The sequence below is a fragment of the Paenibacillus soyae genome, assembly GCF_024623455.1.
Taxonomy (GTDB): Bacteria; Bacillota; Bacilli; order Paenibacillales; family Paenibacillaceae; genus Pristimantibacillus; species Pristimantibacillus soyae.
Genome location: NZ_JANIPJ010000012.1, coordinates 115,344 through 224,589 on the forward strand (window position 1 = coordinate 115,344; position 109,246 = coordinate 224,589).

The window sequence follows — 109,246 nt, forward strand, 5'->3', positions numbered from 1 at the left end:
CTCGTTCAAGTATTCCTCCAGGTTCGTATAGCCGTTCCCGTTCGAGTCGCCATTCCGATCCTCCGGGTCGGCTGGGTTGAATCCATTCGCCTTCTCCCATTCGTCGGGCATGCCGTCCCGATCCTGATCGGCCGGCCCCGTCTCCCGCTTGAGCGGCGGGAAGCCGGCTACATCGTCCTCGTCTCCGATAATGACGCCGGTTTGATTCCGGACGCTGTTGATGACTCGTGTGTCCGCCATATCCCGCGTAAGCGATGAGCCCACATGGTCCAAAATATACGTGTACGCGAGCTCCGGCTGCTGCGTATGCACCAGAGGGTATTCGAACCGCTTCGGCATCACGACGCTCGGCCGCTCGGTCTCGATAATGCCCGTACCTGCGTCCACGCCGTCCAGCTCCCCGTTCTTGTTACTGTCGATCCGATTGTTCTCCAGATAGACCTGGTAATTCTCATTCCCTCGAACAACGGCATATTGGGGATCGGCCGAATTTCGTCCCGCAATAAAATAGTTGCCAACGACGTTTCCGTACCCTTTTGTCCCGGATTCGCCTCCTGCCACATAAGGGAAGTCGCCCCAGTTATATACGATGTTGTTTACAAAGTCGATCTGGCCCTTCGTCTTCGGGTTCCTATCGTTGTTGTGGGCGTAGAGATTGTGATGCATCGAGATCGTATTCATCTCGATCAATCCGCCCATGGAGTGCGTCAGCAGCCCTTCAGAAATGACGGACCATTGGACCGTGATGTTTTTGGAGGTAGGATTGTCGTAATCCTTGCTCTTGATGGACAACACCTCGTCCGTGCCCCAAGAGAACGTGGAATGGTCGATGATGATATTCTGGCAATTCTCGAAATACATCGTGTCGTCATTAAACGTCTGCCTGCCGATGCGGAAGCGCAAATAACGAATGACGATGTCGCTGGATTCAATAAATCGAATGTTATTGCCCCTGATTGTGACGCCTTCTCCCGGCGCTGTCTGGCCGGCAATCGTAATATGAGATTTGTTCCTCGCCACGATCTGAGGAATCGTAATGTCGCCGGATATATCGAACACAATGGTTCGCGGAGTATCCCCGGCCGTCATGATGGCGTCATGGAACGTGCCTGGACCCGTTAACTCGTAGCTCGTGACATGGTACACTTCTCCTCCGCGGCCCCCTGCAGTTGCGTAGCCGAAGCCTTCCGCGCCCGGGAAGGCCGGCAGCCGGGAGTTGTCAGCCTGAACCGGAGCCGCTTGCAGCGGATACAAGGAAAAGGCGAGAACCAGAACTAAGATCATTGCCAAATAACGCTTCATTCGTTACCTCCTCAAAAGTCGAAATGGGTCCATCTATGAAGCCGCTCGAACGCGTCTGCTCCTCCTTTCCTCCCTTTGGCTTCTGCTTTCCAGTCCATTATAGGTAGCGCTTTCATAAACAAACAATCAATCGATCCGCCACTAGACGAACAATTCCCTTTGATAACGCTGCGTGTCGGATCTGTTTGTTCAGGAAAGGTTTGGTTGGTGGCTCGATCGAAAAAAAAGCGACATCCTGGACCGGATATTGAAGTCCTGGACTATCGCTTTTATATTTGAAATGGATGAATAATTTACCAGCTGACTTTTCCAGCAGCATGTTTATAAAAAGGAGATTCTTTTTTCTCACAGTAAAAAGCGATTCGATTCCCGCTAGGATCCATTATAAACAGCTCATTCATGACACCATGATCATGGGTCTCGATAATCTCTATCCCTTTGCGCTCTAGGTGATTTCTTAATTCAACGAAATCATCCGTCTCAAAGTGATAATAGTTGTGGGGCTGATTATTTTGAACCGGGAACTCTAAAGGAACAAGCTTTTGAACTTGTATGAGTGCTAATAGCGTTTCACCTGACTTGAAGCTTAAGCTAGCACCCTCCCCCCAATCTTCAATTAATTGAAGGTCAAAACATTCTTTATACCAATCGATGCTTTTCTTTAAGTTTAAGACAGGTATGAATACGGCACCAACACGTAATTTCATTCAATTAATCCTCCATTTTGAAATTTTCTAACTCAATCATATCGTTATAAATCAGACGCTGGTTATTCGCTAATTCAATATCTCGATGGAAATGACCGAAAAACCATTTTTTATAGTCCAGTCGATTTTGAATCGCTTGAAAAAAATGATGCATGGCGTCACCCTCATAATTGTAATGGTGATTAATATTTAACCACCTTAAAGATTACATCCCTCTCTCTTGTTGAATATCGCTAGTTTACTTATTGGAAATCCTTTGTATATAGGACCTTATCCAAATATAATAACCAATATCAACCAACGCGTATATAATGACATCAGTAATGTTTGTATTTTCAGTGTAAAACCATCCACCTAAAATAAAGGAGTCAATTAACAAAAGGAATGTAAAAACAATTACAGATATAATGATTAGTCTTATGCTAATCGGTAGACTTAAACAAATAAACCTGTCAATAAAATCAACGTTATCGCCATTGCTGTTGGCCTTATAACAGAAAATAATCCCTGCAGTGTGTACGAAAACCATTTCTAACGAACTAATAAAATCATAAAGGTTCAAATCTGACCCAATATACTTACTAAATTCGAGGGTTAACACGTTTAATAAAAAAAAGACTATGAAGTATTTCATTTTTTGATATTGGGATAATGTATTTCCTTCTAGTTCACGCGCTAAAGCCTTTACGTCCCAAAGATACATAACTGAACCTCCACTTGTTTTGGCTACACAACAAACTTCGCCCAAATGATTACATTATTTTGTCGTATCGCTACAACTTTTAATCATCGCCGTTCAACGGAAGTGTTATAAGATCAGAAATATCTTGGGACGCCTATACATAGAAGACGGTTGCGCATCTCTTCCTAATACAAAAACGGACCACCGATTCGGCAGCCTCGTATTAGTTATGCGATCCACCCTCCTAATGAGTGGAGTATTGAAATCGTTCGTTCGTTTCGCTGCATCAATATTTTGAAAGTTTTAATATCGGTCTCAAAATCTTGCGTATTCCAAAAGCAAACACTGTCGTTGGGGTCCATGAGCTGCGCTTATTCTCGATGTATTGATCGTTGATGATATAGGTGCGAGTGGAAGTTGGGCTTTGAAGACCAAACTCTTCCCACTTCGCCGGATCATTCGATCCTCCGAGCTTTACAAGCATATTCGCCGACTCGCTATCGATTTTAGCTGCCATTTGATCGTATGCTTGGGTAATTTGGGCATGAAATTCGTCGATCGGATTGCCGCTGGCAAGGCCCTCCAAGTGGATACCTTCGCGGATGTAAGCAGCGTATGCAAGATGGTCAGCCCAGAATTCATCCATATAAAAAAGCCGTACCCGCTGCTCCGAAGGGCTCATCGGCTTCTCGCCTCTCAGAACACCAAGTCTCTCCGCATATAAAATCCGCCTCTGATCCTCCACCATATCCGAATAACTGTTCAGTTCCTTGCGGATATGGAAGTTTTGGCCCATAACAACGCGCTGAAGATGCGCGATCTTGCTGCTGAGCAAGGGCTCATCGAGAGCTTCATCCTGTCTAGGGACGCGAAACGCCTTATGAATGCCAAACCGAAGCATTAACTCATCCTCTAAGCTTACGTAAAATACGGAGTCGCCCGGATCGCCTTGGCGGCCCGAACGCCCGCGGAGCTGGTCGTCGATCCGCACACTTTCGTTTACATGTGTACCAATCACATACAACCCGCCCAGCTTGGCGACAGCTTCTGCTTGCGTGGGGTTGCCGCCGCCTAGCCGAATGTCGACGCCGCGTCCCGCCATATTCGTTGACACCGTCACGGCACCGACTTCTCCCGCTTTGGCGATGATCGCGGCTTCCTCTGCGTCGTTTTTTGCATTCAGAACATGGCAAGATACATCTGCATCAGCCAGCGCCTCCGCCAGTATGTCGGACTCCTCGACGCTCGACGTACCGATGAGTATGGGATGTCCCGTTGCATGGACGGACGAGATTTCATCTACAAGAGCCTTAAGCTTGGCTTCTTTATGGGTATATATCCGGTGCGGATGGTCGATCCGTATGCTTGGCCGGTTCGGGGGCATTTGTACGACCTGCAGCGCATAAACATCTTCGAATTCCATTGCGGAAGCATACGCGGTGGCCGTCATACCGCTAATCTTCGGATACAGACTAATAAAGTGTTGCAGGGTGATCATTCCGAGAATTTTCCCGCCCGCTACGGACTGCAGGCCTTCTTTGGCGGCAAGCGCGGCTTGCAACCCGTCCGGCAAATACCTATTCTCCGCCACGCGACCGGTATATTCTTCAATCAGCTCGATTTTGCCGTCCCGGACGATGTAATTGACGTCTTTTTTTAATAACGATTCCACATGCAACGCGCAATTCAATGAGCTTAACAAATGACTGTTGTGATTCTCGTACAAATTCCCGCAACCTAGCAGTGCCTCCGCTTTCGCTGAGCCTGCTTCATTCAAGTACACGTTCCGCCCAAACTCATCGAAGTCATAATGCTCCGCTTTCTCAAGCTGCCGAGCCACTTCAGCGAAACGCATGCGACCGTCGCTGGAAGAGCTCGACTCGCCGGTGATGACTAGTGGCACCCGCGCTTCGTCGAGAAGCAGTGAATCCGCTTCGTCGACGATGACATAATGGAAAGGACGATGCACGGTGTCGGCTTCGTTCAATGCGATCGTATCGCGCAAATAATCGAAGCCCGCCTCTTTAGCCGTAACATAAGTTATATCCTTGCCATACGCTTCCTGTTTTTGGGGCAGACTCATACCCGCTTGAACCGAGTCAACTGTTAACCCAAGGAAACGATAGATTGGACCCATCCACTCCGCATCCCGCCTTGCCAAATAATCATTGAAAGTCAGCACATGAACGCCTTTGCCGGTCAGCGCATTTAAATAGGCGGGCAGAACGGCAGAGAGCGTTTTTCCTTCTCCGGTATGCTGTTCAATCACAAATCTTTCGTACAGAGCGATGGCAGCCATGATCTGGACGTCATAGGGCTTTAATCCGAGCTTTCTCTTCGCCGCCTCGCAGACTAACGCATAAGCATCGACAAGCAGCTCATCCAAAGGCGTACCCATTTTTGCTTCTTTTTGCAGCCGGAGGGATTCCGCTTGAAGCTTCTCATCATCCCATGCTTCCAAGTTCCGTTTCCTAATGAGCTTCCCTTTGTCCTGATAGACTTTGAGCTTATTCTGGTTATCGCGGTCTTTGATCTTCTTCATCAACTTGGCGGCTAAATTCATCGGAATTTGATCCCTCCTCGGCAGAACTACACGCGACTCTATTATGGCTGAGTTATAATCATTTGGAGTTTTGAGTTTTAGTATAACACTCATACCCAAAATTTTTGTATTGTTGGGATATTTACAATCACGCGGCAGCGCGGCAACAGCTTTTACTCAAACAAACAACGGCAACTGGTTGGTGACCAGCTGCCGTCGCGCTTATCCCGTAAACCGGAATTGAATGGAGCCAATATTTCCCTATTACCAATAAGCTAATGATTTTGTCGTTTGTTAACTTCAATCGTAATAAACTCAGGTAAATAGTTGGGAGTACATCCTTTTGAGACCATTTCATCTTTGTAAAGACCCGTTATCTCACCCAGTTTAATACAACGTGCACGATAATTTTCATCATAAACGCCTATCCAGCCTGCGGTGAAATTCATGGCCCATTGAACCTCCGGTTCTTCCTGCGCAATAGTAGCCTCTAATTTAGATAGCAAGTCTGCGGTGTTATCAGGCGGTGTTTGTCCAGTCCATCTCAATCGCGCGTGATAATACCAGTAAGCTCGCCTTTGAAGAGCAGAACGGCTATTTTCCCATGACTCCATGAAAGCAATTGTCTTCTTGTCTTTGGTGAGCTGATTAGCCATTAACCAATCCATTAAGTTATTTCGTTCATCAAATGTATGAGTCTGCATATCCTTATCAAGCTTATTTAGCAGTTCTTGTGAAAGAAGTTTTTTATCCATAATTAGGATTGCTAATAGTCTGGGCAAAAACTTTTCGGTTGACCAAAGTTCTAATGCTAGTTCGTGATCTTTTTTAATGTCCTTTGCGATTTTTCGTAAGTCGCCTAGTTTAGTGTTACTATCGATCTGGGATAGAATGTTTTCTGCTTTTGAAGTACGTTTGATTTCTGTGCCTTTATTTTCATTCATTATTTACAACTCCTTTAATTAAACATCTTTGATAACTTTATATTACCGCATAATAGGGGTTACTCATCGCACTTTTAACTAACCTGCCCAACTCAACGACAGAAGGAGCAGCTGCTTCGGTGGCAGACTGCTCCTGGATCATTAAACTTTGGTCTAGTTGATTGCAGATCTTGATGTTACACGAATTGGAAAGGAAGATGATCAATGTCTGCGCAAAAGCATTATAGTGTCAAAGTCGTTCCTTACAACGAAAATTGGCCTTTGGAATTTGAAAAAGAGAAGCAACGATTGCTTGAAGCTCTAGGTTCACACATCATCACAATCGAACATACCGGCAGTACCTCTATCCCCAACCAAGAAGCCAAACCGATCATCGATATGTACGCTGGCGTTCGTTCATTGCTTAATGCTGAGGATTATGCAGGCTTGCTTAGTAAGTCGGATTACTTCCATGTTGAAGCAGGTATGACCGGGCGGCATCTATTTGCAAAGGAAATTGAAGGTGTGCGAACGCATCATTTGCATATCCTGCCGATCAAGGGATTTTACGAAAGAAAAGAATTTCTATTTCGTGATTACCTCCGTGAACATCCTGAACTGGTCAAGGAATACGGTGAACTGAAGCGTGTGCTGGCCAAAGAATACCATTCCGACCCGGATGGCTACACTCGAGCAAAAACAGCCTTTATTCAACGAGTGGATGATTTGGCTCGGTTAGAACGTGGACTCCCGCTTCGAAATGTTTGGGATTAGTTATGCCGGTACACGAGCTGTACGACGCCTGAGGAAAACGTTTTGGTATGAACCAGTTTGAGATTCAACCTCTGTTTTATATCCTCGAACAGCGGTTTTCCCTCTCCCAAAACAACTGGGTGAACCGATAATCTAAATTCATCGACAAGATCTAAATGGATAAAGGTTGTAATAAGACTTGCGCCGCCATATAGCCAGATATTTTTACCAGGCTTATTCTTTATTTCATTTACTTTCTCAAGGATTTGATCATTAATATAAATGGCATTTTGATCCGTCCCCTGTTGCGTCCTGGAAAACACATATTTCTTTTTACTATGAAACGCTTCCCAAAGCTCTTTTTCGGAATCATCCGCATGCTCCAGTTCCGGAGTATATTGCCCCCATAAATCATAGCTTTTTCTTCCATAGAAGATCGTATCAATCGAGTTCAAGAAATGATGGAACCCCATCTCGGCGTCCATAATGCACCAATCGATTTCACCGTTTTTCCCTTCAATAAAGCCATCCAAAGTTACAGCCAAATCTAATACGATTTTTCGTTCCATGATCCGTGCTCCTCTCGTTCATCTAACACCCATTATAGACATCAAATACGTCATCTAATGTCATATTCAATATAGAAGGGGTCAAAAAAAACAACAAAAGCCGCGATCATCATCGAAATGATCTCGGCTTTAGCTTTTGGCGTTCTTGTCACTCGTTTGGCAGTTCGATCGTAAACTCCGTTCCCTCGTTAACGACCGACTTGAACGATATTTTGCCCCCATGGGCTTCTAGGATGCGATAACATATGGATAACCCCAGACCGAGACCGGTCTCTTTCGTCGTGACGAACGGCGTGAATGCATCCTTGGCTTGGCTCTCTGACATGCCTTTGCCGTTGTCTGCCACCTTAATGATGACGGCTCCGTTCGAGTGAAGGAGGCGAAGCCGAATGTTCCCGCCGTCTGGCATCGCCTCCATTGCGTTCTGCAACAGGTTGATCAATACTTGCTTGATTTGCGCGCCATCAACGACAAGCTCCACGCTCGCATCCGTCTCTTGTTCATACCGGAGGACGGTGTTTGTCAGTTTTGCTTGCGAGCTCATGAACAGGATGGTATCTTTCATTAGCTGATTCATATTAACCGACTTCTTCTGAGGCGGGCTGGGCTTAGCCATCATAACGAAGTCGGACACTAGCCGATTCAAGTCTTGGAGCTCCGATTGCATGATGGAGACGTAACGAGCGCTGGATTCATGCAAGTCATCCCTCTTCTTCAACATTTGGATGAAGCCCATAATCGTCGTTAACGGATTGCGAATCTCGTGGGCGACTCCCGCCGCCAGCTTGCCGATCGCGCTTAGCTTCTCGTAAGTCAAAATTTGATTTTCAAGCTCCGCTCTCTCCGTAATGTCTCTCACCTGAAGATAAGCGCCGGCAAGAAACCCTAGCTCATCCATAATAGGCACGGAATCGAGCAAGCAAATCCGCTTCGAATGATCAGCCATCGTAAAGACGCACTCCTTGTTCTCGATTAAGAGTTGTTCATCTAACGATTGCCTGATAAAAGGCGCAAATGCCTTCGCTACGGTGTATGGCCTTCCTATGACCTGGGCGCGGTCAACTTCCGCCACTCTTCCCGCTGCCTCGTTCAACTCTATAACGATGCCGTCACGGTCCGTCACGACAATCCCGCTGTTCACGGAATGGATAATCAAATGGTTCAGCAAGTATTGATAGCGATGCCGGCGATTAAGCGCAATCTCCCTCTCAATGGCTTCCGCCATATTAGACAGCAAGGCAAGCGCATACGGGCTATGATGGTCAGTGGTTGTCATCATGGCAAGGGTACCGGAAAGACCGCCTCTCTCCGGAGGGAACAGGAAGGGTACGCAATAACAAGCAACGCCTCGTAATGGAAGATGATAATGATCATCGCCGATCAGCTGAATGGAGTGATGATGCATAAGCGCCAAGCTAATGGCATTCGTCCCCATTTCTTCCTCGCTAATTTGGATCCCCACCGTGATACCAATCTCATCTAATTCGCCGGATAGATTCTCGTCGCCGAAACACTCTAATACCGTTCCTTCATTGTCGGTTAGGAAGATAACGACCGGCGTGCCATTCAGATCGCGGATCGTGCTTTCCCCAAAAGTCTTCATTACCGTAAAATACTCTTCATATTTCTGTTTTCGATTGCGTAATTCCGTCTCTCCCAGCTTCTCGATTAGCGCGGGTATGACATCACGGCGCAATCCTCTCTCGAAACATCGCTGCTTCGATTCATGAATAATGTTGTTGGTCCGGTTCACTCTTTCATCTCCGTCTTTTATCCTTGAAATAATATCTATTATAGTACGAATGTCCCAATCTCGCACTACCCTAGGACGCACCGAAAGAGATGACGAGGAATAACTTAGCGATTTATTTTATAAAAGGTATTTTTTTCGCTTTGGAGTATAACTCCATCTTCTGATGTCACAACACGTGAGATCGGATCCGCCACTTTCAGCGACAGGCGGCCTGAGCCTTCCAGCAGAACGACACCACTCCCGCTGCCCAGCTGACTTATGAGGTAATGATCGACTACTTGGACGCTGGCGACCGGCGATGCCCATACCCGCACATCTTCTCCGTTTGAATTGAGTTTGTATAGCGCGTACTGGGTTGAATTCAGCTTCGTTGTGTAGAATAGGTTGCCGTCCACGCTATCGAACCAGGATACGGCATGCTCGGACAGCTTCATGGCATTCGTACCGTCTAGTTTAGACGAATATAACGCTTGATTATCGTCTTTATTAATGTAGTACAGCTTATTATCAAGAATGCGGAACCAGCTGACAGACGCATCAACGATCTTCTCGGTTTTGTTTGTTTTCAGGTTGATTCGATAGATGGAATACGGGTCACTTGGGAGTGGTTGACATAACACGTATACGTCATCGCCGACTACCGTCGTTGCGGTAAGGCCATTCTGCGTAACATATTGGGCGAATGACAAATCCGGGTCGCCTACACGAACACGATCGCTGCCTTCTTCAAAATAAAGGGTCCCATCATCATAATTGAAGCCAAGATCTACGATCAGCGTTCCGTAAGGCGTATCACGGAAATCGAGATAACCATCGTGTACCATCTTGGCCTCCCCGTTGTCCTCGATTTTCACGAATCTGTCGCTGCCCGAGACTCCCCCTCCGAGATGGTAGGTAAACCACAGCGCTTTGTCGCGAATTTGAAACGTTACTTTTTCCGGCTGCCATTCTTCTCCTGAACCTTCGAAGCTATAAGAATAGATCTCTTCCTTGGCCGAAGGCTGTTTAACGGGCGACCGATAGATACGATTCGTTGTGCCGGACGTCTGAACGAAATAATAATACCCCTCAAATAGAGCGACGCCGTTATCGGCGGCAAATGACGGCAGGCCCACTGATTGGAGCTGCGGATTGTGAGACGTAATGCTTAGGCCGCTGTCAGTATTCCACTTATAATCCCACCCGAATTCATCATGCGCGAATCGCCAGGTTAGAGGAAAGTACGTGATGTTGCGGAAGCTTAACAACGGATAAGGTTCCTTTGAATTGTTAATCTTCTTCCCATTGACCGTGATGGCCGATGTGGAGATCTTCGCGGTGTACGCGGCCGCATTGCGGCTCTCGGTTTTATAAGGCTCATAAGATGACGTCACTTGGCTCTGTTGAATGTTTAAGCCTGCTGCTTGCGACCAACTGGCCTCCAATCCTAACAATCGGGTATCGTTCCAGGTCATTGGAATATAGGTTATTCCTCGATAAACCAGCAGCGGATATTCCCGATTTCGATTTTCGACCAGATGGCCGTTTAGCTTCACTTCGAATGTGGGGAGTGTTACCTTGACGTTTGTACTCGCGGCGTTCGTCTGTCCCGCAGGCAGAAGCAAGCCCGCGAACAATGAAAGCGTGACCGCATAGTTCAACCACTTTATTTTCATTTTTTATCATCCACCTTTCTACAAAGCATAAACGCCTGTTGGGAGTAAGAGGTTGCCAGTTAATCGAAAAAAAGCCGCGATATACGCGGCTCTTGTAAATACTCTATTATCTCGAATAATGAGTAACAGCGAAACAATAAACGAGAGGAGTGCATGTAGATCTCCCTCCTTTTTTCTAAATCACGCCCGATAAACGATCTCGAGCCTCGGTTATTGCGAAGCCAAGTAAGTTTTTACCTTGCCATAACATCGGATTATTTACGTTAGGATGATCTTTTGCTAGACCGATCCCCCAGATCCGATCTACTGGGCTTGCCTCTACAAAGATCCGATTTTTACTATTCATGATAAATTCCAATAGAGCTGGGTTTTGCTCAAATTTTGATAGGTTGCCTTGCAGCACAATATCGTAACAGCGAACATCCCATATCTCTTCATTAAACCCTTTAATTGCGCGTCCATATGCCTTCATTTCTTTAGGGTGCTTCGCCTTCATAATGGCCTCCAGCATCTCTTCATCCCCAAAAAGCCTTGCCTTCTCAGCCATCATGTACTGCTCGGCGCAGCTATATTGCTCATCGTTGACTCGAAATGAGTTTTCCACCATTGGCTTAAACAACTAACGTTAATCGTTCCATCGGCCATTGGAGTATGCCCCCAGAAAAAAAGAAACTTCATCTTCTCCCCGGCTTCATAAGCATGCTGTAGATCTTTAAGTGTATAGTACATGGCAATATCTCGCTTTCTTACGGAGAATATAGTTCTGCTTCCCCCGCTGGATTGGTTACATCTAACAAGATTGTACCAAGCAAGCTCTTATTTGGTTTGGTAAAGTTTCATTTAAAGCCTTTGATAACCAAAGCAAAATGCATGCCAAAAACCCAGCACCCGCAAGGTACCGGGGAAACACCCTCATCGCAAAAATTAAAATGTTGGCTTATTTAACGGTAACGTTCGTAAGATCGGCTTCCATGCCTTTGAGCGCGGCATAAGTCAGTTTATCCATCACGGCGCCGTCGAAGTTGATCGTTTTGATGGCTCGGAAGTATTTTTTGGTCAGCGTAAACCCCGGATGGAAGGACACATTCTTCAGAGTCGCGCCTCTGAACGTCACGTCGTTCAAGCCGCATTTCTCAAACTTGACGCCGATAAAGGTTTGCCCGTCCAGACACAGGCCGGTCAGATCCGAATATTTGAACTCCACGCCGTCAAATATACAGTTCGCGAAGGTTGTTTTTCTCAGATCCGTCGTATGCAGCTTCACGTCTGTTAATTTGGCGTCTTGGAAGGTTGCCCCCTCCAGCCCCGACGAGCTGAAGTTGGTGCGTACCAGGATCGATTTTTTGAAGCTCGCATTCGAGAGGTCCAAGGCGGAAAAGCTGCAGTCGGTAAGGTTGGAGCCGTCAAAGTTCGCTTCGCGTACATCGCTGCCCGCAAACTTGCTGCCGGTCAAATCCGCGTTCGAAAAGTCGGAGCCTCGCAAGGCGCTCCCGGAAAACTCTCCCTTATGCGCTTTAACTCCGGCGAAGTCGCTCATCTGCAGATTGCTTCCGCTAAAATTGGTTACGACTTGGCGCTCGAGCGACCGCGATAAGTTCGCTACCTCAAGCACCGTCTCCTCGATATCGCCGATGCTGTCGATCGTCATCTCGAAAGCCGTGTCATCGTCCTTGCCCTCGCTCTTGAGCTCACGGTAACGTTCCTGCAGATCGGAATGCAGATCCGACTTCAATTCCTCGACGCTTTTCACCCCATCGTAAGGCGCGAACACGCCATTCAGGTAGCTGGTCAATTTCTCGTTCAAATCATCCACTCCTCTTATAATAATTGTTCAAGGACGCGTTTCGCGTATTCCCAGTTGTTTTTGTTGCGTTCGTAGGTTTCTTTGCCCTTCTCGGTAATTCGAAAATATTTGCGCCGGCCGCCTTGCGATTCGTCACCCCAATACCACTCGATATCGCCTTCCGCTTCAAGCCGCCTAACGCTGGAGTACATCGTTGCTTCCTTTAGTTCGTATTCTCCGCCAGAGCGCTCCGCAATCACTTTGACAATTTCGTACCCGTAGCGATCGGATTCGGATAGGAGTCGCAAAATCATCGTATCGGTATGTCCGCGCAGCAGGTCGGATGTAATTTTATTTTCGCTCATTTCATCACCCCGCAAATCTATAATACGTTACACTACTGTGACTGTCAAGGTACTAACCGATATACAAAAAAACGAGGAGGCCCTTCCTTCAAAAGGAATGGCCTCCTCGTTCATATATACATTAATGTAAGGTTTGGAGCGCCTCAGGCGTGAACGGAATAAGCTCCTCCACCCTGCCTTCGCTAATCTTCTTGACCCAAGCCGGATCCGCGAGCAGCGCTCGGCCGATGGCGACAAGATCGAACTCCTGATTCTCCAGCTTGGGAATCAGGCCGTCCAAGCTTGCGTTCCCCGAGCCGCTTCCCGTCGAGAAGAAGGTCGACACGTCCCCCTCCAAGCCGACGGATCCCACCATGATGGTCGGTTTGCCGGTCAGCTGCTTCACCCAGCCCGCGAAATTCAGCTCGGAGCCTTCGAATTCCGGTTCCCAGAACCGTCGCGTCGAGCAATGGAAGATATCCACGCCGGCTTCTACCAGCGGCGCGAGAAACTGCTTTAACTCCTCCGCCGATTGCACGAGCTTCGCCGAATAGTCGATCCCCTTCCATTGCGAGATGCGCAGGATGATCGGGAAATCGGGGCCAACGGCTTCGCGGCAAGCTTTGACGACCTCCGCGGCGAAGGTCGTGCGGTCTACGAAGCTGCCTCCGTACCGATCCGTCCGCTGGTTTGTTTTCTCCCAGAAGAACTGGTCGATCAAATAACCATGAGCGCCATGCAGCTCAATGCCGTCAAAGCCCAGACGCTTGGCCTCCGCAGCTGCTTTTGCGAATTCCTGCACGATTCCGGCAATTTCTTCTTCGGAGTATTCGTTCACGTTGCCGCGTGCGCCCATATGCCAGATTTGAGGAACGATCTTGCCTCCCGCGGCGTGCACCTCGGACACAACATTCGCCCAGCCGTTCAGGGCAGCTTCCCCGTAGAAGAACGGGACATCCTTCTGATTGCTCGAATCGGCATGGTTTATGACCGTGCCCTCCGTTACGATAAGTCCGACTCCGTTCTCCGCCCTCCGACGGTAATAAGCCGCCACATCCGGTCCGGGAACGCCGTTCGGCGATTTTTGACGCGTCATCGGCGCCATTACCGTTCGGTTAGATAAGGATAGAGTTCCGAGTGTAAATGGACGGAACAAGGCTTGCACCGTTTGCGTGTTCGACATGATAAACCCTCCACTTCTCTTTTTAAAAGCATGCGCATGCATATAAATTACCGAAATAAAAGCTTCCTGTCAAGAAGCCTTTACCTTAAAAGTTTTTGAATGAGACCTTCCAGCTCGAATAAGACACCTTCGCGTCCAAGCTCCGCATGCAATACCTCATTCACTGTCGCTAAAGCTTGCTGAACCTTCTGCTCGCCTGACTCGGTTATTCGTGTATAAATGCCGCGTCGATCATTGGAGCAAGAATGCCGTTCCAGCGCTCCGACATTCGGCGCTTCCATGCGGTCCACAAGACGCGACGTAGCGCTTTGACTTAAGCCCACCATCTCTTGGAGCTGCTGCAGCCGCAGCTCTTTGCATGGCGAGTTGGCTACGAATTTAAGGACGTAAAATTCCTTTAAGGAAATATCATATTGCTTCAGCAGCGCTTGCTCCAACTTATCGTTGACGCTGGTATGGATATGGGATATGGACAGCCAAAGATCCAGACGCTCGTTGTTGTAATGCAAGATTGGACCACCCCGTAACTAATTGTTGGTATCGTCGTCTTATTGTAGCAAGCTTGCCCGGAATGGTCAAAAGTCGTTTTTTTACGCCATAACGTAGAGGCAGCCTCGGACGAAAGGTCCTAGACTGCCTCCGAATATTCTATAATCCCTCTTAACTATGCAGCCTGCAGGGAGTTATAGCGACGTGAGCGAGAAGGCCGCTTGCAGCTTCTCAAGCCCAAGCTTGGCAACTTCGACCGCGCCGAGATCTCCGTAGCTTTCCATGAACAGCTCCAGTGACAGATAGCCGGCGTATCCGTTCTGATGAAGCAGCTGGGCAAGCTGTCCCAGCGGCGCGACGCCGTCACCCGGGAACAGGCGATCGGCGTCGGCGATCGTCTCCCTTGGCGGCGTCGCTCCGTAATCATTGGCGTGTACAATGCCGATATTCCGCCCTGCTACCTCATGGAGCGAGTCCAGCTTCGAGCCGCCGGTATACAGATGGAACGGATCCAGAAGCAGCTTCGCCTCCGAAGCTTCGAGCGAGCGCAGCACCTCCAGCGTCTGCTCGAGCGTGTTCAGCCGTGCGGCTCTTCCCCAAAACTCCAGATAAGGCTCGACGCCAGCCTCTGCCCCGAGCTTAGCCAGCTCGGCGAAGCGCTGGGCGAACTCATGGGGCGTCACGCCTTCCACGTCGCCGAATGGCGGAGCCGCGACCGCCAGGCAGCCTAGCTCGGCCAGAAGCTCCATTTCGCGTTTCGCCTGAAGAAGCGCTTCCTCGCGTACGCGCTCGTCCCGATCCGCCCAGCGGAAGAATGCGATGGCGTTCGGAATGGCGATGCCTAACGCTTCGACTTCATTCCGAAGCGTGCTCAGCGAATGTCCCTCGTCCACGTAGGCCTCGACATCTCGTACCCAGATCTCATACCCGTCGTAACCGGCTTCGGCCGCAACGCGGAGCTGCTGATCCAGCCTCAGCCCGAACGGCATCAGCGTCGAAGCATTCAACGCGCTCTTGAACGGGAATTGACGCTCCCCAAGCTTCATGCTCTCTACCATGTCACGTGTACCGTCCTTCCTTCCTTGCTGCTTATAAGGCCGAGTTCGATCAAGCGGATAGCATCCCGCGCCTCCTCCGGCTTCACGTCAAGCTCGGCCAATCCGAGAATATGCTCGGCCACATTGCGATAGTAATGCTGATAGCCGCCCGCCAGGGTCTGAACGCTGCCGACAAAACGAAGACCGCCCACGACCGTATCCAGCTTGCCGTACCGTTCTTCCCGTTCAAGGCCGTACCCGGCGTCAAGCGGAGTCCGCCCCGCCTTCAGCTCCTCCTCCTGCGGATCCTCGCCGTATTTGACGAAGGATCCCTCCGTGCCGTGCAGCGCGTAACGGGGTCCCGGTTGACGAATAAGCAGCGAAGAACGCAGCCTGACGTTCAGCCGATCGGGATATCCCAACGTGACCTCGAAGCCGTCGTCCGCTCCTGCCCCGTCCCGCTGCGTGCGAATGTCGGCCGTAATGGTAGCCGGCTTGCCGAATAAACACAAGGCTTGATCGATCAAATGCACGCCAAGATCGTAAAATACGCCGGAGCCGAGCTGCTCGCCGGCATCGCGCCACCTCTTCGAAGCGACGTGCGGACTGTAGCGATCCCACCGGAATTCGGCCTCGCTCATGCGTCCAAGACTGCCGGACCGCAGCAATTGCCGTACCGTCATGTAATCGCCGTCCCAGCGCCGGTTATGGAATACGCTGATGACTTTTCCCTGGCGGCGGGCAAGCTCAATGAGCTCGTCCGCTTCCGCCGACGTCGCCGAGAACGGCTTCTCAACGACTACATGCTTGCCGGCCAGCAGCGCATCCTTCGCGAACGAATAATGATTCGTGCTTGGCGTCGCGACGACAACCAGGTCGATGTCCGGATCGTCATACAAGGACTGGGCGCTTCTGACCACCTCGACATGCGGGTAACGTTCCTTCGAGGTTTCCGAGCCGCGCTCGACCACCTTCGTCAAAGCAAGCTCCTGCACGGCTGATATAACGGGAGCGTGAAAGACGCGTCCGGCGAAGCCATATCCGATCAGCCCCACTCTTAACGGTTGTTGGATCATCGGCGTCCTCTCCTTCCTTCACGAGGTTATGGGCTAAAGCCCCTGCTTGTCCTGCTTGTCATTCAGCATCGCGGCGTTGAACAAAATCCGATTTTGCGGATACGGCGTATCGCCTTCCCCGATCGGATGCAATTCGCTATACCACGGATTAAAATATTTGCGCCGGTATTCCACAGCCGTAATCCCTTTCACCTGCTTAAATACGCGGTAAAAATAATTTTCGTCCGAATACCCGAGAGAATAAGCAATCTCCTTGACGCTTCGCTCCTCATGCAGCAGCAGCTGGCAAGCCCGCTCGATCTTCCGGTGAACGATCGTCTCTCTGGGAGATCGCCCCGTGAATCGCACGAAGCTTCTGGAGAGATGCTCATGCGTCCAGCCTACGCTCGCGGCTAGCTCGTCGACCGTAAGCGGAGCGCCCAGATGCTTGTCGATATAGTCCAGCGCCTTGGCGATCTGAGGCGGAATAGCCTCTTCCGGCCGGTCCGCAGGGCTGTCTTCGGCAAGACTGTCCAGCTCCTCGAGCAGCGTCAGAAGCAGCAAGCCGGCCCGCCGGCGAAAGTTGCCTGGATGCAAGTACGCCACCAGCATCAACTGCTTCATCAGATTGGCAAGCAGCTCGTCCCCGGAACGTATAATCGGAGGGCCGCCCCGCTGCAGCAGCCGAAGAGGCGGAGCTTCGGTCTCCGCCCCTTCGAAGGTAAAGTGGACGAACAGGTGCCTGGAGGGCTGGCCAGGGTCATAGCGGTATTCATGCCGTTCCCCGGGGCGGGTCACGATGAAGCTGGGCTCGTTCAAGGGGAGCTCTTGCGATTCGAGAATATATAGACTTCGGGTTCCGTAGGGGAAATAAAGCAGCTCGTAATCATGAAGCGTTCGCTCGGCCAGCCCCGTCCCCGCCCGCTTGACGATATCTCCCGCAACGCTGATCTTCGGCAGCCCGATGAATGGATCCTGTTGGCGTACGATCTCCGCCCTCCCTTCCTTTTAACGCTGGAGCAAGCCCATAGCGGCTAAATTGCGATAGCTAATGGCCAAGCTTTCGAACGGATCGCGCCGGCTTTCGTCCTGTTCCACGATCAGCCATTCGACCCCCGCCTCTTCCGCCGCGGCCGCGATGCTCACGAAGTCGAGCACGCCTTCGCCGACCTCGGCGAAGAAACGCTGCTCTCCTGCTTCCATATCTTTAATATGAAGCAGCGGACAACGGCCTATCAAACGCGTACGCAAATAATCCGCCGGCGATACGTCCGCCTTGGCCGCCCAATACGTATCCAGCTCCATGCCGACGCAAGCCGGATCCGTAGCTTCAAGGAACCAGTCCATCGCGTATTTGCCGTCGTAGGAAACGAATTCCCAGTCATGATTGTGATAGAGGAATTGGAAGCCCCGTTCCTGCATGCGAGCGCCGATCCGGTTACACTCGGCGGCCTTGCGAAGCACATCGTCTTTGTCCGCGAACCGCAGCGAAATCGCGATGTGCCGGCCGCCCTCCGCTTCGTCCAAATAATCCATAATCGATTCCGCATCGAAGGAGAGCGTGTCGAATCCGGCATGCGAGCTGACGACATGGAGTCCAAGCGATTTCAGAAGCGCCTTCTGCTCGGCGACGGTAACGCCTTCCGGCGGCCTTCCAAGCTCAATGCCCTTATAGCCGATCTCCGCCAAGCGGCGAAGCGTTCCTTCGTAATCGGATCTTAAAGCATCTCTGACGGTATAGGGCTGTACGCCAATCGGAAATGTTTTCATCTCGTCTTCTCCTCCTGCGCTCAGTCGAGCGTATTGTATTTGAGGCCAAGCGGCAGCGGCTCCGGCCGTTCAATCGTCGATTGCAGCGTCACATGGCGTTCTTGCTCGGAGGACTCGAATATGCCGAACGAGATGTCCAGTATATGCCGCGCCAGCCTGCCGCTCGCCCGGTTGGCGCGCCCGCTCTGGATCGCGTGGGCCATGTCGGCTACGCCGATGCCTCTGCTTTCCGTTGCGAACCCGTGCGAATAGGGAACTTCCTTCAGCTCGCCGGATGCCGACTTCAGCCGAATGGTACCGCCGAAGAAATTGGCGTCCGGCACGTACAGGATTCCTTCCGTTCCGTAAATTTCCATGCGGGGCTCATACCCGAACGCTTCTTTGCACGCTTGCAGGCTGGCGACCGCTCCGCTCTGGAAGTCGAGCGTCGCCGTCACGTTGGTCGGCGCTTCGACAGGCACCGTCTCGCCGTATCGAGGCGATCTCGGATTAGTGACCGTAATGTGCTTATTGATCTGCTGGGCCGAGCCCGATACCCGCCGCACCGGTCCGAGCATGTTCACAAGCGCCGTCAAGTAATAAGGGCCCATATCCATAATCGGATCTCCGCCGAGCTTCAGGAAGTTCTGGAAATTCGGATGGATGCCGCCTCCGGCGTGTCCCATAATGATCGAAGCATGCGCGGCGTACGGCTGCCCGATCCAGCCGTCGTCGATCAGCTTGCGGCAGGTTTGGACGCCCGCGCCGAGGAATGTATCCGGCGCGCAGCCGACGAGCAGGCCCTTGGCTTCGGCCAGCGCCAGCACTTCGTCCGCTTCTTCGCGCGACAAGGCGAAAGGCTTCTCGGTGTAGACGTGTTTGCCTGCTTCGAGCACGCGTTTGTTGATCGGCCCGTGCGCTGCCGGAGCCGTCAGATTAAGCACAATTTCGATCTCCGGATCGGCCAGCAGCTCATCCACGGTATACACCGTGCCGATGCCGAATTCTTCCGCCCGCTTGCTGGCGAGCTCGGGCACCAGATCCGCAACCGCTTTCACTTCTATGATGTAATTAAACGTTTCTGTACAGTTTTTCAAATAAACTCCGCTAATCATGCCACAACCGATGACGCCGATTTTAACTTTGCGCATTATCCATCATCCCTCTCGTAATGGTGCGATTCCACTCCATTATGACGGAACGAGCCCTCGGTTCACAATGGAGCGGAAAGCAGAATGTCTGGATTTTTTTGATATCGATGCTCCGCAGTATTAGGTACAGTCTCCCTTCAATAAGAAAACGACAACCGATCGTTCCGTTCGGCTGTCGTTTCTGTGAAAGATACGTTGCTAGGGCTTCAAAAAGGAGAATTTCATACATACTCGCTAAGCAGCATCAGCGCCAATCCTTGCCCGTACAGGCTCTCATGCTGCGGAATGGACTGATAAGCTTCGATGGATGGCATGACCGGCGTGCCTCCGGAAACGCCTTGGACGCTGCCGTTTTCCGTAACAAGACCCAGCATGGCTTGCAGCGTTCGGTCCGCATGCCACTCAAGACCGGCATCAAGCCATCCTCCCCGAATGCCTCGTTTGATACCGAACGCAATCCCTGCGCTGCCCGAAGTCTCGGGGTAATACGCCGGACGGTCCAGCACAGTCGGCCACAGCCCATCGTCGCGTTGGAGCTTTGCTAATGCGCCCATCAGGCTTTGATAGCGTGTGACGACCTCCTCCGGCAAATTGACGAGTCCGTCCAGCGCTTCTCCGATCAACGGAACCCCGGCGGCGATCCAAGCATTCGCGCGGGTCCATCTGGCCCCCGACATGTGATGCCTCTCCTCGCAATTCCATCCGTGGAACAACAACGAAGTAGCCTCATCCTGGAGCAAACGAAGATGAAGCAGCAGCTGATGGACCGATTCCTCGGCATAGGCACGGTTCCCTGACAGCTTCGCGGCTCGCGCAAGCACGAGATCCGCCATGAAGATCGTATCCGCCCACACCTGCTCGGGGAATTGAACATCCTCCGTCACCGTGTGCTCCCAAGCTCCCTCCCGCGTCCGGGGAGCCTCGTTCGTCAGCCATTGCGCAGCCCGCTCGGCAGCCTCTGCATAAACCGGATTTCCCGTGAAAGCATAGAGCTCGGGAAGAACGGCGTACGGCGCGATCGCGTTAATGACCTTCAGTCGTTCCGACTTGCCCCTATTTCGCTGCGCCCAGCTATCCAGCCATTCCCATATATCGTGCTGCCCGCATCTTCGTCCATATTCCGCTATAGCGATGACGCCAACGCCAGGCACCCAATCCCAGCCGTTAATGTCCATGGACCAGCTGCCCGGTTTTCCATGCAGCATTCGAGAATAGACGCGTTTCGCCGCTTCCGCAGCCGTCGCGGAACGGTTCATTTTCATTTCCATAAACCTCCTTCCTATAGTCGTTCGCGTTTATACCACCTTCGGTTTCCTATGCAGCTTCTGTATGGCCAGCCTTCTCCCGTTGACCTCGCCTGCCGCGCCGAGCTCTCCATCTTCTTCAACGCGGATATCGACCCGGATTTCCGGATCCTCTCCGCCAACGGCCAACGCGAAGATAAAGATCGCTTGGCGGATTTCCGACATCTCGAACACGCGCCGCGGACCGGAATAAATGACATAATCCGCATGCAGCTTCCCCTCAACGTGCTGCAGCTGCCAACTCGGTATATAGGGCTGACCTTGCCCCTCCTCTTCGAATATGCCGTGCAGCAGCCTCAGGGATACGACTTGTTGTCCGATATGGATATCGAAGCCCTCATGGTCCCGAAGCTTTCCCTGGACCAGATCGAGCTGCCCGTCGAACTCAAGCCGAATCCGCAAATCCGACGTTTCCATGACGCCATTGGTCTTATCCAGCACGGGATGGGTGTTGCCGCCGTTGGTGAACAGATTGAGACCGAACAGCAGCTGCCCATCCAATTGGTCGGCGGTAAGCAAGGCCGAAGAAAAGTCGTAATGCTCCAGCAGGAAGCGCAGCTGCATCGAGACGGCTCCAGCGCCGCTGTCGAAATAACCGACTAAGCTTCTGCATTGCGTCCACATGATCTCCTGATTGAAGGAGCCGATCGCGTAGTCGGCGGACAGGTCGGCCGCGGCGACTCTTTGAATGCCTTTGGTTTCATCGAGCTGGTAAACTTCGCGGATCGATCGGCTCTGCAGCGTTCGGAAGCGGTCTAGATACCGATCGGGACATGCGATTCCGCTTTTATACCATTCGGGCGAATAGTCCAGCTCCTCCCATGGCCCGTACGAGGCGGCGCCCCTTGTAGCCAACTGGAGGAATGAACGCACATTCGGTTTGAGAAGCGTGCTGTAGCTGCGCCTATGCGGCCCGCCCCATTCGCCTGTTGGCGCATGGAAGTGTTCGGCAATCATGCTCCAGGCTACATCCAGCAGCTCCTCGCAAATCGCCTTGGCCCGCTCGTTCGACGTTTCCGTCCTCAGCCGGGACAATTCCAGAATCGTGATGGTCGCGTATGCGGGAGAATTGTATTCCTGGAAGGTGTTGAGGCGCCGCGTGAAGGCGAGAAATCGTTCGAGCCTCGCCAGTCCGTATTGCTCGTACGAAGAGATGCCGAGTCTTTCGCCGCCGATCAGCGTGACGAATGCGCCCATAATCGCAATGTTCGTATAGCTCGGGCCGACATCGCGCGCGATGATCGCATCCGCGGCATTCCTAAGCGCCAGCTTTAGCCGCTGAGCAAGGCCGGCCGGCAATCTGTCGCCATGCCGGGATAAGACGAGCACCAAGTTTTTGCCGATGAAATCCGCCCAATTCCAATCCGGCGGGGACATCTCGGCGAGCGGCTCTTCCTCGAACCATGACCAGATGCCGAACGTCGGACTGCTCCGGTCCGTATCCTGGAGCGAGATCAGCTTCTCAAGAATGTCGAATGCCCGTTGTTCATACGCATCCATACCGCTGTCGAGCAGCGCGGCCGCCGCCATTGCGTTTGGATACGTGGAATGTACATATTCCGCCTCGCGAATTCGAGTGTGATAGCCGGGACTGTTGAACGGGAATCGGTATAGACGCTTATCTGGGGTGAAGTCGCGATCAAGCGACTTCACCTTCCTCTCCAGCCATTTCTGATGCCATAGCCATTCTTCCTCTGCATGCAAGGGAGCCAATAACTTCTCCATCCGTCAACCTCCTGCTCGGCTTCTATCCATTTCATTTGAGTATCGAGAACCGGCCGGAGAATACCGCGTCCAGCACGCTTAGGATCGGCTCGCCGGACGTCGCTTCTCCCTCCCAAACGAAGATGGAGGCCTTCGTCTCCTTCCCGTCGGCCGTTGCCGCCATTCGGATCGTTACCGGCTTGCCGTCTAACGTTGTCCGGCCTTGCCAATAAGCGCTTTCTCCCGAAGTTACTGCCCATTCGATCATCGTTACGTCCAGCTTCTCGCCTCCCGGCAGCTTCAGCCGCCAATGATCCTCGCCCCGTCCGCCTATCTGACTATTGACATGAAGCTTCTCGCCACCCCGCCCCATGTTGTCGTTCCCGGCAAGCAAGAGGAAGCCGTTCATTCGGAATGCCGCGCCTCCGGCTGGCTCAATGGCGATAACCGCTTCCGTATAGGCAGTCTGATACCTATCGTTCTCTAGCAGCTCTGCCCGGACGCTGTACAACCCTTCGGGAAGCTCCGCCAATACCGAGGCTGTTCCGTTCTCATCGGTTTCTATAATCCGTTCGAGCTCCGACGCTTCCACGGGGACCCGTTCGCCGTTCGTTCCGATGGCAGTCAAGTGGAATTGGACGGGAAGTCCCGCGCCGGCAATCTGACCGGAAGACGTGACGATCGTTGCGACGATAGGAATCGCTGTGTCGGAACGGGAAACGCGTGTGCCCGTGTAGTCGACCTCCGCCGTCTCCCTTACGGCAGGCCCTGTCAGCCGCGCCTCTCCCCACAAGCCGCGGTCCAGATTGTTGCGGTTCGTCCCGTTCCAGATCCACTGCCGCTTGCGGCTTTGGCCGTCCTCGCTGTCATCGAAGCCGAAGTCGAACAGGAACTTCGTTCCTTCCTGCGGCGACATTTTTAACGACGTCCAAGGAATGGCCGCTTCTAACACATATCCCGTTCCATCCGGCACGGGCGCCACGGCCATGTCGATCTCGGCTTGCCGTCCGGTATTGAACCACATCCAGTAAGGAAGTCCATCCGTCAGCCCGGCGCTCAAGATAAGCTGGCGGTCGCTATAGATCAGATCCCCGCCGACCGCAAGCTCATCCGGACCAACGAAGAGCTCGATTCCGTCCCCTTTCCAGAGCGAGCTGTTCCGGTAGGGATTGTTCATCGGGGTCGGCTCCGTTACGGATGCCGTGACGTACAGATGCTGTTCATCCCAGGCAAATTGATAACCGGCCGTCATGCCCTCCGCTCCGTTACCCGCGACGAGGTCGGCTTCGGTAAGGATAGCCGATCCCGCCGTACCGGGCAGATCGCTTGCAATACCGTCGATAGGACCCGGTTCAGCGACATAAGGAATATCCAGCATCCGATTATCTGGAGCAGGACCGGGGTCCGAATCGCCAAAATCATGGCGGAACGGCTGCGCGTTGCCGAGCAGAACATCGTAGACCCGGTTGTTCGTCTCCATGACCCCCTCCAGGAAGCGGGTATAAGGGCGGTCGGCAACATTAATCAAACCGGTATTGTAGCTTTCGCCTGTATGACCTTCGAACCAGCGTCCTGTCGCGGCCTGATCGACGTAATCGAACCAATGCGTCCCGACGACGTAGCCGAGCGATGCCGCGCCTTCCACGTAATTGCGGTAGCGGAGCATTCGCTCCTCTTCCGTTGCCGCGGCTCCAAGAACGATCGGATTCAATCCCTGCTCCGCCGTGCCGTAGCTCCATTCGCTAAGCAGAATCGGCTTGCCTCCGGATTTGGCGTACACGTCATTCAGCATGTCGGTATCCAGGTTCCGGTTATAGTGGTTGATGCTGATCACATCCATATATTTTCCGGCTTCCTCGGCCAGGATGCCGCGGATCTTGGTGCTCTGCATGGGCAGCGTCAACCAGCGGTCGCCCAAGAGCAGATGATTGGGATCGTATTGGCGGAACAACCGCGTAACCGTCTCATAATAGGTGTTCAAGTAAAGCCGGAAGAAGGCTTCGATGTCGGCCGCCGCCGCTGCCGTATCAATGAAGAGCGACGCTTCGCCCAGCTCGGTGAATGCGGCGTAGCTCGTCTCCCAATTCGCGTTGAAGGTCGCGATGTCGCCATACTTTTCTTCGAGCAACTGCACAAAACGCCGCTTCAGCCCCGTCTTGCTCGCCTTCAGCTTCGGCACAGTTGTTAGGAACTTCTCGTAATGGTATTCGTTGTCGACGAAGTAGCCGATGAGGAGCGGGTCATCCTTAAGGCTCGGCAGCGACTTCGCCAGCGCTTCGTCGATTTGCTGCTCCGCGCCCTCCGCGAAAATATCGAACACTTTGATTTCGCTCGGTTTGCTCATGCTGTTAAGCGGCAGGACAAGCGTGTAAGGCAGCTGGTTCTGCCGCGCGTATTCGCCGGAGCCCCAGGCGCCCGCGCTGTTGAAGCCCCATTTGCGGATACGCTCGGCTGCTTCGGCATAGAACGAGCTATTGGTAGGGATCGTGCCCGTCTTCCGATATTTATTGGCCATATAGTAAGAGAAATTATCCTTGGAGCCCGTGAACGCAGCCCGGTATTCGGAGTCGTAGCTTGGGATCCACTCGTAGATCTGTTCCCGTCCCGCGACGTTCGTGAAGGTCTCGTTATTCGAGATAGCGTTAACGCCATTGCTGAAATAAACGTTCCCGCCTGGCGCGACCAGTACCGGCTTGCCTTGCGCATGCTGGATATTGAAGAAACCTTTCGCCTGCAGGTTTAGAGCTTCTGCGCTCCCCATGAGTCCTCCGTACGAATCGAAGTGAGCCGGGGCTTCAAGCGCTCCATAGTAGGCCTCGTCGTAAGCCACGTCCGCTTGCAGCTCTTCGTCGGATGTGACTTTGGAGGCGAAGCTAGCGCTTGTTCTTTGGCCATAACGGTCGATCTGGATATCGGCCAGGGCAAAGTAGGTGTAGACGCGAGCTGGGCTCGGCTGAAGCCATTCGGCGGCCGCATACGTATCGAGCAACGTGAATTTCGTCAAGGAAATAGGCTCTGTGTAGAGCTGATAGGCCGCGTTCTCCTCCGTTCGATAATAGATGGAAGCTCCAGGAGTCGCCGTTTGCAGACGAACCATAAGCGTCTCGGATCCGATGAAGCCCTCCGGTGGTTCAGCGGTCACCGAAAGCGTATTTCGGTTTATCAGCACTTGGGAAATTTGAGGCGTCCACGACTTGGAGTCTCCCGAAAGCTCGATCTTCAGCGCCCTCGTTCCTTCCGGAAGCCCCGCGGCTTCATAGACGTACAGCTGCCAGGCGAAGACCGGTTCGCCGGATAGAACCGGCGTAACCTCCAGCTCGGTGAACGCTTCCCCGTCTTTGGAGACGTATAGCTTAAGCGGCACGAACGGCACGGCGTTGTAGGAATAGCCGTGCACGGCGAACGACTCGATATCGTACGGGGTGGTATAGGTTAGATAACCGGCCGCGGTCGTCGCTCTCGTCGCGCGTTTCGTATCTCCGCCATAATAGGCGGGATTGCCGCCTTCCAAATATAAATTCGTGCGCTTCGCGGCAAGACTGAAGGTGTCCAAGGGATCGATGAATCCGGGCGGCGGTTCAACCGATTCTAGAAAGTTCCCTGCGGTCTGCGTATCCTCGGCATAAACGGCCGGATGTAGAAGCGAGAGTAGAAGCGCTGCTGCGGCAATCACTGTCAACCATTTGCGGACAACCATCATTTCATGGTTCCTCCTCGCATTGATTTGCTGTAACGCCTTATTTTTTATAGGAAAGGGGATGGCGTGCGCCCGCCGCCATCCCCTGCGCCCCTTCGTTCCTAGAGCCCTCTCTGCTGTCTCATCATGTCGTAAATATCATCGGCCAAGAAAGCCTCTTCACGGCTGGTTTCCCACCACGTCTCGAACCATTGCTCCACCTTCTTGCCTTCGCCCTTCTCCCAGGTGTCCATCGCTTCCTTCATGGCCATTTCAGGCGTATATCCGCTGCCGCCAAGCACCGCTTTCACCCATATGTCATCGATCGGCTTGCCGATGTTCGTCGAGATCGTATCGATATCCTTCGGAATTTGCGGCAAATGCTCGGGATGCGTAATTTCAACATAAGGCTTGCTGGGGTCGAGGTAAATCTCGAGCGCTTTCTTGTACATAGCCAGCCCCTCCGCTTGGATCGGAATGGTCGTGTTGAACTGCTGCTCGACCCTGCCGCATTGCTCATCAAGCACACCGGAGCTCAGCATTAGCAGATCGGCGGTGTAGCCGACTTCGATTTTCGTTTTTTCCGGATCGATGGGTGCCGGGCACCCATTCGCGCCGTTCTGCCAATGCTCGCCTTCAATACCGTACTTTAATGCTTTGACCGTATCCTGGCTTACAAGGAAGTCCACATACTGCATAATGGCTTCCGGATTTTTGGCATGCGCGTTCACGACGGCGGTCGCTTGAACCGGATTCGTGAACGCCGGGTTGAAGCGGCCCGCCGGACTTTCCGGATAAGGGATCGGCGTGACTTCGGCGTCCGGCACGTTCTTCTTCAGCGAAGCAAGCTCGCCGTTCGTGAAGCCGTACCAATTCAGCTGCAGCGGATAGATGCCCAATTTACCATTAATGAAATCTTGTTTCGCCTTCGCGCCGTTCTTATCGTTCAGGAAATCCTTGTCGATGATGCTTTCGTCGAACAACCGTTTCTTGAACTCGGCGACCGCTTTGAAGTTATCCCAGTTCCGAGTCAGCTTGCCGTCCTTCTCCACCCAACGGGTCGCCTGGAAGATCTGGTCTACGACCTGCCCGGATTGGAAGCTGATGGCGATGCCGTACGTGTCCTTCTGATTGTTGCCGTCGGGATCCTGTTCGGCGAAGGCTTTCGCCACTTCGTACAGCTCTTCCGTCGTTTGGGGCACGCTCAGATTCAGCTTCTTGAGCCAATCCTCGCGGATCAGCAAGGCGTGGATCGGCACAACCTCGGCCAGCCGGGCGAATTCGTAGATCTTGCCGTCCGACTTCGTTCCCACCTTGCCGAGCACCGGATAGTCCGCAAGCAGCTCTTTGTACGTCGTGCTGTACTTGTCGATCATATCGTTGATGGGCATCAGCTGCTTCTGATCGTACAGCGGGTTCTTGATATACGGATCGTATTCGAAGATCAGGTCGGGCGCGCTTGCCGAAGCGAACAGGACGTTCAGCTTCTGCTTGGATTCCCAGCGAGGCACGGCAACGAATCGGACGTCGGTCGGGCCGTTCTCGTTCAGCCACTTGGTCCACCGGTTTTCTTCCGTTGTCCCTTCGGTGGAAGGCACATTCCCCCGATCATACACGGTGACGGATATTTCCCCTCTCGCTTTCGGCTGCTCCGTCTCTGCCGGCTGGTTCGTGCTAGTCGGCTCATTGCTCGGATTGCCGGACGTCCCGCCGTTCTGCGTGCAGCCCGCCAGCAGGACGCATACAGCGGCGAGTAAGGCCGAATTGGTGAACCATTTTCTCCTGTTTGTGCGCTTCATGCCGATATCCCCTTTCTATTTCGCATTCCTCTCGTATTCGTCCGGCCATGACCCGTTCACGACATGCGCAACACATCCCCTCAAGGAGTTTTCGACTGCCTCTTACCCTTTGACCGATCCCAGCATCACGCCTTTGACAAAATAACGCTGCAGCAGCGGATAGACGATCAGCATCGGAATGATCATGACCATAATCCCGGCGGCCTTAATCCCCTCGCCTGTAATTTCCGCCACATCGTCGGGCTGCGCGTACACCATCTCCGTCAACACCGACTGCTTGCGGATCATTTGCTGCACGAGCACGGTCAAATTGAATTTGTAAGTCTCGTTGATATAGATCAACACGCTCATGAACGAGTTCCAATACCCTACAGCATAGAAGAGAGTCAGCGTCGCAAGCGCGGGCAGGGACAACGGAAGCATAATCCGCAGCAGCATCCGCCACTCGCCGCAGCCGTCCATGCGGGCCGCTTCCTCGATCTCCTCCGGAATATTCACGAAGAACGTCCGCAGCACAAGCAGATTGTAGACGCTTATCGCCGCCGGCAGCCACAGCGACCAGTACGTATTGATCAGATCCAGCTGCTTCATCAGCAGATAGTGCGGAATCATCCCGCCGGAGAACATCATGGTGAAGACGGCGGCTAACGTGAAGAAGCGGCGGCCGATAAAATAGTTGCGCGATAATGGATACGCCGTCAAAATCGTCGCGATCATCGAGATAGCAGAGCCGACTACGGTGATCAATACGCTGTTGCCGAATGCCGGAAGGATCCGCGTATTCACGAACAGCTGCCGATAAGATTCGATCGACCAGCCTTGCGGCCAAATCGTTACGAATCCCGACATGACCGAATGCGAATCGCTAAGCGACAACGATACGATATGCAGCAGCGGAAACAGGCAAGTTAGCGAGAGCAGGAACAGCAGCCCGTAATTGCACGCATAGAATACTTTGTCGCCAAACGTGTCTTTCATCCCGCTTCCCTCCTACCAAAGCTCCTGATTAAATTTTCGTGCGATTTGGTTTGCCGTCAGCACCAGAATAAGGCCAACGAGATTCTCGAACAGCCCCATGGCCGTCGTCAGACTGAACTGCGCCCGCTGCAAGCCGAAGGTGTAAATATAGGTGCTGATGACATTGGATACATTCGATACGACCTCATTCTGAAGCATGAAGACCGGATCGAAGCCGACATCCATCACTTTGCCGACCGATAGAATGAGCAGCAATACGATCGTCGGCATGATGCCGGGAATCGTAATGTAGCGGATCTGCTGCCACTTGGTTGCACCGTCGAGACTTGCGGATTCGTACTGGTGGGGATCGATGGTCGTCAAGGCGGCTAGATAAATGATGGCGCTGAAGCCCATCTCCTTCCAGATCCCCGATCCGATGAAGATCGCAACCCATGAACCCGGCTCGTAGAGGAACGGGAACGGCTCCCCGGTTAATCGGGTTATCCAGTGATTGATCACGCCGGATTCCAAGGAGAAGATCTCGAGAACGATCCCGGATACGATGACCCAGGAGAAAAAATGAGGCAAGTACAACAGCGTTTGCACGGATTTTTTGAACCAAGCCTTGCGCACTTCATTCAGCATGATCGCCAGCGCGATCGGGACCGGGAACCCGATAACCAGGCTTAGAACGCTGAGCATCAGCGTGTTCTTGATAATCGTGACCGTCTGCATCTGATTGAACAACATGTTGAAGTTATCCATCCCGACCCAAGGACTGCCCAGGATGCCGTCATACATGTTGTATTCCTTGAAAGCAATGACCAATCCGCCCATAGGGATATACTTGAATAGGAGCAGAAATACGATCCCCGGCAAAAACATAACGTAAAGCGGAATATTACGTCTGAGCAGTCTCGCTCTTCCATGCGCAGATGCCCCGCGAGCTGTTACAGCTTCGGCCCTGTGGGCAGCCATCTTGATCATCCCCTTTGAATGGTTCGATATTCTTATCTTAGTCCATTCTTGAGAGCGCTTCCTTGAATATATGGATCGAATTCTATAATTTTTTGTTCAAAAAAGGCCGCCCGCTCGCCGACCGGCGATGGAGGCAGCCCACAAGTCTATTTGTCGGAGCTAGCTTCGCAAGGTTATGCCCATCGTCTACCCGCGTCATCGGCTTTGCTTGCGATAATCGCTCGGCGACATCCGATGAAGCATTCGGAATACGTTGGTGAAATAATTCGGGTCATCATAGCCGACGGCGGAAGCGATCTCGAACACCTTCATATCGGTATTCGCGAGCAGCAGCGCAGCTTTGTTGATTCTTACTTTCGTCAAGTATGCGCTATAATTTTCTCCGGTCTCCTTCTTGAACAGCTTGCTCAGATAGGCCGGACTCATATGGTATTGCTCCGCCATCTCGTTTAACGTGCAGGATTTCGGATAATGTTGCTCCAGGTAGCCCTGAAGCCGCGCAATGACATTGTGATTATTTTGTTCCCGCCATTGCCGGGCAGCCTGCAGAAACCGACTTGCGGCGCCGTCAGCCCATTCCGAGGCCTCTTTCACCGAGCGTATGCCTTGCAGCCGGCTTATCCTCTCGCCGAACAGCCGGTCGTCCTGGGCGATTTGGAAGGACTGGAGCGATACGGTTTTCGTCGCGATAGCGAGCGCCAGCGCTTCCAGCTTAGCCTCCTCCAAGCTTTGATCGGCGATTCTGGCAACTCTCTCCTCAAGCGAGTGCCGCAACCGATCCGGATCGCCCGAGGCCAGCGCAATGGTCAAGACGAGCTGGCACTCCTTCACCTTGGCGTCACAGGAGGCGCTCGCATCTCCGATCTGCCCGGGTACGGCAGACGGTCGATGCCGCGTGCGCTCGATCTCTCCAGCCCCGCACGATTTCTCGTATAAGTCTGGCAAATCCGCGAAGCGGCCGATTACGCCCGCCGCAACAAGGGTGACCGACAATCCGAGATAACGGGTAATGCTGGAGGCGGCGGCAGATCTCCACTCGGTCTGACCGTCCTCTTCATGAACAATGGCGTAGCGGTCGTATTCGACGGCCACGATTCTTCCGTCCGTCCCCTGTCTGCACGCATGCTCGGCGATTATATTCGCCACCGCGAATTGAAGCAGACCAAGATCCTCCGCCCTGTACGGCTTATCGTTCGGGAAATAGCTGTCGACGAAGGCAAACGTCACCGCGCGGCCCAGCGTCAACGATTCCATATTCGTCTTCGGGCCGTGATAAGGCAGACGAAGCAGAGCGGCGCGCAGGCTTGCATCTTCTCGGCCTCGCTCCTCGGCCAGGAGCTGCTCGCGTCTGACCAGCTTTTCTTGATATTTGCGATAGGCTTTCTCCAGCACTTCCAGCAGCATGGCTTCATTGCAAGGCTTCAGCAAGAAGTCGAGCGCGCCGAACCGCACGGCCGCCTGCGCATACGCGAAATCTTCGTAGCCGGTCAAGATGATCAGCTCCGAATCCAGACCTTCCTTGCGCACGCGTTCGGCGAAAGCGATCCCGTCCATCCCGGGCATCCGGATATCGGTTAAGATCAAATCAGGCGTCTCCTCCGCGATTAGAGCGAGCGCCTCCTCGCCGTTTTCGGCTTCGCCGATGACGGACCAGCCCGTCGCATTCTCGTCGATCATCTTCCGCAGCCCTTTGCGGAAATACGCTTGATCCTCTACCAGCAGCAGCTTCCCTCTCATTCATGCTCCTCCAATCCTTGCGCCGACGTCCGATAGGGCAGCAGCAGCTGAATCGTTGTCCCTTCGCCGGGCTTACTCGTCATTCGCAGGCCGTAAGGCTCGCCATACAGAATATCGATTCGTCTCATGACGCTTCGAACGCCAAGAGAAGGCCGTTCCTTTGCCACCTGCTCCTCCTGGAGCACTCGCCCCAGCTTCTCCGGCTCCATGCCTGCGCCATTGTCGACGATTTCGATTTTCACCTCATCCATCTCCCGGTATGCCCTTATAAGCAGCAGCTTCGGTTTGGACTGGCCTTTGAAGGCATGAACGAACACATTTTCGACCAACGGCTGCAAGATAAATCGGGGCGTCAGACAGTCGTCGGCTTCAGGGTCGATCTCGATACGCGCTTCAAAGTCATTTTCCAAGAAAGCGGATTGGATAGCCAGATAGTTGCGGATCTGACGGACTTCCTCCTGGAGCGTGGTCTCCTTCCAAACCGGAGCGAGCGAATACTTCAATAATTCGGACAGCGAAGAGACAAGCTCGGCCGTCTCCAGATCGTGCTGCAGATACAGCTTCCAGTACAATCCATTGAGCGTATTATACAGAAAATGCGGATTTACTTGCGCTTGAAGCGCTTTCAGCTCCGCTTCCCGTTCGCTGAGCTGACGCATATACACTTCCTTAATCAGCCCCTCTACGTTCGCGGCCATCGCGTTAAAGCTCTCGGCGATATAGCCAAGCTCGTCGCTCGAGCGAATGCGGATCCGTATGTCGAAGCGGCCTGCCCTTATCCCCCTCATCGCTTGCACCAGCTCCTTCATCGGCTGAAGCAGGCGGTTGCCGAGGAGCATGATCAGGAGCCCGCTCAACAGAATGCTGACAAGCCCCGAGAGCACATGAACATTTAGGATTCGTCTGCTCTTAGACAGAAAGTCGGACATGGAGACTCGGCTGACCAGCGTGAACGAAAGCTGCAGGGAGACATTGCGGGTGAAATAAACGGAGTTGTTCCCCTCCTGCTCGATTCTGCTGGCCGGTCCCGTGAACCAGCTGTTATCGGGCTGCGTTTGGTCAGCCTGATTGGGGCTCGGAAAGAGCATCCGGTTATATTGGTCGAACAGGTAGACCTGGCCCTCGCCTTCGGCCGTCATCTCCCGAAACGATCGGGATATAAATTGTTCATCGATAACCATGACAAGCATACCGTACATGCCTAGCTCCTTATTGCGCATCCAACGGGACGCGATAATGACATCCCGGGTTCCGCTTCGTTCAATCCGGCTAGGAAGAGCCTTGTTCATCCATACGAGCTGTCCGCTCGATTGCTCGACTCTCCCCCGGATCTCCTCGAATAAGGATGCATCGATCGGCTCGGCAGACTCTTTCATTAAGCCGTGATAGTAGTTGGTCCCGTTCAAATCGTAGAGGTACAAGGATTGCAGCTGCGGCGCGTCGATCTTGACCTGCTGCAGCTCCGTGATCATGCTTTCTTGCAGCGCGTATCGCTCGTAGGGCGTGTCGATCCGGTTCGTCGCAAGCCCGGTCACCGCATCCTCGATCGTTTTGTTGAACACGATCGCGTTCGAGATCCGGTACAGCTCCTGAATTCGGAACTCCAGCTGCGTCATAGCCTGCTCGCTCGCTTTCCGGTGCTGGGCGCTTACTTCTTCTTCGAATAGTCCTAAGTAGATACGGTAAGTCGCGATGCCCGTGATACAAAACGTCAAGACGACGATAACCGAAATGCCGGCCAGCAGCTTCGTGCGAAACCCGAGTGCCCGCAGTCCCGATAGCATTGCCATTATCAAGCCCCCTCCTCTCACCATTACTATTCGGGAACAACGCGAATAACCCACTCTATATCCGCTGCATGCCGCAACGAAAAGCACCCCTAGGGGGGTTCGGACTACACGCGCTGGTGTTTTCCGAGTTCCTCCCGAAGGGGTGCTCTTTTGACTTGTCTTATTTATTAAATTACTTTACCAATCTAAACCAGCTGACCGCAACAGGTCCTCTCGCCGAAAGGTACACGTCGCGCCGCCCGGCCGCGTTAGTAAGACCGAACGTGAAGCTCCGCCATTCCTGCTTCCCTCCGGCTGGGATCGCGCACGATCCAACAAGGGGACCGTCAGGTCCGTCCAGCCGGACTTCGACGACCGCATGGTCCGTGCTTGCCGCTCGCAGCTCGATCGCGGACACGCCATCGCCCAGCTCCGAATCCTCGAAGGCTAGCCATCCCGACTCGCCGCTTACGGCTGCCGCGCTGCCTCCCTCGTCACACTCGTCGAGGTATACGCCATCGTAGGTATCATAGTTAACAGCCCTCGTTACTTGCTTCAAATCGCGCGGCGGAATCGTTTCTCCGTCAACCGTTAGGCGGCCTTCCAGCCGGATATCGCCGGAGGACGAGCCAAGCAAGACGGTGCATTCGCCGCTCTCGATGCAGAAGCGTTCCCTGGTCACGTCCCAGATCCGAAGCTCATCGAGCGGCAAGCGGAAGGTCACGTCAGCCGACTCGCCGGGAGGCAGCGCGATTCGCTGGAAGTCGGCGAGCTGCAGCAGCGGACGTTTTACGCGGGAAGCGCCGGCCCGAACGTAGAGCTGGACGACTTCTTCTCCTGCCCTTTCGCTAGCGTTGGTCACGCGGCAGGTGATATCGACAGCCGCGTCTTGACCCGACTCGACACGTCCGGACGGCAGACGAAGCTCATCATACCGAAACTCGCTGTAAGAAAGGCCATGTCCGAATGGATACAGAGGCGCGCCTTCGAAGTATTGGTACGTCCGGCCGCCTTGGATAATGTCGTAGTCCATAAACGGCGGCAGCTGATCGACGGAGCTGTACCAGGTCATATTCACCCGGCCAGCAGGATTGACATCGCCGAACAGCGCGTCCGCAATCGCATGGCCAAGCTCCTGGCCGGCATGAGACGTGTACAGAATGGCCGGTACCTTCTCCTGCAGCGTATTCAAAGCGAACGGGTAGCTGCCCACTACGACCACGATCGTGTTCGGATTGGCTTGAAGCACCTCGAGCACCAGCTTTTCTTGCGAAGCCGCGAGCGTAATGTCAGGACGGTCCACCGTCTCTTTGCCGTTGATAAGAGGATGGTTGCCCACGAATACGATAGCCGCATCCGCGCCGGCTGCCGCTTCGACAGCCTTCGCTAATCCGCTCGTGACGCTTTCGAGCTCGAATGGCTCGGCTTTAGCCTGAACCTCATCGTCTTGACGGGATTCTTCTATGCCGCCCACATTGATGGCATTGGCCGTCTCTTCGGCCTTGCCGTCGCCGACGAGCAGAGCTCCCGTCTGACGGTCGACCGTTACCGGCACGTCGTTCCAGGTTGCGATCGTTGCAAGCGACGGATCGGAAGCCTCGCGCCGAATCATGAACACTTCCTTCGTGAACCATTCCCAGATCCGATTGGCCGATGCTTGTACCGCACGATCGTCGGTCGTCAGATAACGGCCATTGCGTTCCGCGATCGCCGTATGGCTGTCCCAGCCCCAATCGGTCACGTCGAAGACGTCTGCGTCAGCAGCCGTTTGAGCGGAAGCGGCAAGCTCGCCTTTTTCCCCGTCGCCGATTCTGACATATCGCCCGTTGTGTACAGACTTGAGCCGAACGCGGTCGGAACCGCTGGCGTATACCGTCTCGGCGTTCTTGCCAGCCGCTTGAAGCTTCTCGTTAATTCCTTGCAGCGGAGTAACGGCGTACGGCATCGTGCCGCTGTACCAATCGCTGTACACGATATCGGCGAGCGGGCCGATGACCGCGACCTTGCGAAGCTTGTCCGCCTGCAGCGGAAGCGCTCCGCCTTCGTTTTTCAGCAGAACCATTGCCTTCTGCGCTGCTTCCCGCGCCAATTCCGCATGCGCAGGCTGAAGAATCGCCGACTCGTCCAGGTTGGCGTACGGATTCCGATCCTCCGGGTCGAATTCGCCAAGCCGGAACCTGACGCGGAACGTATTGCGAAGCGCCGTATCGAGATCGTTTTCGGTCAGAAGGCCTTCCTCCAACGCCAAGCGAATCGCATCCGTTACCACGGCGGCTTCGTCCGTTATGCTGTCAATGCCGCCCTCGCGAATCGAACGCGCCACCGCTTCCTGCAGCTTCTCCACGTAATGATGGTCCCTTACGGTGCCCGTCACGTCGAAAGCGTCGCTGACCACGAAGCCGTTCATGCCCCACTCGCGCTTCACGATGTCGATGACGTCGCGGCTCAGGTTAGCCGGCACGCCGTTGATCGCGTTGTACGCGGACATCATGGACTGGGCGCCGCCTTCCTTGAACGGGATTTCGAACGCCTTCAGGTAGTACTCGCGCATATTGCGCGGATCGATGCTGACGGAAGTATCCCCCCGGCCCGCCTCGTTGTTGTTGCCTATAAAATGCTTGAGCGTCGCGACCGCCTTCAGGTAGAACGGATGCTCGCCTTGGATGCCCTTCGTCAGTTCGGCCGTAAGCTTGCCCGCAAGCACAGGGTCCTCGCCATACGCTTCTTCCGTCCGGCCCCAGCGAGGGTCCCGTTCCATATCGACCGTCGGCGCCCACAGCGTCAAGCCGTTAATCGCGGGATTCCGCTTGTAGAAGCCCCTGGCTTCATCGCCGATCGCGCTTCCGATACGTTTCATCAAATCCTTATCCCACGTGCAGGCCAGACCGATCGGCTGCGGATAGGTTGTCGCTTCGCCGAGCCAAGCCATGCCGTGAGCCGCCTCCGTGCCGTGCTTGTAAGGCTGGATGCCGAGCCGTTCTACGGCGATCTGGTATTGCGGCATCAGTCCGATCTTCTCCTCGATCGTCAGACGATTAATCAAATCGTTGACGCGGTCTTCCAGCGGGAGATCCGGGTTCCGGTATGGATATGTAGTTTTGTCGGTTGTCAATATGATCACTCTCCTCCGAACCCATCTTATCAGAAATCGAGTGGAAATGCTCGCCGCGCGTGGGGAGGCAAGCCCCAGTTTTAGGTTAGAGATTTTTTCACAGCTGTATAATTAGCCCTTGTATTCATCGTCTTCTTGCTTCGGCTTCCGCTCGTTCCATGGAGCCGCCACGTGGCTCAGCATGTCGTAAAGCTGTCTGAATTCTCCGGTATCCAGATCGAGCCGAATATAAGAACGCAGCTCCGCCGGCAGGACTTCGCCGCGCTCCGAAGCCGCATAGAGCTGCTCCCATATGTCGGAGGGGACGGCGAACGCGATACAATTTCCTACTTGCTGAATGAGACCGTCGTTATCCAGAATATCGGGCAGCGAGTCGGCCGTATCGTCCGTCAGCGCCTTCTTATACAACTCCCGGTGCTTATTGACCTCGGACAAGATCGGCTCCACCGCGTTCTTATGGATCCAGGCATCGTCCGAGACGACCGATTCGAACATGCCGCGTATGCTCGTCCCTCGTTTTCCTTCTTCGGCCATCGACTTCAGCAGTTTTTTGGCCATGTCAAAACGCTTCGCGTAATGCGCGCGATACGTTTCGATTTTCGCCGTATGGGCGGACAAATGCATTTTGTCCTGGACAAACGGATGGCTGGAGCTGTCCATCATATGATCGATACCGGGAATGTTCATCGCGAATTGGTTGGCATCCCGCTCTCTTGTATCCATATCCCTCGAGTGGCTGGTGACGTATTGCTCCAGAAAGTCGCCTTGCACCTTCTTGCCCGGCAGCTTCTTGCCGCCGCGATCTTCGACGCTTTGCTTGAACTTCGGCTCCATCGCGGAATAGAGTTCCTGCACAATCGGATTGACTCCAGGCTTAAATTCTTCGTCGTCCGACGTTCCTTGAGAGCTTATATCCTGCTCGTACCACTCTTCAACGTTCATGGCTTCCATTTCGTCTTCCGACGAACTCTCTTCCTCTTCCTCGGAGTCGCTGTCGATTTCGCTGATTTCATCGATCTCGTCCGCTTCCTCCTCAATTTCAACTTCCTCTTCTTCTTCGTCCATCGATCCCGTCTGCAGCTGCAGCTTTCGTTTGTTCAGGGCGTCCTGATCTCCGGGCTCGTAGATCAAGCTTCCGTTCGCAACGTGCTGCTCGAGCATTTGAAGCTGATGGAGGTTTAAATTTCTCCAATCGACCGGAAATCGATTGCCCGTGGATGGATCGAGCATACGCTGAATGACGGCCCCCGTCGCCAGGTTTCCGATCGTTTGCTGCAGCTGCATCAGCTGCATGGGATAGAACGTCTGCATCCCCGGCGCCATCTGGACTCCCGCCGCTTCCCGCCCGTTTCCTTGCCGTAAGCCGGCGGATTGACGTTGGAGCGTCTTCTCCCCGCCTTGTCGTCCGGAGGAATGGGATTTCATCACAAGCCACCTCGTTTACGAAGGTCACAGCCTCCTGCGCCTGTCAAATTTTAGTTCCCGTGAGTTTGATCATACCAGAATGGCCGATTGTTGGGGAGACTTCTTCGCAAAGGTCGTCTTGAACAAAAAAAGAACAGCCGATTCCATCAGCTGTTCTCTTGGACCTCCCAGCGGTGTCGATACTTCGTGAGATTCGGATGCGCGTCCGGAGGCGATTCGGTTATGATCAGACGGATTCTCCCGATCCACTCTTCGAACGAATGGAAGGAGGCGAACGCGTTAGCGGTATCCGGCGATACATAGAGGAACATCGGCCTCGGATACACATCCGCCAAGTGACGGAGAGCAGCTTCGATCGGCGTGTACTTCTTGCGCTTCCCTTCCCAATTCTCCACTGTGATCGTTTCATCGTTCTCTCTCTCCCGCCGCCAATCGAACAAGCTCTTCTCCCGCTTGTAGTACGGCTCGATCGGGCGCTTCCACATTCGTCTCGCCGTCTCCTCGTGCAACGGGTAGAGAACAAGCTTCGCGAACCCTCGTTCCGCCGCGAGAGCCGCTGCGCGATCCAGCTGCTCCTCCGATACGTCCTGGAACGTGTCGTAATACACTAGCGTTCCTTTCCCCGAGCGGGCATCCAGCTCATCGGCATGACCGAACGGCACCTTGCGAATTCTTTGATCCATCCAATCCCTCGCTTCCCTATTCGCGCCATAGTATACCCCAAAAAACATAAATTACAAATGATTGCTAATAACGCCAACGGGGAAAATAAGCGTGAAAAGGGGTGAAATCGTTGGAAAAGTTGAAAGCGAGACTGGATCAAAAAAACGCGGCCGTCATCGTCGTGGATGTGCAAAACGATTATTGTCATCCGGATGGAGCGATTGCCAAAAGCGGCAGCGATGTCAGCGCGGCCAAAAAGATGATGCCGGGCTTGAGAAGCTTGTTAGATGCGGCTCGGCAGCATAACGTACCGATCATTTTTTTGCAGACGAATCACGAGAAGGCAACCGATTCCGAGGTATGGTTATCGCGCTTCCCGGACGGCGTTAACCCGATCTGTCATACGGGAAGCTGGGGAGCGGAGTTCTATGAGATTGAACCGCAGCCGGACGACATCGTGGTGAAGAAGCATCGATACAGCGGCTTTATTAACACCAGGCTGGAGTCGGTCCTGCACACCTTAAAGATCGAAACCTTGATCCTGTCGGGCGTCAGCACCAATCTTTGCGTCGAATCCACTGCCAGAGACGGGTTCATGCTGGATTTTCATATAGTGCTCATCAAGGATGCCTGCGCGGCTTTCACTCAGGAGGAGCATGACATGACCCTGAAAACCGTCGATACCTATTTCGGAATGGTGGCGGATTCGAACCAGGTTGCGTCCTATTGGCAGCAGCACCAGAACAAAACGCCGCAGCTGGTCACTTGAACGCAGAAAGCGAAAAAAAGGCAGCAAGCCCGTAATGGAGCTGCTGCCTTTTTGGGGCTAATAGCCGAAGAAGGAGTCTTTTTTGATATTGCGCTTAGGAATCTGATGCTTTTGCAAGAAAGCGGCCATGGACTCCACCATGGATTTCGGTCCTGCCACGTAGAATTTGCCACTATCCTTAAATTGGGAAGATAGCTTAAGGAGCTCCTGCTCTAGCATCTCCCTCGAGTCCAGATAGGAGACATGGATGGAAGGATGTTCGGCGAGAGCGTCCAGTTCTTCTTGAAACACATACGACTTGCCGCTGTCCAGATAGAGCAGATGGACGGGCTGCCCATTCCCTTTCCCTTCCGCCTCTAGCTGCTTCAACATCGAACGAAAGGGCGTGATGCCGATTCCGCCCGCGATCAGAACCGCGGGACTGTTATCGGCAAGCTGGAAGGTCCCCACTGGACCAGTCATGTTCATTTTCATGCCCGGCTTTAATTCCAGCATCGCTTGTTTAAATTCGCTTGGTTCTTTGCCGATGGCCATCGTCAGCCGAATCACGTTTTCCGATGGGGCGGATGCCACGCTAAACGGCTTAAGCGGATTTTTAATTTTTTTGTGAAGGATGCTGAACAGACCGTGCTGCCCGGCTAACCAACTTACACCCTTATCCTTCTCGAATAGAAAGGAATACACGTTATCTGATTCTTTATAGCTTTCGATGAGCGTGATTTCCCTCTTTTTGAACATTTTCAAAAAATCGCGAAAGAAACTCATTCCCCCAGCCTCCGTTTATGTCAAATATCTGCCGGTAATCGACTGCTCCGCGTGAATGATATCCGTTGGCAGGCCTTCGAACACGACTTGGCCGCCTTTGCTGCCCCCGTCCGGTCCCATATCGATGATCCAGTCCGCTTGACTGATGACTTCGAGATTGTGCTCGATGACGATCACCGTGTTGCCGGCATCCACGAGGCGGTTCATGATCTCCAGCAGATGACCGATATCCGACATATGCAGTCCGGTCGTCGGCTCGTCCATCACGTAGACGCTGCCCTTCTTATGAAGCTCGCTTGCCAGCTTGATGCGTTGGCATTCCCCGCCGGACAGCGTGCTGAGCGGCTGGCCGAGCGTAATATAGTTCAGCCCCACGTCGCTCATCGCCTGAAGCTTGCGAACGACCTCTTTCAGCTCGAAAAACTCCAGCGCCTGCTCGACCGTCATCTCCAGCACTTCCGCAATGTTTTTGCCGTTCAGCTTATATTCGAGCACTTCTTCCTTGAAGCGTCTGCCTCCGCACACTTCGCACGGCAGCTTCACGCTGTCGAGGAAGGACAAATCCATATAGATGACGCCAAGACCTTGGCAGTTCTCGCAAGCCCCTTTGGAGTTGAAGCTGAATAAACCTTGGTTCACTTTATTCGCGGTTGCGAAGGCCTTGCGCACATCATCCATGATGCCGGTGTACGTGGCAGGATTGGAGCGCGTCGATACGCCAACCGCCGATTGGTCGATAACGATCGCGTCCGGATGCTGGCTAAGGAAGATGTCGTTAATGAGCGTACTCTTGCCGGAGCCGGCGACGCCCGTAACGACCGTCATCACTCCCGTCGGGATATCCACGTTCACGTCCTTCAAGTTGTTCAGCGTGGCGTTCCGGATAGGCAGCTTGCCGGATGGCTGCCGGCATTCGGACTTCAGCTGAAGCGGCCTCTTCATATGAGTGCCTGTCAGCGTGTTCGACTCCAGCAAGCCGGAGTAGCTTCCTTCGTAAACGATGTTCCCGCCGCGGCTGCCGGCATGCGGTCCAACGTCGACGATATGATCGGCCACCTTGATGACATCGGGATCATGCTCGACGACGATGACGGTGTTCCCTTTGTCGCGCAGCTTCTGCAGCAATTCGTTCAACCGGTGAACGTCGCGGGGATGCAAGCCGACGCTGGGTTCGTCGAAGATGTAGGTTACATCCACTAGACTGCCGCTCAGATGCTTGACCATCTTGACCCGCTGCGACTCGCCGCCGGACAACGTATCCGTCTCGCGGTTCAGAGTCAAGTAGTCCAGTCCGATATCGACTAGATGCTGAAGACGCTCCGCGAGCGACTTGACGACGGGCGCGGCGGCCGGGTCGTCGATTTCGCGTACGACGCGGATCAGTTGTCCGACCTCCATGGTGGACAATTCCGCGATGTTGTGGCCGTTGATCTTGCAGCTCAGCGCGGCTTGGCTGAGTCTCGCTCCGCGGCAGGCCGGGCAAGGGCCTTCCGTTATGAAAGGCATGACCGCCTTTTGCGTGCGTTCGGATTTCGCTTTTACGTCTTGTTTGATGTATTTGTTGGTAAACTTCTCGATGACGCCTTCGACCGTAATATTCATCGCCTTGCCGCCGAAGTCCACCTGGACCTTCTTCGCCTTGCCGTACAGAAGCGCATTCAATTCCTCTTCCGAATAATCGCTTAGCTTCTTGTCCGGATCGAAGTCTCCCGATTGCATAACCATGTTCCATTCCCAGTCGTTCACTCCGTAGCCCGGCAGCATGAGCGCTCCCTCGTTGAGCGACTTGGACATGTCCACCGCCTTGGCCATATCAACGCCCAGCTTGCGGCCGATCCCGCTGCATTCGGGACACATGCCTTGCGGATCGTTGAACGAAAACATGTTCACAGGTCCGACGTGAGGCTTGCCCACACGGGAGAACAGCAAACGGAGAATGGGCGCAATATCGGTAATCGTGCCCATCGTCGAATGGGAACCTCCGCCCAGCCGTTTCTGGTCCACAATGACGGCCATGCTCAGATTCTCGATCGCGTCCGTGTCCGGCTGAGGCACCTTCGGCAGAAAATTGCGCACGAACATGCTGAAGTTTTCGTTCAGCAGACGCGTGGATTCCGCTGCGATCGTATCGAAGACGATCGAGGACTTGCCGGACCCGGAAACTCCGGTGAAGATCGTAATCTTCCGTTTCGGAATGCGCAAAGAAACGTTTTTAAGATTGTTTTCCCTCGCGCCCGACAGCACGATATATTCCTGATTGGATTCGTTCATGGTAACATCCCTTCAATCGTTTTGTTAATGGTATTAATTATTCCGCAAGCAGCTTCTCGAGCTCGCCGCTCCAGTTCGTCCAGCCATGCTTGGCGCCTGCCAGCCCATGCGGATTCGAGAACCCGGTTTGATCGAGATGAAGGTTTACCTTGCCGTCCCCCAAGTCTTGCAGCGTCCAGACGACCGTATGCTTCTCGTCTCCGACTGCCCAAGTATACGATAACCGGCTCGGCGGGTCCACGACCAGCACTTCCCCGTCAATAATGCCGTCCCAATATGCATTCGGCTCGGCCCGGAACTGGAACTTGTGCCCGACGCTCGGCTTGAAATCGTTCGGGAGCACCCACTTGGCCAGCTTGTTCGAATCTGTTAAGGCGGACCATAGCTTCTCGATCGTTGTCTTGTATTCAAAATCCAAAGCTAAAGCTAAACTCAATCTTCTTCCTCCTCTACTATTAGGTTTAATCGCAGCATATTGGCACTCCAGAACTTGCTGTAGAAGGCTATCCAGTTCTGCACTTCTATTAGCGGCTCGGCGTTCAGCCGGAACCGCGTCTCTCTGCCTACCTTCCGGTCCGTGACTAACCCGGCCTCCTTCAGTATGGTCAAATGCTTGGAAACCGCCGTCCTGCCCATCTGAAATTGCACCGCCAGCTCATGAAGGGGCAGCTCCTGCGCTTTCGAGAGGAGATGGATCAGCCGGCGCCTGGTAGGATCTGCAATCGCGTCGAACACGTCCCGCAACGGTTTGTTATCGCCCACAACACCCTCTCCTATGTAATCAAATGACCCCTCCCATAATCGGACACCATTTGGTGACATTTAAATTATAAGACACCGTTTGGTGTCGTGTCAACATCAATGGCTATGCCGGAAGTCGCAGTCTGACGTGTGATCGAAGACCATCCCGCAGGCTTGCATCAACGCATAACAAATCGTCGTGCCTACGAAGGTGAAGCCTCGCTTCTTCAAGTCCTTGCTCATTGCGTCGGATTGTGGAGTGGATACCGGAACCTCGCTTCTGTCCTGCCATAGATTCCTAATCGGTTTACCGCCGACAAAGGTCCAGATATATGTATCGAAGCTTCCGAATTGTTCTTGAATATTCACAAAGCATCGGGCATTGTTAATCGCCGATCGAATCTTCTGCTGGTTCCGGATGATATCTTCGTTCCCGATAAGCTCAACTATCTTCTGTTCGTCGTAGCGCGCTACCTTCTTCGGATCGAAGTGATCGAAAGCTCGGCGGTAACCCTCGCGTTTTCTTAGAACGGTGTACCAACTGAGCCCAGCTTGCGCACCTTCCAGAACAAGAAATTCGAACCACCTATTATCATCATGGACCGGCACTCCCCATTCAAGGTCATGATAGTCCATATACAGAGGGTCGTCATTCACCCATGCACACCGTGCGGTCATCTCTATCCTCTACCTCCAATGGCTTATTCCCCTCTATGTTATCGAACATACGTTTGTGTTGTCAACAGTTTCCATGACCAGGAAACTATCGCTACACAAAAAAAATAGACCGCGATCGACGCGGTCTATTAGGCCTGCTGGCCGACTATCTATATATCAATTAATCGCTCCAAACTTCTTCTGCGATTTCTTTAATGAATGCAAGCTTGCGCCACTGCTGTTCCTCTGTCAAATGATTGCCTTCCTCGGTGGAAGCGAAGCCGCATTGCGGGCTCAAGCAAATCCGGTCCGGATCGACATATTGCGCTGCTTCTTCAATTCGCTTCAGAATATCATCTTTGCTCTCGAGCTCGCCGAATTTGGAAGAGAACAAGCCTAGCACGACCTGCTGATCATCCTTCAAGAAACGAAGAGGCTTAAAATCGCCGGCGCGATCGGTATCGTACTCCAAATAGAAAGCGGAGTAGTTATCGATGGCGAGAAGCGTTTGCGCGATAGGCTCGTAACCTCCGCCCACACCTGCATAAGTTGAAACATAGTTGCCGCGGCATACGTGAGTCGTGACGACTAGATCGCTTGGAAGGCCGGAAACGACTTCTTTGTTCAGCTTCGCGAACTCTTCCGCGTATTCGACAACGTTCACGCCGATCTGCTCCATTATCGCCATAAACTGAGTGTCGCAAAGCGCTCCCCATGTGCAATCGTCGATTTGAAGGCTTCGGCAGCCCGCTTCATACAATGCGAGAATGGAAGCTTTGTACGCTTTGGCAATATCGGAGACGAGCTCTTCCCGATTCGGATAGATCGCCTTCGTGCTCTCCTGATTTTCCGCTCTGTCCAGCTCGAACAGGAGCTGTGCGGCTGCGGGGATCGATTGACGCGCCGCGACGTCCTCTCCCGCAATTCCTTTCAAGAAGGCGAAATGGGATACGAACGGATGGCTGCTGTAGCCGATTTTGCCGGTTAGCCGGGCCGTTTCGGGTCTGGACTGCGCTCCGTTAAATTGGTAGCCTTGGTCAATGAGCGCCCTCTCTACGCCGTCGAATCCCCAGAAGAAGTCCAGATGCCACCAGGAACGCCGAAACTCACCGTCAGTTACGGCTTTGAGTCCAACCTCTTTTTGCTTCTGTACCAACTTGACGATCTCGGCGTCTTCCACGTCTTTCAATTGATCGGAGGAAATTTCGCCGTTCTGGAATTGCAATCGGGCCGCTTTGAGCGCTTGGGGGCGCAGGAAGCTGCCAACAATATCATATCGGAACGGAGTAACGGTGCGTTGTCTAGGCTCGGTTTGTGCGTTCATTAGATTATCTCCTCATATCGTAGATATTTGATATAAGTAAGATAGCATATCGAGTTGGCTATAGGACTCTACCTATAAGTTATAGCTAGTTATAATTCTAAGCTATAACAAATGAGACGTTGTATCGGTTTCGAACGGCTAAAAAGAACGTTGTTCTTCAGGCCTATTGCTCAAATCCTTCAAAATTGCATCGCCAATCTGACACCCATGCCGGAAAATACCCTAATTGCTGAAATGGATTTCCCCATAGATCATATTTCGAAATAACGCGCTTTCCTCGGGAATGGCCTGCAACCGGGATTTTCTTTAGCTTCAACAAATATAATGCTGTCCTCTCCGCTGTTCAGATCATCGATGGAGCAATTCAGGTCGATAGCAAGTTGTGATTGTACAATATTCAACATCTCTTTTTGCGTCATTCTCATCCCTATCCCTCACACTCCTTCTCTAATCAAGTCCTATGGCAAATCTATCTTTGTGATCCGTTCTTCCAGCTCATCAGACATAAACTTCTCTATCACTTCGGATGCGAGCAGCTGTCTAATCTCTATCTTCTGGTTTTCGGTCAACCTATGATACGTCATATCCTCACGCTTCTCGACTTTGATGACATGGAAGCTATAATGCAGCTTCAACGGATCGCCAATCTTACCAACTTCTTGCTTGTTGGCTGCATCCTTGAACTCCGTTACAAAGCTGCCCACCGTTTGCCCTACATAGAGTCCCCCGTCGTCTTTGGTGGCAGGATCGTCGGAATATTCCTTTGCAAGAGCAGTCCAATCACCGCCCGCATCGAGCATTCTCTTCACTTCCTGTGCGCGATCAAGCGCTTCTTCCTCAGTACAGAGCTTTTCACCCGTCGACGGGTCTGTTGTGTTGATCAGAATGTGGCGCAACGTAACGATGTTGTAATCCGCCTTGGTTTCTTCGAAATTCGCCTTTAATGCCTCATCCGTAATCTTGTATTCTATGGTCTCCCTGACTGAAGTCATCAGACGAAAGTAATACTTGATGTCCGATTCGGATAGCTCCTCCTGCTCCATCTGCTTTCTTAGCGTGGAGTCCGACTCAATCGCTCTATTCAAGTACGCATAGAACGAGTTCACGTGTACTTCGACTTTTTTTCTGACTTCATCATCCGATACCCTGCCCAAGCGAGCAGTCAATACTTTATAGCCGATATACGTTCTGAGGTGCATCCGTATGTATTCCGAAGTTTGATTGTCGTACTTGTACTCATGATTCATTAGGCGAAGAAATCCAATATATTTATTAAACTCATCCGCCGTTACCGTTCCATCCTCGTATGTGGCAATGATTGTATCGTGCATGCTGTTGTTTCATTCCCCTTTTTTGTTAACATGAATATCGTTTTCCCATGGCTGAAGCAATTGTCGCGCTCACGCAGCAACTAGCTTACTCCGAGAACATATCGAAGCCGTTTTTACCATAGATTCAACCTATTTCTTATTCATCACGAACTTAAATAGGATGGCATGAACTAGGATCGAAAATATAACCGAGCTAATCCACCAGATCAAGGGATGGGAAATGCCTTTAGCCGTAATTATATATGCACCGTAAGTAGATGCGATAAACTGGAGGCTTGCCATGACCAGACCCGGATTCCATTCTCTATATTTAACGCCTGTATAAATATGGGTGGCACAATTCATCAGGCTAAAAATGACAATTAACAAGCCAAAGCCGATATTTACGAGAGCCCGAAAATGAGGAAAGCCAGCCAAACAAGAATAATATTGATCCAAAACACGGTTTCGTCCGTTAAGCCTCGTCACCCTTCGGCAACCCTTTCACGACATGCCCAGAACATCGCGTCGGCAGTACTGAATGTCCAGAACAAAAGAACTATGCTAATGAAACCCATCCAGGGTGTTAATTTAGCCCAATTTTAATTCTTTGCCCAATATTCCAGCATCCTAAGATACTCCCCTGTTCACTAAACCGTTTTATAACTGGCCTGATCTCCGTAATAGATTTCTAATTTTACCGCGCGATTTCCTCCTATGGGATAGGGAAAAAATGGATTATTTTGATGAAGTTTCGAATTTCGTAGGACAAAAAGAAAACAAGACCACGGCAAACCACGGTCTTGTCTATAACTTATTAAACAACTACAGAACGATCGGCACGAACCCGTCCTTCATATAGCGGACGAACGGAATATGGCCGCCTGTCGCTTCATTCCCGACCAGAGCCAATCCGGCGTTCTCGACTTGCTCGCCGACATCGAAGAACGTCGAGCAAGCCTGACACCCGCCTTTTATGATCCCCTTTTTCATCACTTTTTTGAACAGGGGATGGAACGGATGCTCCAATTGGTTGAACGCCTCGGGCCACTGCGTACCCAGCCCGTCGAATACGATCTCTACCTCGAACCCTGCGTCGTGAAGCTCATCTCCATACAACAACCCGTGAACCGCTTTCCCCACATCATGCTGATTCGATTGAATGACGATTAAATATTTGTTGGCCGTCATAACCCTGCCTCCTTTTAGTTGAACAGCAGCCAGCGATTATTCGAGAAGCTCCCAATAAAGCTTGCTATCGGCTGCGGTGTGCTGCACTTCAGTAATATCGAAACGGACTAACCGTTCGGCATGAGGAAATGGCTTTATTTGCTCCTCGTTCCATACGATTTCGCAGTGGCCGGTTAACTGCAGAGTGTGCCCGCTGTCGAAATCGATAAACAACAGCCCTGCATTCGGCTGGCTATAGATGTTCCCCAGCGTATTAAACATCGAATTTCCGTAATAATCGGGGAACACGAGCGTGCGATCATCCGAAAATCGGACAAATCCCGGCGCTCCTCCGCGATGGGAAGCATCCGTCTTCCCCTCCTTGCTTCGGCTGCCGATGAAGAACGTGTCCGAGCGTCGAATCCATTCCATTTGCTCCGAGCTCAGCTTATCGCTGCGATAAACCGTCTGCTCCGAGCTTCGATGATCCGGCCGATGGCGCAATCTCCGTTTCTGGATATACTTCGGGCAGTTGCCGTAAACCTCTGCCGCCCGAATTCGTAATCCTCCGTCTATGAGAGCGGCCGTCCCATTAATGCGAACCCGAACTCTCTTCTCTAGATCAATCGCAAGCAAGCCGATATTCCGATCCGTCCTCAGGTTTTCATACAGCGGATCGCTTAGAGCAGATGCATAAAGGATGTCGATCGTTCGTTCGTCTAACGCATGTAAGAAGCCTGGATTTCCCGTTATCATCGAACACCATACATTCCCGTCGGCATCAGCGGACGAGACGATGACAAAGGATAGCGTAGTTAAGAATGCGGCGACTCCTTTCGGTATCGCATCCCGAATGCTTCTCCCGTTTTGCTCGGCGGCCGCTTCGGCTCGAGCCAGTCGCTGCACAGCCAGTTCGCCCGAATGATAAACCGATGTCATAGCCTTCAGGCCTCCTCGAAGTCGGTCCGATAGACCTCGTAAGCGCGGTCGTATTCCATAATCCGGGCCACGTCGGCAATGAACGCTTCTTCATACCCCGCTCTGCGGAGAAGATGGAAGCCCAGCTCCATCCCGGACGCTATGCCTCCCGCGGTTATGACCCGCCCGCTGTCCACCACCCTCGCCCGGCTGATTCGGCAGGCTGGCGCGATTTCCGCGAGTCGATCGATGGGGACCATTCCCATACCCGAAGCCTCCAAGCGATCCGGCTCCTTCCGGTTGGTCGCCGCTAAGCCATCGAGCAGTCCCATCCGGCCGTAAACCCATGAACCGGTGCAGACGCTGACAAGCAGGCATGACTCCGGCAAGGAGCGGATGTAGCGGTGCAACCGCCCGTTATTCATTTCTTGCCGCGTCCCGAACCCGCCCGGGATCAAGTAAGCGTCCATGTCGGGCTCCTCCGCAAAGCTGTATTGGGGCAGGACCGTTAGACCGGCCTGCGTCTGTACGGGACGGAGCGATTCCGCCACCAAGAATGCGTCCAGCTCCGGATCAAGCCTGCGGGCCACGGATAGGACGCCGTACGGCGCGGCGTAGTCGATGATCTCCGCATCCTTGAACACGTAGATTCCGAGCCGAAAGCCTCTTTTTCTCATGGTCTCATCTCCATTTCTTTCATTTATTGTTTTCGAACTTTATGCTATCATCGCATTATCGATTTGAGAAACGAATATATACGATGGAAGGTATCGGAATATCGAATACATAGGAGGCATGAGCATGCTGGAAAAGCTGGACGGCCGTTATCTCGTTACCTTCCTCGCGGTGCTTGAGGAAGGAAGCTTCAGCCGCGCGGCGGACAAACTCGGTTATGTCCAATCAACGGTTACGTCCCAAATCCAACTGCTGGAGCAAACCTGCAAGCAGAAGCTGTTTCACAGACTGGCGCGGGGGGTGCAAGCGACGGATGCCGGCGAGAGGCTCGCCGTATACGCAAGACAGTTCGTGCAATTGGGCCGATCGCTGGAAGAGGCGCTTGGGAGCATGGAGGAGCCGCAAGGAATTGTGAGAGTAAGCGCGCTGGAGTCCTTCTGCGTGACTCGGTTTTCCGGATTTCTTGAGCCGTTCTTGGCGGAATTCCCCGGAATCTCCCTGCATCTCGCCACAGGCTTTCAAGGAGATATCGTGGAACAGGTGCTGTCTCATGCCGTCGATTTCGGAATTGTGCCGAAGGATCCGTCCCGTGACGATATCGAGTTTGAACCGCTGGTCGTTGAACGGATGGCGCTGGTGTCTTCCGCCGGATTAGGGGCGCAGCTGAACGATAAAGGATTTTCTAGCTTCACCGGACTGCAGATCATAGGCTTCGGCAATCGCTGCGTTTATCATACGGACGGACAGAAGCTGCTTCTTGAATTAGGAATGCCTCTGGATGCACGGACGGCGGAACTCCCCAGCACGGAGCTGATACGGCAAATGATTTCTTACGGGGCCGGTGTCGCTTACATGCCCGAAATTACGATGGAGAGAGAACTAGCCGAAGGAACCATCGTCCGAATTCCCCTGCAGGAGCCTTCGGTCCTTACGCATGGCCTTATTCGTCACAGAGACCGGGTGCTGAACGTTCCGGCGAGAGTGTTCCGCCAGCGGCTTCTTGAATGGTTCCATCCAACGGATGGACACGGATGAAGGATTGAGCGCTCCTGAAGGCTATCTATACGAATTTTCACATGCCGAACGGCACAACGAAGAGGCTGTCACGCGACAGCCTCTTCGCTTCATCATCTTATTCCACGAACAAACCTTCCTCCCGCTTTGCTTGAGCTTGCGGCGCATCATACCGCGGTAGGGGCACCTCCGCCCAGTCGATATCCGACGCTAAGTAAAAGCTCGGATAACAAGGCTGGTTATACACGACGTTCTGCCAAGCGACGCCGACCCGATATTGCGCGTCGTGCATGAGCGTATACAGCTTGCGGTCGGTGACCTCCGTGCTGACGTAGATGCGAATGGCGGAGCTGTCCGCCGTCCGCACCAGGAGCTCCTCTCTCCAGTCGCCAAAAATATCCGCCACGAGGCAAGGATTTCCCTTCGTGCCGTTGTTGGAACGGCAGCCCTCGGCCGACAGCAGCCTGCCTCTCTTCCAATCGTTGATCACGACCGGCTGATCGAAGGAGCCGCTGATGATTTGGGTGGTCATGTCGGCCGCCCATCGGATGTTCATGTTGGTGCCGGGAACCTTCCGGTCAATCTGCTCCCCTTTTGCCGTCTGCAAGCCGAACGATTGCTCGCTATGTATGTCCTCGCTCGACCAAGTCTGCAAGCCGCGGCACGCCGGGTCCACTTGGCCAACCATGCCGCGCCCTACGTCGCCGTCCGCCGGAGCGCCGAACAGAACCTCGCCGGTCTTGGCATCCCGCAGCGTATATCCGCACGGCACGCTAGCCCCGCCTTCATGCACCATGAAGATTTCGAGGCCCGGGCGGTCCGGGTCAATGTTCGCCACATGCAGCGCATCGCCATGACCCAGCTTAACCGTCCTGCCTGGCGACCTGCTGCCTTCGGGCATAGGAGCTGCGGAGCTGTACAGAATCGTCCCGTCATGATCGATCGTCGCCGCACCGTAGATGATTTCCTGACAGCCATCGCCGTCGACGTCCGCCACGCTTAAGGAATGCGCGCCCTGCCTGGCGAGCGTGCCGAACTGTTCATCACGTCCGTCCTGCATATGAAGCGTGTCATGGAAGGGATTGTTCATCGTCACCCAGCCGCTGTCTACGAACCACTGCTCCTGCAGCTGTCTGCCATCCCATGAATAAGCGACGGCCGTTGACCGGGTGTAGTAGCCTCTGGCAAATACGGCGGAAGGCTTCCGGCCGTCCAGATAGGCGACACCCGCCAGGAAGCGGTCGACCCGATTGCCCGGCTCGATGCGATTCCACGAATAATCGCCCCACATGAGCCCGTCGTCGTGACGCCCGGGCTTATAGCGGATCGTCTCCAGCTCTTCCCCTGTACCGCCGCGGAACACGGTCAAATATTCCGGACCGTCCAGCACGAAGCCCTCGATCGCCCGCAGATTATTGCGGCTGCTTCGGCTTGGAGCGTAGTCGTCGAACAGATAGTCGACCAGCTTCTCCGCATCCTCGCGAGACAAGGGGGAGTCGTACTTCTTCCCGATCCCGAAGCACTCCTCCAAGGATGCCGGCCAATGGCCGGCCGTTACTTCTTCATGCTGATGCCAGCCCATGAACAGCCGGACGATATGCTCATAATAGCCTGCGCTGCTTAATCGATAATCGTCATGATGGGAATACCCTTCGGCCTCATCCTCAGGCAGCATTGTAATAAACGTCTCCGATGCCGCCTCGCCCTGCTCGTCGAACCGAATCGTCTTCGTTCCCGGAGCCGTCTTCATCATGAGCTCCGCGCGGCCGTCGCCGTCGAAGTCGTACACCAGAAACTGCGTATAATGAGCGCCGGCGCGAATATTGACGCCAAGATCCACGCGATAGAGCAGCGTGCCGTCAAGCTTATAGCAGTCGATGTAGACGGGCCCCGTGTAGCCGGAATGGGAATTGTCCTTGGCATTCGACGGATCCCATTTCACGAAGAACTCGTATTGTCCGTCGCCGTCTACATCCCCGACGCTCATGTCGTTCGCGGAATAGGTGTAGGCCTCTCCCTTCGGCGTGACGCCGTCCGCGGGCTTCCGCAGCGGAATCTCGCAATAGCCATCCTGCCAAGGAGCGACGGCTGCGCTTCGTTCCTGCTCCTGCCCATCCCTAACGGCACATACCGCATATGCCGAGGACTTCGTTCCGCTGCGGTCCAAATAGTTCGTGCTGTCGTTCACGGATGCAATTCGGATTCCGTCCCGATAAACATGGAAATCGGTTCCGGTCAGGCCATGCTCGGAATAGCCGGCCGCTTCGTTCCCGAGCAGTCGCCAGCTTAAGAACGCGCCTTCCGTCGTCCATACGGCCACCAATCCCCGGTCCAAAAATTCGAGCTGCATCATGGGCTATTGACCTCCTCTTGCGGCATGATGGTTACCGGCAAATGCTCCCCGATCATTTCCAAGCAAACGATAGTGTTAATCGACCATTGAGAGACCGTATTGGTCGAAATCCACGGAATTTCTCGTATGCTCCGGACAAATTCCTGGCGCGGCACCTCCCGCGTCTCGAGCGGAATCTCCACGCTCCAATTATAGGGACTTCGCAGCAGATAGTCCCATGCCTGCTTGGCGAGCTCCCCGTTGTTCATCCGGCTGGCCGAGAAGGCCATCATGGCCGTCGACAGCATCGGGATGTTCCAATCCTTGCCTTGCAGCGCGCCGGAAGTGCGGCGGATCTTCTCTTCCTTCGGCAGGTTGTAGAACTCCCCGTACTCCGCCAGCATCGCGTCCCACTCGGGATCCTGCAGCAGATACGCCATCTCGGTCCAGACCTGCGCGCCGCCCATGCAGATCATCAGGTGATGCCCGTAATTTTCGTGCCCCATGAAGAGAAGCTCTCCGGTTTTCGGCTCATAGCCGAAGACGGGACCGGTCAGCAGACGGTTCGGCATGCCCTTTAGGCACTCGATTCCTCTAAGCATCTTATCCCGATAGGACGTATCCTCGTACCGTTCCCAATGCGCCAGCCAGTTCGAGCAGAAGGCGGCCCAATCCGGTCCGCTACGCGTGTGCGTCGGAAATTCGTCCTTGGCGAAATAAGCCCGCATCGGATCCAGGCGAAGCGTCGCATAGTCCGAATCCTTTGCCTCGTCCATGATGTCCATGATGCGTTCGTCTGCCGTTAAATAGTAATAAAATTTATGAAGCCCCGCCATGCCGATCCGCGCTTCCTTGCAGCCGCAGCCCCAGTGCAGCACGTTATGCCTGGAACCGAGGCCGGCATACTCGCCGATGTGGTAGACGTCCACCTCGCTCGTATGGCGGGTCATCGCTTCCGCCAGCCGGAATATATCCGCCCGCCCCGAGCGGAGAAACATATACCATAACCAGATATTCGGCGCCAGCTCCGTATTTTGCCAAGCGCAGCCGCCGATATCGTACTTCCAAGTATGGCGCACCGGGTCGTAGCTGTGCATCACGTCTCCATAATCCCAGAACCCGTACCAGCGCCGCTGCTCGATCTCCTCCTGATAGAAGCCGATCAACTGATCCAGCGTATCTTCGAGCTGCGATTTCACGGGCGTGGAGCGATCGGGCAGGCTCCAGAAGCCGAGCGCCCTTGTCTCGTGATAACGGGCCGGCTCGCAGACGAGCAGCGGAGGAGACTCCTTCTCCCGTACCATGGCGTCCAGCGTGTCGTGGTTCGGCGTGCTTTCGCAGCACCACAGCATGAGCTCGCTCGTATTGCCGACTCCGTACGGCGTGCTGCGAAGCTCATCCGCGCCTTCATAACAGGAGATCACATGCGTTTCGGTATCGTAATGCCTCAGATCCATGGCCGGGGCGTCCGGCGACCAGAACCAAGCGGTAATGGCCGCTTCCTCCCCCGTCAAGCCAGCCGCTTCCAAACCGGTAGGGAACTTCTCCCAGAACCGGCGCACGCCTATCGCGAGCCCGCCTTCTTCGCCGCCGGTGTACAGCAGTCCGCCCGCTCTGCTTCCGGACACGGAGTGGATCCAGCCGCAGCCTTCCTTCGTCCGCTTCTGGATCATATAGGAATCGGAGGAGATCTGGGTCAGCTTGAAATCTCCCCATTCCGGGGAATCGTCGAGCAGCGACCTTAAGCCGGCATCTTGATCCGAGTCGAGGGAAAGGAATGATCCCGCGGTCTGCTGCTCATACAGCTCGCGCTGTCTGTCAGGCAAACGAAACGTCATCAGTCCTTTGGGCGATTCGCTGAACCAGCCCGTATCTCCGGCCATCCGCAGATGGCGGTTATAGAGCGGCCCTTTCATCGGAATAGTGAAACGAATGCCTAATCCTTTCAGGAAATCCTGGTGGGGGTTCCCGTCGTACAACAACGTATGAACGATGCGGATCGATGCTTGCCGCGCATAAAAAACAAAACGCAGCGTAAAGGGAAGCCACCTGCGCCCGCCTGCGGTCGATTGATGCCGACCCTGGATTTTGACGACCGCACGAATGGGCCCCTTTTGTTCTACCTTCGTACTCTCCACGATGCTCTGCAGCGTTTCTTCCACGATCGTGTTTCTGCCCGATGTGTAATGGCGTTCCTCGCGCATCGCGACCAGCCTGCCTTCCGCGCATAGCTTCCTCCCGTCTCTCGAAAGCTCTCGTATGACCGACGGGCCGGAACGATTGAACCGGCAGACGACAGCCCCGGTATCAACCTCGATATATTCGTCGGCTTCCTTCACGGACAAGCTCGCGTCAGCCGGCGCGGCCGCCCCGGGCTCCAGCGAATAGTTGTCCACCGGCTCCGAGTGGAAGGATGCCGCATGCGCCGTCCATTTCACGCTGCCGTCCGGCCAATAAGCCGTCGGCCAGCTTTGCACCGGAACGCTTGCTCCATCGTTCCCGCACAGCTTAAGCGGCGTATTTCGGTCCAGTTCCCCTTGCTTCCACGGCACGCCCCAGGTGACGCCCGCTGGCCAAGCCGGCTTTCCTTCAAGCCACGACAGAGACGGAGTTGCCGCCATTCCGTTGGCGTTTGCGCTCATTCTCGATCATCTCCCTTGCAAGCTTTTTAACGAATACACCTCAAGCTCGGAATATTCCGCGATCATCGGCGCCATCTGCCGAAACCCGATTTTCCCGCCGCCCAGCACCGGTCCGTACGTCTCTCCGTCGTCCATGTACTGGAAGAGCGGAAGACCGTCGATCGAGAACCGGATGACCGGACCGCTCTTGACCACCTGAATCCGATAAGGCGGATCGCAGTCCGCGATGGACGGAATGGGGTCCGCGCCTTGGGCTGTAAGATGAAAGCCATAGCTTTTGCGCAGATTGCAGGTCTGGAACCGGCGCTCGGACGCGTAGCTTTTGCGGAAATACGAGATGTGGTAGGCGTTGATGTCGCCATGATGATACTGATCATAAATGCCGTTTCTCGGAAGAAGCGCGGGGTCGAACAAGTCTTCCCCTCCTCTTCCTGCCGCCGAGAAGAACAAGATGCAAAGCCCGGGCTGCCGAATCGGCCAAAAGTTAAAACGGATCGCGATATCGTCGGGGAACGTCTCCTTGCACCAATACACGATATTCGCGGCTTGCCCCTCCTTCGGATCTCTTATGCTCTCCAGCCTCATTCGTCCGAGCGGGAAGCTCGCCGCCCCGTCCCCTTCCATTACGAATGCCCGGGCATCGGCCTCATGCCTTAGAGGATTCGCGTACAACAGCTCCCCAAGCTCAATCTCCTCTGCAATGCCCATGTTTTTCCCTCCTCTCCCTCCTTAGCGGTACTCTCCTCCGGGGTACAGCGTGGAGCTGTACAGCCTCTTCGGCTGCGTCAGCGGAGCCCACGGCCGGCGGGGCTTCAGCTCCATCGGACCGCTCGCAAAGATTCGAACCTCGTTTTGGTTATAAATGAGCACCTGCTCCTTGCCCGAGCCAACCAAGTCCGCATGCGCGACATAACCATCCGCCGGGAAGGTCACAGCCGCGTTCAGATGTCCGTCGTACAGCGTCGGATGGATGCCGCCTCCGCGGCGATACGCCAATATATAGTCGAGCGGACCGTCATCCCAATTCGGGAGCGTCTCGATAATCGTCAGCCATCCGCTTGTTTGCCGGTCTTCCTTCCACACTTCTCGCCCTTGCGCGTCGAGCAGGAACAACCCGTCCTTGCCTTGGTCGGAGAAGCCGCCTCCGGTATCACCGCGCCGGATCCGGTCGAGCCCGGCGATTTGCAGCCCCGGCATATCATTCCGGAATTTGCCCAGCGCGACATGCTGGGATTCGATCGAATCCTCATAACGCCATAGCTCGTTGCCCCGCGCATCATACATGACGGTCACGCTGCCGCCGATGACGATCTCCTCTTCTCCGTCCGCGTTCACGTCGCCGACCCAGATGTAATCCGCGTGATCGTCTAAATCCTTGGCCGACCACAGCTTCTTTCCGTCATGATCAAGCAGGTCATAGCCCGCCATCACTTCGTCGCGGCCGTCTCCGTCGAAGTCGTACACCCAAGGAAAATGGCCCGGATTGCCTTGATGCGTCCATAAGAGATTGAAGTCTCGGTCCAATGCCCAGAGCGTCCTGTAACGGTCCTTCAAAATGATATCCGCCGCATACGATCCGCCGCTTAGATTGGCGATGATGATGCAATCGTGCGCGAGCTCCGACGGCAATTCGAAGGAGCGCTTCTCTTGCCCCGTTCTCCCATCCAAGATGAAGAAGCGCTTATTCATGACGCACAGCACCTCGCAGCGTCCGTCGCCGTCAATGTCATAGAGCTGGGCCGGATAATCGGAGCCCGGCCCGCCGCAATTCGGATCGGGCGTGCCGACCTGCCACAGCACGTTGCCGTCCAGATCGAAAGCGGTCATGCATTGCACCTGATGAGGAACATACCGATCATCGATTCCTCCGTCCGGCTGCACCATGACGATTTCCATACGGCCGTCTCCGTCGAGGTCTCCGAGGAGCATTTTGGTTCGCAGACCGGCTTGGCTGATGTCTAATGTTTGAATGAGAGCAGAACCTGCATCGCGTTTTGTCATCGTTATTCGCCTCCAATGAAGCAATAGACAGTGCGGCGATACGCTCGCGGCACTGTCTATCGTCCTCTTACCTACTTCTGAGATTCCTTATAGAGCCTGTTGATCTCCTCGATATAATCGTCTCCGCCGGTTTCTCTCCACAGCTTGACAGCCGCGTCCAGTCCGGCGTCGTCGATCTGGCCGACGATGTATTGAATCCGCGCGTCCGCGATGATGTTGTCCAGCTGCTGCCCTTTCTGAGCGTACACTTCGGATACGAGCGGCTGCGCCGGATTGGCGACAACGATCTTCTCGTTGGCTGCCTGAACCTCGGCGATCATGTTGTTGATCTCCGTTTGCTCCAGCGTCGGCGTATCCGGTCCGATGAACGTGAGCATTTGATTTAGGCCATTGTATTGCTGCAGCACGCCGGGATCTAGATTTTCCTTAGGCACGATGTAGCCGTCGACCATGTCGTAGTGCGTGCCTTCCAAGCCGTATCCAAGCAGCATTTGCATTTCCACGTCGCCTAGCTTATCGATGAAAGCAAGCACTTTCTTCAGCTCTTCCTCCGTCTTCACCGCGGATTTCGAGATCGCGAGCATGCCCGCATAGCCCGTTGTCGGCATATCCCGATGTCCCTTCGGACCGACTGGCGCCTGGAATACGTTGGTGTAGGAGGTGTCTCTCGGCTCCTTCTCCTGCATAGGGCTGTTGAGGCGGCGGGCGTTATCCGCCACATCCACGAATACGCCGGCTTCGCCGTTCACGAACGGATCGTTCCATACGGCCGAATCCATGACCGCGAAGTCTTCGTTGACGAGCCCTTCCTCGTACAGCTTGCGGAAAAACTTCAGCGCTTCCCGATATTCCGGCGTCATGTGCGTCGGCACCAGATTGCCGCTTCCGTCGTCGCCCCAGCCGTTCGGCGCGCCGAACCATACTTGCATGATGTCCCAAGGCCCCGCGTATTTCGTAATAACGACGCCATAAGTATCGTCCTTGCCATCTTGGTCCGGATCCTGTTCCTTGAACGCCTTCAGAACATTGTAGAACTCGTCGATCGTCTTAGGCGGCTGCAAGCCGAGGTTATCCATCCACACTTTATTGAGCGTAACCCCCATCCGTCCAAGAACGCGCTCGCGGTAAATGCCGTAATTTTTGCCGTCGATGGAGGAGTTGTTCAGCACGATGTCGTTAGCCATGCTCAAATTCGGGTAGTCCTTGAGGTATGGCCCCAATTCCCAGAATGCGCCGGCGCGAGCCGCGCTGATGAAGCTTGGCGTCTTGTCCACGACCATAATGCTCGGCAGCTGGCCGGATGCAAGCGTAATGTTCACTTTATCAGGGTAAGAGCTGTTCGGGACGAACTGAATGTCCACATCCGTATTCGTGTACTCCTCGAGCTTCTTGATGACCGGACTGTCGGCATTCGGAAGATTGGTATCGAAGGACTGCATCATGATGCTGATCTTATAAGGCTCTTCTTGCTTCTCTCCGCCATCGGTCTCGGTCCCGGTATTCTGCGTGCTCTGCGGCGGCGTGCTTTCCTTGTTCCCTTCCGAGCCTTCGTTGCCGCCCGAGCAGGCCGACAGCAGCAGCACCGACGACAAGACGAGGAACGCCAAGTTTTTTCTTAACCCTGATTTTTCTTTTTTCATGAAATGCCCTCCTCTTTATGAATAGATGAATCGATGCATCTATATAGATATCACGAACGTGATGATCTACCCTTTGATGGAGCCTAGCAGCACGCCTTTGGCGAAGTGCTTCTGCAGGAACGGATAGACGAGAAGAATGGGAAGCGTGCCGACGACGATAACCGCCATCTTCACCGATTGATCCGGCGGCTCCACGAAATTCGGATCCATGGCGCCCATATCGCCCGCCGCCATCTGCGATAGCATGACGATCTCCCTCAGAATGACCTGCAGCGGCCATTTCATATGGTCGTTCAGGAACAGCAATGCGGAGAAAAAGTTGTTCCAGTGGCCCACCGCGTAGAACAGGCCGAACGTCGCGATGATCGGCTTCGACAGCGGAAGCACGATGCGCCACAGCACCCCAAGGTCGGTACACCCGTCGATCCGGGCCGATTCCTCGAGTCCCGGCGGAAGCTCCTGGAAGAAGTTTTTGATAATGATCATATTGAACGCGCTGATCGCGCCCGGCAGAATAACGGCGGCGTACGTGTCGAGCAGCCCGAGCTCCTTCACGACCAAGTAACCCGGAATCATCCCGCCGCTGAACAGCATGGAGAAGACGACCAGATTCATGATGACGTTGCGTCCCATCAAGTCTTTGCGGGAAAGCGCGTAAGCCATCGTGAACGTGAACGCCAGATTAGCGATCGTGCCGGCTATCGTTATGATGACCGAGTTGATCATGCTTCGGGATACCGTATCCGTCGAGAAAATATATTGGTAGGCGGAGAAGGACGGGTCCCGCGGAAAGATAAAAAATTCCCGTTCCATCAATTCTACTTCCGTCGCAAACGATCCCGCGATAATGTAGATAAACGGCAGCACCGTCACCAGCGCCAGAAGTCCAAGAAACAAGTAGTTCAATCCGTCGAACAGCTTCTCGCCGATCGAGTCATGTTTGCTGCTGTTCATTCTCCTTCACCTCCTCTAATTAGAAAATGCCTTCTTGTCCAAAACGTTTGGCGAGACGATTGCTGCCGTAGATCAGCAGAATGCCGACGACCGATTTGAACAATCCGATGGCGGTGCTGTAGCTGAACGCTCCCTGCGTGATCCCGACGAAGTAGACGTACGTATCGAAGACGTCCGCGACCGACCGGTTGAGCGAGTTGGTCATCAGGAAGATCTGCTCGAAGCCGTTGTCGAGGAAGCTGCCTAGCCGCAAGATCAATAAGATAACGATCGTGCTGCTGATCGCGGGAATCGTAATATAGATGAGACGCTGGAATCGGCTCGCGCCGTCCACGACCGCCGCCTCGTATTGCTCCATGTCAACGGAAGCGAGAGCGGCCAAGAAGATGATCGTTCCCCATCCGGAATCCTTCCACATCATCTGAAGAATGATCATCGGACGGAACCAGTCCGTATCCGCAAGGAAATTAATCGATTGTCCCGTCACCGCGGCGACTAACTCGTTAATAATGCCGCCCGAGGTCGTGAGGAAGACGTACGTCATGCTTGCCACAATGACCATCGATACGAAGTGAGGCACGTATACCAGCGTCTGGACGATCCGTTTGAAGTAAGCGAGCCTCACCTCATTCAGAAGAAGCGCCAATATAATAGGAGCCGGGAAGAAGAACACCAGATCGTAAATGGCCAATATGAGCGTGTTGCGCAGCAGCCGGAAAAAGTCCGGGTTGGCGAAAAAGTTGCGGAAGTGCTCGAACCCTACCCATTCGCTGTTCCAGAAGCCAAGGAACGGCTGATAGTTTTGAAAGGCGATCAGCACGCCCCACATGGGCAAATATTTGAATACCAGGAAGTACAGCAAGCCAGGCACCAGCAAAATGTACAGCCACTTATCTTTTTTAAGCTTGGACAGCCAGCGCCTCCGCTTAGGGATGCCCTGCCGGGCGGATACTTCGATTTCAGATTGCAGCGCCGTATTCATCCACTCACCCTTTCTCTTCTTTTGCGCCGGAATGTTATCGCTTACATGACCAAGTATCGCGTCAGGCCGAACAACTTTCAATTGCCTATTTTTGTACGAAAAAAGCCTTGAAAATCAAGGCTTCGTCGTACCTATGGAACTTTTTTGGCGGGGTGGTACTCTTTTGTTTTTACGCTTCCGCCTGCTCCCTGAACTGTCCGGGAGTAATGCCTACCTGCTTCTTGAAGATGCGGTTAAAATATCGTTGTTGATAGCCGACCTCCCCGGCAATATCGTTGATTTTCAGATCCGTCTCGCGCAGCAGCGTCTTCGCTTTCCCGATTCGAAGCTCCGTCACGTAATCAATGAAGTTAATGCCCGTAAACTGTTTGAAATATTTGCTGAGCGTGTAGGAGTTGGTGCCGACCAAGTCGGCGCATTGTTCAAGCGAAATATCCGAAGTAAAGTGGGCATGTATATATTCGATCGTCGACTCCACGAGCCGTTTCAGCTCGATGTTCGCCCTCGCGTCTCTCTCCTCGATGAAAGGCACGATGACGTTCTTCTTCATCCAGCGGAGCATCTTCTCCGGCTCGCGGATTTGCGACAGATGCCCGAACATGTTCTCCCCGCGGAACAGCTGATGCGGACTGAGACCGGATTGAAGGATGGCATGCTGCATGGTGCCGAACAATTGCAGCATGCTTTGCTGAACATGAATTTCCGTGCCGCGTGCGGAGAGAACCTCCTGCAGGAACAAGGTGACGAGCTGCTCGGCTTCGTCCTTGTCTCCCGCTCTCATCGCGTGGACGATATCGCGTTCGAGCGCAAATGGATAATGCGTCTCGCTGGCGTCGTTGTGGGCGGGCAGCTGCTCCATATGAATCAGCTGATTCTGGTTGACGAACTTCCGGTAGCCGGTCGCGCGCTCCACTTCCATATACATATCGGGAATTTGCTGAATCCGCTCCATCTGGGCGCTGATCGTGATCGTTACCTGCATATGAATGATTCCGTTGATGGCCTTCGTAATATCCGTCCCGAGCGTCTGCAGCCGCCCGGATATCGGCTCGCCATCCGGGTACATAACGAGCACGGCAGCGGTCAAATCATGGAAATTCATGACGCTGTATTGCTCGAATTGGTGCGCCGCAAGCTCCTCGATAATATTGGAAGCCGTGAAGGTCACCAGGCTTTCATCCCCTTGCGAGAACCGCTCGGTCAGGATGTCGTACCCCGTTAGCTGGATATGCATAATGCGGAATTGGTGCTGCTCGATGTCCCATCCGTACAGCTTCATCCTTGCTTTCAGATCCTTCTCCGAATAGGAGCCGAGATGCCCTTGCAGCAGCTGCAGCAGGAAACCCGATCTAACGTGCGCTCTTTGTTCCTCAAGCCTCATGCGAAGATTCAGGCTTTCATTGTGCAGCTGGTTCCACTGATGCTCCAGGAACTGGAATTCATCCATGCCGCGCTCGAGATCCTTGCTTTTATGTCCGGTTAATAGGCCAAGCAGCCTCTCCACCGGCAGATACACCCGGCGCGAAGCCAGCCACGAGAGAATAAGCGCAAGCAGAAGCCCCGACACGCTGACGATAAAGATCGTGTTGGAGAGGGTGATGACCGAAGAGGTGATGGCCGTTATCGGCGTAGCCGAAATATACGTCCATTCGGAGGAAAGCCTCGCCAGCTCTCCGTACGAAACGGAATACGTAATTCCGCCTTGGTCGAGCATGAAGGTTCCCGACGGTTCGGGCCGGCTTAGCACTTCGGCGCGGAGCGCTTCATCGAGGGCCGTTTCTTCGGCATTATCCGCGACGAGCACCTCTCCGTTCTTGTCGAGCAGCATGGTGGACCCTTCATTATAAGGCGTCATGGTCTTGAGCAGATTCATGACTTTATCCCGTTTGAGCTCCGCAACCAGCACCCCGAACGGCGTGCTGCTGTCCCCTGGAATTTTGTGGACGAGAACAATCGGTTTGTAGATGCTCCCGGCGTTGTCCTCCTCGACAGGCAGCCAATCCGTCCAGTAAATATTCGAGCCTTCCCCGATGAACCGTTCAAAGCCGCCAATCCGCTCTCCATCGTCCAGCATGTAGAATTCAGGCTGGAACAACACCGGATCCACCCCGTTGATATACAGCTGGACTTGATTAATGAGAGGATGAGAACCTTGAAGCATGAAGAGCGTCTTGGTAATATCGTAGGTTTCCCTGAACTGATACACGAAGTCCATTTCCTTCAGGCCGGAACCGAAACGCGGGTTAAACGCCCAATGGGAAATATCGAGCTCCACGGAGCCGAATTGGTCGTCGATGTTCTGCGCGCGTTCTTCGATTTGGTTTTGATGAAGCTCCCCGATGTTTTTCTCCATGGGACCGACCGCGAACCAATAGGTAAACACGGCGATAATCAACCCCGGAACGCTTGCGGCCAACAAGAACCATATGAAGCTTTTACGGTAAAAGCTTCGATTTTTTTTCCCTGATTTCATAAAGCCGGACAGTCGCTGCAGCAAGATCCCCCACCCCCACAAATAGATAACAAAAGAAACCGCTTTCAATTTTCGTTATAAATAAATTCACACCTTTTGATTTTTTTAAAAGTATACACGATCAATTCAGGGTATTCCATGTAAAAAAATAGAAGCGATATGTATATTTCCCTTCCCGCGCAAGGAAAAGCCTTGGACACCAAGGCTTTATCACTGTCGCTTATCCCTAAGCACGGGGGAACAAATCAATTGGCAGCTTCTTCACTTCTTCCGCGACTAGCCGCGCGATCCGTTCCGCTCCCGTTTCGGTGAAATGCGTGTGGTCGGTACCGTTCACCGAAACCATGAAGTAGCTTCTCGCCTCTTCAACCCCGACGGACGCATACTCATCCAGGCTCCTGCTCATCAGATCAATGAGAAACACCTCTTCCTCGGCGGCCAGCTGCTTCATCGCATGGCAGTAATCCGGGAAATCGTTCAGGAAGACGCCATTCTCCGCATGCAGTCTCCCGACCGGCGTGATCAGCACCGGGATCGCGCCGCGGCCACGGGCTCCTTCGATGTACAGCTTCAGATAGGACCTATAATCGGTATAAGGATCCGTGTATCGTTCGGGTCTGCTCTTCGTGGAGTCATTGTGGCCCATCTGGACGAACAAATAGTCGCCTTCCCGCATCTCTTCCAAGATCGCGTTCAAACGCCCTTCCCCGACGAACGTCTTCGAGCTTCTGCCTCCGATCGCCCGGTTGACGAAGCGGACTTCGTCCGGAAAATATTCGGCGATAAATTGACCCCAGCCCGCCTGCGGCGCATGCTCCGGCTCATAGGTCTGCACCGTGGAATCACCGGCCAGAAAGACGCTTACTTTATATGTCATGCAATCCTCTCCCCTATAGAACATTGGTTCGTTTGTTTGCACGACTATTGTAAGCGTCCGTTCTATCCCCTGCAATTGCACTTTTTTGCAGCCGTGGTTTCCAGCCTCTTGAACGCATCTCGGAGAGCGGGTTCCCGAGAGCTTGTCCGACTATCTGTGATCGTGCACCTCTCTGTGATGCGCGCGAAAAGGAAAAACGACCGCCCCGGCGGGCTGAGCCCGTTAACCGTGGCGGTCATTCATTTAGCCTATATTAAATACCCGTGAACAGAATGCTGATATCCTCGTTGCCGTTTTTCGTCTTCCATCCATTGAAGCCGGCCGCGTCGGTGATGCCGGGTTTGAACGTGAGAGCATACACTCGGCCCGGCGTCAGGTCCTTGGCCAGCTTCAGCGTCACCTCGGTAACGACCGCTCCCGTATTGTTCAATTCGTCGTGGGAGATGCCGACGGCGTCTCCACCCTGCTCTTGGAGAGCGAAGGACGTTTCATTTACGTTTTTCACGGGCTCGCTGAAGACGACTTTGATCGTCGTCCGATTCATGACGATCACCTGTTTCGCGTAAGGCGCCTCGTTGGCGGCGACGGTTCCGGCAAACGTAAGTTCGTTCGCGCCGTCCTGCGTGAGGAGCGACGACACGCCCGTTACCCTCGCCGTATATACGTGGCCGGGTTGGAACAACGCCGGATTCGAATCGGAGCCGGTGCGGAATTGGACGACAACGACTCTATTCGTTCCCGGCTTGCGTACGGCGTATTTGCTCCAGCCGGTCATCGAGACGTTAGCCCCGTTATCCTTGAGAATCGTAACGACAAGCGATCCGATGTCCGAATCTTTGATATCTCTGTCGAACGTGACCTCGATCGTGTTCTCGTTAACCGCCGCGATGCTTTGAAGCTTCACGGGGAGAACCGGATTCGAGATGCCTCCGAACAGCAGACCGGATTTCGTATCCATCACGTTGCCGGACAGATCGGGGATGCCCGAGACGGTCAGGCTGTATACGGTTTTGTCTTGCTGGGCGGAGGTTCGCAGAGTAACGGTGCGTCCTTCGCTATCCAGGGTGGCCGATACGATCGTCAAGCCGCTGATGCTGTACCTTCCCGTCTGAACGGCGATGTCGCGATTCACCTTCTCGCTGAATTTGACGGTCAGCGAGGCGTCGGCGTTCACTTTAAACTCCGATTCGACGATGGTCGGCTTCGTCCCGTCGTTGCTGCCGACGATGGACAGATCCGAGCGCGTATCCATCACGTTGCCGGCGAGATCCTTGACGTTCTTGACGGTGAGCCAGTATCGGACGTTGTCCGCCTGATTCGACGTGGTGAGCGTCACCTGTCTCTTGTCGGTCGAAAGCTGGATCGACGTTACCTTCAAGCCGCCGGAGAACGAATAATGGGATGGATTCGTAGCCGTCCCGTTCTCAACCGGCTCGGAGAAGGTCAAGACATAGATACGAGACGTCACGCGGTCGAACGCGGTGATCGTCGGCTTCGTCATGTCCGATCTTGTGGACGTATACGCCCATGACCGGCCGTCGACCGTTAAGAAATGCGTACGGTTCTCGAGCTGGTAGCCTGTCGTGAGCAATACCGACATCCCGTCGGCGCTGACCGTCGCGAGATGGATAGGCACAACGTTACCGAGATCGTCCCGCAGCGTGAATCTGCCGATATCCGCCGACTCGGCCTTCGCCTTTAGATTCACCCGTACCGTCTGAACATTCAGCGCCTCGACCGACCTCACGTCGAGCAGACTTCCCCAGCCCGTATAGACCGCGTAGATCGCTTCCACGAGCACGCCTCGCGTGGCGTTGACCGTATAGTCCTCCCGAGGGGCAATCCAGCCTTTGCTGATTGCGGTTCCGACCGCATTCTTCGCCCATGGCGATACTTTGCCCGCGAAGACGACGTTAGGGTAAGCGGATACGTTATTGACCTTCAGCAACACGACCGCAAGCTCTTCCACCTTCACGGGCGCGGTCGGCTCGAATCGGTTATTCCCTTTGCCGACCATAAGCCCTGAGTTGCGAACCGCCTGAACCGCCGTGAACGACCAGCGCGTCTTCAGCACGTCCGCGAACGCGGGCGTCGTATTGGAATGAGGCAATTCGAGAAGCTTGTAAAGCACGGTTGCGAATTGTTCGCGGGACATGGATTCGTGAAGGCGGGAGGACCCGTCCTCGAAGCCGGTCATGATGCCCTGCTGCTTCAGTACTTGGAATTTCTCCTCCGTCGTGAGCCCTGCCGCGCCTGCGGCCGGGACGGAGAGGGTGAGCAGCATCGCGAACGCGAGCAATGCTAGGGCGATTTTCCTCATTATGGCATTCCTCCTATAGGATATATGCCGGCACCGCGGTAGAACAAATAGTCCGAGAACAAACGCTAGCCGGCAATGTACCTATTTAACGATGCCGGATAGGAAAATGTTTCTGTCGAAACCTGTTATATCCAAAACTAGTCAAAGTTCGAGCAAACCTCCGGAAATTCGCCTCTCTTTCCCATTCGAATGACTGTATACAAAGAGTCCGTGTCGACTCGAACCCGCCCGCCTCCGGAGCCGTCAGGCTCGGGCAGCAGCTCGCGGCGAATCGGATACATCATCTCCGGGGCGCTGTGGCGTCCCGCGTCCTGCAGCAAAACCGTAAACCGAAGGCGCTTCGGCTGTTCTTCGTTCAGCACGTGCAGCTGAAGCTCTCCCTGCTCCGTCAACATCCATGTCGTCAGCGTTTGCTCAGGCAATCCTTCCACCCGGACGGAAGGCGGAGCCCAAGCCTGCATCAGCCCGCGAAGCCATTGGCCCGGCCAGTGCCACCGCTGCCCTTCCTGCTCGGCAAATCCTGTCTGAACGGCAAGCGTCCCCCTCGCCATCGCGAACAGGTCAAAGCCAACCAAAACAACCTCGCCTGCTCCAGTCTGCCGCCGAATGACAGCCGGAGCGCCCAGCTCGCCGGAAGGCTCGGGTGACCGCCAAGCCATCCACCGCTCCGCTGCCGTATCCTCCTCGAACAAGGGAGCCGAGAAGCGTCCCCACACGGCGGTACCCGGGAGCGGATCCATTCTTAACCGCGGCCCGCATACGGCCAGCGGTCCCTTCAAAGGCTCCTCGCATAGAACATGCTCCGGATCGAATTGCAAATAGCTGCCGATCCCGTTCTGCTGGTAGCGCGTATCTCGCCCAAGCAGCCTGCAGCCGAATAACGATTCCCAGATCGCTTCCCCTTCCGGACCGTACAACGTGCCGTCTCGTTGTCTCGGCACATCATCCAACGTCACGATAGCCCGGCCGCCCGCGCGGACATATTGCTCCACTCGGAGCCATCCTTCCAACGTCATCGACTGCGCGCCCGGAACCAGCATCAGCCGGCCCGAGCGTTCCTCGCGCCACTCCTCCGCTTCGATAATCCGGCAGCCTCGGCGCTTGGAAGCGCAGAGCGACATGGCCGTCTGCACCGCTTGAAGATGGACGCTGGACCGTTCCCACCAGTGCGGCTGGAATCGGCTGTATGCGGGATCGAATCGATGCGACAATTCGCTATACAGGATCGAGATGTCGCTCGGCGGCGCGCCCTGGCCCCAGAAGGCCTCGGCTGCCGACACCAGCTTATAGGCGGCTTCGATCCGGTCCCACTCCGGTCCTACCGGACTGCCGTCTGCTTTCATCGACTCGCTGTACAGGAACGGGCGGGCGCCCTGCATGCCAATGCTGATCAACTCCCTCGCCACTCGGGTTACCGGCGTATGATCATAGACGCTGCCGATATTGCCCGGCCCGACCTGAGGGCATGTCATCGTGTCCCGGACAAACCCCGCCGACAAAAAATTGCCCGCCCACGGCTCCGCGAAATGGTAATCGTAGACGCGGCGTATGGAACGAGGCATGCCGGCATTGCAGCCGTTCGTCGTGAACATCGTCCCCGGGCTGACTTCCTGAATCAACTCGTGCACGCTTCTAGCGAAGGGCAGCCAGTACTCGGCCTCCTCGTAATCATACAGCTCGCGCCAACGCTCATTCGCCTCGCTGCCCAGCGGCATGCTGCGCCCCGTCGCCTTCTTATATTGCTCCTGGCATGGGCCGCAGAAGCACAGCACGGAGGGGAAGCAATCGAGATACAGTCCCTCCGGCTTATAATTTTCGAGAATTTCGCGCAGCTGGGCCAGCATGTACTCCCGATATCCGTGGCGAATGCAGCAGCGGAACCAGCGCCCTCCCGCCCGAATCGGCCGTCCTTCCGCATCGATAGCCTTCCACTGCGGATGCGATTTGGCTGCATAATGATCCGTATCGACGCTGTAATAGACCGAGACGGCTGCCCCGGCTCCTTCTCCGGCTTGCTTCAGCGCCTGCAGCAGATCCAACCCGGCTTCCGCCGCTTTGGGATGTACCGGTCCGATTCGGCTCGGATAATACGCATACCCCCAGTGGTCCTTCGCGTAGACAATCATGTTATCGAACCCCGCGGCGCGTATCCGATCCGCGTAGACCGAAGGATCGAACCCCGCGAAGGTCACTTCCGGCAAATCTCCCCGATGGCAATCAATCAAATAGCCTCTCCTACCTGACAGCAGCTTGTTATTCATTGTCAAACGCCGCGGCCCCCTTTCATCAAAGGCTTTCCATGAAGCTCACCCGCAGAGCTGGAGTGACGGCATCTGCGGGTGGGCGGTTGAAGCAGCTCTATTTCATTGTGGAAGCTTTGGCTTCATAAGCCTGCTGGTAAATTTCCAGATAACGCTTCAGATTCATCTGTTCCAGACTCTTGAGGTAATCGTCCCAATCCTTGGTCAAGTCCTTATCGCCGGTAATGAACCGCGCCAGCGATTCGTCAACGTAGTCATTAATCGTCTTCTGCAGATCCGCCAGCTCCGCCGACTGCTCGCTCGTAAAGAACAGATTCGGCAGCACCATGTCCCCGCTTGCCCGATAAGGCTCGTAATTCTCTTTCGTTTCCTTGAACAGCATCGGCTCCAGCGATTGCTCCGGATTGTTCACTTCACCCAGCCGCATATCGTTCGAACGATAGGACGGACCGGTCTGCGCCCATGAGTCGTTCTGGATCTGCCCGTCCGGCAGCAGCCGTTTCCATACGGCCGGCTTCCCGTTAATGCCGATCTCGCCGTCCTTCGCCCACGTCCACTGCTTCTCCGGGATACCGACGACGGAACGGAGCGTCATCTCCAGGTCGTACAGCGCGTCGGCCAGACGGAAGGCGGCCTCCGGATTTTTGGCCGCTTTCGTAATAACGAAGTTGCCTCCGTTCGGATGATAGGTGCCGACCGGCGCGACTTGTAGCCCGCCTGATCCCTTGAGCGGCGCCAGCGTCGTGTATTCCTTCCATCTGCCGCTCGCGCCGTTGTCTTGCGTCAGCTCGCCCATATAACCGGCTCCCGATGCCCCAAGAATCGGCACGTCCGGATTCTCGCCGAGCTGCCTGAGCTGGGCGCCGTCCTGCGTCAACGCCTGCGGATCGAGCAGCTCTTCCTCATACAGCTTGTGCAGGTAAGCAAGCCCTTCCTTCCACTCCGGCTTATCGAACGGCACGTCTGCTTTGCCCCCGTTCAGATAGACGTAGTTGGCGGGGTTGTAGATAAACGCGTTCATCAAAAACTTGTCGACCCGGGTTTCCCAGCCCTTCGGTCCTCCGGAGAGCGGGATTTCGTCCGCTTTGCCGTTCTTGTTCGGATCCCGCGTCTTGAACGCCTTCAGCATCTCGTAAAACTCGTCGGTCGTGGTCGGCTTGGCGATGCCGAGCTCATCCAGCCAAGGCTGGTACACCCACATCTTCTGTATCATCGAGCAGTGATAGCAGTCATTCGGGCTTGGCAGGGCATAGATGTTGCCGTCCGGCGTCGTTATCGCTTCCTTGATGAGCGGATTCTCTTCGAATATCCGTTTCGTTTCTTTGCCGTATTTGTCAATGAGGTCGTTAAGCGGGATGATAATGCCTTGGCTGCCGTAGACCATTTGCTGCGCGTTGGATACCCACATGCTCATAATGACATCCGGCAGATCGCCTCCGGCAAGAACCAGATTCAGCTTCTCGGCCGCCGCGCTGCTCGGCACGATGTCCCATTCAATATGGATGTTCGTCTTCTCCTCTAAATATTGGGTAAAGGCATTGGTCGCGAAATTTTCCACGGCGCCATTCTCCATCGCCATGATGCGAATCGTCGTTTTCTCTTTGGTAATCGGGAATTCGCCGGCAGGAGACACTTTCTCCTCCGCAACAGGCGCCGGTTCCGCTGTGGCCTGGTTATTGCCTCCTTCTCCGCTGGCGGCCGTCGGATTCGGATTCCCTTCGTTTTTCGCGCAGCCCGCCAGAATGATCATCAGACTGATGAAGATTAGCAGCCCTGCTCGCATTCTCTTTTTCATGCTTGAACCCTCCTTGTTTACGTTCGCAGTCCATATTAACCTTTCAACGACCCAATCATGACGCCTTTAATGAAGTGCTTTTGCGCGAACGGGAATACCAGCATCAGCGGCAGGGTTGCCACTACGATGAGCGAGTATTTCAGCAGCTCGCTTAGCGCTTGCCGGCGGGACAGCTCCGTCACGTCGGCTATCATGAGAGGACTGATTTGATTTTGGATCAAAATTTCTCGCAGCACGATTTGCAGCGGATACAGCTCGCGGTCATGCAGGAATAGCAACGCGGTGAAATATTGGTTCCAGTGGGCCACTCCGTAGAATAAAGCGATCACCGCGATAATCGGCCCGGACAGCGGAAGGACGATCTTCCATAAGAAAGAGAAGTCGGTGCATCCGTCGAGCTGGGCGGCCTCGAGCAGCTCCTCCGGAATCGTCGTCTGGAAATACGTTCGTGTCACAATCATATTCCATACCCCAAGCGCCCCCGGAATAATGATGGCCCACACGGTATTGAGCATCCCGAGCTCCTTCACGAGCAGATAGCTGGGGATCAACCCTCCGGAGAACAGCATCGTGAACAAAAACAGAAACAGGAGGAGCTGCCTGCCGTAAAAATCCCGTCTCGCGAGCGGATAGGCCGCCAGAATCGTCACGACGATGTTCACCGCCGTCCCCGCGACCGTATAAACAATCGAATTCAAGAAGCTTCTGCCGATCAAGTTATGCTTCCATACGGCTTCATAGCCGTCGAGCGTAGGATTTACGGGCAGCAGCCACACTTTGCCGGACATGACGGCCAGCGGATCGCTGAAGGAAGCGCTTACGATAAAAACGAGCGGATAGAGCACGACGAGCAGAAAGATGGAGAGAAGCAACATATTGATTCCGCTAACCAGCTTATCTCCCCGCGACTCCGCCAGCGTATAGGGCCTCATTGGTCTTCCCTCCCTCCTACCATAGACTAGACTGGCCGGCTCGCCGGGCGATCTTGTTCACCGCGACCAACAGGATAAGGCCGATAATCGATTTAAACAGTCCGATTGCCGTTGAATACGAGTAATTCACCACTTGGGAGGTGAAAGCAACCTTGTACACATACGAATCGATCACTTCGGAGGTGCTCAAATTGAGGGGGTTCTGCATCAGCAGCACCTTCTCGAAGCCGCTGTCCAGTATGGTCCCCGTATTCAAGATCAACAGAATCACGGCGACGGGCATGATGCCGGGCAGATCGATATGCCACATGCGCCGCAGCTTGGATGCGCCGTCGACGACAGCCGCCTCGTGCAGCACCGGATCGACGCTCGCCAGCGCGGCCATGTAGATAATGCAGTTGAAGCCTACGGTTTGCCAGATGCCCGACCAGACGAAGATCGATTTGAAATACGATGGATCGTTCATGAAGCCGACCGCCTCGAAGCCAAACAACCGAATAAGGTTGTTCACGAGCCCATGGCGCGGCTCCAGCATCTCCAGAATGATGCCGACCATGACGACGATGGAAATGAAATAAGGAGCGTAGCTCACCATTTGAACCGTGTTCTTAAACAGCCGGTTCTTCACGTCATTCAAGCTCAAGGCGAGCAGAATCGGGAACGGAAATCCGGCAGCGAGCGAATACAGGCTGAGAATAAGCGTGTTGCTCAGGATGCGGCCGAATTCGTAAGAACGGAAAAATCTTTCAAAGTGCTCCAAGCCGACCCACTCGCTGCCCAGAATACCCGTCGAAGCCGTATAGTTTTTGAAAGCGATGACAATTCCGTACATAGGCACATATTTGAACAGAAGCAGGTAGAACAACGGAAGGGCGATTAAGGCGTACAACCGCCATCCTCGTTTCATTTTCCGCCAGGCAGACGTTTTTTTCGCTGCCGGCGCGGCCGGGGTCCTGACGGATGCTCGCATATCCCGTTCGTACACCTCCCTTGCAAGGAATGGAATCGTTTTCTGCAGAAAACTGTAGCTCCACCTTACCTTGGCTTCGATTTCTCGTAAAGCTGAACCTGTTCGCGCATTGTTCCATAGTTAAGAAAGGCCCCTTCACTCGCTTGTGCAGCGGATCGGGGGCTGTGCAACGGTTAAGAACTTGGGGTTTGAAGACCTTCTTTTCCAATTCCGGATTCCCTATAAGTCGTCGCACTGAGACCGTGCATCCGCTTGAATGCGCGTCCGAAGGTATTAAGCGAGCTGTAGCCGACTTGCAGCGCGATATCGTATATCGGCAGACGAGTGTTCAAGAGCAGCCGGCGCGCCTCGTTCATCCGGACTTTCTCCAAGTAATCGGAGAAGTTCTCTCCGGTCTGCTCTTTGAAGAACTGGGACAAATAAACGCGGGAGATATCCAGCTCCGCAGCCGCGCTTTCCAGACAAAGCTCCTGCTCGGCATAAGCTCGCTCGAGAAGCTGTGTAATGCGCGAGAGCAGAGCCTGGTTGCCGCTTTTCTTCCGGTCGCCGGCCTGCCTGCAGATCTTCTCGACGGCCTGCTGCGCTTGCCGCAAGCCCTCTTCCAATGCCTCGAAGCCTAACGGCGAGTCCGTACGGCCGGTCATGAACTCGAGCAGCGGCTGGGTCTCTGCTCCCGCCTTCGCGTATAGCTTGAACACCGTCCCCCATACCTCATGAAATAACAGTCTCAACATAGGGATCGTGAGATGTCGGTTTGTCAAATTGGCCTCGCGCAGTTCGTCGAAAAGCCGGGCCACCCCCTGCTCGTCGCCGGCCGCCGCGCAGTTGATCAGCCTGGTCTGCAGCTCCGGCGGATAATAGTAGAGATGATGCTCTCTCGGAGTGTCATCATAATGAATGATTCCTGGCTGGTTGCGCCAAGCTGAATAGTTCAGCGCTTGGCGAGCCTCTTCGAAGGATCTGGCGAGCTCGATTAGAGAAGGATACACGCCTCCTGCGGCCAGAATCGGCGTCGCTTCGGCTTCTTCGCCGGCCCGCGCGTATAGCTGCTCCAGCAGCTGCGCCAGCTCCTGCCGGCATTGTCCCTCCCGGGCATCGCTTAGGGCGAACAACAGCACGATTTGGTCCGCGGCCATGTCATGCAGAAGTCCGCGGGCTCCAAGTGCCTTCGCCAGCAGCTCTTTGAACCGCAGCCGCACGATGCCAAGCTCCTGCCACAAGTCCGCATGGTACGATAAGCGTTCATATCCGCGAAGCTGCACGATGACTGCGGCGTAGTACGGCGCGCCCGCAAGCTCCATGCCGACGTGAGAGGATTGTGCTGCAGCTTCTTCGGGGTCCGTAATGTCGCCCTTCAGCAAACGTTCGGCGAAAGCCGATCGGAGCAGGGGCGCTTGCTCTTTCAGCTGGCTCTCCAGCTTATCGTTATTGTCCATTAGAATCGCGAGCTTGTCGCGGATCAATCGGTAAATATCGCGGCGGGAGCCGACATCTCCTCCGAAGCGATTGGCTAGCTGGTTAAGAATGGATTGTACGGGTCGACTGCTGCGGTAAGCGAGCCAGCAGGAGATCGCGATGCCGCCCCCCAGCGCAAAGACGAGAATCGTCATGAAGATCGTCTTGATGTAATCGGCCTTCTCCAGGATGACGTGCTCCGGCTGCGCGGCCACGTAGGTCCAGCCATTGTACTCGGAGGTCGTATAGGTGACGAACATCGGACGGCTTCGAGTCGGCTCTAGAACTCCCTCTCCTCCGATCAGTTCGCCGCGGCTGACAGGGATGGCTTCCGCTTCCGCGACCCTTTCGCCCGAGCGCGAAGAAACCGAGCTTACGACTCTCCCCTGCTCATCCAGTATATAAGCGATCCCCCCATCGGAAATATCAACGCCGCCGAGCAGCTTTTGGATCTCCTTGTTGTCGATGAGAATGGCGATAACCCCTTTTTGAAAGCCGGGATTGCCGATCGACTGAAGCACCGTAACCAGCGAATAAGGCTGTCTGTTATAGGTGACCTGCCCGGCTGGCAGCACCTCTTTCGAATAGTAGGCGTCCATCCACCTTGAACGCCATTCTTCATAGGATTGACCTTTTATCTGCATCACATGGTCGTAAAACTTAGGCATTTCATAAATCGTATCGTCCGAGAGGACGAGCCCGCTGCGGGAATAAAGGATAAAATAGTCAAACACGAAGTTATTGTAGAGAGAATAACTCGCTAATCGCTTCTGTGTATCGAGCAGCAAATACGTCGTCGCGCCCTGGAACGGCTCTTCGATGTCCTGCAGCCTGGTCAGCCTTGAATCGCTGTACAGCTCCTGCGCGATCCGGTCGATATCCGCCAGCCTTCGGTCGAGCGTGGTGCGGCTCTGCTCCAGCAGACTGCGGTTCACCTTGACCGATTCCTCCCGCAGAAGCTCGGTCGTTCTCTCCTGTACAATCCAGCCTACAGACATGAACAGCACCAAAAAAACCAAATACGGCGCCACCATAAGAACGAACACTTTATTTCGTTCAACGATCCGCAGCACGGCCTTCCCCTCCCCGGCAGCTATTGCAGCCTTTTTTCCGCCTTTCTTCCATTATGAATCGAAAGCGTTTTCCGCACAATGTGCATTCCGTCATCCGTTCGGCTAAAATTAAGAGAAGCTTGCGGCATGATAGACTAATAGAGAGCTCGTCCATTATTTTCTATTGAAAGAGAGGCGTTTGCGCAAATGGAAAAGACGAAGCTGGGCCGAACCGGTCTCCAAGTTACGAAGCTGAGTTACGGCGCTATGGAAATCCGAGGGCCGCGGGTATGGAGCGGCAGACCCGTGGAGGATGCGGAAGCCGACCGGATTCTAAATGCCGTACTCGATGCCGGCATTAATTTTATCGACACGTCCTATGATTATGGGCGGAGCGAAGAGTTTATCGGCCGATTTATCAGCCATCGCCGGGAGGAATACTATCTCGCCACCAAATGCGGCTGCACGCTTGTCGATCATGGCGACCATGACGAAACTCCGCATGTGTGGACGCGGGACAACTTGCTGCACAACATAGAAACTAGCCTGAAAAGAATGAAAACCGATTATGTCGATCTCTTGCAGCTGCACGGGCCTACGGTGCGGCAAACGGAGGAAGGAGAGCTGGTCGACGCGCTTAGGGAAATACAAGCTTCCGGCAAAGCGCGATGGATCGGCATATCGTCCTACCTCCCTCATCTCCCCTCCTATGTGGATTCGGGCGTGTTCGATACGTTTCAGCTTCCGTACTCCGCGTTGGAACGCGAGCATGAGCAGTGGCTGACGAGAGCCGCCGCGACAGGCGCAGGCATCATCGTCCGCGGTGGCGTCGGACAAGGGGAGCCTGGCCATGGCCGCGGCTCCGCGGACCGCTGGGCCGTCTGGGAGCAAGCGAGGCTGGACGAGCTGCTGGAGCAAGGCGAGACGCGCACCGGGCTGCTGCTCCGCTATACGTTGTCCCATCCCGACATGTCGACGACGATCGTCGGCACGAAAAACCCGCTCCACTTGGCAGAGAACCTGCGTTTTGCCGAGAAGGGCCCGCTGCCCGCGGATGTCTATCGCGAAATGAAATCGCGTCTTGAAGCTCTGCCTAACTAACGGCTCGCGAAGCTGCACCCTCGCTCCTGTCTTCTAAGCAGGCGGCGAGGGTGCTTGTTTTTGGGAACACCGGCCTATACGCCAACCAACAGAGATCATGGTTCCGTCATCGTCGTGACAGCATTGATGACACCCTGTCACTTGTTGCCAAATCTAGCAGCTTTATAATGAGAACTGTGAGGGAGGTGAGACTGATGAAAATCGAAATCCGCGAAGTGGAAAACCTGACGCCGACGGCTATCCATGAGAATCCCGAGGTACTAACCGAATTCAAAATCTAAGAAGGTCAGCCGAAAGAGCCGTACGCTTGTGTACGGCTCTTTCCCAAAAATCGATGGATCAGGAGACTCTAACGATGATGAATCCCGCTTTAAAATCATACTGCCGGCAAGTCATGAGCCGGGATCTTGATGTTATACGGTTCAAAATGGAGCGAACGACGCTTGAAATCGACGATCCCGACGGCAGCATCTATGCGTTTATCCAGCTGCTGGACGGCTCGCGCGGCGTGGAAGAAATCGCGCGGGAACGCCAACTAACGCTGCGCGAAGTAGAGGAAGGCCTATCGATGCTCGACCGTTATCGCCTGTTAACCTGCGGGACGGCCGATCCCTCCGGCTTGACGGAGCGCGAGAAGCTTCGCTACAAAAATAATTTCACTTACTTCTCTTTGTACGAAAGCTTGGCCGAAAGCCGCTTCGACTTTCAGAAAAGGCTGAAGGAAGCAACCGTAGCCGTCGTCGGCCTGGGGGGAGGCAGCGTTATCGCCGCCTGGCTCGCCGCGATGGGCGTCGGGCGCATCATCGGTGTCGACTTTGACCGGGTCGAGCTGAACAATTTGAACCGGCAGTTCTTCTATACCGAGGACGACGTCGGCGAATACAAGACGATTGCGCTGCAGCGGCGCCTGCTCGCTTTGAATCGCGACGTGCGGGTCGAGGTGCACGAGCGCCGGATCGACAGCGCGCGGTCGCTGTCGGATATCGTAGAGCAGGCGGACCTTGTGGTCGGCGCCATCGATACGCCGCCACTGTTGGGCTCCCGCTTCGTTAACAGCGCCTGCCTGAGCCGGCGCGTCCCCTCCTATTACCTTTCGATCGGCAACCGGCTCGGCTTCTACTTCCGAGTGCTCCCGTACGAGAGCGGCTGCACCGATTGCCGGGTTATGCACATTATGCGGAACGACCCTTCGGCGGCCGAACGAATTCGGCGTCAAGTCTCCGGCGCCGCGGCCGATGCCGATGCCGGCAATCCGGGCTTCGCGCCTAATGTGGCCATGATGACCGCGCTGGTCGCCGCCGACATCGCCAAACAACTAACCGGCTACGCTTCCCTTCCCGATATGGCTTTTGGTATTGTGCCGTTCCATGATATGGATATCTCGAGAAGCCTCATCCCCCGCTATCCCGATTGCCCGAGCTGCGGAACGGCGTCGTCGGACTCCAGGGCGGTCGAGCCGGTCTCGATGGAGCAGCTGCTGGATGCAGCGGAAGCCGTCTCGACGGGGACGCGGGATAGGGAGACTCCATCATGAGCGAATGGGATGCATCCTCTCGCGTCGACCTCTCCCATCTGACCGTCCAGCGGGACGGAGATGAATATACGATCGGAGACCCGCGCATACCGCGCTTCATCCGGGTACCGGAGCCCGCCGTGTACGTGATCGAGCGCGCGGACGGCACCCGAACGGTGTTGGAGGTGCAAGAACTCATCTTGCGGGAGCGGGAGCTCGACGTCGATGTCCTCGACTTCGTGACCCAGCTCCAGAAGCTCGGGCTCGCGGCCGCTGCGGTCCCGGCATCAGAGACGCGGACGAAATCTGTAAACGACCGGCTTGTCCGGCGGATCGGCGCCCTCTTCTTCACGGGCAGCGCCGCATGGGTTTATGTGGCCGCGCTTGCCGCCGTTATTCTCCTCTTCGCCCTGCGCCCCGAGCTCCTGCCTCATTATCGCGACATGTTCGTGCTGCCGTACGTCGGGGCAAACGCGCTGCTCGTTTCGGTTCTCGCCTGCCTCCTTATTTTCCTCCACGAATGCGCTCACCTGCTGGCAGCCCGCGGCTTAGGCGTGCCGGCTCATATGAGAGTAAGTATCCGATATATCGTCATCGTCGCCGAGACCGAGATGACCGGCTTATGGGGGCAGCCGCCGGCGAAGCGCTACTTCCCTTACCTCGCCGGCATGGCGTGGGACACTCTCCTGATCGCGGCGGCTCTGCTCGTGCAGCTTGCCGTGGAGCCAGGCAGCTTCGCCCATGACATCGCCCGGCTTGTCGTCCTGCTGCTAATGCTCGGCATCCTCTCGCAGTTCATGGTGTTCCTGCGGACGGATCTATACTTCGTGCTCGGCAACGCCACCCATTCCGCCGACCTCGCCCGCAGCGGCCGATTGTTCCTGCGCAAGCTGTGGCGCAAGGACGGCGATACGATCGAAGCGTGGCGGCGCTTGCCCGTCACGGAGCGCCGGGCGGCCGCCTGGTTCGGCGCCGTATACGCCATCGGCATCGGGGCGATGACCGTTTCTTTGCTCCTCTACAGCTTGCCGGGCGCCTATACCGCGATTCAGATGGCCGTGCGGCAAGTGTCCGAAACCCCCTCCCATTCCGTCCCCTTCTGGGACGGCGCGATCATCCTCTTCCTGGCGGGAGCGCGGCTGCTGCTCTATTTGAAGGGAGCCCGCACGGCTTTTCGGGTACGAAGAGAGCGCAAGCTTCGGGCTTGAATTCAATGCCAGCAGATTCTTACTATGGCTGCCCTTCAAGAGGCGGCCTCTTCTCGTTCTGTTGGAGGAACATGCACGAACAAAATAGCAGCCGCTACGGCTGCCCAGATGTCTATATTATTCTTCTTTATATTCCAGTATATCCCCAGGCTGGCAATCTAAGGCCTTGCAGATCGCCTCCAGAGTCGATAATCGAACCGCTTTGGCCTTCCCGTTTTTTAAGATCGAAAGGTTCGCCATCGTGATGCCTACCCTCTCCGACAGCTCGGTTACGCTCATTTTCCTTTTCGCCAGCATCACGTCAATATTAATAATAATCGCCATAATAATCACCTCAGACCGTCAAATCATTTTCGGATTTAATATCGATGGCTTGTTTGAGCAGCCTTTGGAGAACGGCGGCAAAAACGGCTATCACCATGGCGGCAAATATAATGACCATCCCGATGAGGATGATGCCCGGCGCATCGTCTTTCTCCGCGATAAGATAGTAGAGCGGCAGGCCAACCACATGCAAGCCGCTGACCGCGACCGCGCAGTTTTTAATATTTTTCAGAGCCCGAACCGACAATTCGGAGAACGCTTTGTTCTTATCGATATAAGTGAGAAGCTTAAAGGCCTGATACAAAGCGATGTAGAAAGGAATCGCCGACGCGTACAAATCAAGGAACACCAGATATTTCAGATACGTATGCTCCGGATACAATTCCGCCGCAAAATTCGCGACCTCAGGTACCGCGAATATACAAAGCGCAAGCACCGGAATCCCAAAAAGAATGACAGCCGCCTTCAAAAAGATTGTTGTTCCACGTTCCATAGAAAGCCCCTCGCTTATCGTTGAAATTACATTGAGTTTAGCAAAATGTTTATTGTTTTGCAATAAAAAAGTAATGGTATATAATATATAATGGCTGAAAAAGAAAACCCGCCGACTATCGATGGCGACAGCTGGCGGGTTGTTCGCGTTCCTTATTCGTTTTCTTCTTCGGACGCTTTGTAAGGCTGTCTGGCGGCCTGGTTAATGCTGCGGTCGAGCTCCGACTCGCCTTGAATTTCGACGGCGGCCTGAGCCTGATTGTTCAGCTGATGCTCGGCTTGTCCAATTCCATGCGCGCCTTGATGGCCACGGCTTGAAGTCATGGTTTCACCCTCCTCTTCGTTGTACGGCTTTCAGCCATAACCTTACATTGAACAAAATGGCAGAGGATTATGCGTCGGCAATTCCGACGAGGCTATTATAGGTCGCCCAGATCGACCCTTTACTGGCGATGCCTGCCGATGCGCTGCAGCGCCGCATGCTTGCGGAGCTGTTCTCGCTGCGGGACATGCAGCAGTTCGTCGATTTGGCCAAGCCTCAGTCGTTCGGCCCGTTCGCGATCGTCAGCGTGCCCTCCAACGCTTTTTTGCTCTATGCGTTATGTTATTTGATCATTGTCCTGCTGCTTGGCGTTCGCGCTTTCCGCAAAAAAGATCTGTGAGTCCGATTCCAAAGCAAACGAACAAAACCCCCGGCCGCTTGCCGGGAGCTTGTTCGTTATCGCTAACCTCGCTTTATACAGATGAAGTAAAGCGCTTCCCTAGTTATCGCTTGAAACGGATGAAGCGGGATGATAGGCAGGCGGCACGAGCAGCCACCCTTTCTTGATCATCAGCTCTCGAAACGTTATCGAGAAAGCGGCTTTCTTCATCTGATACTTCGCGAACATAGCCGCCACATCCGGCCGTACCGACTCCGTCATACCGCGGCAAGCATACGTAATGCCCAGCACGATATTGAAGCTGAGCAGATTCGCGATCTCTTCATCTGATAATTTGGCGTTGTCGGGAAGCGTTCGAAAATCTCCAACCGCTTTATCCGGGGTGGTTTTAGGCAAAGGCACGCCTTCATCTCTTAGAAACTCCTGCAATTCCGTGCGAATAGGATGATGGACATTATGGATGACATCCTTTATTTTTTCCTTCAGCTCGGGATCCTGCGCGGTATTCAAAGAAATTTCTTCCCCTCGCAGCGTTTGTTCGGTCGCCGTCAAATAAAACCAGAGATTCATGACTTCTCCGACATGCAGAGGCGGTTTTTTTCCATCGCTGAACGGAAGAATCGCGTCTTTCAGTATTTCCAGCAAATTCATTGGCTGCATCTCCACTTTTTTCTGTTAGTGTTGCCGTTATCCCCAGTCGGCTATGCAGCATGAATTGCCTAATTATGTGAAATATTTGCTTGCAAGCTTTTCGGCGGTTCTCGTCGCTAGCGCCTGCGTGGTCAAAGTCGGATTCGCCCCGCCCAATCCGTTGACATGCACGCTGTTATCTGCTATATATAACCGGTTCACCTGCAAAGCTTCACAGCTTGTATCAACCACGTATCCCATCCTCATGGTGCTTTCGATATGAATCATGAGAGAAGCCGGCCAGTCCGTCCGGTGTATGTTCTTGGCCCCTGCCTTATGAAGAAGCTCGGCGGCGATTCGGACAAGCGCTTCGCGATTACGGGAGGCCCGCGGACCGGGAATATAATGGACAAGCGGAATCGGACCGTGCTCGTCTTTCTGGACGGGATCGATTCCGACCCCGTTGCGCGGGTCAACCTCCTCTTCTGTGAAGATCGCGATGCTTAACGTCTGCCTATATCTGCTCATCCACTCTCGCCACTGCGCGCCGACAAGCCAGCCTCTCGCGTAATTCGGCAGCCCAGCCGCATAAGGATGCATGCTGGCATACCCCGCCTGGCTCATCCCGAAGCTCATCGAGCTCGTTAATCCCGGACTTAAGCCGGTCACGATCATCGAGCCGAGCCCTGGAATATCCAGTCTTCCTCCCGAGGTATGACCGACGAACGGATCGGTTGTCGGGATTCCCAATATCGAGATCAAATCGCGTTCGTCGAAGAGTCCCGTCACCCAATCGAAGTAATGGTTGACCAGTCCCCTCCCAACCCAACCGTTATCGGGCAAACCCGAATTCAGCCACAAACGGGGCGACTCGATCGCGCCGGCCGCCATAACAACGACAGCCGCCCTAAGCTCCTCCGTTTCTCCGGTCCACGCATCTCGAATTTGAACGCCGCTCGCGTACAATCCGCTATCGCGTCCTCGCTCGGTCAGCACTTTGGTCACGAAAGTATTAGGCCTTATCGTCACGCGCCCGGTTTGAAGCGCCAGCGGGATATAGCTCACATTCGTCGAGCGTTTCGCTACCCGGTCATAGGCAGGTCCGTGAGGACAACCGTTGATGCAATGTCCCGCTAGCGTGCAGCCTTCCATATGCGATAGCTGCTCAAGAGAATAGGATGGATTCATAAGCTCGGGGTTAGGGGGCAGGATGGCATTGGGCTGGGGACGATATCCCGCGCGCGTCACATTGAGAGTAGGAATTACAGGCCAACCGGCCTTCCTTGCACCATAATAGAACAGCTCTTCCTTCGCGGTCGTTGGAGCCGGCGCAACGGGAAGCGTGGCCTCAACCTTCTCGTAGTAGGGAATCAGATCGCGGTAAGAGATGGGCCAGATGCCGTCGATGGCGCTGGGAAAGGCGCGGGGCGAGTTGGCGAGATAGGCTTGCGTCGTGCCGCCAACCCCGGCCACCTGCCAGATAAACCCGCGTTCCGTCAAATTCCGGAACCAAGGCGGACGGTTCCGATTCGCCGGCCCCCAGCGCAGCTTGCCGGTAATGAGATCATTCATCTCGCCTTCGTACTTCGTATATTGCTTGCGGAGGAGCGCAATGTCCAAATCCTGCGGGCTGTCGCTGCTCGCGGCCCCGCTCTCCTTGTTCGGTTCAGGCCATTTCGCATTTCCATACCAGGGCCCCGCCTCCAGAACCAACACCTCGAGCCCCAGCTCCCCGAGCTCTTTGGCGATGACCGCTCCGCCGCCGCCGGAGCCGATCACAATGACATCCGGATTAGGCATCGCCGTTTCTCCCTTCGGCTGAAGGCGGCACGAAATAGCAGCCGCGAAGGGCGCGATAGCCGAACGAAGGCCCCGGATATCCAATCTGGCGCCAAGCAGGCGGGAAAAACTCGACGCGCTGCTCATCCGGCGGCAGGAGCCGTGTTGTCCCGTAACCCGCCCATTCGGAATCGTAACCGAACATCGTGAGCTGAAATAGCGAATCCATCATCGTTTGAACCAATCCCGGATTGTTCCGGTAGGGCGGCGGCAGCAAGCCCGTCGGGACAGCGACTTGATTCAGGATGGCAATCGTTCTAAGCCTGTCGATTCTAGACAATCTAGCGAACAATCCACCTCCGACGAAGGGCCCGTTGTTCATAGGCATTATCATCAGTCCCCTGCGAAGCAGCTCTTGCGCTCCGATATCCAAGAGCTTGGCGGTTGTGAGCGACAACGCCTCCCCCCCTGCTTGAGCGCCTGACCCGTACGAGACGAACTGGGAATGATCGATTTGTTTGATGACGAATTCATACCAATCGTTCGGAAACGCTCCCGCCATCCATAGCTCAAGGGGAATAATCGCGTCCACAACCGCTGCAAACGCGGCTTTCGTATACGCTTCCGCCGCTAGACTCGATCCGCTTGAAGGCACGAGGTCAGCCCCTCTCCTGTTGCCCCTGAAGGTCAGCGAGCACGATTACTCTACTAACTTGTATTGGGCTGCCCCGTACATTATGACTGTCGTCTTACTTATATTGAGGTATAGGCGGCCCACTGGTTTTTGCCCCTCTTCTTGGCGGTGTACATGGCGATATCCGCTTTTTTGAGCAGCTCAACGAGCGTATGTCCGTCGTAACGGGACCGGCTGATTCCGATACTGGCCGTAATGTTGACGGTCTGCGATTTAATGAAGACCGGAGCTTCGATTTCCTTCAGAAGCGTACGGACCATCCGGTTAAAGTCCAGCTCGGCGGATTCCTTCACGAGAACGGTGAATTCGTCTCCGCCATATCTTGCCGCGACACCGCCGGCCTCCGAGACTACCGACATTACCCGGCAGGCTACCGTCCGAAGCAGAATGTCGCCCGAATCGTGGCCTAATGAATCATTTACCTTCTTAAAGCCGTCGAGATCGAAGAACAGGAGCGCCAATTCGTCCGGATGGGACTCCGCCATTCGTTCGAATTCCGCTTCGAGCTTATAGCGGTTGGGCAGTGTCGTTAACGGGTCGAAATAGGCGAGCGTCGTCACTTCGTTATGCTTTTCTTCCAACGATTGAAGCATCGTATTAATAGAGCATTCAAGGACCGATACTTCATCTTTGTATTTCGAATTGGACTGAACTCTCTCGTTTACGTTCTTCTCCCGCTGTATGCGATTCAATTGCAGGGAAATCCGATATATTCGCGAGAGGATCAACCGGTCCAGCAGGACTAGAACAAATAACATAAACAATAAGCTAAAGAGCATGGTCAACAGACTAAGATGTTTGATGCTCTCCTTCTTGTCGTGATAAAACTTCCTGTCCCCGATAAGCTTCATTTCATATGCGGATTGGTTCGAATCATCCGTTATGAAGATCGTACCTTCCAGCATCGTTTCATTCACCGGCGCAATCTCAACATGGTCAGGCGTCGCGCCAGTATACTGGACCTCGTCTCCAAGTCGAAGATCAAGAGACAGCACCTCCGCCATGGAAGCTATATATTCCTTCTGAATAAATTTCCCCATAATGAGCGTTCCCGCTGCCGGACCCTCGCCATCGCTGGTGTGCACGGAATGAATGGCTGCCATTGCAAAGCCGGCGCCCGTTCGAATAAGGAGCGTGTGATCGACGTCGCCGTCCGTCGGAATGAGCGGCAAAAAAACGTTGGGAAAGCCGCTGTCTAGCTCCAACGGCTCGGAATTGTAAATATCGAAGCCTTGCTGATGGATTAATTGTCTGCTCGCATTAAAAAACAGCATGAAGCTGACCCTATTATTCTCGAAGGTATCGTGCTGCAAATTGACATCCATATATTCAGGTTGTTGTCCCTGCAGGAATAAGTAGGTATCGTCCCATACGGCCCAGTCCGTGTTCGTCCTCGCCAACGACTGCATGTCTCCATCCAGATAGTTCCGTACCCGCTTCGCGTCATTGATCATCGTATTACGGTCTAATTCGATGGATTCCTTCATCAGAATCGGAGCGACAACCCAGAACAGCAGCGTAAGAAACAGAGCCAACGTTATGGACACGACTAGAAATGCCTTCACTCTTATTTTCATGTTCTATCTTGCCTTTCCAAAGAGCTATGATAGACCGCATTTAGGCGCTTGCGGAGCCTGCGATTTCGTTATTGCCGTATTTGGCTATCAGATCTTCGGCAGCCATAGGTTTATCGAAGTAATACCCTTGAATAAAGTCGCAGCCTTCATCTCGCAAGAGCTCGAATTGCTCCCGAGTTTCGATCCCTTCCGCGATTACATGCATATCCATGCTCTTCGCCATGGCAAGCATCGCTTTGACAATGGTCATCCCTTCACCTATGCCATCTATATTCCGAATAAAGGTTTGAGCGATCTTGATCGAATCCACTTGATAAGAGCGAAGAGCCCCCAGTGAGGAATAGCCGGTTCCGAAGTCGTCCATGGAAACCTGGATGCCTCTTGCCTGCAACGTCTTCAGCTTCTCGATCGTCTGTTCTTCTTCGCGAAGAGCCAGGCTTTCCGTAATTTCAATAACGAGCTTCGAAGGCGATATTCCAGTGGACTCGACGATCCGGAGCACCATTTCGACAAAGTCCGGAGCTTCTACCTGACGGGGCGACACATTGACTCCCATCTGAATGGGAGGAAGCCCCGCCCTGTCCCATTCGACCGCTTGCGCGCATGCTTCTCGCAGCACCCATTCGCCGATTGGCACGATGAGCCCCGATTCCTCGGCAAGAGGAATGAATTCCGCTGGAGAGACAAACCTGCCGTCTTCTTGCTTCCATCGCAATAAGGCCTCCACTCCGACAAGTCCCTGGCTTTGCGCGCAAATTTGCGGCTGGTAGTGAAGCAGAAGCTCGTCCCGTTCCAAGGCTTGGTGCAAAGACTGCTCCATGAGCGCCCTGCGCTCCAGCTCGAGAGACATCTCCTCTTCGTAGAAGCAATATTTTTCCCGAACGAAGGATTTCGCCCGCTTCAATGCCATGTCCGCTTGCTTCAAAACATCGGTTTTGCATCCCGTGCCATCCGAAGTTATCGTGATCCCTAGGCTTGCCGTTAAGCGCAGCTCGAGATGGCCCAGCAGATAAGGCTCGGACAGCCTTGCGGAGCAGCTCCTGGCCAGCGATAAGATATTAATCGCGGGAGGGGTATGGAGAAGGACCGCGAATTCATCGCCGCCCAAGCGGGCGATGCTTGCCTGAGCCGGGAACTGATTGCGCAGACGCTTCGCCACCGTTTCAATAATCCGGTCTCCAATATCGTGACCGTAAGTATCGTTAATATGCTGGAAGCGGTCCAGATCGATCAAGAACACCGTTACGAGATAGCCGTTAACCAGTGGCGCTTCTCCGTTCTGGCAGTTCTCCAGCATACGTTCGAAGAGCCTTCGGTTAGCAAGTCCTGTCAGCATATCGTGATGGGCCAAATATTCCGTCTGCTCCAGCAGCTTTTTCGATTCCCGAATCAATTTGTCGTGCTCCGCCGAAACCATGATCTGCCTTAGTACCGTGATCGCCGTGATGGCGATCCCCGCAAACATAAGCTCGGTATGCTCCGCTATGTCTTTGTAATGGAAAGATAGAAACACGGCAATCGCGGTTAGAGCGCCGTAAGGAATGAAGAGCGCCGCAATGGACGACGACCGGGGTTGATCCGGGCTGTCGCCTGCCCGTCGATTATTCGGACCGAGCGAGAAAATTCCAGCGACGGCCAATGCCAGCAATCCGACACTATACCATGCATCGAGCCAGCTGCCGATCTTGTATGTATCTTGAATAAGGCTCTCCATATAGAGGAGGTCCCCTGCCCAGAGCAGGATTAATCCGAATGTCAACGCTGCTAAGGCGTAAGACTGAAAGAGGTAACGATCGATTCGAACGTGAATGAGTAATCCGCAGAAGATGACGAAATCAATGATGGGATAAAACAAGCTTAACCCCATGCCCGAAATGGAATGTTGATCGAACCGCGTCTCCATGAACAGCTCCCAGCCGAAAGCCGTAAATAGAATGAGAAGAACGGCCATATCGAGAACATATTTAACGCCTCGCAAAAGGCTCTTTTCTTTCCAAATTTTATAGCAAAGTGCCGTCAGAAACATCAAGCCTTGCAAGGCCCACAAATAATCGCTGACGCTTGCAACAGGAGGCTCCTTGCCTGCTAGAACATAACCTAGCCAACCGAACCAAGCCGCTGTATATAAGGCGCAACCCAGCTCGAAAAAACGCCAAAACATGCGATTGCTTCCGGTATGTATTCTGGAGACGCGGGAGAGGATGATCCACGCGCAGAGTGAGGGCAAAATAGCGGCGAGTATAAGAAGAGCAGCGTTGTTGGGGTAAATATGACTAATGACAAGCTGCATGGCAATAAGCAGCGCCGGGGCGAAAATCCATATTCTTCGTTGGAGTGAGCTTGTTGATGGCATCGAAATTGCCCCCTGGATGTTAATCTATAGATGTAAGTGTAATAGACGAAACGGACCGTAAGACCTATGATAGCATGCTGATAAACACGAAAGGGTTAGTTCTTTGGACCCTCTCCTTTGGAATAATTATATACAATGTCGCAACATGGTGTCATCGTCAATAGTTTCCAATCCAGCTTGAATAAACGAAATAAAGGCCACTCCACAAAGGAATGGCCTTTATTTCGCCTCTTAGACTAAAGTCCAATAAATTTGATAACGATTTGAGAAGCCTCCGCCCTGGAAAGCCTTTTCATCGGTCTGAATGTTCCATCCGAATAACCGTTAATCCATTTCGCTCCACCTAACCGCGCCACCGCCAAACCCGCCCAGTCTGGTATATCACGCAAATCGGTAAACGAGACTTCGTTCCCGTAAACCGGGATATCGGCAAAGAGCTTCGTACGGCCAATTATGGTTGCTGCTTCGGCCCTGTTTATGGCACGTTCCGGATAAAAGTACCATTTCCCGTCCGTTTGCTCGCCTTCAATTAGACCCGCCTGTGTGAGAGCATCTATATATTTCTTCGACCATTGGTCATCAGATACGTCCTCATAGCGCCTGGTCGACGCTTCACTTGCCTTCAGAAGCAACGTTTCGGCTATTATTTTCGCGAATTCCTGGCGAGACACCGGAAGGTCAGGCTCGAACCTCTGGCTGCCGCGACCTGCCAGAATACCTAAGTGATTCATGACTTCTACGGTTCGATGCCCCCAATGCGATTTGGGCACATCAGAAAACGTATCGAACCGATCTACTACAAAATCGCGTATCAATAGGTTTTCATTCAATGACGAAGCGTTATTTTTAACAGCGATCATGATGTTGTGAATTCCATCCTTCCATTGGTTTGGGTTAACGATAAAGGGTTGGTCCGCGTTCGCATTCGTCAGATATTGATTATCTACGAATATCTGTACATCTCCGGCCATTCCCTTGATCGTGCGAAGTCTAAGATCGAATGGTTGCGCAACCATTTCGTAGGGAAGAAACCTCCGGATTCCCACCCAAGGAGCATCCGTTTCGGGCACTTGAATGTTTCGGGCTTGCAAGCGAATATTTACCGGATCCGATTTTGCAAGATCGCCGTTGAACACATACTCCATATATAAATCATAGTCTCATGTATAAGGAAGCGTAAATTCCCTTACAGACAAATCGCTTTGTTCCGATTGAATGATTTCTTCGCCAGTAGTCGGGTCTAAAATAGTTAAACGGATGGCGTTGGAAGCGCGAATGTTGCTTGAGGTCATGATTAACGGTCCTTGATCGCTCGCAAAACGGACTTTATTGACCTGCAAACGATCAATTTCAGTGAAATGAACCTCGAGATTAACAGTCGTTAATGCATTTTCCGCGTTATGCAGGATGGGCTGAATACTCGCAGCAGCGTCTCGGCTGCTATCGCTTGCAGCATGCAACGATGTCGCAAAGGGAGCGAAAACAGACTGGAGCAAAATAAAGAAAACGTATGCCGCAAACCGATTCATCATTTCACCTCTTTGTTTTTGTTATATTGTTCCCTGAATGGCGAATAATGAATCGGTTTCGATATGAAACAGAAGATCGCCTTCATCTTGCCCGCAGCGGCAAGTGAAGGCGATCTTCTTCTACTTCTCTATCCTTATGAGATGAATGATTTCGCGGGCAGCATGAGCAAATATTGAATGGCGGCAAGCTCTTGCCTGTTCAGCTCCCGTGCCGAACCGTAGTCGTACAGACCGTCTTCCTCCGTCACTTCGCTGCCGTGAAGGCTAAGATCAATCAAGGTTTTGACGGCCTGCTCCGCCCATGAGGAGGTTCCGGGTACAAGCTCCGTCCGGCTCTCTTGCAGCTGATAGCCAGATAATTGAAGGATCCTCAGCGTAACCACTGCCGCTTCTTCGCGCGTGATCGGACGATTAGGCTCGAAGTTGCCGTCCCCGGTTCCCATAATCAGCTGAAGCTCGACGGCAGCCTGGATTTCCGCTTTATACGGCGAATCCGCAATATCCTTGAACGCAGGTTCGTTCGGGGATGCAGGAAGCCGGAACTGTTGAATCAACGAATGAACGAACTCAGCACGGGTCACTTCCTCTTCCGCTCCGAACGGCTGATCCGGGGTGTCGGGCAAAACGCCTAACGACTGCAGGCCATGGATATAAGACGCGTACGCGTGATCGGCAGGAATATCCGAAAAGCCTGCGCCTTCCGGCAGCTTGGAAGCGTAGCTGCCCGGATTGGTATATTTCGCATATAAGATACGGCCTTCGGCATCTTCTACGAATGCCAGCGGGTTGCCGTCTTCATCCACGAACAGAAGCTCCCCGGTCTGCTTCAACGTTTTCCATTCCCCCGCCGTATCGCCGGCGACTAGCTTACCATCCGCGCTAGCTTTGATATTCGTCAGCATAAACGAGATCCGCAGGTCCCTATAGATGCCTTCAAACCGCTCTAATTGTTGTTGGGACTGTATGGGGAAATCTGGATTTCCGAATGAAGCATCACCCGGATAAAACCGATCCATGAACGCTTCGAAAAACCGAAGGGTCATATCCGACTCCGTCGCGGCTGACAGGAACACCCCCGCATTCTCTTCCGGGAGCAAGAACATATAAGATTCGAAGCCGGGAATGCTTCCCCCTTTCGCGATGACCGGTTTGCCGTTGGCGGCCGCAATAGGCGCAGGAGCTTCGAAGCCGTATGCCATGTCCGGCACATCGGGGTGGATCGACAGATGGAAGGACGACATGGCCTGCAGCGAAGAGGCCGAAAGAATGGCTTTGCCGTCAGGACCCTTCCCATCATTCAGGAAGGCATTCATGAAGCGGGACATGTCGGCTGCGGTGGTCAGCATGCTGCCTTCCGGAAGAACGTCCGGCGATAGTCTGTAGTCGGGCAGCGGATTGCCGTCCATGCCGTATGTAACGGGCAGCCTGCCCGCAAGCTTGCCGGAAGGATCGAAGGAGCTGGACGTCATGCCGAGCGGCTTGAATATATGCTTGTCGACATAATCGACGAACGGTTCGCCGCTTACTTCCTGAACAATGTAACCGACTAACTGGGTGGCGAAGTTATCGTACATATAGGAAGTGCCGGGCTCTCTCACGACTGGCGGGAAGATCGAGAAGATGGATTCCTCCAATGATATCGGCTTCTGCGAAGGATTGAATAGGATGTTCTGATCCGTGGGGTCCCGGACTTCGAAGCCGGTGGAGTGCGTCAGAAGCATCTCTATGGTTACCGGCGTTTCGAAGGGGTTGCGAACCTCATAGCCGCCAAGGTACTTCTCGATATTATCGTCGATAGCGATTTTGCCTTGATCGACTAGCTGCATGAGCGCGGCCACGGCAAACACCTTCGCGACAGAGCCCACCCGGAACGTTGTTTGAGCGGGATCGATTGCTTTGCCGGATGCTTTGTCCGCCAAGCCATATCCTTTCTCCACCAACACGGTCCCATCCTTGACGACGGAAACGGAAATTGCGCTAGCCTCTTTCTTGACAGCAGCCGATGCCAAAAATTCGTCCAAAAACTTGGCAGCTTCCTGAGCATTTAGAGCCGGAATAACGCTTCTCTCTCCTTGAACGGTTCTCTCCTCCGCTAAGACGGTGACCGGCGACATCAATAAGGTCGCTGCAATGACACTTGAAGCCAATGGATACAATTTCACGGTTTCTCCTCCTTTTTTTTACAGTTCGATTTTATCATCCTCCTTCTCATTCGTTCACCGTCCTTGAGGCTAGATTCGACTGGTCTATGGTCTAGTCACATGAACGAATACAGCCATCTCCCCATCGGCTCGAACACGAATCGGTCCACATCGATAATCGATATGACCGGCAATTTCATGGAACGGGCAAGGCTCATATACATGCACATGCCGATGAACAGGACGAACAGCGCAAACTCCTTCTTGGATTGCTTCGCGAGATGCAGTCCTCCGCTTGCAACAAAAAAAACGCCGTAGAAGGCAACCATCATTCCTAGATTCATCGCGCCTTATTCCCCCTCCGGACTCTCTAGCTCCTTAAACGATTTATTGCTCACGCCGACGCGTTCGATGGTCACGCTGACCTTGGTCTCCATCTCGACCATTGGGAACAAGTCGTCCCATTCGTCTTTGACGGCCTCCCATTGCTTCGGAAACTTGCGGTGGATCACCGAGGCGAATCCCAGCACATCCGATTTATGACGGCGCGAGGCAAGCAGCGCGGCGCGGATGCTGCCCTCGATTTCCTTGGCCAGCTGCTTCTCCAGCCCGGCAATCACTTCCGGCTTATGAAGATCCAGCGGGCATTCGGTCTCTTCCAGCGTTCCATACGCATCGACGGCAATGGATATTGTAAATCCGCCGCCGTCGCCTTGCTTCGGCTCGACCTTCGTCTTGCTGCGCAGCAGCTCGAAGGTGGAATTCTTGTCTCCGGATTCCTCGCAGGAAAAAGCGATGTTGACCGTATTGACCTTATTCGTGATAAAGGCCACGCCAAGCGACTCCCTATGGTTCAACCAACCGACCAATTTATCTTCTTTCATAATGGCCAGCTGCCCCAATCGGAGCTTCGACGGCTGGCTGGTCTTGTTCGTCTGCTCCGTCGTCGTGACGTCCGGCGAGCCGGATACGAGAATTTCGGGCAGCAGAGCGCTCCTTGCATCGCCGACTATGCTGGATCCGTATTCGTATATTTTGACCGCGGGCAGCAGCGAACCGTTTTCACTCTGCAGACTTATGATTTCCTGTATGCCCTGGCCGGAGATGCGCGAGGAGGGCATGAGCTGCTCCAATATCCGTTTCGGACTCCCTTTCGTTACGAGCATATTGACCGTTTCCCTGGAATCGGGCTGGCGGAAATACACGTCCAGTATCGGGCTTAATCCTTTTTTGGCTGCCCTTTCGCTTACGACCATCACTCGGTTGTGCGCGAAATAAAGCCTCCGAGGACTTTCTAGAAGACTGTGCGCGACCGCTTCCCGGATCGTCCTGCCCTTCGTTGAATACACCGTTACCGGCGAGTGGCCCGAGCTTGACCCGGCGCCTCCCATACCCGAGGAGATGGAAGACGGGATAATGACTTGATAAGAGATGATCCATTGGTTGTCTTGGACGTCGAAGCCGGTGGCGGAAGTAATGGCGAGCTCGTTCAGCTCCTTCCTGTCCCAGCAGCCGGCCGTTATGATCGCAAGCGCGAGGACGAGCGCGATCCGAACCATTTTACCCGTCATTCTGCTCCCCCCTTCGATGTGCCGTCCGCTTCATGAACCACAGCGCGATGCCGAGCAGAAGCGGAATCGCGATGTTAGCGAGGAACAGATGCGGCGGACCGGCAAGCCGCATGAATTCGCTGAAGTCGGCCGTATTGTCCCAGGAATACAGAGCCGTCATTAAGGTGAATAATCCGAGCCCCAGCTGGATGGGGAGCTTGTTTTCAATACGAAATAGATCATTCAGGCAATGGGACGCCGCGAACATGAACAATGCTATTTTGACATACATGGTCGTAATCCACAGCGAAATGAACACAATCTCGAGCCGCTCCAGGAAATTCCCGATTTCCACCAGACTGACAACGGCAAAGCTAGGGTAGGCAACCAATTGAACCAGCTTCGGTCCGAAGATTAGAATGGCGAGCATCACCAGCAAGACGTTCCAAGTACCGGCGAGCAGGACGCCGGTAACGCTCGTTCGCATCAGATACTGCTTTTTGTTCAAAAAGGGGCCAATGATGAGCAGCACGGCGACCTCCGTCAGCCAAATAAACGGCGAGATGCTTCCTTTCAGAATGACGGGTACCGGCTTCTCCCCTACCGGCAGCAAGTAGGCGAAATGCAGGTCTTTACCTAGAAGCAGCAATCCGATAAAGGTAAGCACCACGTTAAGGAAAAAAACGATTAAAGTGACGCGGGCTATCGTTTCGAGACCGTGATAGACAGCGTAGAGAACCACGATCATGACGATTGAAACGATGATGAATACGGGCGTCCTCTGCAAAATTTCGTCCGCGATAAAAGTCGAGAACTCCTGAAGAGCGACGGCGGAGACGCTCACGTAGTACTTCGTGAGGAATAAACCGATGATCAAAGCCGCGATTCGGCCAAGGCGGCTTTCGATCCAACGTATAAACGACATGCCCGGATTTTGCAGCGTTAAATAGCCTATATAGAACGCCAGCCCCAAGCCGAGCAGCAGGCTGACCAGCACGGAAATCCAGGCGTCTTGAGCCGCTATCTTGGTAACGATCGCCGGGAGATACAGTAATCCCGTCGGCATTATCGCCAGCATAAGGAGAGCGGTCGCTTGCAGCGCCGTTATTTTTTCGGTAGCCTTCATCATCCGCGATCTCCTTCATGAGCTGGGTCCGTATTAGGCGGCTCTGGTTTCTGGCTTTTCCCCTGCCTGGTCTCCGCTTCGGGCTCGGAGACCAGCGTAGGCCGCTTGGACATCCTCCACCAAGGCGCGCGTATGAATACATCCTTCAAGTTGTTAATGGACAGAGGCGATACGGGAAGCAGATAGGGAATGCCGAACGAACGAAGACCCGCCATATGAATGAGCATGAACATCAGGCCGGACATAATGCCGAATAACCCGAACGTTCCGCCAAGAATCATCAATCCGAATCGGATGAGCCGCGAAGCCGCCGCCATGTTCATCGACGGTATAACGAAGTTGGCGATCGCCGTGAATGACACGACGATAACCATCGCCGCGGAGACCAAGCCTGCCTGAACGGCGGCCTGTCCGAGCACCAGAGCTCCTACGATTGAGATGGCCGAGCCGATAGCCCGCGGCATTCGCACGCCCGCTTCGCGCAGCACCTCGAACGTAATCTCCATAATGAAGGCTTCGACGATCGCAGGGAATGGCGTGCCTTCCCTCTGCGCGGCCAAGCTGATGAGCAGCGTTGTCGGGATCATCTCCTGGTGAAAGGTCGTAATGGCGATATACAAGGACGGCAGCAGCATGGAAGCCAGAAAGGAACCGTACCGGATCAATCGGAGGAAGGAAGCGATATCGAACCGTTGATAGTAGTCCTCGCTCGATTGGAAGAACCGGTTGAACGTTACCGGCGCCAGCAGCACGAACGGCGTGCCGTCCACGATGATCGCGATCTGTCCCTCGAGAATGCCGGCCGCGATGCCGTCCGGCCGCTCCGAATTTTGCAAAGTCGGGAACGGCGTATACGTGCGGTCTTGAATAAACTCCTCGATATACCCGCTCTCCAATATGCTGTCGGTATCGATGGTGCTCAGTCTGCGGGTGATCTCTTTAACGATTTTCTGATTGGCGATACCGTCCAAGTAGACGATGACGACGCTGGTTTGCGTTACTTCGCCGATTTTCTGCTGCACGAAACGCAGCTTCGGGGACTTGATCCTCCTGCGGAGGAGCGACATGTTTGTCTTTATATTTTCCGTAAAGCCTTCCTTCGGGCCGCGAATGACGGTTTGCGAGGTCGGTTCCTCTACTCCTCGTTCATCCCCTCCGGCCGTCTGCGCGGCAAGAGCCGTCTGGTATCCGTCCACCAGAATAATCGTATTCCCTTCGAGGAGAGATTGGATCACATGGTCGAACGTATCGATTTCGGCAATACTCCCCACTCCCAGAATCCGGTCCTTCATCAAAGCGTACAGACCGCGTTCATCGAACCTCTCGAACGCCTCTTCGGACAGCTCCTGTATGGGACGGACAATCTTGCTGTTCACGGTATCGTTATCGACAAGGCTGTCGATATAGACGAGCACTACCCGTTCGGCTCCTGCGCCTTCAGCCGAATAGGCTCGGAGGATGATGTCGGGGCTGGCCCCCAATTGATCTTGTATCCATGAAGCTGTTTCTTGTATGGTATTCGGGATTCGCGTCGGTTTTTTTTTCATATTCGAGCCCTCTTAAAATATTTTTTAAGAAGCATAACCAGAACGAGCGCCGCCGGGATCCAAATTTGAAAGATCGGAAAATGAAACACGACATTATATTTAAAGCCCGTCCACACTTGCTCCATATGGCTTCTGAATAGAAGACAGCCGATAAAAATCAAGGCGCCGATCGGGATTAACGCCTTCCTCCGCTTCATCTTGAACAACTCGGAGCATGCCAGAACCGCCGCCAAGAAATAGGTTGTCTGCTTGATAAACACGCCGGTGAATAACAGAATCGCGACGAACGGATCCATGCGTTCGATAATGCCCGCGATTTGAATAAAGCTTGTCCCCATCATGAACGGGATCGCGATGAGGAACGAGGTCGCGCTCAAGCTGGCTAGAATGATCATATTCGTGAAGATAATAAAAACGCCGGAGAACAAATAGCTGGCAAGCGTCACTCGGGACATATTCGGTTTGTTATTGTAATGGCTCCAGAACATAAGAAGCACAACCATTTCGCCGAACGGAAAGGAGATAACCTCTGGAATGGCGGCGTCGAAGACGGGCTTGATCCCATGCTCGAGGAGGGGTTCCAACCTCTCGAAATGGACGATGCCGCTGCTTAGCAAAGTGAGGATCAAGGCCGCGTAAATAAAGACGACGATCGGGAGCAAAAATTCCGTAATCCGGAAAAAAACCTCAAGTCCTTGATAAACCGCATATCCGGACAAAAATACAAGGATAAGCAGAATGACTGACAGAGGCGTATTCGGCAATAAATATACGATCATCAGATCCCCGAACTCCCGCACGTTTCGGATCGACTTGTAGCTAAAATAGAGGATATAGGCAGCTGCAATAATCGCGCCTGCATATTTGCCCATATAGGTTTGAAGAATCTGTACGAGATTTTTGCCGGGCTCCATCTTCTGAATCGGCAGCGTCACGAAAAGCAGCAGACAAAAACCGGCGATCATCGCGATCGACGTCGCGATCCAGGCGTCCTGCTTGGCGTTGCTGGCCAGCAGGAATAACGATGAGCTGCCGATTTGGAAGAGGATAATGCCGGACGCTAGCTGATAATGGCTGATTTTCTCCATGCCTTCACTTCCCCGCGGAATCATAATGAAGTAGCATCCCCTTAAATTTCCAATTATATGTATGGCCTCTTCAACGGACTCGGGTCCAGATCCAATCTCCGTCTGGGGTGCAGGGATCACACCGGACTCCGGACGGTTTATCCCTATTCTTCCATCCACTATGATAAAAATGGAAATAACAAGAAATAGAGATGAGGAGAGAAATGATGAAACGAAAAAGCCTTAACCGATCCCGGGCCTTACACGTACTTTGCGCATCCGTACTGGCTGCCAGTCTGTTATCCGTCCCCGCAGGTGTCTTTGCGGAGACGTCTCCTTCGCCCGCCTCCGCTTTGCAGCAATCAGCAGCTCCCGAGCTGAATGCGGCCCAAGTACAAGCCTTTGCTGATTCTTATTTCGCCCAACCTGAGGTGGCGGCCAAGCTCGCCGGCGCGCTTGCCGTCGTCGTGAAAGACGGTAAAGTGCTTCTGAACGCAGGCTATGGATACGCCGATTTGGCTACCAAGAAAAAGGTGGATCCCGATCGCACCTTGTTCCGCATGGCCTCGATTACGAAATCGGTGACCGCGACGGCGGTCATGCAGCTTGTAGAGCAAGAGAAAATCAGCTTGAACGACGACATTACCGCTTATATGCCGGGTGTCAAAATCGTCAATGAGGCGGATTCCCCCGTTACCGTCGAGCATTTGTTGACCCACACGACCGGCTTCGACTATACGGACGTTAATTCGGTTCCGCCCCATGTCGTGCAGAACGGCGAAGTATCGCTAGAGGATTTCTTGCGGGTTAATGGGCCTTCTGTCGTGCGTACCCCCGGGGATGTTTACCGATACGACAATCTCGCCTCTTCGATGCAAGGGTATATCGTACAGCAGGTATCGAAACAGCCTTTCGAGGAATACGTCGAGGAGCATATTTTCGATCCCCTAGAAATGAAAAACTCCGCATTCCGGATGGATCGGGACGTTCTCGCCAATCTGGCAACGGGTTACAACGCGGATCAAAAACCGATCGACGTATATCCGAACATGCCTACAATCGCCCCGGAAGGTGGAATGTTCGCCAGCGGCGCCGATATGGCGAACTTCCTAATCGCCCATTTAAATAAAGGGCAGTTCGGTTCGACACGAATCTTGGAAGAAGCTACGGCCAAGCTAATGCATGAGATCCATTATGATGCTGCCGGGGTCCCGCTCATGTCCTACGGCTTCGAGTCGTTCTTGCAGAGCAGCCATAACGGTCAGAACGTAATCGGCAAAGGCGGCGATTTGGCGGGCTATCACTCTTGGCTCTGGCTGCTTCCCGAGCAGAATGTCGGAGGACTAATTGTCGTCAATAGCGATGCAAGCGAATCGGTTCGGGAACAATTCTTCGACGCGTTCATGGATCATTTCTACCCGAAGAAGTCGGAGCAGGTGGAAGCTTTCCCTATCGAGCAAGCGCAGCTGTTACGCTTCGAAGGTACATATAGAAGCCTTCGGTCTCCCGTAATCGCCACCCAAGTGACGGCGGGCCAGGGCGAGCTTCTTGTCAAGGATGCCCTGGGCGATCATAAGCTGAAGCCGGTTGGCCCGATGCGGTTCGTCGACGAGGACGGAAAGCCAGCCGCATTCATGCTGGGAGAAGACGGCGAAGTTGCCTACCTGTACTACACGGCGATGGACAGCATGTCCGAGAAGCTGCCGAAGCCGGCGGTGTATGAAGATGTAGAGAACGGCCATCCTTATGCCGAAGACATCTATTTCCTCAGCCAGCTCCAGGTGTTCGGCCATGATGCGGATCACACGGAGTTCCGACCCGAAGAGCCGATAACCCGGGCGGAATTCGTCAGCATCATCACCCTGCTGTCCGGCGAGAAGCCGAGTGAGAGCGTAAGCAGCTTTAAGGATATGCAGGATCACCCGCTAGCCGGCTACGTGCAGAACGTCGCCAATATGGGCGCGATCGCCGGCATGCCTTCCGGAAATTTCGAGCCGGATCGCGCGATTACGCGTCAGGAAGCGGCCGTCATTATTTACCGCACGGCTCGCCTATCGCTTGGCGCGACGGCTGTCCCCGCCGAGCTCGGCGTTAAACCTGCCGTTTGGGCCGACGAGGCGGTGCAATTCATGGTCGGCGCGGGATTACATGGAAGCGATGTGACGGTGGACGCGAACGGCGCAGCGAATTACCGTCCGACCGACACGCTCTTGCGCAAGGAAGCGGCCGCGATCTACTCCAGGCTGATCCAACAAATATTCGGTTTTTAATCGATACAAAAAAGAGAAGCTGCTTGGATAAGCGGCTTCTCTTTCTATTTGCGCTATTGCGAATGATTAAGGTCTATGGCACACGTCAGCCGGCCGAGGAAGCCAGTTCCTCGTCATCCGCCTCCGTACGCTCTACGAGGCGGTCCGACCGGATCGTCTGATGCCCGTAATCGTAGATTGCCCCAGCAACGATGAGCAGCCGGAGCGATTCGTCGCCGCCTTCGTTGGAGCAGTTTCTTGCGTGCTTGATGAACGTATTGTTCGCTTCCTCCACCGTATCCGATTTCCAGCTTCCGGGCTTCACCTTCTCTTCGAATTTGAGCAGGACATGCTCGTTGAACTTGATCAGCATTTCCAAATGGCGATCGTAATTCGAATTGATGTCCGGCGTCCGGCTCGATTGGAAATAATGCTCCTGCACGGCTTCCAGCACTTCGAAGCCCTTCTGCAGATTATGAAGCAGCTGCTTATAGACGACGATCTGGCGCTTCTGCCGGTATTTCGCCCGCTTCAGCTTCTTGAGCTCTTCTTCGAGGAGCTTGTATTTATCGGTCATGGCGCGCAGACCGTCCTCGAGCTCCTCTTTCTGCTCCCGGAACACCTTCTCCTTCATCTCGTCGGATATCGCGGTGCGCAGCAGCAACGAAAGCTGATTGAATACGGTATGGATCTGCTTATTGAATTGCTCCCTGGGGTCCGGCGGAATAAATGCAATATTAAGCAAAAATGCCGATACGATGCCGATCATGCTGAGCAAGAAGCGGTTTAACGCGAATTCCCACTGCCCGGAAGCTTCCATCACGGCTACGACCGTAACCAGAGTCAAACCAATGGAATCTCCCATTCCGATCTTCATGCAGAGCATGATGACGAGTATGCAGACCACGCCGATGGCGATGGGCTCGTTCGAGAAGTAGGTTCCGGCTAATAGAGCAATAACGGCGCCTAACGTGTTGGCCTGCACCTGCTCGAGGAAATGCCGCCAGGACCGGTAGATCGAGGGCTGAAGCGCGAAGATAGCCGCAACCGCCGCGATGACCGGAGGAGTGAAATTGAGCCATATACTGACGTATAAGGCGAGCGTGACCGCGATTCCGGTCTTGAGCATGCGTGCTCCGAATGTCAAAGGTTGCCCCTCCTTGGATGAGTTCGTTCGAACTTATTGTATCAGAGGCAACCGGGCGATTCCAATATGAGCCATTCGATGGTCTGCCGCGCTTTAGAAATCCACGTAGAACGGATGAAGCTTCTCGTCTAAACAAAATTCGATTCTCTGCCGGAAATTGTTCCAGGTTACCATCTCAAGCGCGGTCTCAATAGGGAAAAAACCGACTTCGAGCGATTCGGGAGAAGTCGTGCACGCGCCGCCGATCGGTTTGCCCAAGAACAGCGTGTTGCATATGGACCTCTGCACATTTTGAAAAATGCCGCAAAATTGGGTTATCTCGATTTCGATGCCGCTCTCTTCCTTCGTTTCCCTGATCGCCGCTTCTCGAATCGATTCACCCTCCTCCACCTGTCCGCCGGGCATTTCCCAGCCTCTCCGAGGACCTTTGATTAACAAAATCTCGTTTCGCTCGTTCAGCACGATCGCCGCAGCGGATACGATATGCTTCGGAACCATGTCATCGACCTCCTCTATCATCATGAAGAATCATATGCTTTTCCTTTACATCGTAACGCACAACAGAGTCAAAATTAATCTTTCGTTGCTGACGCACCGCTTACATCTCAATGATATGGCATACCTATGGACACGAAAAAACCAGCGAACGGCTTGTTCGCTGGTTTGCAAAACCCTATTGAGCGCCGACGACTTTATGGGGAACGTACAGCTCTTCGAGCGACGCGATTTCCTCCTGCGTCAACGTGAGTCCTAACGCACCGACCGACTCTTCAAGCTGAGCGATGCTCGTAGCTCCGATAATCGGAGCGGTCACAGGCTCCTTTTGCAGCAGCCAAGCTAGCGAGATATGCGCGCGCGGGACTCCGCGCTGTTCGGCGATGACCGTCACTCGATCCGCTACCAACCTATCTACATCTGCCGTCGCGTCGTATTTCCACTTCTGGGCTTGGTCGGTTTCGGAACGGTGGGTCGTTTCGGTCCAGGCTCTTGCCAGCCTGCCCGAAGCGAGGGGGCTGTAAGGAATGACGCCGATCTTCTCCGCTCTGCAGAGCGGCATCATCTCACGCTCCTCTTCGCGGTAAATCAGGTTCATATGATTCTGCATGGACACGAACCGCGTCCAGCCGTGCTTCTCCGCAACATGGAGCGCCTTCAGGAACTGCCAAGCGTACATCGCGGACGCTCCTATGTACCGGGCTTTCCCCGCCTTTACCACGTCATGGAGAGCCTCCATGGTTTCTTCGATCGGCGTGTTGTAATCCCAGCGATGAATTTGATACAGGTCCACGTAATCCGTGCCGAGCCGCTTCAGGCTTTTATCGATTTCGCTCATGATCGCTTTACGGGAAAGGCCGGCCCCGTTCGGTCCCTCGTGCATGCGGAAATGAACCTTCGTCGCGATAACGATTTCGTCCCGATCGGCGTAATCCTTCAGCGCGCGTCCGACGATCTCCTCGCTGGAGCCGTGAGAATAAATATTCGCCGTATCAAAAAAGTTGATGCCGAGATCCAGAGCTTTCTTGATAATCGGACGACTGTTTTCTTCGTTCAATACCCAAGGATGAGTCCACCGCTCGGCTACGCCGAAGCTCATGCAGCCCAAGCAAATCCGGGAAACATCCAAGCCGGTATTGCCCAACTTCACGTATTCCATTCCGATAACCTCCATACGCAGCGTGATTGCAAGGCGTCAATGGTTCGCTTCAACGACCATCATCCGCCGTGCTTAACCATTATCGCACCTGGAGCTAACTCCAAGTCAAGAGCCAAGGCTAAACGTCGAGTACGCTTTCCTGCCGAATGCCGCTTGCTTGGACCTTATCATCAGCCATGCCGCCTTCGGCTTCGCGAAGTTTCTTGCGCCCGCGCCATCTGGTCAGCGCCAGCGCGCCGCGAACATATTCGTCGAGAATCATCGCGATATAAATGCCGGTCAGCCCCCAGCCGAGCCCGATCCCGAACCAATAAGAGACGCCGGTGGCGATGATCGTCAGCGACCCGAGCGAGATCCACATCGTAAACCGGGTATCGCCAACGGCGTTCAACGCATTCTGGATCGCCATGTTCAGCATTTTGCCCGGCTGCAGCAAAATATTGAGGCCAAGCAAGGACACGCCGAATGCCACGATAGTTTCATCCTTCGTGAACAAGCCAAGCACGGGCTTGCCAAGCAAATAGATGACGGCCGCGTTGACGATGACGATGCCAAGACCAATGAAGAGCGCGCGATACGCCGTCCGGTAAGCCTCCTGCATTCGTCCTGCTCCGAACAGATGGGCGATCTGAATTTGCAGCGCCAAGGCAATCGAGTAGCCGAGCATGAAGCAGAACGACTCCAGCGTATTCATATACGTGCGGGCCGCTAGCTCGGCCGCTCCGATCATGGCGATGTACGCGTAAATCGCCAGCTGTGAGAAGACCCAACATGACATGTTAACCCCGAGCGGCCAGCCGATGCGGAGAATTTCGCCGAACAAACCCCGGTGGAACTGCTTCAGATCGCGCACGCGAATCGGACGTTCGAAAGCATGCAGGAACATGAACAGAAGCACGAGCACCGCGAGCAGTCTGCATATAACGGTTGATAAAGCAACTCCGAGCAGCCCCCACTTCGGAAATCCCCATGCCCCGAATATAAACGCGTAGTTGAGCGCCACGTGCACTACGTTCATGCCGATCGCGATGTACATCGGGCCTTTCGTGTTGCCGGTGTTGCGAATCGCCGTGTTCAGCGCCGACATCACCGCGACGAGCACCATCCCTCCGCCGACGATCGAGACGTAAGTCTCCGCCAGCGGCAGCAGCTCCTCCGGCAGCTGCAGCCATGCGGAGATCGGCCTTGGGAACAGATATAACACCGCGCTGAGCGCGAGGCCGATTCCGAAGCTGACCGTCAGCGACATGATGCCGATCGTTCGGGCGTCCTCGTTCTTGCGCGCTCCCAGCTTCTGCGCGATCAGAATGCCCGCTCCGCTCGCGACCGTCACGAACAACGTCGTCACGGCCGAAAATAATTGATTGGAGAAGCCGACGACCGCAACCGCGTCATCGGAAATGCGGCTGACCATCAGCGTGTCCGCCGCCCCCAGCAAAAACTGCAGGAACAATTCGATAAATATGGGCCACGCGAGCGCCCATAAGGTTAATTTTTTGGCCGTATTCTTCATGATCCCATCCTCCAGCGCAAACGTTAAGGACTGGCCTCGTTTGCTCGATGTCATCTAGAATTATAGATGGTATACTGAAAAAGATGGTTCAATTTTTCAACCGAAACTTTCAATATACAAACCTGTCAGGGAGGGATTCCTCTTGAGTATGATCGAGCTGACGATTCCGCCTCTCCCCTACTACATAATCGGCGGGCATACCGTTATGCCGCCGGGGCGGCGGCATCCGAGCCGTAGAGCCATTGGCGTATTCGATCTTATCGTCGTTATGAAGGGCTGTCTCTACATGGGAGAAGAAGATCGGCAGTTCGAGGTACGCGCGGGGCAGGCCCTCATCCTTCGTCCGGATGCGGAGCATTTTTCGACGCGCGCTTGCGAGGAGGATACGGAATATTATTGGGCGCATTTCCGCACGCTCGGGGAGTGGTCGTTCTCGGATTATCCGCTTACCTTCGCCCGGCTTAGCGACTCGGCGGAGCCGATTCCGACGGCCGAGCAATTCGCGCCGCGCACATTCGTGAAGCGACTGCCCCAATTCGCGAAGGCGGCCAAGCTGACCGTGCTGGAAAGCAAGCTGAGGCAGCTCGCGCAGATGAGCGTTAACGACCATATTCACGGCGTGCGCTGGAAGCAGCAGCTCGTATTCCAGGAGGTGGTCGATCTGCTGTCCGAATCGATCGAAGCGAGATCGCCGACTCCTGCCTTGGTCTGCGCCGAGAAGGCCGCTTCCTATTTGCGGGAGCATTACCGGGAGGACATAACCGCGCAGTCGCTAGGAGAAAGCATCAACTTCCATCCCGTCTATATCGCCCGCTGCATGAAGAGGGAATTCGGCTGCTCTCCGTTCGATTATTTGCTGCGCTTCCGCATCCAGCAGGCCAAGCTGCTTCTCTTGCAGACGGACTTGTCCATCTCGCGCGTCGCCGAGGAAGTCGGCTTCAACCAGCCGGCCTACTTTGCGACCTGCTTCGCGCGCTTCGAGGGCTTATCCCCTCGCCTGTACCGCCAGCGCTTCTCGATGAGCTAAGAAGCGCCGGCGACCAAATAACAACCCGTATCCAGCGTTGCAGCTTATTTCAGTCCTTCTCGTCATATCTTCTCATGACGATAACCGCGTTGTGACCGCCGAAGCCGAATGAATTGGACAGTCCAATCCTGAGGCTTGCTTTCCGCGCCTTGTTCGGGACATAGTCGAGATCGCATGCCGGATCGGGATTATGCAGGTTAATCGTCGGCGGAATAACGCCCTCCTGCAAGCTTTTCGCGAGAGCAATCGCTTCCACCCCGCCTGCCGCGCCGAGAAGATGACCCAGCATGGATTTGTTCGCCGTAACCGGCACCTTGTACGCCGCTTCGCCGAACAGTCGCTTAATCGCGGCCGTCTCCGATAGGTCGCCCAGCTCCGTGCTCGTGGCATGGGCGCTGATGACGTCCACTTCATCCGGCGTAACGGCCGCATCGAGCATGGCTTCGCGCATCGACCGGAACGCGCCCGTCCCTTCCGGATGCGTCGCGACCATGTGATAGGCATCCGAGCTGGCCCCGTACCCAATCACTTCCGCATAGATGCGCGCGCCGCGCTTCAGCGCATGAGTCAAAGATTCCAGAACGAGAATCCCTGCTCCTTCTCCCATAACGAAGCCGTCCCGGTCGCGGTCGAACGGCCGGCTGGCCGACTCGGGGCTATCGTTCCGCGTCGACACTGCCGTTGCATTCGAGAAGCTGGCCAGAGCTATCGGAGTAACGGCCGCTTCGGCTCCTCCCGCGATAATGACATCCGTTCTTCCGGATTGGATCCGGTGGAAAGCCTCGCCGATCGCCGTGTTCCCAATGGAGCAAGCGGTAACCGGCGATAAAGTCGGCCCGTAGACCCCGAGCCTGATGCTGATCATTGCCGCGGCCATATTCGAGATCATCATCGGAACGAGCGTAGGGCTGACCTTGCCGACGCCCCGATCTCGCATAATAGCATGCTGGTCGACCAGCGTCTGTATGCCTCCAATGCCGGATCCGACATAGACGCCTACGCGCTCGCGGTCAATCTGATCCAGCTCCAGACCGGCGTCAAGCACCGCCTGATCGGCCGCTGCAACGGCGAATTGGCAGAAGCGGTCCATCCGGCGCGCTTCCTTGACGCCGAACAGCTCCTTCCCGTCGAAGCCTCGAACGAGCGCGGCGATCGTCGCCTTCTGTCCCTCCGCCTCGAAGCTGTCGATCCTCGTTACTCCGGATTTTCCATCCAGAAGATTCTCCCACAATTGATTTACGCTGTTGCCCAGCGGCGTAATAGCCCCCATACCTGTTATGACGACGCGTTCCATCCGTATCCCTCCATATTCGAATTGACTATGGAGATATCGTGCCATAGCATGTATCCTATTACAAGTTGTCGTTTATCCTAGTATAATTAGTACCAGCATATAATACGTCGAGGTGAACAAAATGAATCGTCAAACCAGGCTGCAGGCTTTATCCGGATTTCTCAAACAGGCAAGGTCGCGTATCTCTCCTTCTTCGGTCGGCTTGCCAGAAGGCGCCCGCCGGCGCACGCCGGGCTTGCGGCGGGAGGAAGTCGCACAGCTTGCGGGCGTCAGCTCGACTTGGTACACCTGGCTTGAGCAAGGCCGCGACATTAAAGTGTCCGCCTTCGTGCTGGACTGTATAGCAACAGCCCTGCAGCTGACGGCGGACGAGAGGAAATACGTATTTTCGCTGGCGCTCGAAGCCGGACCGGTCGTCCGGCCCCCTAAGGAAGAGGTTGCGCAGATCAGCCCCTCCCTTCGCAAAATCATACAAGACCTTCGCAGCTGCCCGGCGATTATCTCCGACCGCCGCTGTCATATCGTCGGCTGGAACGAGGCAGCCGCTCATGTATTCCTCGATTTCGAGCAAATCCCCGCCGACCAGCGCAATATGATCCGGCTATTGTTCTCGCGGCGGGAGTTCAAGCGCCTGGCCGGCAATTGGGAGCAATTCGCCAGCGGCTTTCTGGCTATGTTCCGCGCTTATTACGGACAATATGTAGAGGATGAATGGTACGTGCAATTCCTTCGCGAGATGATAGAGACGTACCCGGAATTCCAGAGCTACTGGGAAGGGAGCGAAGTTAGCTTTGCGCCCGAGGTTGCGCTCGAATTCCGCCATGCGAAAGCCGGCAAAATGCTGTTCCATCTGACATCGCTGCAAGTGCACGGCAATACCGATCTGCGCTGCAGCATCTATACGCCCGCGCCGGATACGAGCACCGAATCGAAGATGCTGACGTTAATGATGGGACACTAACGAGAGGCGCTTTATGCGGAGAACACCTCCCATTAAAGCTTTTCCCAGATGCCTTTCAAAATGTTCTTCAGCAATAACGACTGCTGCCAACGGTCGCTGATCTCTTGCGTCCTGCCGGCATGCTCGTCGATTGTAATCGCATACGGTGCAGGTCCAAGCTCGCAAACGACGGGCAGCTTGCTCTTAGGCTCGGCGTTTGCGACCCAGTCCGACATGCCTTTCCGCCACCATTGCTTGAACCGAGGAACGATGGGATGCTCTCCGTTTTCGCCAATGCCGACCTGAACCTGCTCCCCATTCGATATCCTTGCATGGATAGACGACGTTTGCTCCAATAAGATGCTTAGAAGTCTATCCGCCTCTTCGTCCGGCGAGTGCATCTCCCCCGCTACGACATAATGGGAGAAATCGATTGTCAGGGGAAGGCGGCCAAGACGTTTCACATAATTTGCGGTACGGATGAGATCTTGCGTGATGGTGCCGCGATGCGTCTCGATGTAGACCGGAATACGATACTCGGCCGAACAGGCAAGCATTTCGCTAAGCAGCTTTTCCGCGGATTCATCGATCAGGAACGGAGTCAGCACTTGCGCGTTCACAAAATCAATGCCACCGGTCTGTTTAACATTCTCAAGAAACGCTCTTAAATCCGCAGTGGATTTGGGGTAAGCATTAACTCCGAAGGATAGCTCGTATCGCTCCATTAAATTTCTCCAGTCGGACGCTTCTTCCTGGGACGGAACAAAACCGTTAATCCCATTGAATCCGGCTTCCGCAATTGCGGCTACCTTCTCTTCCTTCGTCCACTCACGGCCGTTCCGGCCGAAGCCGTTCATCGTCCACCAGGACATCTGGACGTCTAACGCCAGATCCTTATTTTTGATCATATTAGTTATGTTGCCACTCATGTAGAGCCTCAACCGCCTTCCCTATTCAAATCTTTCTATTCCGTCATTTAAATATTAGGCAGTTGCGAATCATCTTGAAAGTAACAATGACGCTATATGTTCACACTATCCTGCTGCATGAAAAGAAAAGCATCGTTATGCTATACTACATGAGACCAACTTTTATTAAACAGGAGGAACGACAATAATGCCCCACCTATTATTCCGCGGAGTCCCAGCCGAACGACTTCAATCCGTGGCCGAGCCATTAGTCGAACAGTTAGCCGTTATTTGCGATTGCGGAACAGATAACTTCACGATGAACTGCGTGCATGCAACCAACGTGTTCGGTGCGCTGCCGGGCGACCCCGCATTTGCTTTCGTCGAGGTAGGCTGGTTCGAAAGGGGCCGGGACGTTCGGGATCGATTTGCAGCAGCCGTGACCCGTTACGTCTCGCAGCTAGACATCCCTGAAGTCGAAATCGTATTCCATGCTTACCGCGAGGATAGCTATTACATAAACGGGAAGCCAGTGGAGTGATATCTCATCGCGAAACTGCAACAAAAAACAGCGGCAGCCTATGATCGTTTTCGATCTTAGGCTTGCCGCTGTTTCATCATTCTTAAGTACTCTTGACGCCATATTCGGCTTTCGGTTCGCGCGGCATCCTTCTCTTAAAGTTCGTGATCGCGACGCCAGCCAATATCAGCACTCCGCCGCCTATCTGCGCGGGCAGGATCGGATCGCCCAAAACGAAATGGCTGACAATAATGGCGATAAACGGCGGAATATTCATGAACATGGCGCTCATGGAAGCTCCGGCCACCGCTATGCCCGAGTTCCACCAGAAGCCCGCCAGCCCTTGGCCGATGACGGCGACGCTTACGAGCAACACCCACATGATGGCCTGCTGGCTAGCGTGAAGATCGCCGTTTAATGCTTCTACCGCCACAGCCGGAGACATAAGAATCGTGCCGATCACCGTGGAGTATATCGTCACCTCGTACGAGCTCATCGCTGTCGTCAACTTGCGTATGAACAACAGGCTCACCGACATGCCTAACATTGCCACCAGCAAATAAACGTCGCCGTGGGAAATTCCTAGCTCCTTGCCGCCGTACACCACGATGCAGACAACGCCGATCAGTGCCACAATGGCTCCGGTCAGCTTTTGCCCGGTGATCGCCTCTTTAAGGAAGATTCGCGACAGCAACGTGGTCGCGATCGGTGAAAGCGCGATGATTAGCGCGGCATTGCCGGCAGTCGACTCCCGCAAACCGGTAAAATAAAACAGCTGGTTGATCAGCGTGCCGGTAATGCCGGCCATAAGCAATAGGAACCATTCGCGTTTCGTCGGACGCCGCATCGATTTGTTGATGACAGCCACCGATATCAAAAAAAGAGACATAACGACCAATCGTGCAAAAGATAAAAATATCGGCGAAAAATCGCGAAGCATGTACGCGCTCGCCACATAGTTGCCTCCCCAAAGCAAGGAGACGCCCCATAATTTAAGAAATACCGTACGATCAGACATAAAATGAATAACTCCCATAGATCCATATTTCAAAACATCGGCTTCCCGTTCGACAATGATTATACGTTTTATCTACAACTATATTTATGGATTACCCCTCTATATGCTCTACACCACCTTAGGAAAATTTTTGAATTAATAATTTTGCAGTAAAAATAAACCCGCCGCAACATCATGCGACAGGTTTTGCAATCAAAGCTTAGTATGTACAATTGAAAAGTTGATCGGAAGCACATGCCATTCTGGAAATAATCTGGCAGAGAGGAAGGGATTCGAACCCTCGATACGCGGTTAACGTATACACGATTTCCAATCGTGCTCCTTCGACCACTCGGACACCTCTCTATAAGGTAGATCAACAAGGCTTGCGCCTTGAAAACTGGATACGAAAGTTTTAGCTGAATGATCTTTATGCTGAATTTGGGGCCCCCGCAAAGTAATCGGAATGATCATCGAAGCCTACGCTTCACTTTGTGGGGTATCTTAGGATAAGCCCTCGACCGATTAGTATTCGTCAGCTCCACACGTTGCCGTGCTTCCACCCCGAACCTATCAACCTCGTCGTCTTCAAGGGGTCTT

At 54.0% G+C, this 109,246-nt stretch carries 87 protein-coding genes, 1 tRNA gene, 1 rRNA gene and 1 pseudogene (1 of these 90 running past the window's edge); 11 read left to right on the plus strand and 79 right to left on the minus strand.

Annotation, left to right across the window (positions count from 1 at the left end):
• The 4 genes from NQZ67_RS17080 to NQZ67_RS17095 all read right to left on the minus strand — a co-directional run.
• On the minus strand, nt 1-1,302 hold the start of the coding sequence (locus NQZ67_RS17080; protein ID WP_257448247.1) for an FIMAH domain-containing protein. 1,956 nt of this gene lie to the left of the window's left edge; 1,302 of the gene's 3,258 nt are visible here — the first part of the coding sequence; the start codon lies at nt 1,300-1,302; the stop codon falls past the left edge of the window.
• A gap of 293 nt (nt 1,303-1,595) precedes the next feature.
• Nucleotides 1,596-2,009 carry a VOC family protein gene (locus NQZ67_RS17085; protein WP_257448250.1) on the minus strand — a complete coding sequence of 138 codons (414 nt, stop codon included), beginning with the start codon at nt 2,007-2,009 and terminating at the stop codon, nt 1,596-1,598.
• 968 nt (nt 2,010-2,977) lie between these two features.
• Nucleotides 2,978-5,254 carry a preprotein translocase subunit SecA gene (locus NQZ67_RS17090; protein ID WP_257448425.1) on the minus strand — a complete coding sequence of 759 codons (2,277 nt, stop codon included), beginning with the start codon at nt 5,252-5,254 and terminating at the stop codon, nt 2,978-2,980.
• 254 nt (nt 5,255-5,508) lie between these two features.
• Entirely contained in the window at nt 5,509-6,177 is a 669-nt protein-coding gene (locus NQZ67_RS17095) for a DNA alkylation repair protein (protein ID WP_257448255.1), read from the minus strand.
• 204 nt (nt 6,178-6,381) lie between these two features.
• Between NQZ67_RS17095 and NQZ67_RS17100 the strand changes: the two genes are divergently transcribed.
• Entirely contained in the window at nt 6,382-6,930 is a 549-nt protein-coding gene (locus NQZ67_RS17100) for a GrpB family protein (RefSeq protein WP_257448257.1), read from the plus strand.
• Here NQZ67_RS17100 and NQZ67_RS17105 read toward each other — a convergent pair.
• From NQZ67_RS17105 to NQZ67_RS17220, 24 genes and pseudogenes are all read right to left on the minus strand, one after another.
• Entirely contained in the window at nt 6,927-7,478 is a 552-nt protein-coding gene (locus tag NQZ67_RS17105) for a dihydrofolate reductase family protein (protein ID WP_257448259.1), read from the minus strand. The two genes, NQZ67_RS17100 and NQZ67_RS17105, sit on opposite strands and share 4 nt — an antisense overlap.
• 148 nt (nt 7,479-7,626) lie before the next feature.
• On the minus strand, nt 7,627-9,231 hold the full coding sequence (locus NQZ67_RS17110; RefSeq protein ID WP_257448262.1) for an ATP-binding protein: 1,605 nt from the start codon (nt 9,229-9,231) through the stop codon (nt 7,627-7,629).
• A 104-nt stretch (nt 9,232-9,335) separates the two neighbouring features.
• Nucleotides 9,336-10,886, minus strand: coding sequence for a DUF5050 domain-containing protein (locus tag NQZ67_RS17115; protein ID WP_257448264.1), 1,551 nt, complete (start codon nt 10,884-10,886; stop codon nt 9,336-9,338).
• A 175-nt stretch (nt 10,887-11,061) separates the two neighbouring features.
• A pseudogene (gene ybiA / locus NQZ67_RS17120) lies at nt 11,062-11,615 on the minus strand (riboflavin biosynthesis intermediates N-glycosidase).
• Nucleotides 11,616-11,823: 208 nt separating this feature from the next.
• Nucleotides 11,824-12,690: a pentapeptide repeat-containing protein gene (locus NQZ67_RS17125; RefSeq protein WP_257448265.1), complete on the minus strand. Its 867-nt coding sequence runs from the start codon at nt 12,688-12,690 to the stop codon at nt 11,824-11,826.
• A gap of 14 nt (nt 12,691-12,704) precedes the next feature.
• Nucleotides 12,705-13,034, minus strand: coding sequence for a PadR family transcriptional regulator (locus NQZ67_RS17130; protein ID WP_257448268.1), 330 nt, complete (start codon nt 13,032-13,034; stop codon nt 12,705-12,707).
• A 121-nt stretch (nt 13,035-13,155) separates the two neighbouring features.
• Nucleotides 13,156-14,196, minus strand: coding sequence for an NADH:flavin oxidoreductase (locus tag NQZ67_RS17135; protein WP_257448270.1), 1,041 nt, complete (start codon nt 14,194-14,196; stop codon nt 13,156-13,158).
• An 80-nt stretch (nt 14,197-14,276) separates the two neighbouring features.
• Nucleotides 14,277-14,705: a MarR family winged helix-turn-helix transcriptional regulator gene (locus tag NQZ67_RS17140; protein WP_257448272.1), complete on the minus strand. Its 429-nt coding sequence runs from the start codon at nt 14,703-14,705 to the stop codon at nt 14,277-14,279.
• A 174-nt stretch (nt 14,706-14,879) separates the two neighbouring features.
• Complete coding sequence (locus NQZ67_RS17145) at nt 14,880-15,743, minus strand: sugar phosphate isomerase/epimerase family protein (protein WP_257448274.1); 864 nt, start codon at nt 15,741-15,743, stop codon at nt 14,880-14,882.
• Nucleotides 15,737-16,798, minus strand: coding sequence for an oxidoreductase (locus tag NQZ67_RS17150; protein ID WP_257448276.1), 1,062 nt, complete (start codon nt 16,796-16,798; stop codon nt 15,737-15,739). Before NQZ67_RS17150 ends, NQZ67_RS17145 begins: the two co-directional genes overlap by 7 nt.
• 33 nt (nt 16,799-16,831) lie before the next feature.
• Nucleotides 16,832-17,596 carry a helix-turn-helix domain-containing protein gene (locus NQZ67_RS17155; RefSeq protein WP_257448278.1) on the minus strand — a complete coding sequence of 255 codons (765 nt, stop codon included), beginning with the start codon at nt 17,594-17,596 and terminating at the stop codon, nt 16,832-16,834.
• A 189-nt stretch (nt 17,597-17,785) separates the two neighbouring features.
• Nucleotides 17,786-18,547, minus strand: a complete 762-nt coding sequence (locus tag NQZ67_RS17160) for a sugar phosphate isomerase/epimerase family protein (protein WP_257448280.1) — start codon at nt 18,545-18,547, stop codon at nt 17,786-17,788.
• Nucleotides 18,548-18,567: 20 nt separating this feature from the next.
• Entirely contained in the window at nt 18,568-19,677 is a 1,110-nt protein-coding gene (locus NQZ67_RS17165) for a Gfo/Idh/MocA family protein (protein WP_257448282.1), read from the minus strand.
• A gap of 221 nt (nt 19,678-19,898) precedes the next feature.
• A complete protein-coding gene (locus tag NQZ67_RS17170) occupies nt 19,899-20,939 on the minus strand; it encodes a glycoside hydrolase family 88/105 protein (RefSeq protein ID WP_257448284.1) in 1,041 nt (346 codons plus the stop codon).
• Between the two features lie 33 nt (nt 20,940-20,972).
• Complete coding sequence (locus NQZ67_RS17175) at nt 20,973-22,706, minus strand: DUF8769 domain-containing protein (protein WP_257448286.1); 1,734 nt, start codon at nt 22,704-22,706, stop codon at nt 20,973-20,975.
• 31 nt (nt 22,707-22,737) lie between these two features.
• Complete coding sequence (locus NQZ67_RS17180; protein WP_257448288.1) at nt 22,738-26,385, minus strand: sugar-binding protein; 3,648 nt, start codon at nt 26,383-26,385, stop codon at nt 22,738-22,740.
• A 98-nt stretch (nt 26,386-26,483) separates the two neighbouring features.
• The gene (locus NQZ67_RS17185) at nt 26,484-28,160 is read right to left on the minus strand and encodes an extracellular solute-binding protein (RefSeq protein ID WP_257448290.1); all 1,677 of its coding nucleotides are present in this window, start codon (nt 28,158-28,160) and stop codon (nt 26,484-26,486) included.
• A 102-nt stretch (nt 28,161-28,262) separates the two neighbouring features.
• Entirely contained in the window at nt 28,263-29,138 is an 876-nt protein-coding gene (locus NQZ67_RS17190; RefSeq protein WP_257448292.1) for a carbohydrate ABC transporter permease, read from the minus strand.
• A 12-nt stretch (nt 29,139-29,150) separates the two neighbouring features.
• Complete coding sequence (locus NQZ67_RS17195) at nt 29,151-30,098, minus strand: ABC transporter permease (protein ID WP_371825318.1); 948 nt, start codon at nt 30,096-30,098, stop codon at nt 29,151-29,153.
• A 195-nt stretch (nt 30,099-30,293) separates the two neighbouring features.
• On the minus strand, nt 30,294-31,835 hold the full coding sequence (locus NQZ67_RS17200; RefSeq protein ID WP_257448294.1) for a response regulator: 1,542 nt from the start codon (nt 31,833-31,835) through the stop codon (nt 30,294-30,296).
• A complete protein-coding gene (locus tag NQZ67_RS17205; protein ID WP_257448296.1) occupies nt 31,832-33,625 on the minus strand; it encodes a cache domain-containing sensor histidine kinase in 1,794 nt (597 codons plus the stop codon). Before NQZ67_RS17205 ends, NQZ67_RS17200 begins: the two co-directional genes overlap by 4 nt.
• 172 nt (nt 33,626-33,797) lie before the next feature.
• Nucleotides 33,798-36,716: a glycoside hydrolase family 3 C-terminal domain-containing protein gene (locus NQZ67_RS17210; protein ID WP_442951242.1), complete on the minus strand. Its 2,919-nt coding sequence runs from the start codon at nt 36,714-36,716 to the stop codon at nt 33,798-33,800.
• Nucleotides 36,717-36,827: 111 nt separating this feature from the next.
• Nucleotides 36,828-38,141, minus strand: coding sequence for a hypothetical protein (locus tag NQZ67_RS17215; protein ID WP_257448298.1), 1,314 nt, complete (start codon nt 38,139-38,141; stop codon nt 36,828-36,830).
• A gap of 146 nt (nt 38,142-38,287) precedes the next feature.
• On the minus strand, nt 38,288-38,824 hold the full coding sequence (locus tag NQZ67_RS17220; protein ID WP_257448300.1) for a hypothetical protein: 537 nt from the start codon (nt 38,822-38,824) through the stop codon (nt 38,288-38,290).
• 110 nt (nt 38,825-38,934) lie between these two features.
• On the opposite strand from NQZ67_RS17220, the gene NQZ67_RS17225 reads away from it, so the two are divergent.
• Entirely contained in the window at nt 38,935-39,573 is a 639-nt protein-coding gene (locus NQZ67_RS17225; protein WP_306812928.1) for a cysteine hydrolase family protein, read from the plus strand.
• Nucleotides 39,574-39,630: 57 nt separating this feature from the next.
• Here NQZ67_RS17225 and NQZ67_RS17230 read toward each other — a convergent pair whose 3' ends face one another.
• From NQZ67_RS17230 to NQZ67_RS17275, 11 genes are all read right to left on the minus strand, one after another.
• The gene (locus NQZ67_RS17230; protein WP_257448304.1) at nt 39,631-40,338 is read right to left on the minus strand and encodes an FAD-dependent oxidoreductase; all 708 of its coding nucleotides are present in this window, start codon (nt 40,336-40,338) and stop codon (nt 39,631-39,633) included.
• Nucleotides 40,339-40,353: 15 nt separating this feature from the next.
• Nucleotides 40,354-42,609 (minus strand): ATP-binding cassette domain-containing protein, encoded by a 2,256-nt coding sequence (locus NQZ67_RS17235; protein ID WP_257448306.1) that lies wholly within the window; start codon nt 42,607-42,609, stop codon nt 40,354-40,356.
• Between the two features lie 37 nt (nt 42,610-42,646).
• Complete coding sequence (locus NQZ67_RS17240; RefSeq protein WP_257448308.1) at nt 42,647-43,045, minus strand: SRPBCC family protein; 399 nt, start codon at nt 43,043-43,045, stop codon at nt 42,647-42,649.
• On the minus strand, nt 43,042-43,371 hold the full coding sequence (locus NQZ67_RS17245) for an ArsR/SmtB family transcription factor (protein ID WP_257448310.1): 330 nt from the start codon (nt 43,369-43,371) through the stop codon (nt 43,042-43,044). Before NQZ67_RS17245 ends, NQZ67_RS17240 begins: the two co-directional genes overlap by 4 nt.
• Nucleotides 43,372-43,467: 96 nt before the next feature.
• Complete coding sequence (locus NQZ67_RS17250; RefSeq protein WP_257448312.1) at nt 43,468-44,028, minus strand: DNA-3-methyladenine glycosylase I; 561 nt, start codon at nt 44,026-44,028, stop codon at nt 43,468-43,470.
• A 160-nt stretch (nt 44,029-44,188) separates the two neighbouring features.
• Nucleotides 44,189-45,331, minus strand: a complete 1,143-nt coding sequence (locus tag NQZ67_RS17255; RefSeq protein ID WP_257448314.1) for a 5-methyltetrahydropteroyltriglutamate--homocysteine S-methyltransferase — start codon at nt 45,329-45,331, stop codon at nt 44,189-44,191.
• 458 nt (nt 45,332-45,789) lie between these two features.
• A complete protein-coding gene (locus NQZ67_RS17260; RefSeq protein ID WP_257448316.1) occupies nt 45,790-46,662 on the minus strand; it encodes a peptidylprolyl isomerase in 873 nt (290 codons plus the stop codon).
• A gap of 129 nt (nt 46,663-46,791) precedes the next feature.
• On the minus strand, nt 46,792-47,130 hold the full coding sequence (locus tag NQZ67_RS30680; protein ID WP_371825319.1) for an HXXEE domain-containing protein: 339 nt from the start codon (nt 47,128-47,130) through the stop codon (nt 46,792-46,794).
• Nucleotides 47,131-47,466: 336 nt separating this feature from the next.
• A complete protein-coding gene (locus tag NQZ67_RS17265; RefSeq protein ID WP_257448318.1) occupies nt 47,467-47,832 on the minus strand; it encodes a hypothetical protein in 366 nt (121 codons plus the stop codon).
• Between the two features lie 36 nt (nt 47,833-47,868).
• Entirely contained in the window at nt 47,869-48,750 is an 882-nt protein-coding gene (locus NQZ67_RS17270; protein ID WP_257448320.1) for a pyridoxamine 5'-phosphate oxidase family protein, read from the minus strand.
• Between the two features lie 5 nt (nt 48,751-48,755).
• The gene (locus NQZ67_RS17275; RefSeq protein WP_257448322.1) at nt 48,756-49,406 is read right to left on the minus strand and encodes a DJ-1/PfpI family protein; all 651 of its coding nucleotides are present in this window, start codon (nt 49,404-49,406) and stop codon (nt 48,756-48,758) included.
• Between the two features lie 124 nt (nt 49,407-49,530).
• On the opposite strand from NQZ67_RS17275, the gene NQZ67_RS17280 reads away from it, so the two are divergent.
• Nucleotides 49,531-50,439: a LysR family transcriptional regulator gene (locus NQZ67_RS17280; protein ID WP_257448324.1), complete on the plus strand. Its 909-nt coding sequence runs from the start codon at nt 49,531-49,533 to the stop codon at nt 50,437-50,439.
• A 97-nt stretch (nt 50,440-50,536) separates the two neighbouring features.
• Here the strand turns inward: NQZ67_RS17280 and NQZ67_RS17285 are convergent, their stop codons facing one another.
• The 15 genes from NQZ67_RS17285 to NQZ67_RS17355 form a co-directional block, all read right to left on the minus strand.
• A complete protein-coding gene (locus NQZ67_RS17285) occupies nt 50,537-52,771 on the minus strand; it encodes a rhamnogalacturonan lyase (protein WP_257448326.1) in 2,235 nt (744 codons plus the stop codon).
• Nucleotides 52,768-55,392 (minus strand): exo-rhamnogalacturonan lyase family protein, encoded by a 2,625-nt coding sequence (locus NQZ67_RS17290; RefSeq protein WP_371825320.1) that lies wholly within the window; start codon nt 55,390-55,392, stop codon nt 52,768-52,770. Before NQZ67_RS17290 ends, NQZ67_RS17285 begins: the two co-directional genes overlap by 4 nt.
• 6 nt (nt 55,393-55,398) lie before the next feature.
• The gene (locus tag NQZ67_RS17295; RefSeq protein ID WP_257448328.1) at nt 55,399-56,100 is read right to left on the minus strand and encodes a DUF1961 family protein; all 702 of its coding nucleotides are present in this window, start codon (nt 56,098-56,100) and stop codon (nt 55,399-55,401) included.
• 21 nt (nt 56,101-56,121) lie between these two features.
• Nucleotides 56,122-57,393, minus strand: a complete 1,272-nt coding sequence (locus NQZ67_RS17300) for a rhamnogalacturonan lyase family protein (RefSeq protein WP_257448330.1) — start codon at nt 57,391-57,393, stop codon at nt 56,122-56,124.
• Nucleotides 57,394-57,464: 71 nt separating this feature from the next.
• Nucleotides 57,465-59,033: an extracellular solute-binding protein gene (locus NQZ67_RS17305; RefSeq protein WP_257448332.1), complete on the minus strand. Its 1,569-nt coding sequence runs from the start codon at nt 59,031-59,033 to the stop codon at nt 57,465-57,467.
• 66 nt (nt 59,034-59,099) lie between these two features.
• Complete coding sequence (locus tag NQZ67_RS17310) at nt 59,100-59,987, minus strand: carbohydrate ABC transporter permease (protein ID WP_257448334.1); 888 nt, start codon at nt 59,985-59,987, stop codon at nt 59,100-59,102.
• 19 nt (nt 59,988-60,006) lie between these two features.
• A complete protein-coding gene (locus NQZ67_RS17315; protein WP_257448336.1) occupies nt 60,007-60,969 on the minus strand; it encodes an ABC transporter permease in 963 nt (320 codons plus the stop codon).
• 169 nt (nt 60,970-61,138) lie between these two features.
• Nucleotides 61,139-63,466 (minus strand): AraC family transcriptional regulator, encoded by a 2,328-nt coding sequence (locus NQZ67_RS17320; protein WP_257448338.1) that lies wholly within the window; start codon nt 63,464-63,466, stop codon nt 61,139-61,141.
• Nucleotides 63,467-63,668: 202 nt separating this feature from the next.
• Entirely contained in the window at nt 63,669-64,319 is a 651-nt protein-coding gene (locus NQZ67_RS17325) for a rhamnogalacturonan acetylesterase (RefSeq protein WP_257448340.1), read from the minus strand.
• 253 nt (nt 64,320-64,572) lie between these two features.
• On the minus strand, nt 64,573-66,639 hold the full coding sequence (locus tag NQZ67_RS17330; protein WP_257448342.1) for an Ig-like domain-containing protein: 2,067 nt from the start codon (nt 66,637-66,639) through the stop codon (nt 64,573-64,575).
• A gap of 137 nt (nt 66,640-66,776) precedes the next feature.
• Complete coding sequence (locus NQZ67_RS17335; RefSeq protein WP_257448433.1) at nt 66,777-68,900, minus strand: alpha-L-fucosidase; 2,124 nt, start codon at nt 68,898-68,900, stop codon at nt 66,777-66,779.
• 97 nt (nt 68,901-68,997) lie between these two features.
• Nucleotides 68,998-70,695: an ABC transporter substrate-binding protein gene (locus tag NQZ67_RS17340; protein ID WP_257448344.1), complete on the minus strand. Its 1,698-nt coding sequence runs from the start codon at nt 70,693-70,695 to the stop codon at nt 68,998-69,000.
• A gap of 35 nt (nt 70,696-70,730) precedes the next feature.
• Nucleotides 70,731-71,627 carry a carbohydrate ABC transporter permease gene (locus tag NQZ67_RS17345; protein WP_257448346.1) on the minus strand — a complete coding sequence of 299 codons (897 nt, stop codon included), beginning with the start codon at nt 71,625-71,627 and terminating at the stop codon, nt 70,731-70,733.
• A gap of 16 nt (nt 71,628-71,643) precedes the next feature.
• Nucleotides 71,644-72,597 carry an ABC transporter permease gene (locus NQZ67_RS17350; RefSeq protein WP_371825321.1) on the minus strand — a complete coding sequence of 318 codons (954 nt, stop codon included), beginning with the start codon at nt 72,595-72,597 and terminating at the stop codon, nt 71,644-71,646.
• A gap of 173 nt (nt 72,598-72,770) precedes the next feature.
• Complete coding sequence (locus tag NQZ67_RS17355; protein WP_257448350.1) at nt 72,771-75,125, minus strand: helix-turn-helix domain-containing protein; 2,355 nt, start codon at nt 75,123-75,125, stop codon at nt 72,771-72,773.
• A gap of 186 nt (nt 75,126-75,311) precedes the next feature.
• Between NQZ67_RS17355 and NQZ67_RS17360 the strand changes: the two genes are divergently transcribed.
• From NQZ67_RS17360 to NQZ67_RS17370, 3 genes are all read left to right on the plus strand, one after another.
• Nucleotides 75,312-76,205, plus strand: a complete 894-nt coding sequence (locus NQZ67_RS17360) for an aldo/keto reductase (RefSeq protein ID WP_257448352.1) — start codon at nt 75,312-75,314, stop codon at nt 76,203-76,205.
• A gap of 355 nt (nt 76,206-76,560) precedes the next feature.
• Nucleotides 76,561-77,739, plus strand: a complete 1,179-nt coding sequence (locus NQZ67_RS17365) for a HesA/MoeB/ThiF family protein (RefSeq protein ID WP_257448354.1) — start codon at nt 76,561-76,563, stop codon at nt 77,737-77,739.
• Entirely contained in the window at nt 77,736-78,926 is a 1,191-nt protein-coding gene (locus tag NQZ67_RS17370) for a hypothetical protein (protein WP_257448356.1), read from the plus strand. Before NQZ67_RS17365 ends, NQZ67_RS17370 begins: the two co-directional genes overlap by 4 nt.
• A gap of 117 nt (nt 78,927-79,043) precedes the next feature.
• Here NQZ67_RS17370 and NQZ67_RS17375 read toward each other — a convergent pair whose 3' ends face one another.
• The 3 genes from NQZ67_RS17375 to NQZ67_RS17385 all read right to left on the minus strand — a co-directional run bounded on the left by NQZ67_RS17375 (nt 79,044) and on the right by NQZ67_RS17385 (nt 80,066).
• On the minus strand, nt 79,044-79,250 hold the full coding sequence (locus tag NQZ67_RS17375) for a helix-turn-helix domain-containing protein (RefSeq protein ID WP_257448358.1): 207 nt from the start codon (nt 79,248-79,250) through the stop codon (nt 79,044-79,046).
• A gap of 10 nt (nt 79,251-79,260) precedes the next feature.
• On the minus strand, nt 79,261-79,743 hold the full coding sequence (locus NQZ67_RS17380; RefSeq protein ID WP_257448360.1) for a DUF2975 domain-containing protein: 483 nt from the start codon (nt 79,741-79,743) through the stop codon (nt 79,261-79,263).
• Nucleotides 79,744-79,895: 152 nt separating this feature from the next.
• Nucleotides 79,896-80,066 (minus strand): hypothetical protein, encoded by a 171-nt coding sequence (locus tag NQZ67_RS17385; RefSeq protein WP_257448361.1) that lies wholly within the window; start codon nt 80,064-80,066, stop codon nt 79,896-79,898.
• Between the two features lie 128 nt (nt 80,067-80,194).
• Here NQZ67_RS17385 and NQZ67_RS17390 point away from each other — a divergent pair, with 128 nt between their 5' ends.
• Nucleotides 80,195-80,404 (plus strand): hypothetical protein, encoded by a 210-nt coding sequence (locus NQZ67_RS17390; protein ID WP_257448363.1) that lies wholly within the window; start codon nt 80,195-80,197, stop codon nt 80,402-80,404.
• Nucleotides 80,405-80,503: 99 nt separating this feature from the next.
• Here NQZ67_RS17390 and NQZ67_RS17395 read toward each other — a convergent pair whose 3' ends face one another.
• From NQZ67_RS17395 to NQZ67_RS17455, 13 genes are all read right to left on the minus strand, one after another.
• A complete protein-coding gene (locus tag NQZ67_RS17395; RefSeq protein WP_257448365.1) occupies nt 80,504-81,055 on the minus strand; it encodes a DUF3231 family protein in 552 nt (183 codons plus the stop codon).
• A 72-nt stretch (nt 81,056-81,127) separates the two neighbouring features.
• Nucleotides 81,128-82,834 (minus strand): GMC family oxidoreductase N-terminal domain-containing protein, encoded by a 1,707-nt coding sequence (locus tag NQZ67_RS17400; RefSeq protein WP_257448368.1) that lies wholly within the window; start codon nt 82,832-82,834, stop codon nt 81,128-81,130.
• A complete protein-coding gene (locus NQZ67_RS17405; protein WP_257448370.1) occupies nt 82,827-83,468 on the minus strand; it encodes a hypothetical protein in 642 nt (213 codons plus the stop codon). Before NQZ67_RS17405 ends, NQZ67_RS17400 begins: the two co-directional genes overlap by 8 nt.
• Before the next feature lie 98 nt (nt 83,469-83,566).
• Nucleotides 83,567-85,084: a sensor domain-containing diguanylate cyclase gene (locus NQZ67_RS17410; protein ID WP_257448372.1), complete on the minus strand. Its 1,518-nt coding sequence runs from the start codon at nt 85,082-85,084 to the stop codon at nt 83,567-83,569.
• A 40-nt stretch (nt 85,085-85,124) separates the two neighbouring features.
• Nucleotides 85,125-87,245: a putative bifunctional diguanylate cyclase/phosphodiesterase gene (locus NQZ67_RS17415; RefSeq protein WP_257448374.1), complete on the minus strand. Its 2,121-nt coding sequence runs from the start codon at nt 87,243-87,245 to the stop codon at nt 85,125-85,127.
• A gap of 428 nt (nt 87,246-87,673) precedes the next feature.
• Nucleotides 87,674-88,582 (minus strand): S-layer homology domain-containing protein, encoded by a 909-nt coding sequence (locus NQZ67_RS17420; protein ID WP_257448377.1) that lies wholly within the window; start codon nt 88,580-88,582, stop codon nt 87,674-87,676.
• Nucleotides 88,583-88,597: 15 nt separating this feature from the next.
• On the minus strand, nt 88,598-88,966 hold the full coding sequence (locus tag NQZ67_RS17425; protein ID WP_257448379.1) for a hypothetical protein: 369 nt from the start codon (nt 88,964-88,966) through the stop codon (nt 88,598-88,600).
• A 134-nt stretch (nt 88,967-89,100) separates the two neighbouring features.
• Nucleotides 89,101-91,128 carry a serine hydrolase domain-containing protein gene (locus NQZ67_RS17430; protein WP_257448381.1) on the minus strand — a complete coding sequence of 676 codons (2,028 nt, stop codon included), beginning with the start codon at nt 91,126-91,128 and terminating at the stop codon, nt 89,101-89,103.
• Between the two features lie 95 nt (nt 91,129-91,223).
• On the minus strand, nt 91,224-91,451 hold the full coding sequence (locus NQZ67_RS17435; RefSeq protein ID WP_257448383.1) for a hypothetical protein: 228 nt from the start codon (nt 91,449-91,451) through the stop codon (nt 91,224-91,226).
• A gap of 6 nt (nt 91,452-91,457) precedes the next feature.
• Complete coding sequence (locus NQZ67_RS17440; protein ID WP_257448385.1) at nt 91,458-92,678, minus strand: Ger(x)C family spore germination protein; 1,221 nt, start codon at nt 92,676-92,678, stop codon at nt 91,458-91,460.
• Complete coding sequence (locus tag NQZ67_RS17445) at nt 92,668-93,786, minus strand: GerAB/ArcD/ProY family transporter (protein WP_257448387.1); 1,119 nt, start codon at nt 93,784-93,786, stop codon at nt 92,668-92,670. The genes NQZ67_RS17440 and NQZ67_RS17445 overlap by 11 nt, the downstream gene beginning before the upstream one ends.
• Nucleotides 93,783-95,330: a spore germination protein gene (locus NQZ67_RS17450; protein ID WP_257448389.1), complete on the minus strand. Its 1,548-nt coding sequence runs from the start codon at nt 95,328-95,330 to the stop codon at nt 93,783-93,785. Before NQZ67_RS17450 ends, NQZ67_RS17445 begins: the two co-directional genes overlap by 4 nt.
• Complete coding sequence (locus NQZ67_RS17455) at nt 95,327-96,418, minus strand: GerAB/ArcD/ProY family transporter (RefSeq protein WP_257448391.1); 1,092 nt, start codon at nt 96,416-96,418, stop codon at nt 95,327-95,329. Before NQZ67_RS17455 ends, NQZ67_RS17450 begins: the two co-directional genes overlap by 4 nt.
• A gap of 203 nt (nt 96,419-96,621) precedes the next feature.
• Here NQZ67_RS17455 and NQZ67_RS17460 point away from each other — a divergent pair, with 203 nt between their 5' ends.
• Nucleotides 96,622-98,667 (plus strand): serine hydrolase domain-containing protein, encoded by a 2,046-nt coding sequence (locus NQZ67_RS17460; protein ID WP_257448393.1) that lies wholly within the window; start codon nt 96,622-96,624, stop codon nt 98,665-98,667.
• An 85-nt stretch (nt 98,668-98,752) separates the two neighbouring features.
• On the opposite strand, the gene NQZ67_RS17465 is transcribed toward NQZ67_RS17460, so the two are convergent.
• The 4 genes from NQZ67_RS17465 to NQZ67_RS17480 all read right to left on the minus strand — a co-directional run bounded on the left by NQZ67_RS17465 (nt 98,753) and on the right by NQZ67_RS17480 (nt 102,960).
• Nucleotides 98,753-99,793 carry an FUSC family protein gene (locus tag NQZ67_RS17465; RefSeq protein WP_257448395.1) on the minus strand — a complete coding sequence of 347 codons (1,041 nt, stop codon included), beginning with the start codon at nt 99,791-99,793 and terminating at the stop codon, nt 98,753-98,755.
• A gap of 93 nt (nt 99,794-99,886) precedes the next feature.
• Nucleotides 99,887-100,291, minus strand: coding sequence for an NUDIX hydrolase (locus NQZ67_RS17470; protein ID WP_257448397.1), 405 nt, complete (start codon nt 100,289-100,291; stop codon nt 99,887-99,889).
• Nucleotides 100,292-100,466: 175 nt separating this feature from the next.
• On the minus strand, nt 100,467-101,447 hold the full coding sequence (locus tag NQZ67_RS17475; protein ID WP_257448399.1) for an aldo/keto reductase: 981 nt from the start codon (nt 101,445-101,447) through the stop codon (nt 100,467-100,469).
• Between the two features lie 118 nt (nt 101,448-101,565).
• A complete protein-coding gene (locus NQZ67_RS17480; protein WP_257448401.1) occupies nt 101,566-102,960 on the minus strand; it encodes an MATE family efflux transporter in 1,395 nt (464 codons plus the stop codon).
• Nucleotides 102,961-103,108: 148 nt separating this feature from the next.
• Here NQZ67_RS17480 and NQZ67_RS17485 point away from each other — a divergent pair, with 148 nt between their 5' ends.
• Nucleotides 103,109-103,987, plus strand: coding sequence for a helix-turn-helix transcriptional regulator (locus tag NQZ67_RS17485; protein WP_306812937.1), 879 nt, complete (start codon nt 103,109-103,111; stop codon nt 103,985-103,987).
• 49 nt (nt 103,988-104,036) lie between these two features.
• Here NQZ67_RS17485 and fabF read toward each other — a convergent pair whose 3' ends face one another.
• The gene (gene fabF / locus NQZ67_RS17490) at nt 104,037-105,281 is read right to left on the minus strand and encodes a beta-ketoacyl-ACP synthase II (RefSeq protein ID WP_257448405.1); all 1,245 of its coding nucleotides are present in this window, start codon (nt 105,279-105,281) and stop codon (nt 104,037-104,039) included.
• 121 nt (nt 105,282-105,402) lie between these two features.
• Here fabF and NQZ67_RS17495 point away from each other — a divergent pair, with 121 nt between their 5' ends.
• The gene (locus NQZ67_RS17495) at nt 105,403-106,242 is read left to right on the plus strand and encodes a helix-turn-helix transcriptional regulator (RefSeq protein WP_257448407.1); all 840 of its coding nucleotides are present in this window, start codon (nt 105,403-105,405) and stop codon (nt 106,240-106,242) included.
• A gap of 32 nt (nt 106,243-106,274) precedes the next feature.
• Here the strand turns inward: NQZ67_RS17495 and NQZ67_RS17500 are convergent, their stop codons facing one another.
• Nucleotides 106,275-107,150 carry a sugar phosphate isomerase/epimerase family protein gene (locus tag NQZ67_RS17500; protein ID WP_257448409.1) on the minus strand — a complete coding sequence of 292 codons (876 nt, stop codon included), beginning with the start codon at nt 107,148-107,150 and terminating at the stop codon, nt 106,275-106,277.
• A gap of 187 nt (nt 107,151-107,337) precedes the next feature.
• Here NQZ67_RS17500 and NQZ67_RS17505 point away from each other — a divergent pair, with 187 nt between their 5' ends.
• Nucleotides 107,338-107,670, plus strand: coding sequence for a DUF1904 family protein (locus NQZ67_RS17505; RefSeq protein WP_257448411.1), 333 nt, complete (start codon nt 107,338-107,340; stop codon nt 107,668-107,670).
• An 82-nt stretch (nt 107,671-107,752) separates the two neighbouring features.
• Here the strand turns inward: NQZ67_RS17505 and NQZ67_RS17510 are convergent, their stop codons facing one another.
• From NQZ67_RS17510 to NQZ67_RS17520, 3 genes are all read right to left on the minus strand, one after another.
• Nucleotides 107,753-108,667, minus strand: coding sequence for a DMT family transporter (locus NQZ67_RS17510; RefSeq protein ID WP_257448413.1), 915 nt, complete (start codon nt 108,665-108,667; stop codon nt 107,753-107,755).
• A gap of 254 nt (nt 108,668-108,921) precedes the next feature.
• Nucleotides 108,922-109,012, minus strand: a tRNA-Ser gene (locus NQZ67_RS17515).
• Nucleotides 109,013-109,151: 139 nt separating this feature from the next.
• Nucleotides 109,152-109,246 (minus strand): 23S ribosomal RNA (locus tag NQZ67_RS17520); the annotation flags it as partial.

Bases quoted from the DNA above. Each gene is read 5' to 3' on its own strand.
- NQZ67_RS17165 (WP_257448282.1), bottom strand. From the start codon at position 19,677: ATGCGCAAAGTTAAAATCGGCGTCATCGGTTGTGGCATGATTAGCGGA.
- NQZ67_RS17180 (WP_257448288.1), bottom strand. From the start codon at position 26,385: ATGATGGTTGTCCGCAAATGGTTGACAGTGATTGCCGCAGCAGCGCTT.
- NQZ67_RS17375 (WP_257448358.1), bottom strand. From the start codon at position 79,250: ATGGCGATTATTATTAATATTGACGTGATGCTGGCGAAAAGGAAAATG.
- NQZ67_RS17090 (WP_257448425.1), bottom strand. From the start codon at position 5,254: ATGAATTTAGCCGCCAAGTTGATGAAGAAGATCAAAGACCGCGATAAC.
- NQZ67_RS17290 (WP_371825320.1), bottom strand. From the start codon at position 55,392: ATGAGCGCAAACGCCAACGGAATGGCGGCAACTCCGTCTCTGTCGTGG.
- fabF (WP_257448405.1), bottom strand. From the start codon at position 105,281: ATGGAACGCGTCGTCATAACAGGTATGGGGGCTATTACGCCGCTGGGC.
- NQZ67_RS17200 (WP_257448294.1), bottom strand. From the start codon at position 31,835: ATGAGAGGGAAGCTGCTGCTGGTAGAGGATCAAGCGTATTTCCGCAAA.
- NQZ67_RS17255 (WP_257448314.1), bottom strand. From the start codon at position 45,331: ATGAACGCACAAACCGAGCCTAGACAACGCACCGTTACTCCGTTCCGA.
- NQZ67_RS17220 (WP_257448300.1), bottom strand. From the start codon at position 38,824: ATGGATCAAAGAATTCGCAAGGTGCCGTTCGGTCATGCCGATGAGCTG.
- NQZ67_RS17230 (WP_257448304.1), bottom strand. From the start codon at position 40,338: ATGAGTTTCTTTCGCGATTTTTTGAAAATGTTCAAAAAGAGGGAAATC.
- NQZ67_RS17275 (WP_257448322.1), bottom strand. From the start codon at position 49,406: ATGAGAAAAAGAGGCTTTCGGCTCGGAATCTACGTGTTCAAGGATGCG.
- NQZ67_RS17085 (WP_257448250.1), bottom strand. From the start codon at position 2,009: ATGAAATTACGTGTTGGTGCCGTATTCATACCTGTCTTAAACTTAAAG.
- NQZ67_RS17510 (WP_257448413.1), bottom strand. From the start codon at position 108,667: ATGTCTGATCGTACGGTATTTCTTAAATTATGGGGCGTCTCCTTGCTT.
- NQZ67_RS17100 (WP_257448257.1), top strand. From the start codon at position 6,382: ATGTCTGCGCAAAAGCATTATAGTGTCAAAGTCGTTCCTTACAACGAA.
- NQZ67_RS17455 (WP_257448391.1), bottom strand. From the start codon at position 96,418: ATGGAGAAAATCAGCCATTATCAGCTAGCGTCCGGCATTATCCTCTTC.
- NQZ67_RS17145 (WP_257448274.1), bottom strand. From the start codon at position 15,743: ATGGTAGAGAGCATGAAGCTTGGGGAGCGTCAATTCCCGTTCAAGAGC.
- NQZ67_RS17415 (WP_257448374.1), bottom strand. From the start codon at position 87,245: ATGTTTTGGCGTTTTTTCGAGCTGGGTTGCGCCTTATATACAGCGGCT.
- NQZ67_RS17440 (WP_257448385.1), bottom strand. From the start codon at position 92,678: ATGACGGGTAAAATGGTTCGGATCGCGCTCGTCCTCGCGCTTGCGATC.
- NQZ67_RS17150 (WP_257448276.1), bottom strand. From the start codon at position 16,798: ATGATCCAACAACCGTTAAGAGTGGGGCTGATCGGATATGGCTTCGCC.
- NQZ67_RS17195 (WP_371825318.1), bottom strand. From the start codon at position 30,098: ATGGCTGCCCACAGGGCCGAAGCTGTAACAGCTCGCGGGGCATCTGCG.
- NQZ67_RS17480 (WP_257448401.1), bottom strand. From the start codon at position 102,960: ATGAAGAATACGGCCAAAAAATTAACCTTATGGGCGCTCGCGTGGCCC.
- NQZ67_RS17105 (WP_257448259.1), bottom strand. From the start codon at position 7,478: ATGGAACGAAAAATCGTATTAGATTTGGCTGTAACTTTGGATGGCTTT.
- NQZ67_RS17305 (WP_257448332.1), bottom strand. From the start codon at position 59,033: ATGAAAAAAGAAAAATCAGGGTTAAGAAAAAACTTGGCGTTCCTCGTC.
- NQZ67_RS17300 (WP_257448330.1), bottom strand. From the start codon at position 57,393: ATGACAAAACGCGATGCAGGTTCTGCTCTCATTCAAACATTAGACATC.
- NQZ67_RS17170 (WP_257448284.1), bottom strand. From the start codon at position 20,939: ATGAAAATGAACCGTTCCGCGACGGCTGCGGAAGCGGCGAAACGCGTC.
- NQZ67_RS17185 (WP_257448290.1), bottom strand. From the start codon at position 28,160: ATGAAGCGCACAAACAGGAGAAAATGGTTCACCAATTCGGCCTTACTC.
- NQZ67_RS17095 (WP_257448255.1), bottom strand. From the start codon at position 6,177: ATGAATGAAAATAAAGGCACAGAAATCAAACGTACTTCAAAAGCAGAA.
- NQZ67_RS17390 (WP_257448363.1), top strand. From the start codon at position 80,195: ATGCCTGCCGATGCGCTGCAGCGCCGCATGCTTGCGGAGCTGTTCTCG.
- NQZ67_RS17400 (WP_257448368.1), bottom strand. From the start codon at position 82,834: ATGCCTAATCCGGATGTCATTGTGATCGGCTCCGGCGGCGGCGGAGCG.
- NQZ67_RS17295 (WP_257448328.1), bottom strand. From the start codon at position 56,100: ATGGGCATTGCAGAGGAGATTGAGCTTGGGGAGCTGTTGTACGCGAAT.
- NQZ67_RS17365 (WP_257448354.1), top strand. From the start codon at position 76,561: ATGATGAATCCCGCTTTAAAATCATACTGCCGGCAAGTCATGAGCCGG.
- NQZ67_RS17435 (WP_257448383.1), bottom strand. From the start codon at position 91,451: ATGAATCTAGGAATGATGGTTGCCTTCTACGGCGTTTTTTTTGTTGCA.
- NQZ67_RS17205 (WP_257448296.1), bottom strand. From the start codon at position 33,625: ATGGCAATGCTATCGGGACTGCGGGCACTCGGGTTTCGCACGAAGCTG.
- NQZ67_RS17215 (WP_257448298.1), bottom strand. From the start codon at position 38,141: ATGAAATCCCATTCCTCCGGACGACAAGGCGGGGAGAAGACGCTCCAA.
- NQZ67_RS17235 (WP_257448306.1), bottom strand. From the start codon at position 42,609: ATGAACGAATCCAATCAGGAATATATCGTGCTGTCGGGCGCGAGGGAA.
- NQZ67_RS17410 (WP_257448372.1), bottom strand. From the start codon at position 85,084: ATGAAAATAAGAGTGAAGGCATTTCTAGTCGTGTCCATAACGTTGGCT.
- NQZ67_RS17335 (WP_257448433.1), bottom strand. From the start codon at position 68,900: ATGAATAACAAGCTGCTGTCAGGTAGGAGAGGCTATTTGATTGATTGC.
- NQZ67_RS17395 (WP_257448365.1), bottom strand. From the start codon at position 81,055: ATGAATTTGCTGGAAATACTGAAAGACGCGATTCTTCCGTTCAGCGAT.
- NQZ67_RS17115 (WP_257448264.1), bottom strand. From the start codon at position 10,886: ATGAAAATAAAGTGGTTGAACTATGCGGTCACGCTTTCATTGTTCGCG.
- NQZ67_RS17315 (WP_257448336.1), bottom strand. From the start codon at position 60,969: ATGAATACGGCGCTGCAATCTGAAATCGAAGTATCCGCCCGGCAGGGC.
- NQZ67_RS17340 (WP_257448344.1), bottom strand. From the start codon at position 70,695: ATGAAAAAGAGAATGCGAGCAGGGCTGCTAATCTTCATCAGTCTGATG.
- NQZ67_RS17420 (WP_257448377.1), bottom strand. From the start codon at position 88,582: ATGGAGTATGTGTTCAACGGCGATCTTGCAAAATCGGATCCGGTAAAT.
- NQZ67_RS17370 (WP_257448356.1), top strand. From the start codon at position 77,736: ATGAGCGAATGGGATGCATCCTCTCGCGTCGACCTCTCCCATCTGACC.
- NQZ67_RS17500 (WP_257448409.1), bottom strand. From the start codon at position 107,150: ATGAGTGGCAACATAACTAATATGATCAAAAATAAGGATCTGGCGTTA.
- NQZ67_RS17285 (WP_257448326.1), bottom strand. From the start codon at position 52,771: ATGATGCAGCTCGAATTTTTGGACCGGGGATTGGTGGCCGTATGGACG.
- NQZ67_RS17175 (WP_257448286.1), bottom strand. From the start codon at position 22,706: ATGGAGAAGTTATTGGCTCCCTTGCATGCAGAGGAAGAATGGCTATGG.
- NQZ67_RS17190 (WP_257448292.1), bottom strand. From the start codon at position 29,138: ATGAAAGACACGTTTGGCGACAAAGTATTCTATGCGTGCAATTACGGG.
- NQZ67_RS17460 (WP_257448393.1), top strand. From the start codon at position 96,622: ATGATGAAACGAAAAAGCCTTAACCGATCCCGGGCCTTACACGTACTT.
- NQZ67_RS17270 (WP_257448320.1), bottom strand. From the start codon at position 48,750: ATGACATCGGTTTATCATTCGGGCGAACTGGCTGTGCAGCGACTGGCT.
- NQZ67_RS17135 (WP_257448270.1), bottom strand. From the start codon at position 14,196: ATGTCGAACACGCAAACGGTGCAAGCCTTGTTCCGTCCATTTACACTC.
- NQZ67_RS17470 (WP_257448397.1), bottom strand. From the start codon at position 100,291: ATGGTTCCGAAGCATATCGTATCCGCTGCGGCGATCGTGCTGAACGAG.
- NQZ67_RS17505 (WP_257448411.1), top strand. From the start codon at position 107,338: ATGCCCCACCTATTATTCCGCGGAGTCCCAGCCGAACGACTTCAATCC.
- NQZ67_RS17385 (WP_257448361.1), bottom strand. From the start codon at position 80,066: ATGACTTCAAGCCGTGGCCATCAAGGCGCGCATGGAATTGGACAAGCC.
- NQZ67_RS17325 (WP_257448340.1), bottom strand. From the start codon at position 64,319: ATGACATATAAAGTAAGCGTCTTTCTGGCCGGTGATTCCACGGTGCAG.
- NQZ67_RS17260 (WP_257448316.1), bottom strand. From the start codon at position 46,662: ATGCACGATACAATCATTGCCACATACGAGGATGGAACGGTAACGGCG.
- NQZ67_RS17495 (WP_257448407.1), top strand. From the start codon at position 105,403: ATGAATCGTCAAACCAGGCTGCAGGCTTTATCCGGATTTCTCAAACAG.
- NQZ67_RS17425 (WP_257448379.1), bottom strand. From the start codon at position 88,966: ATGAATCGGTTTGCGGCATACGTTTTCTTTATTTTGCTCCAGTCTGTT.
- NQZ67_RS17130 (WP_257448268.1), bottom strand. From the start codon at position 13,034: ATGAGCGAAAATAAAATTACATCCGACCTGCTGCGCGGACATACCGAT.
- NQZ67_RS17360 (WP_257448352.1), top strand. From the start codon at position 75,312: ATGGAAAAGACGAAGCTGGGCCGAACCGGTCTCCAAGTTACGAAGCTG.
- NQZ67_RS17450 (WP_257448389.1), bottom strand. From the start codon at position 95,330: ATGAAAAAAAAACCGACGCGAATCCCGAATACCATACAAGAAACAGCT.
- NQZ67_RS17350 (WP_371825321.1), bottom strand. From the start codon at position 72,597: ATGCGAGCATCCGTCAGGACCCCGGCCGCGCCGGCAGCGAAAAAAACG.
- NQZ67_RS17445 (WP_257448387.1), bottom strand. From the start codon at position 93,786: ATGATGAAGGCTACCGAAAAAATAACGGCGCTGCAAGCGACCGCTCTC.
- NQZ67_RS17485 (WP_306812937.1), top strand. From the start codon at position 103,109: ATGATCGAGCTGACGATTCCGCCTCTCCCCTACTACATAATCGGCGGG.
- NQZ67_RS17160 (WP_257448280.1), bottom strand. From the start codon at position 18,547: ATGAAAACATTTCCGATTGGCGTACAGCCCTATACCGTCAGAGATGCT.
- NQZ67_RS17280 (WP_257448324.1), top strand. From the start codon at position 49,531: ATGCTGGAAAAGCTGGACGGCCGTTATCTCGTTACCTTCCTCGCGGTG.
- NQZ67_RS17330 (WP_257448342.1), bottom strand. From the start codon at position 66,639: ATGAGGAAAATCGCCCTAGCATTGCTCGCGTTCGCGATGCTGCTCACC.
- NQZ67_RS17475 (WP_257448399.1), bottom strand. From the start codon at position 101,447: ATGGAATACGTGAAGTTGGGCAATACCGGCTTGGATGTTTCCCGGATT.
- NQZ67_RS17265 (WP_257448318.1), bottom strand. From the start codon at position 47,832: ATGACGGCCAACAAATATTTAATCGTCATTCAATCGAATCAGCATGAT.
- NQZ67_RS17250 (WP_257448312.1), bottom strand. From the start codon at position 44,028: ATGACCGCACGGTGTGCATGGGTGAATGACGACCCTCTGTATATGGAC.
- NQZ67_RS17380 (WP_257448360.1), bottom strand. From the start codon at position 79,743: ATGGAACGTGGAACAACAATCTTTTTGAAGGCGGCTGTCATTCTTTTT.
- NQZ67_RS17345 (WP_257448346.1), bottom strand. From the start codon at position 71,627: ATGAGGCCCTATACGCTGGCGGAGTCGCGGGGAGATAAGCTGGTTAGC.
- NQZ67_RS17310 (WP_257448334.1), bottom strand. From the start codon at position 59,987: ATGAACAGCAGCAAACATGACTCGATCGGCGAGAAGCTGTTCGACGGA.